The 115,343-nt window shown below is 62.0% G+C and carries 93 protein-coding genes, 1 tRNA gene and 1 pseudogene (2 of these 95 running past the window's edge); 49 read left to right on the top strand and 46 right to left on the bottom strand.

Annotated features, from left to right (window positions below; all coding sequences use genetic code 11):
- Window positions 1-1,098, top strand: the 3' portion of a protein-coding gene (locus tag BXA07_RS10815; protein WP_076567942.1) for a hypothetical protein. The gene continues 405 nt to the left of window position 1, outside the view; 1,098 of the gene's 1,503 nt are visible here — the last part of the coding sequence; the start codon falls outside the window, past its left edge; it ends in the stop codon at window positions 1,096-1,098.
- Window positions 1,099-1,214: 116 nt separating this feature from the next.
- On the opposite strand, the gene BXA07_RS10810 is transcribed toward BXA07_RS10815, so the two are convergent.
- The gene (locus BXA07_RS10810; protein WP_076567941.1) at window positions 1,215-1,661 is read right to left on the bottom strand and encodes a hypothetical protein; all 447 of its coding nucleotides are present in this window, start codon (window positions 1,659-1,661) and stop codon (window positions 1,215-1,217) included.
- 279 nt (window positions 1,662-1,940) lie between these two features.
- Here BXA07_RS10810 and BXA07_RS10805 point away from each other — a divergent pair, with 279 nt between their 5' ends.
- Window positions 1,941-3,011, top strand: coding sequence for a M29 family metallopeptidase (locus BXA07_RS10805; RefSeq protein ID WP_076567940.1), 1,071 nt, complete (start codon window positions 1,941-1,943; stop codon window positions 3,009-3,011).
- Here the strand turns inward: BXA07_RS10805 and BXA07_RS10800 are convergent.
- On the bottom strand, window positions 3,004-3,963 hold the full coding sequence (locus BXA07_RS10800) for a LysR family transcriptional regulator (protein ID WP_244556243.1): 960 nt from the start codon (window positions 3,961-3,963) through the stop codon (window positions 3,004-3,006). The genes BXA07_RS10805 and BXA07_RS10800 overlap by 8 nt on opposite strands.
- Window positions 3,964-4,073: 110 nt before the next feature.
- Between BXA07_RS10800 and BXA07_RS10795 the strand changes: the two genes are divergently transcribed.
- The 13 genes from BXA07_RS10795 to BXA07_RS10735 all read left to right on the top strand — a co-directional run bounded on the left by BXA07_RS10795 (window position 4,074) and on the right by BXA07_RS10735 (window position 21,499).
- The gene (locus BXA07_RS10795; protein WP_076567938.1) at window positions 4,074-4,913 is read left to right on the top strand and encodes a phytanoyl-CoA dioxygenase family protein; all 840 of its coding nucleotides are present in this window, start codon (window positions 4,074-4,076) and stop codon (window positions 4,911-4,913) included.
- A complete protein-coding gene (locus BXA07_RS10790; RefSeq protein ID WP_076567937.1) occupies window positions 4,913-5,731 on the top strand; it encodes a sugar phosphate isomerase/epimerase family protein in 819 nt (272 codons plus the stop codon). The genes BXA07_RS10795 and BXA07_RS10790 overlap by 1 nt, the downstream gene beginning before the upstream one ends.
- 80 nt (window positions 5,732-5,811) lie before the next feature.
- Window positions 5,812-6,273: a MarR family winged helix-turn-helix transcriptional regulator gene (locus BXA07_RS10785; RefSeq protein ID WP_076567936.1), complete on the top strand. Its 462-nt coding sequence runs from the start codon at window positions 5,812-5,814 to the stop codon at window positions 6,271-6,273.
- Window positions 6,274-6,438: 165 nt separating this feature from the next.
- Window positions 6,439-8,814, top strand: a complete 2,376-nt coding sequence (locus BXA07_RS10780) for a M1 family metallopeptidase (protein WP_076567935.1) — start codon at window positions 6,439-6,441, stop codon at window positions 8,812-8,814.
- On the top strand, window positions 8,811-9,299 hold the full coding sequence (locus BXA07_RS10775; RefSeq protein WP_083708160.1) for a DUF6702 family protein: 489 nt from the start codon (window positions 8,811-8,813) through the stop codon (window positions 9,297-9,299). The genes BXA07_RS10780 and BXA07_RS10775 overlap by 4 nt, the downstream gene beginning before the upstream one ends.
- 21 nt (window positions 9,300-9,320) lie before the next feature.
- On the top strand, window positions 9,321-11,354 hold the full coding sequence (locus BXA07_RS10770; protein ID WP_076567934.1) for a TonB-dependent receptor: 2,034 nt from the start codon (window positions 9,321-9,323) through the stop codon (window positions 11,352-11,354).
- Window positions 11,355-11,457: 103 nt separating this feature from the next.
- Window positions 11,458-12,192, top strand: coding sequence for a 2OG-Fe dioxygenase family protein (locus BXA07_RS10765; protein WP_076567933.1), 735 nt, complete (start codon window positions 11,458-11,460; stop codon window positions 12,190-12,192).
- A 142-nt stretch (window positions 12,193-12,334) separates the two neighbouring features.
- Window positions 12,335-13,696, top strand: coding sequence for a hybrid sensor histidine kinase/response regulator (locus tag BXA07_RS10760; RefSeq protein ID WP_076567932.1), 1,362 nt, complete (start codon window positions 12,335-12,337; stop codon window positions 13,694-13,696).
- A gap of 262 nt (window positions 13,697-13,958) precedes the next feature.
- The gene (locus BXA07_RS10755; protein ID WP_076567931.1) at window positions 13,959-14,687 is read left to right on the top strand and encodes a CerR family C-terminal domain-containing protein; all 729 of its coding nucleotides are present in this window, start codon (window positions 13,959-13,961) and stop codon (window positions 14,685-14,687) included.
- Complete coding sequence (locus BXA07_RS10750) at window positions 14,684-16,099, top strand: efflux transporter outer membrane subunit (RefSeq protein ID WP_244556242.1); 1,416 nt, start codon at window positions 14,684-14,686, stop codon at window positions 16,097-16,099. The genes BXA07_RS10755 and BXA07_RS10750 overlap by 4 nt, the downstream gene beginning before the upstream one ends.
- A gap of 13 nt (window positions 16,100-16,112) precedes the next feature.
- Window positions 16,113-17,282 carry an efflux RND transporter periplasmic adaptor subunit gene (locus BXA07_RS10745; RefSeq protein WP_076567930.1) on the top strand — a complete coding sequence of 390 codons (1,170 nt, stop codon included), beginning with the start codon at window positions 16,113-16,115 and terminating at the stop codon, window positions 17,280-17,282.
- A 9-nt stretch (window positions 17,283-17,291) separates the two neighbouring features.
- Window positions 17,292-20,408 carry an efflux RND transporter permease subunit gene (locus tag BXA07_RS10740; RefSeq protein ID WP_076567929.1) on the top strand — a complete coding sequence of 1,039 codons (3,117 nt, stop codon included), beginning with the start codon at window positions 17,292-17,294 and terminating at the stop codon, window positions 20,406-20,408.
- Between the two features lie 131 nt (window positions 20,409-20,539).
- On the top strand, window positions 20,540-21,499 hold the full coding sequence (locus tag BXA07_RS10735; RefSeq protein ID WP_076567928.1) for a hypothetical protein: 960 nt from the start codon (window positions 20,540-20,542) through the stop codon (window positions 21,497-21,499).
- An 18-nt stretch (window positions 21,500-21,517) separates the two neighbouring features.
- Here BXA07_RS10735 and BXA07_RS10730 read toward each other — a convergent pair whose 3' ends face one another.
- The 6 genes from BXA07_RS10730 to BXA07_RS10705 all read right to left on the bottom strand — a co-directional run bounded on the left by BXA07_RS10730 (window position 21,518) and on the right by BXA07_RS10705 (window position 29,815).
- Window positions 21,518-22,258: a hypothetical protein gene (locus BXA07_RS10730; RefSeq protein ID WP_076567927.1), complete on the bottom strand. Its 741-nt coding sequence runs from the start codon at window positions 22,256-22,258 to the stop codon at window positions 21,518-21,520.
- 108 nt (window positions 22,259-22,366) lie between these two features.
- On the bottom strand, window positions 22,367-23,761 hold the full coding sequence (locus BXA07_RS10725; protein ID WP_076567926.1) for an efflux transporter outer membrane subunit: 1,395 nt from the start codon (window positions 23,759-23,761) through the stop codon (window positions 22,367-22,369).
- Entirely contained in the window at window positions 23,758-24,942 is a 1,185-nt protein-coding gene (locus BXA07_RS10720; protein WP_076567925.1) for an HlyD family secretion protein, read from the bottom strand. Before BXA07_RS10720 ends, BXA07_RS10725 begins: the two co-directional genes overlap by 4 nt.
- The gene (locus BXA07_RS10715) at window positions 24,929-26,623 is read right to left on the bottom strand and encodes an MFS transporter (RefSeq protein WP_076567924.1); all 1,695 of its coding nucleotides are present in this window, start codon (window positions 26,621-26,623) and stop codon (window positions 24,929-24,931) included. The genes BXA07_RS10720 and BXA07_RS10715 overlap by 14 nt, the downstream gene beginning before the upstream one ends.
- Window positions 26,624-26,809: 186 nt before the next feature.
- Window positions 26,810-29,221, bottom strand: coding sequence for a catalase (locus tag BXA07_RS10710; protein ID WP_076567923.1), 2,412 nt, complete (start codon window positions 29,219-29,221; stop codon window positions 26,810-26,812).
- A 240-nt stretch (window positions 29,222-29,461) separates the two neighbouring features.
- Window positions 29,462-29,815: an ElaB/YgaM/YqjD family protein gene (locus tag BXA07_RS10705; protein WP_076567922.1), complete on the bottom strand. Its 354-nt coding sequence runs from the start codon at window positions 29,813-29,815 to the stop codon at window positions 29,462-29,464.
- A gap of 447 nt (window positions 29,816-30,262) precedes the next feature.
- Between BXA07_RS10705 and BXA07_RS10700 the strand changes: the two genes are divergently transcribed.
- Window positions 30,263-31,663, top strand: coding sequence for an aminotransferase-like domain-containing protein (locus tag BXA07_RS10700; RefSeq protein ID WP_076567921.1), 1,401 nt, complete (start codon window positions 30,263-30,265; stop codon window positions 31,661-31,663).
- 100 nt (window positions 31,664-31,763) lie between these two features.
- Here the strand turns inward: BXA07_RS10700 and BXA07_RS10695 are convergent.
- The 3 genes from BXA07_RS10695 to pepN form a co-directional block, all read right to left on the bottom strand.
- Window positions 31,764-31,839: transfer RNA gene (locus BXA07_RS10695), tRNA-Thr, on the bottom strand.
- Window positions 31,840-31,954: 115 nt separating this feature from the next.
- Window positions 31,955-32,956 (bottom strand): class 1 fructose-bisphosphatase, encoded by a 1,002-nt coding sequence (locus BXA07_RS10690; protein WP_076567920.1) that lies wholly within the window; start codon window positions 32,954-32,956, stop codon window positions 31,955-31,957.
- Window positions 32,957-32,990: 34 nt separating this feature from the next.
- Window positions 32,991-35,645 (bottom strand): aminopeptidase N, encoded by a 2,655-nt coding sequence (gene pepN, locus BXA07_RS10685; RefSeq protein WP_076567919.1) that lies wholly within the window; start codon window positions 35,643-35,645, stop codon window positions 32,991-32,993.
- A gap of 198 nt (window positions 35,646-35,843) precedes the next feature.
- On the opposite strand from pepN, the gene BXA07_RS10680 reads away from it, so the two are divergent.
- Window positions 35,844-36,473 (top strand): DUF4136 domain-containing protein, encoded by a 630-nt coding sequence (locus BXA07_RS10680; RefSeq protein WP_076567918.1) that lies wholly within the window; start codon window positions 35,844-35,846, stop codon window positions 36,471-36,473.
- Window positions 36,474-36,644: 171 nt separating this feature from the next.
- On the opposite strand, the gene BXA07_RS10675 is transcribed toward BXA07_RS10680, so the two are convergent.
- From BXA07_RS10675 to BXA07_RS10660, 4 genes are all read right to left on the bottom strand, one after another.
- On the bottom strand, window positions 36,645-37,574 hold the full coding sequence (locus tag BXA07_RS10675; protein WP_244556249.1) for a quinone oxidoreductase family protein: 930 nt from the start codon (window positions 37,572-37,574) through the stop codon (window positions 36,645-36,647).
- Window positions 37,575-37,667: 93 nt separating this feature from the next.
- Window positions 37,668-38,057, bottom strand: coding sequence for a methylglyoxal synthase (locus BXA07_RS10670; RefSeq protein ID WP_034786684.1), 390 nt, complete (start codon window positions 38,055-38,057; stop codon window positions 37,668-37,670).
- A 29-nt stretch (window positions 38,058-38,086) separates the two neighbouring features.
- A complete protein-coding gene (locus tag BXA07_RS10665; RefSeq protein WP_076567916.1) occupies window positions 38,087-39,007 on the bottom strand; it encodes a DMT family transporter in 921 nt (306 codons plus the stop codon).
- 186 nt (window positions 39,008-39,193) lie between these two features.
- A complete protein-coding gene (locus BXA07_RS10660; RefSeq protein ID WP_244556241.1) occupies window positions 39,194-41,677 on the bottom strand; it encodes an alkaline phosphatase D family protein in 2,484 nt (827 codons plus the stop codon).
- Window positions 41,678-41,820: 143 nt separating this feature from the next.
- On the opposite strand from BXA07_RS10660, the gene BXA07_RS10655 reads away from it, so the two are divergent.
- The 11 genes from BXA07_RS10655 to BXA07_RS10605 all read left to right on the top strand — a co-directional run bounded on the left by BXA07_RS10655 (window position 41,821) and on the right by BXA07_RS10605 (window position 51,404).
- Entirely contained in the window at window positions 41,821-42,546 is a 726-nt protein-coding gene (locus BXA07_RS10655; RefSeq protein WP_076567914.1) for a YebC/PmpR family DNA-binding transcriptional regulator, read from the top strand.
- Between the two features lie 164 nt (window positions 42,547-42,710).
- On the top strand, window positions 42,711-43,979 hold the full coding sequence (gene purD / locus BXA07_RS10650; RefSeq protein ID WP_076567913.1) for a phosphoribosylamine--glycine ligase: 1,269 nt from the start codon (window positions 42,711-42,713) through the stop codon (window positions 43,977-43,979).
- A 125-nt stretch (window positions 43,980-44,104) separates the two neighbouring features.
- On the top strand, window positions 44,105-44,896 hold the full coding sequence (locus BXA07_RS10645; RefSeq protein ID WP_076567912.1) for a hypothetical protein: 792 nt from the start codon (window positions 44,105-44,107) through the stop codon (window positions 44,894-44,896).
- A gap of 104 nt (window positions 44,897-45,000) precedes the next feature.
- Window positions 45,001-45,915, top strand: coding sequence for an oxygen-dependent coproporphyrinogen oxidase (hemF, locus tag BXA07_RS10640; RefSeq protein ID WP_076567911.1), 915 nt, complete (start codon window positions 45,001-45,003; stop codon window positions 45,913-45,915).
- Window positions 45,912-46,607 (top strand): nicotinate (nicotinamide) nucleotide adenylyltransferase, encoded by a 696-nt coding sequence (gene nadD / locus BXA07_RS10635; protein WP_076567910.1) that lies wholly within the window; start codon window positions 45,912-45,914, stop codon window positions 46,605-46,607. Before hemF ends, nadD begins: the two co-directional genes overlap by 4 nt.
- On the top strand, window positions 46,608-47,297 hold the full coding sequence (rsfS, locus tag BXA07_RS10630; protein ID WP_076567909.1) for a ribosome silencing factor: 690 nt from the start codon (window positions 46,608-46,610) through the stop codon (window positions 47,295-47,297).
- 6 nt (window positions 47,298-47,303) lie between these two features.
- A complete protein-coding gene (rlmH, locus tag BXA07_RS10625; RefSeq protein ID WP_034747108.1) occupies window positions 47,304-47,774 on the top strand; it encodes a 23S rRNA (pseudouridine(1915)-N(3))-methyltransferase RlmH in 471 nt (156 codons plus the stop codon).
- Window positions 47,775-47,782: 8 nt separating this feature from the next.
- A complete protein-coding gene (locus tag BXA07_RS10620) occupies window positions 47,783-48,403 on the top strand; it encodes a Maf family protein (protein WP_076567908.1) in 621 nt (206 codons plus the stop codon).
- Between the two features lie 43 nt (window positions 48,404-48,446).
- Window positions 48,447-49,910 carry a ribonuclease G gene (gene rng, locus BXA07_RS10615; RefSeq protein WP_076567907.1) on the top strand — a complete coding sequence of 488 codons (1,464 nt, stop codon included), beginning with the start codon at window positions 48,447-48,449 and terminating at the stop codon, window positions 49,908-49,910.
- 2 nt (window positions 49,911-49,912) lie between these two features.
- The gene (locus tag BXA07_RS10610; protein WP_076567906.1) at window positions 49,913-50,701 is read left to right on the top strand and encodes an AraC family transcriptional regulator; all 789 of its coding nucleotides are present in this window, start codon (window positions 49,913-49,915) and stop codon (window positions 50,699-50,701) included.
- 79 nt (window positions 50,702-50,780) lie between these two features.
- Window positions 50,781-51,404 (top strand): LysE family translocator, encoded by a 624-nt coding sequence (locus tag BXA07_RS10605; protein ID WP_076567905.1) that lies wholly within the window; start codon window positions 50,781-50,783, stop codon window positions 51,402-51,404.
- Here the strand turns inward: BXA07_RS10605 and BXA07_RS10600 are convergent.
- From BXA07_RS10600 to BXA07_RS10590, 3 genes are all read right to left on the bottom strand, one after another.
- A complete protein-coding gene (locus BXA07_RS10600) occupies window positions 51,380-51,919 on the bottom strand; it encodes a hypothetical protein (RefSeq protein ID WP_244556240.1) in 540 nt (179 codons plus the stop codon). The two genes, BXA07_RS10605 and BXA07_RS10600, sit on opposite strands and share 25 nt — an antisense overlap.
- An 84-nt stretch (window positions 51,920-52,003) precedes the next feature.
- Complete coding sequence (locus tag BXA07_RS10595; protein WP_076567903.1) at window positions 52,004-52,474, bottom strand: hypothetical protein; 471 nt, start codon at window positions 52,472-52,474, stop codon at window positions 52,004-52,006.
- A 111-nt stretch (window positions 52,475-52,585) separates the two neighbouring features.
- Window positions 52,586-53,617: a LacI family DNA-binding transcriptional regulator gene (locus BXA07_RS10590; protein ID WP_076567902.1), complete on the bottom strand. Its 1,032-nt coding sequence runs from the start codon at window positions 53,615-53,617 to the stop codon at window positions 52,586-52,588.
- A gap of 208 nt (window positions 53,618-53,825) precedes the next feature.
- On the opposite strand from BXA07_RS10590, the pseudogene BXA07_RS10585 reads away from it, so the two are divergent.
- The 4 genes and pseudogenes from BXA07_RS10585 to BXA07_RS10570 all read left to right on the top strand — a co-directional run.
- A pseudogene (locus BXA07_RS10585) lies at window positions 53,826-55,064 on the top strand (malic enzyme-like NAD(P)-binding protein); the annotation flags it as partial.
- 254 nt (window positions 55,065-55,318) lie between these two features.
- The gene (locus tag BXA07_RS10580) at window positions 55,319-56,530 is read left to right on the top strand and encodes an O-antigen ligase family protein (protein WP_076567900.1); all 1,212 of its coding nucleotides are present in this window, start codon (window positions 55,319-55,321) and stop codon (window positions 56,528-56,530) included.
- A 51-nt stretch (window positions 56,531-56,581) separates the two neighbouring features.
- On the top strand, window positions 56,582-58,315 hold the full coding sequence (gene msbA, locus BXA07_RS10575; protein ID WP_076567899.1) for a lipid A export permease/ATP-binding protein MsbA: 1,734 nt from the start codon (window positions 56,582-56,584) through the stop codon (window positions 58,313-58,315).
- A gap of 35 nt (window positions 58,316-58,350) precedes the next feature.
- Complete coding sequence (locus BXA07_RS10570) at window positions 58,351-59,451, top strand: glycosyltransferase family 9 protein (protein WP_076567898.1); 1,101 nt, start codon at window positions 58,351-58,353, stop codon at window positions 59,449-59,451.
- A 15-nt stretch (window positions 59,452-59,466) separates the two neighbouring features.
- Here the strand turns inward: BXA07_RS10570 and BXA07_RS10565 are convergent, their stop codons facing one another.
- The 4 genes from BXA07_RS10565 to BXA07_RS10550 all read right to left on the bottom strand — a co-directional run bounded on the left by BXA07_RS10565 (window position 59,467) and on the right by BXA07_RS10550 (window position 63,847).
- The gene (locus BXA07_RS10565; protein WP_076567897.1) at window positions 59,467-60,078 is read right to left on the bottom strand and encodes a response regulator transcription factor; all 612 of its coding nucleotides are present in this window, start codon (window positions 60,076-60,078) and stop codon (window positions 59,467-59,469) included.
- Window positions 60,065-61,660, bottom strand: a complete 1,596-nt coding sequence (locus BXA07_RS10560) for an ATP-binding protein (protein WP_076567896.1) — start codon at window positions 61,658-61,660, stop codon at window positions 60,065-60,067. Before BXA07_RS10560 ends, BXA07_RS10565 begins: the two co-directional genes overlap by 14 nt.
- A gap of 112 nt (window positions 61,661-61,772) precedes the next feature.
- Entirely contained in the window at window positions 61,773-63,164 is a 1,392-nt protein-coding gene (locus BXA07_RS10555; RefSeq protein ID WP_083708158.1) for a sensor histidine kinase, read from the bottom strand.
- Complete coding sequence (locus BXA07_RS10550) at window positions 63,161-63,847, bottom strand: response regulator (protein ID WP_076567894.1); 687 nt, start codon at window positions 63,845-63,847, stop codon at window positions 63,161-63,163. The genes BXA07_RS10555 and BXA07_RS10550 overlap by 4 nt, the downstream gene beginning before the upstream one ends.
- Window positions 63,848-64,004: 157 nt before the next feature.
- Between BXA07_RS10550 and BXA07_RS10545 the strand changes: the two genes are divergently transcribed.
- The 4 genes from BXA07_RS10545 to BXA07_RS10530 all read left to right on the top strand — a co-directional run bounded on the left by BXA07_RS10545 (window position 64,005) and on the right by BXA07_RS10530 (window position 66,930).
- Window positions 64,005-64,826, top strand: a complete 822-nt coding sequence (locus BXA07_RS10545) for a MipA/OmpV family protein (RefSeq protein ID WP_083708157.1) — start codon at window positions 64,005-64,007, stop codon at window positions 64,824-64,826.
- A gap of 103 nt (window positions 64,827-64,929) precedes the next feature.
- On the top strand, window positions 64,930-65,475 hold the full coding sequence (locus BXA07_RS10540; protein ID WP_076567892.1) for a universal stress protein: 546 nt from the start codon (window positions 64,930-64,932) through the stop codon (window positions 65,473-65,475).
- 31 nt (window positions 65,476-65,506) lie between these two features.
- Complete coding sequence (locus tag BXA07_RS10535; RefSeq protein WP_076567891.1) at window positions 65,507-66,520, top strand: VirK/YbjX family protein; 1,014 nt, start codon at window positions 65,507-65,509, stop codon at window positions 66,518-66,520.
- A gap of 179 nt (window positions 66,521-66,699) precedes the next feature.
- The gene (locus BXA07_RS10530) at window positions 66,700-66,930 is read left to right on the top strand and encodes a DUF6139 family protein (RefSeq protein WP_076567890.1); all 231 of its coding nucleotides are present in this window, start codon (window positions 66,700-66,702) and stop codon (window positions 66,928-66,930) included.
- A gap of 67 nt (window positions 66,931-66,997) precedes the next feature.
- Here the strand turns inward: BXA07_RS10530 and dnaE are convergent, their stop codons facing one another.
- The gene (gene dnaE, locus BXA07_RS10525; RefSeq protein WP_139335525.1) at window positions 66,998-70,534 is read right to left on the bottom strand and encodes a DNA polymerase III subunit alpha; all 3,537 of its coding nucleotides are present in this window, start codon (window positions 70,532-70,534) and stop codon (window positions 66,998-67,000) included.
- 137 nt (window positions 70,535-70,671) lie between these two features.
- Between dnaE and BXA07_RS10520 the strand changes: the two genes are divergently transcribed.
- From BXA07_RS10520 to BXA07_RS10510, 3 genes are all read left to right on the top strand, one after another.
- The gene (locus tag BXA07_RS10520) at window positions 70,672-71,562 is read left to right on the top strand and encodes a sulfurtransferase (RefSeq protein ID WP_076567888.1); all 891 of its coding nucleotides are present in this window, start codon (window positions 70,672-70,674) and stop codon (window positions 71,560-71,562) included.
- 369 nt (window positions 71,563-71,931) lie between these two features.
- Window positions 71,932-72,915 (top strand): glycosyltransferase family 2 protein, encoded by a 984-nt coding sequence (locus BXA07_RS10515; RefSeq protein ID WP_076567887.1) that lies wholly within the window; start codon window positions 71,932-71,934, stop codon window positions 72,913-72,915.
- Window positions 72,845-73,279 (top strand): GtrA family protein, encoded by a 435-nt coding sequence (locus BXA07_RS10510; protein ID WP_083708156.1) that lies wholly within the window; start codon window positions 72,845-72,847, stop codon window positions 73,277-73,279. Before BXA07_RS10515 ends, BXA07_RS10510 begins: the two co-directional genes overlap by 71 nt.
- 75 nt (window positions 73,280-73,354) lie before the next feature.
- On the opposite strand, the gene BXA07_RS10505 is transcribed toward BXA07_RS10510, so the two are convergent.
- The 13 genes from BXA07_RS10505 to BXA07_RS10445 all read right to left on the bottom strand — a co-directional run bounded on the left by BXA07_RS10505 (window position 73,355) and on the right by BXA07_RS10445 (window position 89,393).
- Window positions 73,355-75,265: a DUF2142 domain-containing protein gene (locus BXA07_RS10505; protein ID WP_083708155.1), complete on the bottom strand. Its 1,911-nt coding sequence runs from the start codon at window positions 75,263-75,265 to the stop codon at window positions 73,355-73,357.
- 80 nt (window positions 75,266-75,345) lie between these two features.
- Window positions 75,346-75,624 carry a hypothetical protein gene (locus tag BXA07_RS10500; RefSeq protein WP_139335524.1) on the bottom strand — a complete coding sequence of 93 codons (279 nt, stop codon included), beginning with the start codon at window positions 75,622-75,624 and terminating at the stop codon, window positions 75,346-75,348.
- A 41-nt stretch (window positions 75,625-75,665) separates the two neighbouring features.
- Window positions 75,666-76,967, bottom strand: a complete 1,302-nt coding sequence (locus BXA07_RS10495) for a glycosyltransferase family 4 protein (protein ID WP_083708154.1) — start codon at window positions 76,965-76,967, stop codon at window positions 75,666-75,668.
- Window positions 76,964-80,047 (bottom strand): glycosyltransferase, encoded by a 3,084-nt coding sequence (locus BXA07_RS10490; RefSeq protein WP_083708153.1) that lies wholly within the window; start codon window positions 80,045-80,047, stop codon window positions 76,964-76,966. The genes BXA07_RS10495 and BXA07_RS10490 overlap by 4 nt, the downstream gene beginning before the upstream one ends.
- Window positions 80,037-81,383 carry an ABC transporter ATP-binding protein gene (locus BXA07_RS10485; RefSeq protein WP_076568002.1) on the bottom strand — a complete coding sequence of 449 codons (1,347 nt, stop codon included), beginning with the start codon at window positions 81,381-81,383 and terminating at the stop codon, window positions 80,037-80,039. The genes BXA07_RS10490 and BXA07_RS10485 overlap by 11 nt, the downstream gene beginning before the upstream one ends.
- 49 nt (window positions 81,384-81,432) lie before the next feature.
- Window positions 81,433-82,254, bottom strand: coding sequence for an ABC transporter permease (locus BXA07_RS10480; RefSeq protein WP_076567882.1), 822 nt, complete (start codon window positions 82,252-82,254; stop codon window positions 81,433-81,435).
- Window positions 82,254-82,805, bottom strand: a complete 552-nt coding sequence (rfbC, locus tag BXA07_RS10475; RefSeq protein WP_212592286.1) for a dTDP-4-dehydrorhamnose 3,5-epimerase — start codon at window positions 82,803-82,805, stop codon at window positions 82,254-82,256. The genes BXA07_RS10480 and rfbC overlap by 1 nt, the downstream gene beginning before the upstream one ends.
- Window positions 82,799-83,695: a glucose-1-phosphate thymidylyltransferase RfbA gene (gene rfbA, locus BXA07_RS10470; protein ID WP_076567880.1), complete on the bottom strand. Its 897-nt coding sequence runs from the start codon at window positions 83,693-83,695 to the stop codon at window positions 82,799-82,801. Before rfbA ends, rfbC begins: the two co-directional genes overlap by 7 nt.
- Window positions 83,692-84,588, bottom strand: coding sequence for a dTDP-4-dehydrorhamnose reductase (gene rfbD / locus BXA07_RS10465; RefSeq protein ID WP_076567879.1), 897 nt, complete (start codon window positions 84,586-84,588; stop codon window positions 83,692-83,694). The genes rfbA and rfbD overlap by 4 nt, the downstream gene beginning before the upstream one ends.
- A complete protein-coding gene (gene rfbB, locus BXA07_RS10460; protein WP_076567878.1) occupies window positions 84,585-85,640 on the bottom strand; it encodes a dTDP-glucose 4,6-dehydratase in 1,056 nt (351 codons plus the stop codon). The genes rfbD and rfbB overlap by 4 nt, the downstream gene beginning before the upstream one ends.
- Before the next feature lie 206 nt (window positions 85,641-85,846).
- A complete protein-coding gene (locus BXA07_RS10455; RefSeq protein ID WP_076567877.1) occupies window positions 85,847-86,632 on the bottom strand; it encodes a glycosyltransferase family protein in 786 nt (261 codons plus the stop codon).
- Between the two features lie 93 nt (window positions 86,633-86,725).
- Window positions 86,726-87,640 (bottom strand): glycosyltransferase family 2 protein, encoded by a 915-nt coding sequence (locus BXA07_RS10450; protein ID WP_083708152.1) that lies wholly within the window; start codon window positions 87,638-87,640, stop codon window positions 86,726-86,728.
- A gap of 208 nt (window positions 87,641-87,848) precedes the next feature.
- The gene (locus BXA07_RS10445) at window positions 87,849-89,393 is read right to left on the bottom strand and encodes a DEAD/DEAH box helicase (protein WP_076567876.1); all 1,545 of its coding nucleotides are present in this window, start codon (window positions 89,391-89,393) and stop codon (window positions 87,849-87,851) included.
- A 321-nt stretch (window positions 89,394-89,714) separates the two neighbouring features.
- On the opposite strand from BXA07_RS10445, the gene BXA07_RS10440 reads away from it, so the two are divergent.
- Window positions 89,715-89,975, top strand: a complete 261-nt coding sequence (locus BXA07_RS10440) for an oxidoreductase-like domain-containing protein (protein WP_244556238.1) — start codon at window positions 89,715-89,717, stop codon at window positions 89,973-89,975.
- Here the strand turns inward: BXA07_RS10440 and BXA07_RS10435 are convergent.
- Window positions 89,972-91,663, bottom strand: a complete 1,692-nt coding sequence (locus tag BXA07_RS10435; protein WP_076567875.1) for a methyl-accepting chemotaxis protein — start codon at window positions 91,661-91,663, stop codon at window positions 89,972-89,974. The genes BXA07_RS10440 and BXA07_RS10435 overlap by 4 nt on opposite strands.
- 549 nt (window positions 91,664-92,212) lie before the next feature.
- Here BXA07_RS10435 and BXA07_RS10430 point away from each other — a divergent pair.
- Window positions 92,213-92,941 (top strand): Crp/Fnr family transcriptional regulator, encoded by a 729-nt coding sequence (locus tag BXA07_RS10430; RefSeq protein ID WP_076567999.1) that lies wholly within the window; start codon window positions 92,213-92,215, stop codon window positions 92,939-92,941.
- A gap of 67 nt (window positions 92,942-93,008) precedes the next feature.
- Window positions 93,009-93,614: a glutathione S-transferase gene (locus BXA07_RS10425; RefSeq protein WP_076567874.1), complete on the top strand. Its 606-nt coding sequence runs from the start codon at window positions 93,009-93,011 to the stop codon at window positions 93,612-93,614.
- A gap of 9 nt (window positions 93,615-93,623) precedes the next feature.
- On the opposite strand, the gene BXA07_RS10420 is transcribed toward BXA07_RS10425, so the two are convergent.
- Window positions 93,624-94,031 carry a GFA family protein gene (locus tag BXA07_RS10420; protein ID WP_076567873.1) on the bottom strand — a complete coding sequence of 136 codons (408 nt, stop codon included), beginning with the start codon at window positions 94,029-94,031 and terminating at the stop codon, window positions 93,624-93,626.
- Between the two features lie 122 nt (window positions 94,032-94,153).
- Between BXA07_RS10420 and BXA07_RS10415 the strand changes: the two genes are divergently transcribed.
- The 3 genes from BXA07_RS10415 (at window position 94,154) to BXA07_RS10405 (ending at window position 95,528) form a co-directional block, all read left to right on the top strand.
- Window positions 94,154-94,645 carry a DUF4265 domain-containing protein gene (locus tag BXA07_RS10415; RefSeq protein ID WP_076567872.1) on the top strand — a complete coding sequence of 164 codons (492 nt, stop codon included), beginning with the start codon at window positions 94,154-94,156 and terminating at the stop codon, window positions 94,643-94,645.
- Window positions 94,646-94,770: 125 nt separating this feature from the next.
- Complete coding sequence (locus tag BXA07_RS10410; protein WP_076567871.1) at window positions 94,771-95,139, top strand: BPSL0067 family protein; 369 nt, start codon at window positions 94,771-94,773, stop codon at window positions 95,137-95,139.
- The gene (locus BXA07_RS10405; protein WP_139335523.1) at window positions 95,136-95,528 is read left to right on the top strand and encodes an STY0301 family protein; all 393 of its coding nucleotides are present in this window, start codon (window positions 95,136-95,138) and stop codon (window positions 95,526-95,528) included. Before BXA07_RS10410 ends, BXA07_RS10405 begins: the two co-directional genes overlap by 4 nt.
- A gap of 55 nt (window positions 95,529-95,583) precedes the next feature.
- Here the strand turns inward: BXA07_RS10405 and BXA07_RS10400 are convergent, their stop codons facing one another.
- A complete protein-coding gene (locus tag BXA07_RS10400) occupies window positions 95,584-96,111 on the bottom strand; it encodes a DUF2947 family protein (protein ID WP_076567869.1) in 528 nt (175 codons plus the stop codon).
- The gene (locus BXA07_RS10395) at window positions 96,099-96,824 is read right to left on the bottom strand and encodes a pyridoxine 5'-phosphate synthase (RefSeq protein WP_076567868.1); all 726 of its coding nucleotides are present in this window, start codon (window positions 96,822-96,824) and stop codon (window positions 96,099-96,101) included. Before BXA07_RS10395 ends, BXA07_RS10400 begins: the two co-directional genes overlap by 13 nt.
- Before the next feature lie 125 nt (window positions 96,825-96,949).
- Between BXA07_RS10395 and BXA07_RS10390 the strand changes: the two genes are divergently transcribed.
- A complete protein-coding gene (locus tag BXA07_RS10390) occupies window positions 96,950-97,663 on the top strand; it encodes a YjjG family noncanonical pyrimidine nucleotidase (RefSeq protein WP_076567867.1) in 714 nt (237 codons plus the stop codon).
- A 109-nt stretch (window positions 97,664-97,772) separates the two neighbouring features.
- Here the strand turns inward: BXA07_RS10390 and BXA07_RS10385 are convergent, their stop codons facing one another.
- Complete coding sequence (locus tag BXA07_RS10385; protein WP_076567866.1) at window positions 97,773-98,108, bottom strand: FKBP-type peptidyl-prolyl cis-trans isomerase; 336 nt, start codon at window positions 98,106-98,108, stop codon at window positions 97,773-97,775.
- Window positions 98,109-98,917: 809 nt separating this feature from the next.
- On the opposite strand from BXA07_RS10385, the gene BXA07_RS10380 reads away from it, so the two are divergent.
- From BXA07_RS10380 to BXA07_RS10370, 3 genes are read left to right on the top strand one after another with little or no spacing between them, the layout of a single operon-like run.
- Window positions 98,918-101,914 (top strand): ATP-binding protein, encoded by a 2,997-nt coding sequence (locus BXA07_RS10380; RefSeq protein ID WP_076567865.1) that lies wholly within the window; start codon window positions 98,918-98,920, stop codon window positions 101,912-101,914.
- Window positions 101,915-101,941: 27 nt separating this feature from the next.
- A complete protein-coding gene (locus tag BXA07_RS10375; RefSeq protein WP_076567864.1) occupies window positions 101,942-102,601 on the top strand; it encodes a hypothetical protein in 660 nt (219 codons plus the stop codon).
- Window positions 102,602-102,614: 13 nt separating this feature from the next.
- Window positions 102,615-103,538 (top strand): Lcl C-terminal domain-containing protein, encoded by a 924-nt coding sequence (locus BXA07_RS10370; RefSeq protein WP_076567863.1) that lies wholly within the window; start codon window positions 102,615-102,617, stop codon window positions 103,536-103,538.
- Here BXA07_RS10370 and BXA07_RS10365 read toward each other — a convergent pair.
- The 5 genes in view from BXA07_RS10365 to BXA07_RS10345 are tightly spaced (at most 5 nt apart) and all read right to left on the bottom strand, a layout consistent with a single transcriptional unit that may run on beyond the window.
- On the bottom strand, window positions 103,535-107,305 hold the full coding sequence (locus BXA07_RS10365) for a DUF2357 domain-containing protein (RefSeq protein WP_076567862.1): 3,771 nt from the start codon (window positions 107,303-107,305) through the stop codon (window positions 103,535-103,537). The two genes, BXA07_RS10370 and BXA07_RS10365, sit on opposite strands and share 4 nt — an antisense overlap.
- Window positions 107,302-109,701, bottom strand: coding sequence for a chromosome partitioning protein ParA (locus BXA07_RS30790; protein ID WP_170909640.1), 2,400 nt, complete (start codon window positions 109,699-109,701; stop codon window positions 107,302-107,304). The genes BXA07_RS10365 and BXA07_RS30790 overlap by 4 nt, the downstream gene beginning before the upstream one ends.
- 5 nt (window positions 109,702-109,706) lie before the next feature.
- Window positions 109,707-111,812 carry a hypothetical protein gene (locus tag BXA07_RS10355; protein ID WP_076567860.1) on the bottom strand — a complete coding sequence of 702 codons (2,106 nt, stop codon included), beginning with the start codon at window positions 111,810-111,812 and terminating at the stop codon, window positions 109,707-109,709.
- Window positions 111,809-115,087 (bottom strand): DEAD/DEAH box helicase, encoded by a 3,279-nt coding sequence (locus BXA07_RS10350; RefSeq protein ID WP_076567859.1) that lies wholly within the window; start codon window positions 115,085-115,087, stop codon window positions 111,809-111,811. Before BXA07_RS10350 ends, BXA07_RS10355 begins: the two co-directional genes overlap by 4 nt.
- On the bottom strand, window positions 115,084-115,343 hold the end of the coding sequence (locus BXA07_RS10345) for a lipopolysaccharide kinase InaA family protein (RefSeq protein WP_076567858.1). Its footprint extends 1,174 nt past the window's final position; 260 of the gene's 1,434 nt are visible here — the last part of the coding sequence; its start codon lies off the right edge, out of view; it ends in the stop codon at window positions 115,084-115,086. Before BXA07_RS10345 ends, BXA07_RS10350 begins: the two co-directional genes overlap by 4 nt.

The raw sequence follows: 115,343 nt of genomic DNA, 5'->3' as shown, positions 1-115,343 counted from the left end.
GTCGAGGAAGGCACGCTGGAACTGTCCAAGCCGCAGGGCCACCTGCCGGGCAAGCGCTGGGGCAGCACGGGCGGCGACAATAAAGACTGCCGCTGCCCGCCCGGCTTCGGACCCATCGTGCCGACCGGCATGACGCTCGTCTGGACGCCGAATCCCGCCTACGCGGGCACACATGGAGATTTACCGTTTTCCGATCCGTGGTGGAAAATCCTCGCCATCATCATCGCCATCATCGCCGCACTGGTGGCCATCATTGCCGCCGCGCTCGGTTCCGGCAAAGCCAGCTTCAGCGTGGGCGGCACCTTCGATGAAACGGAACCCGACGTGCATTGCTGTTCGCTCGAAGGGGCCGGCTCGGGACAGCCCGCATTCACGGTGGCCGGCGTGGCTTCGGCTATCGCCTCGGGCGCCATCGCCGTCGCCTGCTCCGATATCGCGGACCCGTTCTGGCGTGGTCAGGAAGCAACTCCACCGGCCGCCGGCGAGCTGACCCTGGCCGAAAAAGTGGTGGCAAAGTGGGTCTTGCCCGAAGCGCCGAACGCGGGCCTGCCCTACACGGCCGACATCAGCTGGGAGTATCAACGTTTCACCACGGGCGCCAGCTACCAGCATGCGGTGACCGAAACGCAAGTCAACATCCATGTGGCAGGGCCCGTGGAAACGGATACCCCCGCCGTCGTGCAAGCCTACGAACCGTTGTGGCTGCGCGCCAGCTTCAAGCGCGACAATGGCAGTGTCTTCCGCGGCACGGAGCTGTATGCCTTCGTGCTGTTCCAGGCGCCGCAGGGCCTGTATTTCGTGGAATCGCTGACGGACGACGGCCTCGGTTTCGATCCCGGCGCCAACGACGGCGTGTACGCAGGCAGCCTGGACTTGAAGCGGGCTTACCGCACCCTGCTGCAATACGACCAAACGGTCTTCGGCACCTGGAGAGTCTTCGTCTTTGCCCAGGACGTCAACCTGACCAAGCCCGGCACGCCGCCGGAAATCGCCGCCCAGCACATCGGCGGCATGTTCGTCGCCAGCGCCATCGAAATCACTTTTGACGACACCCTGCCCTGCCCGCTCAAGGCGCAGGCGAATATCATCGTGGTGTGAGGGGGAAAATCGAAAGCGGCCGGGAAAAACGCGCAGGGCCAAGCGCCGCCTCGAAGACAGTACGTCAGTGCGGCGAGAGGCAGGCAACAAGGCCTTGGGCGTTTTATCAGCCGCTCTTAGACTTTGACGGCGTCAACTTTCGCAATCACGGTGCGCGGGATGATATCCGTAACCGGACAAGTATCCATCGCATCCGAATACGCGAGCCAGCGCTGCAGGCTTTCCATGCGGCGGATGGTGATGCCCTTGCCGTTGATGTAGCCGATCTGCTCGAAATAGGCGGGGTTGGTGGTCAGCTTCGACACGGTGGGCGCATTGTCGACCAGGCGGTCATAGGCCTTGCGCGCCTTGTGCTCCCATTTGGCCAGCACGGGGTCGTCAAAGCGGTTGCTTTCAAAATACACGGTGATGGTGCGGTCGTGATTGGCGAAGCCGACGATGGCCGCCCCCTTGCGTATGGTCAACAGGACATCTTCCTTGACGCCCGTGACAGGAACGAACACGGCAGCACGGCCATCCGTATCGGGCCGCTCCATGGGAATATCTTGTCCGATTATGCTCATCGCATCACACTCTTAGTCATCGCCTGCTGGCCTGTTGTATTTATATCCATCACTGAAAGCGCGCCGCCATGCGCATGCCTGCCTTTGCCGCCGTGCCGGCCTGCTTCCAGTCGGGCTGCCATTCCATTTATTAAATAATACATTGCCATAAAGCACTACACAAGATAATCAGGGACCCGGCAAGCCACGTCCTCCGCCGGATGGGGAATGGCGGGGGGCGCGGCAATCGCCTTATAATGCCCCGCTTACCTACTCCATCCGCATGACGACCTCGCCACCATGACGCTACCCGAAAATGACACCAGCCGGCTCGATGCCATCAGCGCCGCCGCCACCGAAGTGGCGGCCCAGAACGTGGCCGACCTGCTGGCCATGGCCATTTGCCACCGGCCCGACGAACCGGCGCTGGTCGTCTGCGACAAACGCAGCTGGCTCAACGTGGTGCTGACGGAAGCGTATCGCCAGGCCTTGCCGGACGCGGCCTTCATCGACTTCGACGACGTCACGCCGGACGCCGTGCTGGCCGCGTTTGCCGACCTGCCGGCAGGCAGCCTCGTCGTGCTGATCCAGTCGACCAGCTTCCGCCTGGAAGCATTCCGCATCCGCATCGAGCTGTTCAAGCGGGGCCTGAAGGTCATCGAGCACGTGCATCTGTCGCGCATGCCCGGCGTGCAGGGGCTGCATTACATTGCCTCGCTGGCCTACGACCCCGATTATTACCGGGGTGTCGGCCATGCACTCAAGGCACGCATCGACCGCGCCCGCCACGGCATGGTCGACAGCGGCGGCGAGCAGCTGGTCTTCGCCTCGCCGTTCGAGGGCGCCAAGCTCAATATCGGCGACTACCGCGGCATGAACAATATCGGCGGCCAGTTCCCGCTGGGCGAAGTGTTTACGGAAGCGCAGGACCTGGAAGCGGTCAACGGGCGCGTGCGCATCTTCGTCTTTGGCGACACGCACTTCATGGTCAACCGCCCCGATACGCCGATCACGCTGATCATCGAAAAAGGCCGCGTGACGGGCACGGAGCACGCCACGCCGGAATTTCTGGCCATGCTCGAGATCATCCGCGCGCACGAAGGCGAAGTGTGGGTGCGCGAGCTGGGCTTCGGCATGAACCGCGCCTTTTCACGCGAACAGCTGGTCAACGACATCGGCACCTATGAACGCATGTGCGGTATCCACCTGTCGCTGGGCGCCAAGCATGGCGTGTACACAAAACCGCAGTTCAAGCGCAAGGATGCGCGCTACCACGTCGACATCTTTGCCGTCACCGAAGCCGTTTATCTAGACGACGAGCGCGTGTACGCCGATGGCGCGTGGACGGTGGAACCGGTCGCCTTCAGCTAAAAAAACCTGCCGCAGCCAGCTCGCGGTCCCATGGCGGCACGGGCTGGTATTCGGCCACCAGGAAATCGATCAGCGCGCGCACCTTCGGCGACATTTGCCGGCTGGCCGGATACAGGGCGCTCAGGTGATTCAGGGGCAGGTCCCAGCCGGACAGCACGGGCAGCAGGCTGCCGTCGAGCAGGTTGCGCCAGGCGAGGAAGGTGGTGCTGTAGACGATGCCCAGTCCCCGCTGCGCCGCCTGCTGCAGCACCAGGCCATTATTGGCCGTAAACCCCGCCTGCACGCGCACGCTCACCTCTTCCAGCCTGTCGCCCTCCCCGCGCCGGAAATGCCAGTTCGTGCCATCGGTCAGGTGGCTGAAATGCAGGCATTGATGCTGCAACAAGTCCTGCGGCGACTGCGGCACGCCCCATTGCGCCAGGTAGGCGGGACTGGCGCACAGCACGGCGCGGCACGGCGCCAGCGGGCGCATGGCCAGCGCGCTGCTGTCCGGAATGCCGCCTACGCGGATGGTCAAATCAAAACCGTGGCGTATCGGGTCGAGCAGCGCATCGTCGACAAACAGTTCGGCACGCACCTGCGGGTGCAGCAGGCTGAAACGGGCGACGGCATCGGCCAGCCACACGCTGCCGAAACTCGATGGCGCCTGGACGCGCAGCGGCCCGGCCAGCTCCGCCCCCGCTCCCGCCTGCGCCACGTGCGCCACCATGCGCGCCGCTTCCTGCGCCTGGCTGACGGTGGCCATGCATGGCGCCAGGTAGGCGCGGCCCGCATCCGTCAGGCTCACTTCCCGCGTGGAGCGGTGCAGCAGGCGCGCGTTGAGGCGTTCTTCCAGCTGCATGATGGTCTTGCTGACCATGGCGCGCGTCAGGCCCAGGCGCTGCCCGGCCGCCGTGAAGCTGCGCAGGCGCGCCACCTCGACAAAGATTTCCATCGCTTTTAGTTGATCCATATCAAAGATTGTCTGTGTTTTGGCGACAATCTGTCAACCAGAGGGCGATTGTTTGCCACCTTCGTCCATCCTACAATGGCGCTTTCCACTGACCTTCCGGAGCCGCCGCCATGCTGACAACTGAACAACAAGAACAATACCAACGCGACGGCTATATCATCCTGCCCGGTTTCAAGGGCGCCGACGAAATCGCCGCCCTGCGCGCGCGCGCCGAGCAGATTGTCAACGAATTCGATCCCAGCGTCAGCCAGTCGATCTTCACCACGCGCGACCAGGCGAAGAACACCAACGATTACTTCCTCGCCTCCGACAACACCATCCGCTGCTTTTTCGAGGAAGAGGCCTTCGGCCCGGACGGCCAGTTAAAACAGGCGAAATCGCTGTCGATCAACAAGATCGGCCATGCCATGCATGACCTGGACCCCGTCTTCCGCAGCTTTTCGGCCGATCCGAAACTGGCCGACGTGGCGCGCGACCTGGGCCTGGCGGATGCGCAGGTCTGGCAATCGATGTACATATTTAAACAGCCCGGCATCGGCGGCGAAGTGCGCTGGCACCAGGACGCCACGTATTTCGAGACCACGCCCATCAGCGTGACCACGTTCTGGTTCGCGCTGGAAGATGCGACCCTGGACAACGGCTGCCTGTGGGCCGAACCGGGCGGCCACCGCGGCCCCCTGCGCGAACGCTTCATCCGCAACGGCGACCAGGTCAGAGTGGAAAAGCTCGACGCCATGCCCTGGCCCGACGACAGCACGGCCGTGCCGCTCGAAGTCAAGGCCGGCGCCCTCGTCTGCTTCCACGGCTTGCTGCCCCACTACAGCGCGCCGAACCGCTCGCCCGTCTCGCGCCACGCCTACACCTTGCATGCCACGGACGGACAGACCGCCTACGCGGCCCACAACTGGATACAGCGCGACGCTGCCTTCCCCGTGCGGGGCTTCGTCTGATGCGCATCCAGGTTTTCGCCGCCCACTGGGGCAATAACGACCTGGCGCCCGACGTTTTCATCGACAGGGTACTGGCGGCCGGCTTCGACGGCATCGAGATGTCGCTGCCGCTGGACGCGGCCCTGCGCGAGGAATGGACGGGGCGCATCGCCGATGCGGGCCTGGAGCTGATCGCCGCGCAGTGGGAAACCGTCTTCCATAGCGATTTCGCGCTGCACCGCGCCGCCCTGGCGGAACTGCTGGACAACGCCTGCCTGGCCCGTCCCGTCCTGGTCAACACCCACACGGGCAAGGATTACTACAGCCAGGCGCAAAATGCGGAACTGATCGACCTGGCCGCCGCCATCTCGGACAAGCACGGCGTGCCCATCGTGCACGAACTCCACCGCAGCCGCTTTTCCGGCCATCCGATGCTGCTGCTGCCCTACCTGGCGCAGTATCCTGACTTGCCATTGACAGCCGACCTGTCGCACTGGTGCTGCGCCTGCGAATCGCTGCTGGAAGACCAGCCGCAGACCCTGGCGCAGGTGCTGCCGCTGGTGCGCCACGTGCATGCGCGCGTGGGCCATGCGCAGGGGCCGCAAGTGGCCGACTTCCGCGCACCGGAAGCAAAGGCAGCGCTGGACGCCCACCTGGCGTGGTGGGACGCCATCGTCGCCCTGCGCCGCGCGGCCGGCGCCGAACGCATGACGTTCACGCCGGAATTCGGCCCCGCGCCGTACACGCAAACGCTGCCATACACGCAGCAGCCCGTGAGCGACGCGTGGGAGCAGAACGTCGCCATGCTCGCCCTGCTGCGCGCACGGTACGCAGGGTAAGGCGCCCGCGTCCCGGCGCCGGATCGCCAGGTCCGGCGCCGCGCATTGCAATTAGGTAGTGCGCTATATATACTGTGCCCATGGATACCACCACTCCCCCCAACCCCTTGCACCAGGTGCCGCGCCTGGACAGCCAGCTGTGCTTTGCGCTGTACTCGACCTCGCTCGCCATGAACAAGCTGTACCGCAAGCTGCTGCGCAAGCTCGGTCTCACCTATTCGCAATACCTGGTGATGATGGTGCTGTGGGAACGCGACGGCCTGACGGTGTCGGAAGTGGGCGAGCGCCTGTTCCTCGATTCGGCCACGCTGACGCCCTTGCTCAAGCGCATGGAGCAATCGGGCCTGCTGACGCGCACGCGCGCCGCCAGCGACGAGCGCCAGGTCATCATTTCCCTTACCGAACAGGGCGACCAGCTGCGCCATGCAGCGGCCCTGCTGCCCGAAGCCATCCTGACGGCCAGCCACTGCAGCGTGGAACAAGTTGTGGACATGAAACAACAATTGAACCAGTTACGCGACAGCCTGATGAAAAGTGAGTAAAAACGCCGCTTTTCCGATCAAAATAAGGCAAAACATCTTCCTGACAGCGCCAGGAAAAAGCCGAAGCAAAATCTACCTTTCTTTATTACAAATCGATACAAGGATGGCCCCACCCTGCGTATAGAATAGTTGCCACTATTTCCTTACAACAACATCAGGGTGAATATGCGCATACCTTTCGGCTCCGTAGCCTCGTTGGCTCTCTGCTTTACCGTGTCGGCCTTCGCTGCCGAACCATTCGACGACAAGTTCCGCCAGCTCGAAGAGGTGCTGCCCACCCCGAATACCTACCGCACCGCGTCCGGCGCCCCTGGCCATGCCTATTGGCAGCAGCGCGCCGACTACACGATACGCGCCACCTTGGACGAAGCCAGGCGCGAAATCGCCGGCAGCGGCACCATCACCTACCATAACCAGTCGCCCGACACGCTCGGCTACCTGTGGGTGCAGCTGGACCAGAATATCTACAAGCCCGATTCCGATGCGCGCCGCATGACCACGGCGCCGTCGCGCCAGGCATGGGCCAAGACGGCGGGCGAAGACACCATGAAATTCGAAGGCTTGCGCGGCATGCTGGCGCGCGGCGACTTCCAGGGCGGCTTCAATATCCGCGCCTTGAAGGGCGCTGACGGCCAGCCTTTGAAGTATGTAGTGAACCGCACCATGATGCGCATCGACCTGCCGCAACCCCTGAAGCCGGGACAGGATTTCGTCTTCCAGATCGACTGGGATTACCGCATCAACGAACAGAAGGTGCTGGGCGGACGCGCCGGCTATGAAGTCTTCGATGACAAGAACGCCCTGTTCGAAGTGGCGCAGTGGTTCCCCCGCATGGCGGCCTACTACGACGCGGCCGGCTGGCAGCACAAGCAATTCCTGGGCTCCGGCGAATTCACGCTGGAATTTGGCGACTACGACGTGCAGCTGACGGTTCCTGCCGACCATATCGTCGCCGCCACGGGCGAACTGCAAAATCCGCAGGACGTGCTGTCCGCCGCGCAGCGCGAACGCCTGGACAAGGCCCGCCGCAGCGACAAGCCCGTCGTCATCGTCACGCAGAAGGAAGCCGAAGCGGCCGAAAAATCCGTCAGCCGCGCGCAAAAGACATGGCACTTCAAGGCGGCCAACGTGCGCGACTTCGCCTGGGCGTCGAGCCGCAAGTTCATCTGGGATGCGCAGGGCTACAAGAAGGGCGGCAGCGACGTGATGGCCATGTCCTACTATCCGAAAGAGGGCAATCCGCTGTGGGAAAAATACAGCACGCAGGCCATCGTGCACACGATAGAACAGTACAACAAGTACAGCATCGACTACCCGTACCCGACGGCCATCTCCGTCAACGGTCCCGTGGGCGGCATGGAGTATCCGATGATCTCGTTTAACGGCCCCCGTCCCGTGAAGGACAAGAAAACGGGCCAACTGACCTACTCCAAGCGTACCAAGTACGGCCTGATCGGCGTCATCATCCACGAAGTGGGCCACAACTACTACCCGATGATCATCAACTCGGACGAGCGCCAGTGGACGTGGATGGACGAAGGCCTCAACACCTTCGTGCAATACCTGGCGCAGCAGGCGTGGGAAGAAAACTACCCGGCCTCGCGCGGCGAGCCGCGCGAAATCGTCGACTACATGCGTAGCCGCGACCAGGTGCCCATCATGACCAATTCCGAGTCTTTGCTGCAATTTGGCAACAACGCCTACGCCAAGCCGGCGGCGGGCCTGAACATCCTGCGCGAGACCATCCTCGGGCGCGAGCTGTTCGACTACGCGTTCAAGGAATATGCGCAGCGCTGGAAATTCAAGCGCCCCACACCCGCCGACTTCTTCCGCACCATGGAAGACGCCTCCGGTACGGACCTGGACTGGTTCTGGCGCGGCTGGTTTTATACGACCGACCCGGTCGACATCAGCATCGACGGCATCAGCGAATACGGCGTGAGCTCGAAAGATCCGGCAACGGAAAAGGCCTGGAAAAAGGCGCAGAAGGACGCCCAGCCGGAGTCCGTCACAAACCGCGCCAACAAGGGCATGCCGCGCCGTGTCGATGCGCACCCTGAGCTCAAGGATTTCTATAACCAGCACGACGATTTCACGGTGACGAACAAGGACCGCAACGCCTACGCCGAAGCGCTGGCCACGCTGGAACCGTGGGAAAAGGACTTGCTGAAACAGGGCAAGCACCTGTACCTGGTCGACCTGTCGAACCTGGGCGGCATGGTCATGCCCCTGATCCTCGAGATCGAGCTAAAAAGCGGCAAGAAGTACGTCGAGCGCGTGCCGGCCGAAGTATGGCGCTATTCACCGAAGAAAATCACCAAGGTCGTCATCACGGACGAGCCGATGGTGGGCCTGGTGCAGGACCCGTACTGGGAAACGGCCGACATCGACACGAGCAACAATAGCTGGCCGAGAAAAATCACGCCATCGCGCCTGGAACTGTTCAAGAGCGAAAAATCGCCCAGGGATAACCTGATGCGCGATTTTCATACGCCGTTGAAAGGCAAGAACGGCGGCTCCGACAAGGGCGACGACGCGTGAAGCGCTGGCGCCTTCTCGCGGCGAGCCTGCTGGCCTGCGCCAGCATGGCGGCCGGCGCCCATAACTTCCACATGGGTATCGCCGACGTCAGCTATAACGGGGCCAGCGGCAGCACGGAAGTGGTGCACACCTATACGGGCCACGACGTCGAGGCGCTGCTGACGAATCTGTACCAGCGCCAGTTCGACCTGGGCCAGGAAGACAGCGAAGCGGCGCTGCGCCGCTATGTCGAAAAACAGTTTTACCTCGTGGGGCCGGACGGCAAGCGATTGCGCCTGAACTGGGTCGGCATGAAGGTCAACGCCGACAACGTGGTGATCTTCCAGGAGATCGAACGCACGCGCCTGGCCCCCGCCACGCGCATCCACAACGGGCTGCTGATCGACTTCCTGCCCAGCCAGCGCAATACCCTCAACGTGCAGGACAGCGGCAGCATCCAGACGCTGATCTTCGACCGCCAGAACACGGAACTGCCGATCCGCTAAGCCCGGGCACACCTATCCCCCATGACGCCACGTTATCTTCCCCTCTTCCTCGCCGCCCTGTTTTCCCCCGCCGCCCACGCCGACGACATCTTTCAGCGCGTGCTGGTCGACGGTTCTCGCCTGAACCAGCTGGGCGTGGCCGATTCGGCCAACGCGGGCAGCGTCACGCAACAGCAGCTCGACGCGCGCACCAGCTACCGGCCCGGCGAACTGCTCGAAGCCGTGCCGGGGTTGATCGCCAGCCAGCATAGCGGCGAGGGCAAGGCCAACCAGTTCTACCTGCGCGGCTTCAACCTCGATCATGGCACCGACTTGCGCACCACGGTCGACGAGATGCCCGTCAACCAGCGCAGCCATGGCCACGGGCAGGGCTGGACGGACCTGAACTTTTTGATCCCCGAACTGGCCATGCGCCTCGATTACAAAAAGGGGCCGTACTCGGCGGCGCAAGGCGATTTTTCCTCGGCGGGCGCGGCGTCCGTCGTCTACGCGAACCGCCTGACGCAGGGCATCGCCAGCGTGGGCATCGGGCAAAACGGCTTTCGCCGCGCCCTGCTGGCCGACTCGCTCGATGCGGGCGACGGCAGCCTGCTGTACGCGCTCGAAGCGCAGCATAACGATGGCCCGTTCACGCAGCCGGACCGCTACCGCAAGCTCAATGGCGTGCTGCGCTACAGCGAAGGCTATGCCAACAATGGCTTCAACGTCACGGCCATGGCGTACGACGCCAGCTGGAACGCCACCGACCAGATTCCGCTGCGCGCCGTGCACGATGGTGCGCTGGGCCGCTTCGACGCCATCGATGCCAGCGACGGCGGCAAGGCGCAGCGCTACAGCCTGTCGGGCGCCTGGCGCCAGACGACGGACGACGTGTCGTCCAAGGTCAGCGCGTACGTGATCGCCAACCGCCTGGCCCTGTTCTCGAATTTTACGTATGCGATGGATGACCCGGTCAACGGCGACCAGTTCGCCCAGCCCGACAGGCGCGTGACGGCCGGCCTCGATGCCAGCCACACCTGGCACCGCCACACGGACAGGGGCAGCAGCGATACCACCATCGGCGTGCAGCTACAGAACGACAATATCCACAATGGCCTGTACGACACGCGCCGGCGCCAGATCCTGTCGACCACGCGGCAAGACCATATCGTCGAAACGAGCATCGGCGTGTATGGCGAAAACAGCACGCGCTGGTCGCGCATGCTGCGCACCGTGGCTGGCCTGCGCGCAGACGCCTACCGCTTCGACGTGCGCAGCGACCGCGCCGCCAATGCGGGCACGGCCAGCGACCATTTGTTCAGCCCCAGCCTGAGCGTGATCGCGGGGCCGTGGCGCGAGACGGAAGCATATTTCAACATTGGCAATGGTTTTCATAGCAACGATGCACGCGGCACGACGATCACGGTCGACCCGAAGACGGGCGAGGCGGCCGACAAGGTCACGCCACTGGTGCGCTCGCGCGGCCTGGAACTGGGCTTGCGCAGCGCCGCCATCGCCAGCCTGCAAACGTCCCTGTCGCTGTACCGCCTGGACTTCGATTCCGAGCTGCTGTTCGTCGGCGACGCCGGCGCCACCGAGGCGGGCCGCCCCAGCCGTCGCTACGGCATCGAGTTTTCCAGCTACTACAAGGCGGCGAGCTGGCTGTCGCTGGACCTGGACCTGGCGTATGCCCGCGCGCGCTCGCGCGGCAGCGATCCGGCGGGTGACTTCATCCCCGGCGCCATCGAAGGCGTCGCCCAGCTGGCCATGACGGTGACGCCGCAGGGGCCATGGTCCGGGTCTTTGCGCCTGCGCTACTTCGGCCCGCGTCCCCTGATCGAGGACAACAGCGTGCGCTCTGCCGCCAGCGTGGGCTTGAACGGGCGTATCGCCTACCAGATCGACAAGACCTGGCGCATGGAAGTGGAAGGCTACAACCTGGCCAACCGGCGCGACTCGGCCATCGATTACTACTATGCCTCGCGCCTGCCAGGCGAAGCGCAGCCTGTCGACGATATCCACTTCCATCCGGTGGAATCGCGCTCGCTGCGCCTGACCCTGGTAAAGAATTTTTAACTTAACAAGAATAATTCTTATCGTACTGCACAGGAAACGCCGCGAAGTCGTAGAATGCCAGGCTGGATAAACTGATACAGGCCGTGTTCCGGCCGGCACCGCCATGAGCACTTCCGCACCGATCTTTACCGACCCGTCCTACCTCAAGGACGCCTTGCGCGACGACGGCTATGCCGTCTTGCGCCCGCAGGACGTGGCCGCGCTGGCCGGCTGCCCGCTGGCCGCGCTGCGCGCGCTGGAACCAAGCTGGAATGCGCTTGCGCTGGACAATTACCTGAAGGATGGCGGCCGCTATCGCCGCCGGCGCCACTCGTGCTTCGTGCAGGATGGCGAGCGCCTGACGCAGACGGCACACCGTCCGCACTGGCAGCCAGTCGAATACAACGCCCTGCACGGCGGCATGCACCGCCTGTTCGAACCGGTCGAACCGGCTATCGTCGCGCAAGCGGCCTGGCAGCAGCTGATTCGCGCGCTGGGCGACGCCTGTTCGCAGGTCAAGGGACGCCAGCCGTGGTTCATCGAGGCGCACCAGTTCCGCATCGACACCACTGACGGCATCGGCCGCCCCACGCCGGAAGGCGCGCACCGCGACGGCGTCGATTTCGTCGCCGTGCTGCTGATCGGACGCGAACAGGTCAAGGGCGGCGAGACGCGCATCTTCGAAGCGGACGGTCCCAACGGCAAGCGCTTTACCCTGACCGAGCCATGGTCGCTGCTGCTGCTCGACGACGCCGCCGTGATCCACGAATCGACGCCGATCCAGCCCACCGGCGAACACGGCCACCGCGACACGCTGGTGCTGACCTATCGCGCCGGCCAGTTCCAGGGTGAAAACTGACAGGCGGCCACAGCATTCCCTGTGGGCAAAATAGTTACTTGGAAGTTACTTTTACAGACCTAAATCCGATATAGTCATACGATGTCGATATTGCGCGCTCACCGCGCCCAGCATCACCACACTGAAATCCTAGGAGAGGTCTGTGGACTCCAACAACCAAATCAAGCATGACGAAATCGAGATCCTGATCGTCGAGGACAGCCCGACCCAGGCGGAGCGCTTGCGCCGCCTGATCCAGTCCCTGCACTATAACGCGCGCGTGGCGACGAATGGCCAGCTGGCCCTGGCCGCCATCCGCGAGCGCAAGCCGCACCTGGTGCTGTCCGATATCGTCATGCCTGAAATGAATGGCTACGACCTGTGCCGCGCCATCAAGTCCGATCCGACCCTGCGCGACATTCCCGTCATCCTCGTCACCTCGCTCAACGACCCGAAGGACATCATCCGCGGCATCGAATGCGGCGCCGACAATTTCATCCGCAAGCCTTACGCAGAAGACTACCTGCTCAACCGCATCAGCCACATGCTGATGAACCAGAAGCTGCGCAAGAACCAGAACGTGGAAATCGGCATCGCCCTGTACCTGGGCGACCAGAAGCACTTCATCAATGCGGAACGCCAGCAAATCCTCGATTTGCTGATCTCCACCTATGAACAGGCGGTGCAGGTCAACGGCGAACTGCAGGCACGCGAACGCCAGGTGATCGAGCTGAACATGCGCCTGGCGCACCATGCGGCCGAACTGGAAACCATCAACCGCGAAATCGCCCTGAAAAACCTGGAACTGGCAGAAGCGAGCCGCATGAAGTCGGCCTTCATCGCCAACATGTCGCATGAATTGCGCACGCCGCTCAACGCCATCATCGGGTTCACGGGCGCGCTGCTGATGAAACTGCCAGGCCCCCTGACGCCCGACCAGGACAAGCAACTCAATACCATCCGCGCCAGCGCGCGCCATCTGCTCTCGCTGATCAACGATATCCTCGACGTGGCCAAGATCGAGGCGGGCAAGCTGACCTTGTCCATCGAACCCGTGCACTGCCAGGAACTGATGGCCGAGGTGGCCGATACCCTGCGCCCGCTGGCCCAGCAAAAAGGCCTGGCACTGGAAATGGAACTGGGCACGGAGAACCAGTCGCCCACGATCATCGACACGGACCGCCGCGCGCTGACGCAAATCCTCATCAACCTGCTCAACAACGCCATCAAGTTCACGGAACAGGGCACGGTGCGCATCAGCCTGGCCCAGCGCGAGGAAGACGGCGTGCTCGTGACAGAGATGAGCATCGCCGACAGCGGCGCCGGCATCAAGGAAGAGGACCAGGCCAAGCTGTTCCAGGCCTTCTCGCAACTTGACTCCACCTCCACGCGCCACGTGGAAGGCGCGGGACTGGGCCTGTACCTGTGCCAGAACCTGGCCAACGCCATCGGCGGCGCCCTGTTCTTCAACAGCGACTACGGTTCCGGCAGCACGTTTACGTTGGCGCTGCGCAGCAAGGCCTGAACTTCTGTGCACCGCAGCATGGAATGCTGACTTTTTGCCATCCACAAGAGACCGATACAGTAGTTCTACGGTATTGCACTGCAACATTTTCAGCGCTATAGTAGAACTGTCTCCTCCAATTCGTTCTCCGAACATTGGATTCCGCCCGCGCCAGTTCGCGGGCTTTTTTTTGCCTGCGTTTTACATTATCTTCATCATTCCTTAACTAAATCAAGCGATTTAGTTATATCAATCGTTTGAGATATGTGATTCAATCTGCGGCATGATTGAAAAACACATTTCCCAAACGCCAAGCGCCGACGACGGGCGCAAGCCCCGTTCCGATGGCGAGCAGTCGCGCGAGCGGCTGCTGCACAGCGCCATCCGCCTGTTTGCCGAGCAGGGCTACGCCAAGACCTCCACGCGCGAACTGGCGCAGGCGGCCGGCACCAACGCCGCCGCCATCCGCTACTATTTTGGCGACAAGGCGGGCTTGTACCGCGCCGCCTTCGCCCAGCAATCGACGAACCCGCAAGACAATATCGCCCTGTACGAGCAACCGCATTTCACCTTGCGCCAAAGCCTGGAGGGCTTTTATGCGCAATTGCTCGCCCCCATGCAGCAGGGCGAGATCGCGCGCGACTGCATGCGCCTGTGGTGCCGCGAAATGCTCGAACCGACGGGACTGTGGGCGCGCGAGATCGACCAGAACATCCGCCCCGAGCACGAAGCGCTCACGCGCGTGCTGGCGCGCCACTTGGGCGCGCCCGACAACAGCGACGACATGCACCGGCTGGCGTTTTCCATCGCCTCGCTGGCCCTGCAGCACATGGTGGGCGCCGACGTGCTGCAAACGCTGCGCCCGCAGCTGCTGGACACGCCATACGCCCTCGACACCTGGCTCGCACGCATGACCGACTACGCGCTGGCCATGGCCGACGTGGAGCGTCGGCGCCTCGCCAAAACCCCCTCCACCGTGACCGTTCAACGACAAGCACAAGGATCAGCATGACGACTATTCGATGCACCGTTCATGGCGCCCTGGCCGCCAGCATCGCGCTGGCACTGGGCGGCTGCGCCCTGCAGGGGCCACCCACTACCGTGGCCGCCAGCGCACCCGCGCAGTGGCAGGCGCCGCTGCCGCACAACGGCAAGCTGGCCGACCTGGCCAGCTGGTGGCAGGGCCAGGGCGACAGCCTGCTGGTGGAACTGATCACCGATGCGCAACAGGCCAGCCCCACCATCGCCGCCGCCGGCACGCGCATCGTGCAGGCGCGCGCGGACAGCATCGCCAGCGGCGCCGCGCTGGCGCCCAAGCTCGACGCGACGGGCAGCGTGGTGCGCACCAGCCAGCAATCGGCACAGCCCGGCGGCACCACCTCGCAGGCGGCCTTGCAGGCGTCGTGGGAAATCGACGTGTTTGGAGCCAACCGGGCCACGCGCGATGCGGCGCAGGAGCGCTACGACAGCGCCCGCGCACTCTGGCACGAAGCCCGCGTCTCGGTGGCCGCCGAAGTGGCAAACCAGTATTACGCCTTGCGCACCTGCCGGCAGTTGCAGGCCGTGGCCGAACAGGATGCCGTCTCGCGCCGCGACTCGGCACGCCTGACGGCATTGAGCGCCGGTGCCGGCTTCCAGCCGCCCGCCAACGCCGCGCTGGCCCGCGCCAGCGCGGCAGAAGGCGCCAGCCGCGCCATCGAACAGCGCGCTGCCTGCGACGTGAATGTCAAGGCGCTGGTGGCCCTGTCGGCCGTGCCGGAAGACGCCCTGCGCCACAAGCTCGACGCCAATCCCGCCGTCCTGCCATCGCCTGTAGCCATTGCGGAGCTGCCGGCGCAAACCCTCGCCCAGCGTCCCGACATCTACAGCGCCGAACGCGAAGTGGCGGCCGCCAGCTTCGAAGTGCGCGGCGCGCAGGCGCAGCGCTATCCCCGCCTGAGCCTGGCCGGCTCCATCGGCAAGGGCAATATCCGCGCCGGCGGTACCAGCATCACGGCCAGCACCTGGAGCATCGGCCCGCTGGCCGTCAGCCTGCCCATCTTCGACGGCGGCACCCGCCGCGCCCAGGTCGATGCGGCCACGGCGCGCTACGACGAAGCCGTGGTGAAATACCGCGCCGGCGTGCGCCAGGCCGTGCGCGAAGTGGAAGAGGCGCTGGTCAACCTGGCCAGCACGGACGCGCGCAGCGAGCATGCCAAAACCGCGCTGGAAGGCTACCGCGTGTCGTTTGTCGCCACCGAAGACCGCTACAAGAACGGCCTGGCCAGCCTGATCGAACTGGAAGACGCGCGCCGCACGCGCCTGGCCGCCGAAAACACGGTGGTCAACCTTGAGCGCGAACGCAGCGCCGCCTGGGTGGCGCTGTACCGCGCCGCCGGCGGCGGCTGGAACGGCAGCAGCGCCATCGCCAACAATGCACCTTGACGGATACGACAACATGAAAAAAATGACCTTGAAACCGATGGCGCTCGCACTGGCCTCCCTTTGCATGGTGCTGGGCGCCGGCGTGGCCCTGTATCCATCGGCCTCCACGGCGGCCGACGAGGCGAAGGACAAGAAGGCGGCGCAAAAACCCGCGCTGACCGTCACCACGGCCAAGCCGCAAACGGCCAGCCTGCCCATCAAGCTGAGCGCCAACGGCAACGTGGCCGCCTGGCAGGAAGCCGTCATCGGCAGCGAATCGAACGGCTTGCGCCTCACCGACGTGCGCGTGAATGTCGGCGACGTCGTGCGCGCCGGCCAGGTGCTGGCCGTGTTCTCGAACGACACGGTCAATGCCGACGTGGCCCAGGCCAGGGCCGCCGTGCTGGAAGCGGAAGCGAATGCGGCCGAGGCGGCAGCCAACGCCCAGCGTGCCCGCTCGCTGCAAAGCACGGGCGCCATCAGCGCGCAGCAGATCAGCCAGTACCTGACGGCGGAACAGACTGCCAATGCGCGCATTGCATCGGCCAAGGCGCAACTGGCGTCGCAGCAGCTGCGCCTGAAATACACGCAGGTGGTGGCGCCCGACAGCGGCATCATCTCTGCGCGCTCGGCCACCGTGGGCTCGGTGGTGGGCGCCGGCACGGAATTGTTCCGCATGATCCGCCAGGGCCGCCTCGAATGGCGCGCCGAAGTGACGGCCACCGAACTGCTGAACCTGAAGCCGGGCACCCTGGCGCAGGTGAAGGCGGCCAATGGCAGCGTGTTGACGGGCAAGGTGCGCATGATCGCCCCCACGGTCGACCCGCAGACGCGCTCCGCCCTCGTGTACGTGGACCTGCCGGCCAGCACGGGCAACAATGCGCCGTTCAAGGCCGGCATGTACGCCAGCGGCGAATTTGAACTGGGCACCTCGGGCGCGCTGACGGTGCCGCAGCAGGCAATTGCCGTGCGCGACGGCTTCAGCTATGTCTTCCGCCTCAATCCCGACCAGCGGGTCAGCCAGATCAAGGTGCAGGCCGGACGGCGCCTGACGGACCGCATCGAGATCGTCAAGGGCATCACGGCCGACACGACGATTGTCGTCAGCGGCGCGGGCTTTCTCAATGACGGCGACCTGGTACGCAATGTACAAAACCCGGTGGCATCCCCGGTGGCAGCCAAGCCGGCCGCAGCGAAAAAGTAAGGAGAGGCCATGAATTTTTCCTCCCTCTCGATCAAGAACCCGATCCCGGCCATCATGCTGTTCGCGCTCTTGACCCTGGCCGGCCTGCTGGCCTACAAGGCCAATCCGGTGCAGGATTTTCCCGACATCGAACTGCCCATCGTCACCGTCAGCGCGGTGCTGCCCGGTGCAGCGCCGGCCCAGCTGGAAACGGAAGTGGCGCGCAAGATCGAAGACTCCGTCGCCACCCTGCAAGGCGTGAAAAACATCTACACCAAGGTGCTCGATGGCGTCGTCACGGTGACCGTCGAATTCATCCTGGAAAAGCAGATCGCCGAAGCCGTCAACGACGTGCGCGACGCCGTCGCAAGGGTCAAGGCGGACATGCCGGCCGAACTGCGCGACCCCACCGTCACCAAGGCGTCCACGGCTGGGCGCGTGGTGCTGACCTTTATCGCCACGGCGAAACCCGGTGTCGATAATCCGCTCGACGCGCCCGACCTGTCCTGGTACGTCGACAATACGGTGGCCAAGCGCCTCTTGACCGTGCCCGGCGTGGGCGCCGTCACCCGCGTGGGCGGCGTCTACCGCGAAATCCAGGTGGAACTCGACGAGGCGCGCATGGCGGCGCTGAAGGTGTCGGCACTCGACGTGTCGCGCCAGCTGCGCCTGGTGCAGCGCGAAGCGCCGGGCGGCCGGGGCGACGTCAGTGGCGCCGAACAGTCGGTGCGCACCATCGCCACGGTCAAGACGGCCGATGAACTGGCGAAAATCGACATTCCCCTGCCGGACGGACGCCACGTGCGCCTGGAGCAGGTCGCCACCGTGCGCGACACCATCGCCGAACCGCGCGCGCTGGCCGAGCAGGACGGCAAGACCGTGGTCGCCTTCGAGGTGTTCCGCACCAAGGGCGCCAGCGAGGTGGCCGTCGCCAAGGGCGCGCGCGCCGCCATCGCCGACCTGCAGAAGGAAAACCCCAGCGTGGTGCTGCAGCAGTCGATCGACAATGCCTTCCCCGTCGAGGAAAACTTCGAAGGCTCCATGGAGCTGCTGTACGAGGGCGCTCTGCTGGCCGTGCTGGTGGTGTGGTGGTTCCTGCGCGACTGGCGCGCCACCCTGGTGGCAGCGGCCGCCCTGCCCCTGTCCGTGATGCCGGCTTTCCTCGGCATCTACTGGTTCGGCTACACGCTCAACACCGTCACCCTGCTGTCGCTGGCCCTGGTCGTCGGCGTGCTGGTCGACGACGCCATCGTGGAAATCGAAAACATCGAGCGCCATCTGCGCATGGGCAAGTCGCCCATGGAAGCGGCCATGGAAGCGGCCGATGAAATCGGCATGGCGGTGATCGCCACCACCTTCGCGCTGGTGGCCGTGTTCCTGCCGACGGCCTTCATGAGCGGCATTCCCGGCCTGTTCTTCAAGCAGTTCGGCTGGACGGCCGTGCTGGCCGTGCTGGCCTCGCTGGTGGTGGCGCGACTGCTCACGCCGATGATGGCAGCGTACATCCTGAAGCCGCTGCCGCACAAGGAAGAGCAGGACAGCTGGCTGATGGCGCGCTACCTGCGCGTGATGCGCTGGTGCCTGAAGCACCGCGGCGTCACGGCCATCGCCGCAGGCCTGTTCTTTGTCGGTTCCATCCTGCTCGTGCCGCTGCTGCCGACCGGTTTCGTGCCGGCCGCCGACCGCGCACAGACGCAGATCAATCTGGAACTGCCGCCCGGCTCCACCCTGGCAGAAACGCAGGCCGTGGCAGCCATGGCGCGCGATGCTGCCATGCGCACGCCGGGTATCCAGGGCGTCTTCAGTTCGATCGGCGGGGGCTCCAGCGGCGACGCCTTCGCCCCAGGCGCGGCGGCCGAGGCGCGCCGCGCCGTGCTGACCCTGACCACCGTGCACCGCACGGAGCGCAAGGAATCGATGGCGGACCTGGAAACGCAGCTGCGCCACAAGCTCGATGCGATCCCGGGTGCCCGCTTCACGGTGGGACCACCCGACACGGGCGTCAAGATGCAACTGGTGCTGCGCTCGGAAGACCCGGTGGCTTTGACGACGGCGGCGCAAAAGGTCGAGCGTGAACTGCGCGGCCTGAAAGGCATCGGCAACGTCAATTCCAGCGCCTCGCTGGTACGTCCGGAAATCATCGTGCGCCCCGATTTCGCCAAGGCGGCGGACCTGGGCGTGACGGCGGCAGCCATCGGCGAGACCGTGCGCGTGGCCACGGCCGGCGACTACGACACGGACCTGACGAAAATGAACCTGCCCGAACGGCAGGTGCCGATCCGCGTCAAGCTGCCCGACAGCGTGCGCGCCGACCTGGCCGCCATCGAGCGCCTGACCGTGCCCGGCAAGAATGGCTCCGTGCGCCTGGCGAACGTGGCCACGGTGACGATGGAAAGCGGCCCGGCACAGATCGACCGGTTGAACCGCAGCCGCAACGTCACCCTCGACGTGGAACTCGGTTCGCGCACGCTCGGCGAACTGAATGAAGAAGCGCGCGCGCTGCCGTCGATGAAGAATTTGCCGCCGTCCGTGAAGATCGCCGAACTGGGCGACGCGCAGGAGATGGCCTCGCTGTTCGCCAGCTTCGGCCTGGCCATGCTGATCGGCGTGCTGTGCATCTACTGCGTGCTGGTGCTGCTGTTCAAGGACTTCATGCAGCCGGTGACTATCCTGGCGGCGCTGCCGCTGTCGATCGGCGGCGCCTTCGTGGCGCTCCTGATCACGGGCAGCGCGCTGTCGATGCCGTCGATGATCGGCCTGATCATGCTGATGGGGATCGTCACGAAGAACTCCATCCTGCTGGTCGACTATGCGATCCTGGCGCGCCAGGCGGGCATGAACCGCTTCGACGCGCTGGTCGACGCCTGCCACAAGCGCAGCCGGCCCATCCTGATGACGACGATTGCCATGGGCGCCGGCATGATGCCGCTGGCGCTGGGCTGGGGCGCCGACCCCAGCTTCCGTTCGCCGATGGCCATCACCGTCATCGGCGGCCTGATCACCTCGACCTTATTGAGCCTGCTGGTGGTGCCGGCCGTGTTCACTTATATCGACGACCTGGAGCACCTGCTCAAGCGCGGCATGGCGAAACTGCGCCGCCAGAAGGCGCCCGCGCGGCGCGATGACAGGGTGGCGCTGGAAAAATAAGCGCCAAGGCTGATTGCAAAAACGCCCCCTGCGGGCAAGGAAGCGAGGGACCAGCCGCCAGGCCGCGCTCCCCCGCTTTCATCTATCTGGCATACTGCGCCCATTCTCCATGAACGCAATCTGCCCTGCCTATGAATTACCCCACTCCGCTGGCCCTGCTGTTGATCTGCTCCCTGCTGGGCGCCTGCTCGGAAAAAAACGCGCCCGCCAAGGCACAGGAAGCCGCCGACGCGCCTGCAGCAGCCGTCGAACCGGCGCCGGCCGACATGGCACCGCCGCCATCCGCCACAGCCCCCAAGACCGACGAAATGAACACGCCGCAGGCGCGCGAACGCGAAGCAGGCATGATGCGCGCCGTCTTCGGCAAGGCCTACCGCAGCGACAGCGACGATGCGCTGGCCGACCTGTCCGATCCGGACAACCACGTCGACAAGCTCAGTTATGTCGTCAGCGCCGTCAGCCACAAGCTGCTGCCCGATGGCAGCGCCATCCTGGTGGCGAATGCGGAAACGGCCAACACGGAAGGCACGGCCGAATCGGCGCATGCCTCGCCGGGGCTGCTGAATGTCTTTTTCCTGGCACCCAAGGGCACGCCGAAAGACGGCCAGTGGCAAGTCGTGAAACGCCTGGAAAACATCGCCACACTCGGCTCATCAGGGCAGCTCGGCGAAGTGCACTGGGTCATGCTGGGCGCGAACAAGCCGGGACTGGCGATCCGCCATGGCTATACGGGCCAGGGCTACACCATCACCCAGCTGGCCCTGTTTGAAATCGGCGATGGCAAGGTGACCGCGATCGATGGCGGCATCGACCTGTATTCGGACAATTCGGGCGCCTGCGGGCCTGAAACGGAAGAGTGCTGGATGGTCAAGGGAAACTGGCGCTTCGCGCCAGCGCGCAATGGCGGCGCCTACGATGACTTGCTGATCGACTTCAAGGGCGCGTCGGAAAAGATCAAGCCAGGCGTCACGGTCAAGCCGGACGAAGACCCGCCGCGCATCGCCACGCCCCTGAACGGCCACGCGCGCTATGGCTTCGATGGCAAGGGATATAAACTGCTTGAAGGGAAGAATCCAGTGCCTGGCGTGTAGGCCGGCACCGGCAAGCCATCAACGGCGCGCCGCCTCCAGGCGCGCCAGCAGCGGCGCATACATGGCCCGCGTATGGCTGCTCCAGCGGGCCATGGCGCTGTCGATATCGAGCAGCAGGCGTTCCGACAGCACCTTGTCGCCTTGCTGCAGCGCCCAGATCGCGCACTCGGCGCGGCACTCGAAGCTGTTGTAGCGCGTCAGCGCATCGTCGAATTCCGCTTTCGCTTCTTGCTGTCGCCCGCTCTGCGCCAGCGCGCGCGCCGTCAGCAGGGACACCATCTCGGGACGAAAATGGATATCCATGCGGCGGATGAATTCCAGGTGCGTCAGCGCTTCGGCGCCGCGCGCACATTCCAGATAGGCACGCGCCGCGCCCAGGCGAATTTCCAGGTCCGATGAAAACGCGCCCCGCAGGCAGGCTTCGTACGTCGCTGCCGCTTCCTGCGCATCGCCCGCCTCCAGCTGCGCGCTGGCCAGGCGCATCTGGTTTTGCGCCGTCGGCGTGTACTCGAAGGCGGCCTTCGCCTCGCGCAATTCGCGGTTCGGATCGAGCACCTGCACGGCCACCGAAGCGACCTTGCGCGCGCCTTGCGGCAAGCGCGAATTGGGCAGGTAGATGGCGAAGAAATACACGACGCTGCCCAGCAGCGGGAACATGAATAAAATGAGCAGCCAGTACAGTTGCTGCCCGTTGCGCACCACGTGGATCGCAAAAAATACCGCGATCAGGATGTGAATGCCTATGCCAAAAATCGTCATGCCGCGACCTCGTCCGTTCGTGAAGGGAGCAGCTGGCACCATGCCGCCGCTTTCCCCTGCGAGATATTACACCGGCCGAGGCGAACCTCCACGCCGCGCATGTACGGGCTACTGGCCCCTGGCCGACCAGCCGCCGCCCATGGCGCGGTACAAGTCGACCGCGGCCACGAGGATGCGCGTCTTCAACTGCAGCAGTCCCACGTCGGCGCTGTACAGGGTGCGCTGGGCGTCGAGTTCCTCCAGGTACGAGGCGTAGCCATTGCGGTAGCGGTTGTGCGCGATGCGCAGGGTGTCCGCCGCCGCCGCGCGGCGCGCGTCGTTTTCCACGGCCTGCTGCTGCAGGCGGTAAAGGGCGCCCAGGCTGTTTTCCGTTTCGGCGAAGGCGTTGCGCACCACGTTTTCATACGCATACACGAGCTGGTCGCGCTGCGCGCCGGCCGCATCCGTCTGCGCCTGCACGCGGCCGCCGTCGAACAGGGGGCCGGCCGCCAGCGCCGTCAGGCGCCACAGCGCGGTCGGCGCATGCAGGAAATCGGTGAGCGTCGTGGCCTGCCCGCCGCCGACGGCCGTCAGCTTGAACGAGGGCAGCAGCTGGTCGCGCGTGGCGGCCAGGCTGGCGTTGGCGGCCGCCAGGTTATGCTCCGCGCGCGCGATATCGGGCCGCCGGCGCAGCAGTTCGGACGGCAAACCGGCCGGCACCCCAGGCGCCGCCAGCTCGGCCAGCGGCAAGCCGCGCGCGACGGGGCCGGGATTGCCGCCAACGAGCACGGCCAGCGCATTTTCCTGTTCGAAGATCTGCCGCTGCAGCTGCGGCACCTGCTCGGCAGCAGCATGGTATTCCGATTGCGCCTGCAGCCATTCCAGGCGCGAGCTGTAGCCCACCTCGAACTGCTTGCGCGCCAGCTCGCGCGACTGTTCGCGCAGCTGCAGGGTCGACTGGATCAGCTCCAGTTGGGCATCAAGGCCGCGCAGGTTCAGGTAACTGGTCGCCACGCTGGCGGCGATCGACAGGGCCGCCGCGTCAAGGCTGGCCTGCTCGGCGCGGTAGCTCTCGCCGGCTGCATCGCTCAGACTGGCCAGCCGGCCCCACACGTCGATTTCATAGCTGGCCTGCAGTTCCGCCTGGAAGACATTCGTCACATATGGTTGGCCGCTGGACGCCAGGGTGCGCGTGCGCGTGGGCGAACCGTCGAAGGCCAGATTGGGCGCGCGGTTCGCGTCGGCCTGCGCCAGGCGCGCGCGGTATTCCTGCACCCGGGCGCGCGCCACGCGCAAGTCGCCATTGCGCGCCAGCGCCTCACCCACCAGGTCGCTCAAGACCGGGTCGCCGAAGGCTTGCCACCACAGCTGCTCGACCTGGGCACCCGTCGCCGCGGGTGCGCCGATGGCTTGCGCGCGCCAGGCGGACGGCAGCTGCAGTGCCGATGCAGGCTGCGGCGGCGCGTTGGCGGCGCAGCCTGCCAGCGCCAGCGTGGCGGCCATCAGCAGGTGACGGCGCTTCATGGCTTGACCTTCTTCGGCGCAGGCGGGGGCGCGGGATTGTCCGCCGAGTCGTTCAGCACGGCCGACGTGTCCACGCTGACCACCACCGACATGCCGGGCACAAGGCGGCGCGCATTCGCCTGGCCCGGATCGATGCGGATGCGCACGGGAATGCGCTGGGCAATTTTGAGGTAGTTACCCGTCGCATTATCGGCCGGCAGAACGGAAAACTCGGAGCCCGTGGCCGGCGAGATGCGCTCCACCTGGCCCGTCAGCACGGCGCCGTCGAGCGCGTCGACATGGAAAGTGGCGCTTTGCCCTTCCTGCACGCCGTTCATCTGCGTTTCCTTGAAATTGGCGATCACCCACATCTGACGCGGCACCAGCGCCATCAACTGCGCGCCCGAGTTCACATACGCGCCCTGGCGCACTGCCACCTGGCCCAGCTGGCCGTCGGAGGGTGCCACGATGCGCGTGTTATCGAGGTCGATCTTCGCCGCCTTGACGGCCGCCTGCGCGTTCGCCACGGCCGCTTCCAAAGCCTGCTTGTTGACCACCACGGAATGCACGCTCTGCTGGGCGATGTCGAGATTGGCGCGGGCCTGCGCCAGCGCGGCCGCCATCTGCGCCTGCGTGGCGCGCGACTGGTCGTGTTCGCGCTGCGACAGCGAGCCGTCGGCCACCAGCTGCTCCACCCGGCTCAAGTCCGCGCTGGCCTTGCGCGCCTGCGCTTCCGCATTGGCCAGCGCTGCCTCGCTGACGGAGATGCCGGCCTGCGCGCTGGCCTTCTGCTGCGCCCAGTTCGACAGCGCCGCCTGCTGCGCGGCCAGCTGCGCCTGCGCCTGCTCGTAGCGCTGCTGGTAGATGCGGTCGTCGATGCGCACCAGCAGCTGGCCTTCCTTCACATCCATGAAGTCCTGCACCGTCACTTCCACCACATAGCCCGACAGCTGCGTGCCGATGATGGTCACCTGCCCGCGTACGGTGGCGTTTTCCGTCGTCACGATGGGACTGGTGAACGGCGGCAAACGCCACGCATACAGCACGATCAGCACGCCCACCAGGGCCACGGCCGCAAAGGCCAGCGCGGACAGCCACTGGTGGCGCCGGTCCGGCTGCGCCGCGGATGAAGTGGCGGGCGCTGGCGCCGATGCGACTGGAGGCGTTGCAGCTGCTGGCGGTGGATTCTTATTTTCTGTCATTGCTCGGTTCCGAATTGGTAATGGGGACGATGGCCATGGCCGTCTGCGCATCGCGCACGGGGCCGACCAGGCGCCGGGCGCCCGTGGTAATGCGGGTCCAGGACTGGCTGACCAGCATCCACAGCAAGGTGGTGATGGCGACGCCGGCAATCATCAAAAAGACATCGTTATAGGCCAGCACATTGGCTTCGCGCGTGGCGACGGCACCCAGGCGTGCCACGCCCTGGGCGCTGCGCAGGGCCGGGTCCATCAGCACCCCGCCATAGCTTGCGGCACCGGACTGCACGCGCGCGGCCACCTGCGGGTCGAGCATCGTCAGGTGCTCGACCAGGTGGCTGGAGTGGTACTTTTCGCGCGCCGTCTGGATGGTGCCGACGATGGCCGACCCGAGCAAGCCGCCCAGGTTCTGCGTCATGGTAAACATCACGGAAAAACTCACCAGGTTGCGCGGTTCGGCGATCACGGCGCCCATGCCGGACACCATCGTGGGCCCCAGAAAATACGTGCCGCCGAAGGCCAGCAGGAACTGGCTCAGGTACATGTTGACGGGGCGCGTCTGGCTGGTGGCGTGCGCGTCGATCAGGGCACCGGCAGCGATCAGCAGCAGCGCGAACATCAGCGAGCGGTGGATCGTGGCCGGATTGATTGTCAGCGCGCTGACCACCAGGCCCGCGACGCTGCCCAGCAGCACGACGACGAACAGGTTCTGCATCTGGTCCGTGTTCAGGCCCAGCGCCTGCAGAAATCCCACGGCGCCCGTCGATTCGGATAGCACGATGCGAAACAGCAGCACGGATAAAAACAGCTTGGCGATCTTGCCCGTGGTGAGCCAGCGCGTGTTGAGCAAGGGCCGCGCGCGGTTATGCTCGATGGCCAGCGAGGCGGCGATGAGCACGATGGAAGCCGCCAGGCACACGCCCACCCACTCCGATTCCATCCACCATGCCGTGCGCCCCTGCGCCAGCACGGCGCACAGCATGGCCATGCCGGGCGCGAACAAAATAAAGGTGAGGAAATCGAGCGGCTCGAAGGTTTGCATGCGGTCGCCGGGCGGCAATTTGAGCGCCAGCACGCAGCCCAGCGCCAGCAGGGCAAGTCCCAGTTCGAACAGGTACAAGCCGTGCCATTCGCCGATCTGCAGCAGCTCGGACGTGAAGATGCGCGCCAGGGGCAGCGCCAACTGGGCAAAGCCCAACCCCAGCACCACGCCTTTCAGGCGGTGCCGCGCGGGAAACGCCTGCAAGGTGTAGTACAGCCCCAGCACGCCCAGCGCGCCGCCCACCATGCCGTGCGCGGCCCGCACGGCGATCGCCGACGGCAAGGTGTTCGCATACAGGTGGGCAAAGGTTACGAGCGCATACAGCACGAGGAAAAATTCGGTAAACAGGCGCAGGCCGAACTGCTGGCGGAACTTCACCAGCAGCAAATTCATGGACACGATGGTCATCACGTAGGCGGCCGGCAGCCACTGCATCTGATACGCATAGGCGCCCAGCGAGCCTTGCAGGTTCAGCAGGTTGGCCGTCACCAGGCCGTTACCGAGCCCCCCCGTCAGTGCGACGATGAGGCCGACGATGAAATACGCGACACGCTTGGGCGTCGAGTGTTCGGGCGTCGATGGCGACCCGGGCAGGTTCGGGCGTTCGCCCGGCCCCCAGGTGCGTGGTGTGTACTTGTCCATGCGGTAATCACGATCCGGTTTGCTGAAGCCGCTCTTTGCTCCTGCCTTGCTATCAAGCAAACAGTTGCAAATGAACAGTTCTAGTCAGCAGCATATCACCGCAGGACGTTTTCATTGTTTACATAGTTGTACACCGTTACGTTAGCGGGGCAAGCCGGTCCTGCCCCGCTAACGCTCGAACGTGCATCACACGCGCGGCGGGTCCGTCTCGCGCGCGAACGAGCGGTGGGCGGCCAGCAGCTTCTTGAAGGCCACCACGGCTTTCACGACATCGGCGGACGGCGCCACGATGACGGCGGGATCGGGTTTGCCGTCGGGAAGGGTCGTCGGCACGCCAGCCTTGTCCAGCAAGCCCTTGCCGGCGCCGATGGCCAGTATCGGCTTGCAGTGGCGATATTGCAGGCGCAGGAAGTCGAGCGCGTTGGCGTCGCTGTCGAGTTGCTGCACGGCGCCCTGGCCGTCAGGCACCACGACGGCGTCGAACAGCACGGAAGGTCCCGTTTCGAGCGAGATTTCCACGGCCAGCGGTGCGCCGCCGCTCGTGTCGACCTTCCCCAGGTGGCTGCCCACCAGGCGCGGCACGGCGCCGTCGGCCAGCAAGGATGCATAGATGTTGCGCACCTGCGCGCCATCGCTGCCCGGCCCGACGAGGATGGCCACGCGCAGGGTATGGATGCCCGTCTTGCCAGTGCGGAAAAAGAGCGACAGCGCCGGCGACGGCGGATACGTGGGGATCGGCAGCATCGACACGGGCGGCATGACGGGCGGCAGGGCCAGGCCCAGCGCGTCGGCCAGGCGCTGGGCCAGCGTTTCATCGACATTGCGCAGCATGGCGACGATGCGCTTGCGGATAGCCACCGTCTGCACCTTGCTCAGTTCAAAGCGGAACGCGTGCACGATATGGTCTTGCTCGACGGCCGTCTGGCTGATCCAGAACAGCCGCGCCTGGCCAAAGTGCTCGGCGAATTTCTCGGGCTTGCCGCGCACCTTGTCGCCTTCGGCGGGCGCGGGAAAACTGTTGAAACCCTTCGCGCCTGCCTGGAACGGACAGCCACCGGCCAGCGAATTGGGCTCATACGCTACCCGGCCCCGGTTGATGGCCTGACGGTGGATGCCATCGCGCTGGTTGTTATGCAGCGGTGCCAGCGGCGAATTGATGGGGATTTCATGGAAATTGGCGCCGCCCAGGCGCGTGATCTGCGTGTCCACGTAGGAGTGAATGCGCCCCTGCAGCAGCGGATCGTTGGAGAAATCGATGCCGGGCACGATGTGCGCCGTGCAAAAGGCCACCTGCTCCGTCTCGGCAAAAAAGTTATCGGGGTTGCGGTTCAAGACCATTTTCCCGACGGGGATCAGCGGCACCAGTTCTTCAGGAATCAGCTTGGTGGGGTCGAGCACGTCGAAGGGGAATGCTTCGGCCTGCGCTTCCGTGAAGACCTGGAAGGCCAGTTCGTATTCCGGATACTCGCCGCACTCGATGGCTTCCCACAGGTCGCGCCGGTGAAAGTCGGAATCGGCGCCGCTGATCTTGACGGCTTCATCCCAGACGAGCGAATGCGTGCCGGCCATGGGCGACCAGTGGAATTTGCAGAACACGGACTGGCCCTTGGCATTGACGAGGCGGAAGGTGTGCACGCCGAAGCCCTGCATCATGCGAAAGCTGCGCGGGATGGCGCGGTCGGACATGACCCACATCAGCATGTGCGTGATTTCCGGCGACAGCGAGGCGAAGTCCCAGAACGTGTCGTGCGCGCTGGCCGCCTGCGGGATGCCGTTATTGGGTTCGGGCTTGACGGAGTGGATCAGGTCGGGGAACTTCATCGCATCCTGGATGAAAAAGACGGGAATATTATTGCCGACCAGGTCCCAGTTGCCCTCGTCCGTATAGAATTTCACGGCGAAGCCGCGCACGTCGCGCGCCGTGTCGGTCGAGCCGCGCTCGCCGGCCACGGTGGAAAAGCGCACGAAGACGGGCGTGCGCTTGCCCGCCTTGGCGAACGGCGCGGCGCGCGTCAGCTTGCTTTGCTCCTTGTAGCATTCGAAATAGCCGTGGGCGGCCGACCCGCGCGCATGCACGACGCGCTCGGGGATGCGCTCATGGTCGAAATGCGTGAGCTTTTCACGCAGGATGAAATCTTCCATCAGCGTGGGGCCGCGCAAGCCCGCCTTCAGCGAGTTCTGGTTGTCGCCCACGGGCACGCCCTGGTTGGTCGTCAGCACGCAGCCGCTGTCGTCTGCGCGGGCGCCGTCAAGCGAGGCGTTGCGCGCATTCTCGCCCAGGGCCGGCTGGCCGTCGCCCACCTTTGGCGACGGCGTCGTTTCGCCCGTGGTGCTGGCTGTGGCCAGCGCTTCGCCCGACGCCACGTGCACGCCTTCGGCCGGCGTGCGTGCCGCCTCGCCATACTGGCTGGCGACATGCGGATTGTCTGGCATGGCGGCCGACAGCGCCTGGCCGGCGGCCGCTTTCTTCAGCAGCGCCTGCGCCGCGGCATGGTTGCTGCCCAGGCTATGCGGCGGATCGCTCTCGGATGGGCCGGACATGCTGCTCAATACGGAACCCGCACCGTCCGTGGACGGCGTTTTCTTGTTGGTAGCCATTACGTCTCCTGTGAGTAGTCTGCCCCGGGAAGTAACGCTACACCTCCCTCATTCAGCGCACGAACAGGGCAATCAAAATAATGATGGGAATAGGTACACCGATCAACCACAACAAAATGGAGCGCATCTTCACTCTCCTTTACTGCCTGCTACTACCTTGTGCGCGTGCGCACTGTTTCCTCCGCCATGACGGCGAAGGGAACAGCGCCCACAACAAATACCTTGCCTGACTGCGTAAGATTATTTACGCGAACCGAGCAGTTTCGACAGGCCATAACCGGCCGCTGCAGCAATCAGCAGGGACACCGCCGGGCGCTCGCGTACATAGTCACGTCCCGTTTCGCCAGCACGCTGGCAAGCGGCACCCAATTGTTTGCCGCGCGCCATCAGGCGCTCAGATGCTTTCGACATGCTGTCGCTGACCTTCTCGATGCGTTCGCCCACCTGGTCCACGCCCTCATGGGCACGCGTGGCAACCTTGTCGACCAAGGGCTGGGCCTGGTCTGCCACCTTGTCGATGGTGCGGTGCAAGTCCTGGCGGGTATCCTGGGTGTTGCCGTTCAAATCGGAGCTGGCTTTTTCAATCGCGTTCATGATGGTTTCCTTCAAAGGTAAATAAATCAACCATGCTCGATGCCGTGACCGAATCATGATTCTCCTCGCTTCCGGGAAAAAGGAAGCGGCTAAACGCTGCCGGGCTGAGCCATATCAAACTCTGGATCAGCAGCAAGCTGTTAGCACTACCTTAACCGCGCCCGCCGTGCGCCACCGTGCGCTGCCACACCTTGAAGCACAGACTTAAATTTCAATGGGAAATAACAGCTGGCACCGGCGTGGCCGGGCGAGCGGGGATAGCGGAGCTATCGCAAGGTCGCTGCGGCACAGAATACGCCTGACAACAGACAGGCATCGTGGCGCTGACACCGATGCGTTATGCAGCGTCCTGACCTCGGGATCAAGCCTGTTTCGCACATAAATGTATGGCTTTTTAGCGGGATTTTTCCCATAATAACGAGAAGCAATATCCATACATAAAGCAAAATGACGAAATCAAAATCCATACAAGAGGAAGGCCAGGCCAGCGCGTGGGTCACGCCGTTCGTGCAGCACGGCGGCCCGCGCTACCTGCAGATCGCCGACATGCTCGAGCGCGCGCTATCAGAAGGCAGGCTGCGTCCCGGTGACCGCCTGCTGCCGCAGCGCCGCCTGGCCGAGCTGCTCAGGGTCGACCTGACGACGGTGACCCGCGCGTATGACGAAGCCAAGCGCCGCAACCTGCTGGAGGGACAGGGCGCGCGCGGCACCTACGTGGCCGCGCCGAAGGTGGAATTGACGCAATTGCTGGACCTGAGCATGAACATCCCGCCGCCCCCCGTAGGCGTCGATTTCAATGACCTGCTGAAACAGGGCGTGGCGCAGGTGCTGATGCGCACGGACAGCGACTTGTTGATGAGCTATCACCTGGGCGGTGGTGGCACGGCCGACCGCGCGGCGGGCGCCGTCTGGCTGGCACCCATGTTTGGCGATGTCGATGCGCAGCACGTGGTGGCCTGCCCTGGCGCACAGGCGGCGCTGGCGGCGCTGATATTGACCTTGAGCCGGCCCGGCGACACCATCTTGACGGAGGAGGCCGTGTATCCGGGCTTGCGCTCGGCAGCGGGGCAGCTGAACCGCAAGCTCATCGTCGTGGAAACGGATGCGGACGGCATGCTGCCCGAAGCGCTGGAAAAAGCCTGGCGCAAGCACCATGCACGCCTGATCTACCTGAATCCGACCCTGCAAAACCCCACGGCGCACACCATGCCGGCCGCGCGGCGCCTGGCCATCACGGACGCGGCCCAGCGCTGCGGCATGCATATCATCGAGGACGATCCCTACTGGCTGCTGGCCAGCGACGCGCCGCCGCCGCTGGCCCATTACGCGCCGGGTCACGTGTCCTACATCGCCACCCTGTCGAAATGCCTGGCACCTGGATTGCGCATGGCCTATGCGCTGGTGCCCGACGTACAACGGCGCGAACGCTTCCTGCAGGCCCTGCGTTCCTTCAGCCTGATGGCCACGCCCCTGACGACGGCGCTGGCGACGCAATGGATACACGACGGCTCGGCGCACGAGCTGCTGGCCGGCGTGCGCAGCGAGGCAGGCGCACGCCAGGACGTCATCCGCACCATCCTCACCGGCACGAGCCACCCACGCAGCGACGGCATCCACGTATGGTTCTCGCTGCCCAGCTACTGGACTTCGCGCGAACTGGCCACCACGGCGCGCGCCCAGGGCGTGGCCGTGACGGCCTCCGACGCCTTCTACGACAACCGCCCGCCGAACGCCATCCGCATCTCGCTGGGCAGCATCCGCGACCGCGCGCGCCTGGCGAACGCATTAAAAAAATTATCACTGCTGCTGGCGCACAAGCCGGCCGTCAACCGGGAATTTGTCATTTAGGCGGATGTGCCACTCGCCAGCACCGACTGGCGGGTGAAAATGCTGCAGACGAAAAAAAACCCACCGTTTGAGCGGTGGGTTTTTTTCTACAACGAATACTTGGTGCCGTTGGCCGGAATCGAACTGGCGACCTTCACATTACGAATGTGCTGCTCTACCAACTGAGCTACAACGGCGAAGACCCACATTCTACAAACAATGCACAAAATTTGCTAGTGTCAACGCGAACTTTTTTCATTTTTTTTAGCGGCCCGGCTGCAGGCCGCTGAAAATCGTGGAAAAGTGCGAGGTTTACTCCGCGTGGTAAGCCGTCACGCGGGCCACTTCATCCTTCGAGCCGAGGAAGACGGGCACGCGCTGGTGCAGCTTGTGCGGGGCGATGTCCATGATGCGCTGCTGGCCGTCGGTGGCGGCACCACCGGCTTGCTCGACGATGAAGGCCATCGGGTTCGCTTCGTACATCAGGCGCAGCTTGCCCGGCATCGAGGTGTCGCGCAGGTCGGCCGGGTACATGAAGATGCCGCCGCGGTTCAGGATGCGGTGCACGTCGGCCACCATCGAGGCGATCCAGCGCATGTTGAAATTGGTGCCGCGCGGGCCCGTGTCGCCGGCCAGCAGTTCGTCGACATAGCGCTTCACGGGCGGATGCCAGTGGCGGGCGTTCGACATGTTGATGGCAAATTCCTTGGTCGTCGGCGGAATCTGCATATTGCTTTGCGTAAGGACCCACGAACCCATCTCGCGGTCCAGGGTGAAGCAGTTCACGCCATTGCCGAAGGTCAGCACCAGCATGGTTTGCGGGCCGTACACGGCGTAGCCGGCCGCCACTTGCTTGCAGCCCGCCTGCATGAAGTCCTGCTCCGTCGGCTGGCCCATGCCCTCCGGCGCCTTCAGCACCGAGAAGATGGTGCCGATGGAGACGTTGACGTCGATGTTCGACGAGCCGTCCAACGGGTCGAACAGCAGCATGTATTCGCCCTTCGGATAGCGGTTCGGGATCGGATGGATCGATTCCATCTCTTCCGACGCCATGGCCGCCAGGTGGCCGCCCCATTCGTTCGCTTCCAGCAAAATCTCGTTGGAGATGATGTCGAGTTTTTTCTGTACTTCACCCTGCACGTTTTCCGTGTCGGCCGTGCCCAGCACTTCACCGAGGGCGCCCTTGCCGACGGCGTGGCTGATGGTTTTACAAGCGCGCGCGACGACTTCGATCAGCAGGCGCAGTTCGGCCGGAATGCTGTTGTTCGAGCGCTGCTCTTCAACCAGGTATTGCGTAAGACTGATGCGTTTCATGAATTCCCTTTTGTTTTGGTGATTATTTGCTGTTCTAGTTTGCTAAAGCCTTGCTGACCACTTCCATCACGTCGTTCGACAAACTGGCCTGGCCGGCGACTTTTTCCAGCGCATCGCGCATGTGGCTCTGCAGCGCGGGCACGTAACGGCGCCAGCGGTCCATGGAGCGCGCCAGGCGGGCCGCCACTTGCGGGTTCAGGGCGTCGAGCGCAATCACCTGCTCGGCCCAGAAGGCGTAGCCACTGCCGTCTTGCGCATGGAATTGCGATGGATTGCCGTTGGTGAAATTGAAGATCAGGCTGCGCGCGCGGTTCGGGTTTTTCAAGGTGAAGGCCGGATGCGTCATCAGCTGGCGCACGGCTTGCACGTCGGTCGTTGGCGCGGCCGCCTGCATGGCGAACCATTTGTCGACCACCAGCGCTTCGTGCTCGAAGTCGCCATAAAAACTGGCCAACGCCGCCTGCGCATGTTCCGCGGAACCGGAATGGATCAAGGCGCCCAGCGCGGCGGCACGGTCCGTCATGTTGCCGGCATTGTCGAACTGCTGCTGCGCCAGCGCCAGTTCCTGCGCGCCCGGGGCGATCAGCAGGTAGGACAGGGCCAGGTTTTTCAAGGCTCGCTTGCCGGCCGACAGGGCGTCGGGGCTGTACTCGCCCGGCGTCTGGTTGGCATGGTATTGCGCAAGCAATTCAGGCTTCAGGGCTGCAGCGATGGTTGCGCGCATGAACTGGCGCGCCGCATGGATCGCCTGCGGGTCGACCTGCGCCATGCGCTCGGCGATGATGGTTTCCGACGGCAGGATCAGGGCCAGCTCGCGGAAGGCAGGATCGAGCGTGTCGTCGGCCAGCAGGGCGCGCTGCGCTGCGATGAAGGTGTCGTCCAGCGCCAGGGTCTCGCCGGCGGCCACCGCACCCGTAAGTTTCAGCAGGCGCTCCATGGCCAGGCGCTGGCCCGCTTCCCATCGGTTCACGGGATCGCTGTCGTGACGGAACAGGTGCAGCAGCTGCTCATCGGTGTAATCGTATTCCAGCACCACGGGCGCGGAAAAGTCGCGCAGCAGCGATGGCACGGGTTCTTCCGTCACGTTCGTGAAGCGGAAAGTCTGCGACGCCTGCGTCAATTCCAGCACGACGCTGGTGGCGCCGTTCGACGCCACGCCATCGACGTGCAACGGCAGGTCGCTGCCGCCGGCAGCCAGCAAGCCGACGGTGACGGGAATATGGAAAGGCAGTTTTTTCGGCTGGCCCGGCGTGGCGGGGCAGCTTTGCGCCAGGGTCAGCTCGAACGTCCGGCTAGCGGCGTCGTAGCACGTGGAAGCGGTGATGACGGGCGTGCCGGCCTGGCTGTACCAGCGTTCGAACTGGCTGAAGTCGCGGCCATTCGCGTCCGCCATGGCGGCGCGGAAGTCGTCGCACTGCACGGCCTGGCCATCGTGGCGTTCGAAATACAGGTCCATGCCCTTGCGGAAACCGTCGCGGCCCACGAGGGTCTGGTACATGCGCACCACTTCGGCGCCCTTCTCGTAGATGGTGACCGTATAAAAGTTATTGATCTCGACGAAAGAGTCGGGACGCACGGGATGGGCCATCGGGCCCGCGTCCTCGGGGAACTGCGCCTGGCGCAGGGTACGCACCTGGTCGATGCGCGTGACGGCGCGGCCCGTGTCCGTGCCGATCATGTCGGCCGAGAATTCCTGGTCGCGGAATACCGTCAAGCCTTCCTTCAGCGACAGCTGGAACCAGTCGCGGCACGTCACGCGGTTGCCCGTCCAGTTATGGAAGTATTCGTGGCCCACCACCGCTTCGATGCCCGCGTAATCGACGTCGGTCGCCACGCGCGGATTGGCCAGCACGTACTTGGTGTTGAAGATATTTAAACCCTTGTTTTCCATGGCGCCCATGTTGAAGTCGCCCACGGCGACGATCATGAAGCGATCCAGGTCCAGCTCCAGGCCGAAGCGCTCCTCGTCCCAGCGGATCGAGTTTTTCAGCGACTGCATGGCGTAATCGGTCTTATCGAGGTTGCCCTCTTCCACCCACACCTGCAGCAGCACTTCGCGGCCCGACTTCAAGGTATAGCGCTCTTCCTGGCACACCAGGCGCGCGGCGACCAGCGCGAACAGGTAGGACGGCTTCTTGAACGGGTCTTCCCACTTGGCGTAATGACGGCCATCACCGAGGTCGCCCTCTTCGATCAGGTTGCCATTCGATAGCAGCACCGGATAGCGTTCCTTGTCGGCGCGCAGCATGACCGTGTACTTGGCCATCACGTCGGGACGGTCCGGGAAGAAGGTGATGCGGCGGAAGCCTTCCGCTTCGCACTGCGTGAAGAAATTATGGTTCGACACGTACAGGCCGGACAGCGAGGTATTGTCCTGCGGCGCCAGCACGGTCTCGATATCGAGCAGCACCTCGTCCGGCGCCTTGGGGATGGTCAGCATGCCTGCCGTCAGCTTGTATTGCGACGGTTTCAGCTGCTTGCCATTCAGGCGCACCATCACCAGTTCGATGTGTTCGCCGTGCAATTCGATGCTGCGGCTGGTACTGGCCGGGTTGTGGCGCATGCGGATCCGGCTCGCCACCACTGTGCGGGCGGGATCAAGATCGAAACCAAGTTCGACGCTGTCGACCAGGAAGCTGGGCGGCGTGTAATCTTTGCGGTAAATCGTCTGAGGGCTGTCTGTGCGCATAGGGATTTGGGTGGGAGCGGAGGCAAAAGCCTATTTTACCAACACCAGCCCCCGATAGTCGCGATTCAGCTCAGGAATGTTGGATTCCCTTACACGCCGACATACCAGGTAACATTCTGTAATAATGAATAGAAACAAATAGAACTATTCTTATAATACTAAGCGATGAATTGCGTCTACTAATCAGGAGGTCATGCAATGAAACGATATCTCACCATCATGATGGCCGCATTGACCGTGTTGCTGACCGGATGCGCCACCACCATACGCAGCGATGTGACCGTCTTCCATGAGTGGCCTGCGCAATTGCAGGACAAATCGTATGCGTTTGAAACGCCAGATCCCGAAAATGACACGCTGGAATACCGCAGCTACCAGAACCTGGTGCGCGCGGAACTGGCCAAGCACGGCTTCGGCGAAGCTTCCGGCCCCGCGGCAGCCAATTTGCGCGTGGCGATGAATTTTTCCACCGTCGACTATCCTGAGCGCGTGCTGCAAGCCACCGATCCATTCTGGTATGGTCCTGGCTACTGGCCTGGCCGCTACGGCTATCGCTACGGCGCATGGCCAGGCTATGGCCGTTTCGGCTACAACCCCTACTGGTATGGCCCGATGGATGTCGAGGAAAGCGTGCGCCACAAATACGAACGCGAATTGCGCGTCACGATCAATGACCGCAGCGGCAAGAAACTCTACGACGTGACCGTGCAATCGACCAGCAACAAGCGCGCCACGTCGCAAGTGATGCCGGCCATGGTAGCGAGCGCCTTTGCCGACTTCCCCGGCCAGAGCGGCGTGCCCCGGAAAGTCGAAGTCAAAATAGAATAATGACGTCGCAATACAAAAAACCCGGCTTGTGCAGCGATGCGCAAGCCGGGTTTTTTCATATTTAAGAATAATACGCCTCGGCGGCAAAGGTGAGCGCACCGATCAGGGCCACGGCCAACAACAGCACGATCAGCAGGCGGCCGAATTTCGGCGCGCCGTCATGTGGGCCGCTCATGGCACGATGATGGTCGAACCGGTCGTCTTGCGCCCTTCCAGGTCGGTGTGCGCCTGGGCGATATTGGCCAGGCTGTAGCGCTGGTTGATCTCGATCTGCACTTCGCCGCTGCTGACGACGCCGAACAGCGAAGTGGCCATCTCTTCCAGGTTGGCGCGGTTCGAGGCATAGCTGAACAGGGCCGGGCGCGTGATGAAGAGCGAGCCGCGCGAGGCCAGTTCGCTCAGCGTAAAGGCAGGCACGGGACCGGAGGCGTTGCCGAAGCTGACCATCATGCCCAGCGGCGCGAGGCAGTCGAGCGAGCCCGTAAAGGTATCCTTGCCGATGGAATCGTAGACCACGGAGACGCCCTTGCCGCCCGTGATCTCGCGCACGCGCTCGACGAAGTTTTCCGTGTTGTAGTTGATGACGTGGGCCGCGCCATGCGCCTTGGCCAGCGCCGCCTTTGCATCGGAACCGGCCGTGCCGATCAGGTTCACGCCCAGCACCTTGGCCCACTGACAGGCGATCAAACCCACGCCGCCCGCGGCCGCGTGGAACAGGATGGTATCGCCCGCCTTCAGCGCCACCGTGCGGTGGAACAGGTATTGCACCGTCAAGCCTTGCAGCATCATGGCGGCCGCCGTATCGAAACCGATGCGCTCGGGCAGCACCAGCAGCAGGGCTGCCGGCAGGTTGCGCTGCTGCGCATACGCGCCATTGATGCGCGCCGCATACGCCACCCGGTCGCCGACCTTCACTTCCGTGACGCCCTCGCCCACCGCCTCGACGATGCCCGCGCCTTCTACGCCGAGGCCATTGGGCAGCGGCTGCGGATACAAGCCCGTGCGGAAATACACGTCGATGAAATTGAGGCCGATGGCCTCGTGTTTCACGCGCGCCTCGCCGGGACCGGGCGGCGGCAGTTCCACGTCCACGTATTCCATCACTTCCGGGCCGCCCACGCGCTGTACGCGGATGGCTTTGGTGGTAATCGTTGCGCTCACAATATGCTCCTTGAAGAAGAATCGGGAAAAACGTCAGGCGGCCGCGCTGGCCCGCGCCTGCAGCTGCGACAGCACCAGGTGCGCCGACGACAGATTCGTCGCACACGCCACGTTATGCACGTCGCAGGCGCGCACCAGGGCGTTGATGTCCGGCTCGTGCGGCTGCGGCGTCATCGGGTCGCGCAGGAAGATCACGCAATCGATCAAGCCTTCCACCAGCAGCGAGCCGATCTGCAAGTCACCGCCGAACGGGCCCGAATGCTTGCGCTCGACCGCCAGGCCCAGCTCGTTGATCAGGCGGCCGCCCGTGGTGCCCGTGGCCGACAGTTCGCAGCCCTTGAGGAAATCCAGGTATTCGCCCGCCAGGGTAATCATGTCATCTTTTTTCTTGTCGTGGGCAATCAGGGCGATGCGTGTTTTCATGGTGGGGACCATTTCAGTGAGTGGAGGAATTATTTCTTTTTCGACAGCAAGTAAATACCGGCCAATACCAGGCTGGTGCCAGCCAGTTGCCAGTTGGTGATCGGTTCATCAAGGATCAAGGCGCCCAGGAACAAGGTCGACACGGGACCGATCATGCCCGCCTGTGAAGCGACGGGCGCGCCGATGCGCTCGACGGCGATCATCGTCATGAAGACGGGCATCACCGTGCAAAAAATGCCATTGAGCAAAGACAAGCCATACACGGGCATGGGCTGTATCAGCAATTCGACGGGACGCAAAATGAAAAATTGCAAGATGCAGGCAAAGCTGGCCACGCACATCGCGTAGCTGACCAGGCGCATCGAGCCGATGCGTTTCACCAATTCGCCCGAACCCAGCAGATACACGGCATACGAGCAGGCCGAGCCCAGTACAAGGGTCGCCCCCAGCGCCACATTGCTGGCGCCGCCCTGCAAGTCGTGCACGAACACCAGCACGATGCCGCAATACGAGGTCAGCAAGGCCAGCCACTGCAACCGGCTGATGGTCTGCTTGAAGTATACGGTGGTAATCAGGAGCACGAAAGTCGGCGTAAGGAACAGAATCAGCCGTTCCAGCCCCACGGAAATGTATTGCAGGCCCAGGAAATCCAGATAGCTGGACAGGTAATAGCCGACCAGGCCCAGCCCGACCAGCCGCCAGCGGTCGCTGGTCGACAGCGGCGGCTCCGTGCGCATCTTCCACCAGGCGATGACGGCGAACACGGGCAGCGAAAAGATCATCCTGAAAGCGATCAGGGTGACGGCATCGATCTGGTAGCGGTACAGCAGCTTGGCGACGATGGCCTTGGTGGAAAACAACACGGCTCCGCCCACGGCGATGGCCAGGCCACCGAGGTAGACGGGACGGGGGATAGATGGAGGGGTTGCTTGCGGGGAACTGGAGCTCATGCCCAGATTGTAATGGCAAAAGCCAAAGGCGGCGTAGGTCGGGCGTAGGTCGGGCGTAGGTCGGGCGTAGGTCGGGTTAGCCCAAAGGGCGTAACCCGACACCACCGCAACGTAACCCGCCCCCCATCCCCGCCAACCATGTTGTCGGATTACGCGCGGCATCGCCGCGCTAATCCGACCTACCCTTTACGCCACCACCACCGCCGCTGCGCCCGCCGTCACCGTAGCCGTCGTCACCCGCGCAATCACGTTCGCTGGCGCCGCCGTGCCGATCAGTTTATTCACCTGCTTGAACTGCGCCACCAACTTGCCTGGCGTCAAGGTCACCACCGTGTAGCCCTGCGCGTCCGTGTTCAAATGCTTGATCCACGGATTGTTGCCCAGGCCGGACAATTGCTGCGCCAGGCCCAGCAGGGTCGTATTGAAGTCAGTGCTCGCTTTCAATCCAGCCTGCACGGCAGCGACCGTCGCATCCAGCTGGGCTTCCGGCACGCCCTTGGCGGCCAGGGCGCCGCGCAACTGCACGCGCAGCTGCTCCAGCAGGCTGTCGACGGTGGGTGCGGTCTTGCCCATGGTGTAGTCAAGCAGGTTGACGTCGAGGTTGACCGTGCCCAGGCCCGTGACGGGAATGGCCAGCGGATAGCTGACGAGGGTGCCGATGTCGCCCATGGCGCCGGCGGCCGACTTCAGGTAGCTGAAGAAGGAATCCGAACTGACGCCGGCCGACACCAGGTCCACCATGACGGGCGTGCCGCCGCCGGCCGCGTCGAAATCGTCGCTGACCGTGCCGGCAAAGAACGAGTGGATATCGCCCGTGATGGCCACCACATTGCCGATGGCATTGCTTTTCAGGTGCGCCATCAGGTTCTTGCGCTCGCTGTTGTAGCCGTCCCACTGGTCGCAATTGAGCAGGAAGCGCGTGAAGAACGGCGCCAGCGCCGCCTGCTGGCCGGAGGCGGCGACAAAGCTCGAGGCGGCGCCCTTGGCCTGCACGTCGGGCTTGATCCAGCCAAAGGCGATCACCTGCGCGGCGGCCGCCGGCGTGGCGCTGTTGTAGGCAGCCACCGTGATGCCGGCCTGGGCCGCGCTCAAACCGGCGCCCACGGCAGCGGCGCCCTGCGCGCTGGCGTTGGCGGGCGCGCCGGCAATCGCCATGGCCGCCGCCTGCGCCACGGACTGCGATGCGCCAGCCGTCGAGGCGGCCACGATGGCGCATGCCAGCGGCACGCTGCCGCCCACCAGCGGCAAGGTGCTGGCGATGGCCTTGCCCACGTTGGCCATGGCGCTCAGGGCCAGCAACGTGGCGATCGCATCCGTGCCATTCAGGCCCATGCGCAGCAGGGACACTTCATTGCCCCACAGCTTCCACGTCGAGGTGGCCGCCTTCATCTTGCCCTTCCACCAGTCGCGCTGTGTGCTGCCCAGCATGCCGACGGCAGCCAGCGGGTCGGTGCCGGCTTTTGTGGCGGCCGCCATTTTCTGGCCTTCCACGCTGTCGAACAGCGCTTGCGGCACCAGGTAGCGGCTGCCGATGCTGCCCAGCGGCTTGCCCGTGGCAGGATTGATGGTCGATTCGGCAATCGCATGGTCGGCGCGGTACAGGCGCTCGTCCGTCATCACCAGCTGCATCAGTTTGCCGAACTGGAAATCGCGGTAGATCTGGATGTTCTGGAACGTTGTCGCGCCGGCATCAAACGTGACGTCGGCCGGCATGTATTCGAACCACGCCTGGTTGGCGCTGCGGCGGCGGGCCGGCTGGTGCAAGTCGCTGCCATCAGGCGCCACGATGCCTTCGTAGGTGGAGGCGTCCTGCCAGGCGTCGTCCGTGAATTCGTGGTCATCCCAGATGGCGATGAAGGCAAAGCGCTCGTGCACGGCCTGCAGGCGCGTATCGGTGCGGTATTTCTTGTACAGGTAGCGGTAATCGGCCACGGTGGTGGCGTATTTCGCGCCGGAGGTGCCGCTCTTGAACGTGCCATCGGGCAGCTTCAGCTGGTCGTGGCGGCTCTCCACGGCGCCGCTCTGGAAGGCTTCGCCCACCGTTTCATAGATGTAATCGCCCAGGTGGACGATGAAATCGAGCGATTCATTGGCGGCGATGTGCGACAGCGCGCCCCAGTGGTTGATGCTCCAGTCCTGGCACGTCAGGTAGGCGAACTGCAGCTGCGACACGTCGCTGGTCGCGGCGGGCGCCGTCTTGAAGCGGCCCACGTTGGAGCGCACGTCGCCGGCGATGAACTGGTAAAAATACACCTGGCCCGGCTGCAGGCCCGTCACCTTGTGGCGCAGGGTGTTGTCGAAATCGGCTTTCAGCGGCAGCTTGGCATCGACGATGGGCGTGCCGGCCAGGGCCGTGTTGCCGCCCAGAGCGGCCGTATTGTCGGCCGAACTGACGATCAGGCGCACGGCAACGTCCGACTTGCCGGCCACGGCAGGCGCAACGGCGTCGAAACTGGCGGGCACGACGCGCGTCCACAGCATGGCGCTGTCGGCGCGCGGATCTCCCGAAGCCACGCTTTGCGGAAATTTCCAGTCGCTGCCCGAGGCCAGCGGCACACCAGGATCGCTGTAATCGGTGCTGCCGCAGGCGGCGAGGCCGACAGTGGCCACGGAGACGGTAATAAAACCGCCCAATTTCAGAAATTGCCGCCTGTCCATTTGACTTGCCATGATGTCGCGCCCTCGATATGGTGAAAGCGCGTCACTTTAGCAACAGATTGTGTCATCCTGATGACGGGGCCATGCCGCTTGGCAGGGGGCCGATATGCTAAAATGTCGGCCACAATTGAACACCCGTCTAAGGAAGATTCGACATGGCAGGACATAGCAAATGGGCCAATATCAAGCATAAAAAGGCTGCCACCGATGCCAAGCGCGGCAAAATCTGGACGCGCCTGATCAAGGAAATCACGGTCGCGGCCCGCATGGGCGGCGCCGATATCGCGGCCAATCCGCGCCTGCGCCTGGCCGTCGACAAGGCGGCTGACGCCAATATGCCGAAAGACAACGTCCAGCGCGCGATCAACCGCGGCAGCGGCGGCGTCGATGGCGCCAACTACGAAGAAGTGCGCTACGAAGGCTACGGCGTGGGCGGCGCGGCCGTCATCGTCGAATGCATGACCGACAACCGCGTGCGCACGGTGGCCGAAGTACGCAACGCCTTCAACAAGAATGGCGGCAACATGGGCAACGAAGGTTCGGTGGCCTTCATGTTCCAGCACTGCGGCCAGCTGCTGTTCGCGCCGGGCACCGACGAAGACAAGCTGATGGAAGCGGCCCTGGAAGCGGGCGCCGAAGACGTCATCGCCGACGAGGAAGGCGGCTTCGAAGTGCTGACCCCCGTGCACGATTTCGCTACCGTCAAGGAAGCGCTGGAAGCGGCCGGCTTCAAGGCCGAAGTTGCCGAAGTCATCATGAAACCGGCAACGGAAACCGTGTACTCGGGCGACGACGCCATCAAGATGCAAAAGCTGATCGATGCGCTGGAATTGCTGGACGATGTCCAGGAAGTATTCACCAACGCCCTCATCGAAAACTAGGCACGGGGTAAAAAAGTCCATGGCGGCGTTGCATGGCCTCGCCGTACTAGCCGTACTGTCTTCGGCCATGCGCCTTGCCCTGAACATTTTTACCGCGTGCTAGGCAATATGTTAAACAAGGGCGGCAGCGCCGCCCCGCAACCCTCACTGAACGAACGGTCCCTATGAAAATTCTGGTAGTCGGCTCTGGCGGCCGCGAACACGCCCTGGCCTGGAAACTGGCCCAGTCCGAACGCATACAGATGGTGTATGTCGCGCCGGGCAACGGCGGCACCGCGCGCGATGCGCGCCTGGTCAATCTCGACATCAGCGACCCGCAATTGCTGGCCGACTTCGTTCAGCAGGAGCACATCGGCCTGACCGTCGTCGGCCCGGAAGTGCCGCTGGCAGCCGGTATCGTCAACCTGTTCCGCTCGCGCGGCCTGAAAATCTTCGGCCCGACGAAAGAAGCGGCGCAGCTGGAATCGTCGAAGGACTTCGCCAAGGCCTTCATGCAGCGCCACGGCATCCCGACGGCTGCCTACCAGACGTTTTCCGACGTCGCTCCCGCGCATGCCTACGTCGACGCCATGGGCGCGCCTATCGTCATCAAGGCCGACGGCCTGGCCGCCGGCAAGGGCGTCGTCGTTGCCATGACCCTGGAAGAAGCGCACCAGGCGGTCAACATGATGCTGTCCGATAACCAGTTCGGCGACGCCGGCGCGCGCATCGTCATCGAGGAATTCCTCGCCGGCGAAGAAGCGAGCTTCATCGTCATGTGCGACGGCAAGAACATCCTGCCGCTGGCCACCAGCCAGGATCACAAGCGCCTGAAGGACCACGACCAGGGCCCGAACACGGGCGGCATGGGCGCGTATTCGCCGGCACCCATCGTCACGCCGGCCATGCATGCGCGCGTCATGCGCGAAATCATTGTGCCGACCATCCAAGGCATGGCCAAGGACGGCATCACGTTCACGGGCTTCCTGTACGCCGGCCTGATGATCGACGACAAGGGCACGCCGAAGACGCTGGAATTCAACTGCCGCATGGGCGACCCGGAAACGCAGCCCATCATGGCGCGCCTCAAAACCGACCTGGTCACCGTCATGGAGCACGCCGTCAACGGCACGCTCGACGCAGTGGAACTGGAATGGGACCGCCGCACGGCCGTTGGCGTCGTCATGGCCGCCGCCGGCTATCCGGACGATCCCGTCAAGGGCACGCTGATCGGCGACATCCCGGCCGAAACGCCGGACTCCGTCACCTTCCATGCGGGCACCCGCGTCGAGGGAGAGCGCCTGGTCACCAATGGCGGGCGCGTATTGTGCGTGGTGGGCCTGGGCGACAGCATCAAGATGGCGCAGAAGCAGGCATATGAAACCGTGGAAAAAATCCATTTCGACGGCGCGCAATACCGCCGCGACATCGGCTGGCGCGGCCTGAAACACTAAGCACGCCAGTTGCGGCAAGCGGCGGGGCCGGCGCGGAATGCATCCGCCCCGGCCCCGTTTGCATGGGCGCGCCAAAAAACCGGGCTTTGCGCTAAGATTTTGCCTTCTTGACAAAGTTACAGCCCATGACCCGTCACTCCCATCCCGCCCTCGCCCAGGTACGCCAACTCGGCCTGATCTCGGAAAATGAACTCGACGACGCCATCGCCGAACTGGAGATTCTCGCCCTGGACGAGGAAGACGACGTCGACATGCCACGGCTGGCCGCCGATGCGACAGCCGCCGATGCGCTGGCATGGCTGCTGCACACCGACCTGCTGCCGCAGGACGACTTCCTGCGGCGCGTGCAGGATCTGCCGCGCCGGCATGGCAGCCCGGCCTTGTTCGAACGCCAGCAACTGGCCGCCGACGCGCTCAAGCTGGTCAATCGCCGGGCCATCGACACCCTGTACGACGAAGATCTGATCAGCCCGTGGCAACGCGACACCGCCTACGCCAGCTTGCCCGTGGACCGCCTGCTCGCCTCGCCTATTGCCGCCCTGCGCGAGATGCTGCGGCAGGGCACCTTGACGGCGCAGCAATTCGAGCTGCTGCGCACGCGCCAGCATGGCTCGGAACTGGGTCGCATCATCGTCGATGGCACCGCGCGCCAGATCCGCCGGGATCGCCCCGCCTGTGCGCGCCCGGGCACGTGGGTGATGGCAGCGTTGCTGGTGCTGGTACTGGCCTTTGCCGGCCGCGCCTTCATCTCCAGGCAGGCGCCCTCTTCCACCGCCGCCGTCACCGGGCAGGGCGTCGAGCGGCCTGACTTGCAGCGGCGCGCCGCGCAGGCAGTGGAGAATGCGCGCGTGCCCGGCGCCGGGGCGGACCTGTCCATCACGGTGGTGCAGGACGGCGCCACGCCAGCGGCGCGCTGAATCGCTACAACAAACGCACGGCGCAAGCGCCGCCCTATCACAAAAACGCGTAACAGGGTACAATCCGTCCTTACTTTTTTATTTCGGCCTCGTCGGCCCACGCGATGTCGTCAACTCCCTCTCCTTCGGCCGTCAAGGCCTACTTACTCGATTTACAAAGCCGTATCGTGCAGGCGCTCGAAGCGCAGGACGGCAAGCCCTTCCTGACAGATGCCTGGCAGCGCCCCGAGGGCGGCGGCGGCATTTCGCGGCTGATCGAGGAAGGCAATGTCTTCGAACGGGGCGGCGTGAATTTTTCGCACGTCACCGGCGCCGCACTGCCGCCATCGGCCGCGGCCGCGCGCCCTGAACTCGGTGGCAAGGCGTGGGAAGCGATGGGCGTGTCGCTGGTGCTCCATCCGCGCAATCCCTATGCGCCCACGGTGCACATGAATGTGCGTTTTTTCAGCACCGTGAATGCCGATGGCGAACCCGTATGGTGGTTCGGCGGCGGCATGGACCTGACGCCATATTATGGCGATGCGGGCGATGTGAAGCACTTCCACCAGGTGTGCCATGATGCGCTGGCGCCGTTTGGCGACGAATTGCATCCGAAGTTCAAGCAGTGGTGCGACGATTATTTCTACCTGAAGCACCGGCGCGAAGCGCGCGGCGCGGGCGGGATCTTCTTCGATGACTTCAACGCCCTGGGCTTTGACGACAGTTTCTCGATGATGCGCAGCGCCGGCGACGCCTTCGTCAAAGCCTATGTGCCGATCCTGGCGCGCCGCAAGGACACGCCCTACGGCGAGCGCGAACGCGATTTCCAGTGCTACCGGCGCGGACGCTATGTCGAGTTCAACCTGGTGTTCGACCGAGGTACCCTGTTCGGCCTGCAGTCGGGCGGACGCACCGAGGCGATCCTGATGTCGATGCCGCCCGTGGTCAAGTGGCGCTACGACTGGCACCCGGAAGCGGGCAGTCCCGAAGCGGCGTTGTATACTGACTTCCTCGTGCATCGCGACTGGCTGCAGGCGTGACGGAAGTTGGCACGGCGGGTAGTACTGTGAACAGTACGGCGTGCGTGACGCTATTGGGCGGCAGCTACGATCCGGTGCATATGGGCCATGTCGCGCTGGGCACGCATTTTTCCAGCCTGCTGCACGCCGATGAACTGCGCGTGATCCCGGCCGGCGCCCCCTGGCAAAAGGGTAAACTGGGGGCCAGCGGCGCGCAGCGCGCCGAGATGGCCAGCCTGGCCTTCACCGGCTTGCCCCTGCCTGTGGTGATCGACCGCCAGGAAATCGAACGCAGCGAACATGGCCTGGCCAGCTACACCATCGATACCTTGCGCCAGGTTCGCGCCGAGCTGGGGCAGCGCGCTTCCATCGTTTTCCTGATGGGCGCCGACCAGCTGCAGCGACTCGCGACATGGCGCGAATGGCAGCAATTATTTGAATACGCGCATATCTGCGTCGCGGCCCGCCCCGGCTTCGCGCTGAATGACACAGCAGTACCGCAAGTGGTCGCCGACGAGTTTTCGCGCCGCCTGGGGTCTCTGGAAAGCATCCGCAACACGCCGCACGGTCTGACTTATCTGGCACAGGACTTCGCGGTGGATATCTCCGCCACCGAAATACGTGCGGCATTACAACGGGGGAATCGGGCAAACCCGCTTGTTTCCCCGCTAGTGCTAGACTATATTGAACAACATAATTTATACAAAAGCTAAATGGACATCAAAAAACTGCAAACCCTCGTCGTTGACGCCCTGGAAGACGTCAAAGGCCAAGACATCGCCGTCTTCGAAACGAGCCACCTGACCAGCCTGTTCGACCGCATTGCGATCGTCTCCGGCACCTCGAACCGTCAAACCAAGGCGCTGGCCGCCTCGGTGCGCGACAAGGTCAAGGACGCCGGCGGCCAGATCATCGGCATGGAAGGCGAGGACACCGGTGAATGGGTGCTGGTCGATCTGGGCGACATGATCGTGCACATCATGCAAGCGCCTATCCGCGCCTACTACCGCCTGGAAGAAATCTGGGGCGACACCCCCGTCAAGCTGGGCGCCGCCAAGCGCGCGCCGAAAAAAGCGGCCGGCGACGAGCCGAAAAAGGTCAGCGGCCATCTGGCGGCAAGCAAGGCCAATGTGGAAGCTTCGCCCGTGATCGAAAAGAAAGCGCCTGCGAAGAAAGCCACGGCTGCCACCGCCGCCAAGAAAGCCCCGGCGAAAAAAGCCGCCGCTTCCAAAGCCGTCGGCAAGACCGTGAAAGTCGCGCCTACCAAGACCGAAGCGGCTGCCGTGAAAGCGCTGAAAGCGCTGCCGGAGAAAAAAGTACGCGCCCCACGCGCGGCCAAGCCGGCAGCCGATGCTGCACCGGCAAAAACCGTGATCAAGCGTATCAAAAAAGTCGAAGCGTAAGCCTCGATGCAGCTCATCATCGCTGCGGTCGGCCATAAAATGCCGGCCTGGATAGAGACGGGCTTCGCGGAATACGCGAAGCGCATGCCGCCGGAATTGCGCATCGTGCTGAAGGAAATCAAGCCGGTGGAGCGTTCCGGCAGCAAGACCGCCGCCACGGCGATGGCGCTTGAACGCGAGCGCATCGAAGCCGTCCTGCCCAAGGGCGTGCGCATCATCGCCCTCGACGAACGCGGCAAGGACCTGACCAGCGTCGGCCTGTCGCAGCAATTGATGGCGTGGCAGCAGGATGGCCGCGACACGGCTTTCCTGATCGGCGGCGCCGATGGCCTCGATCCGCAACTCAAGGCGCGTGCAGAAGGCATGCTGCGCATTTCCAGCATGACCCTGCCGCACGGCGTGGTGCGCGTGATCCTCGCCGAGCAGCTCTATCGTGCCTGGTCGATCACGCAAAACCACCCCTATCACCGCGTCTGAACTTCCCCATGAAAACGGCCGATCACAAGATCTACCTCGCTTCCAAAAGCCCGCGCCGGCGCGAACTGCTGCGCCAGATCGGCATCGATTTCGAATTGCTGCTGCTGCGCAGCGACGGCCCGCGCGGTGCCGACGTCACAGAGGAAGTCCTCCCCGGCGAATCGGCGCTCGACTATGTTGCCCGCGTATCGAATGAAAAAGCCGCCTTTGCCTGGGACCTCGTGCGCCGTCGCCACCTGACCCCGCGCCCCGTGCTGGCGGCCGATACCACCGTCACCATCGACGGCATCATCCTCGGCAAGCCGGCGGACCGGGAGGAAGCCGTGGCCATGCTGCAGCAACTGTCGGGCCGCACGCACGAAGTACTCACCTCGATCGCCGTACACTACAAGGATTTCGCCGAGCAACGCACGCAGGTGTCGCAAGTGCGCTTCGGCGCACTCTCGCCCGCCTCGATCGCCGCGTATTGCGCCACGCCGGAACCGTACGACAAGGCCGGCGGCTACGGCATCCAGGGCAGCGCCGCCCTATTCGTCGAGCACATCGAAGGCAGCCATTCCGGCATCATGGGCCTGCCCCTGTACGAAACCGCACAGTTGCTAAGACTGGCAGGTTTGCCCTTGCCCTGAACACGGGTATGATGTCATTCGTTGCCTCCACTCCCGCGCCTACATGAACGAAGACATCCTGATCAATATTACGCCGCAAGAAACGCGCGTCGCCCTCATCCTGCAGGGCGCCGTGCAGGAATTGCACATCGAGCGCACGCTCACGCGCGGCCTGGCCGGCAATGTGTATTCCGGCAAGGTGGTGCGGGTATTGCCGGGCATGCAGTCGGCTTTCATCGACATCGGCCTGGAACGCGCCGCCTTCCTGCACGTGGCCGACATCTGGGAAGCGCGCGGCCACGACGGACAGAACGCCACGCCGGCACCGATAGAAAAAATCCTGTTCGACGGCCAGGTGCTGACGGTGCAGGTGATCAAGGACCCCATCGGCACCAAGGGCGCGCGCCTGTCGACGCAGATCTCCATCGCCGGGCGCATGCTCGTGTACTTGCCACAAGATAAACACATTGGCATCTCGCAGAAAATCGAGAAGGAAGCGGAGCGCGAGCAGTTGCGCGTGCGCCTGCAAAGCCTGCTACCCGCCGACGAAAAGGGCGGCTACATCGTGCGCACCATGGCCGAAGACGCGTCCGACGCCGACCTGAAGGCGGACGTCGACTACCTGCGCAAGACCTGGAGCACCATCACGCACGGCGCGCGCACGCGCCCAGCCACCAGCCTGCTGCACCAGGACTTGAACCTGGCGCAGCGCGTGCTGCGCGACTTCGTCGGCGATGAAACGGCCACCATCCAGGTCGACTCGCGGGAAAACTACGTGAAATTGCGCGAATTCGCGGAAATCTACACGCCCAGCGAACTGACGCGCTTGCAGCATTACACGGGCGAGCGCCCCCTGTTCGACCTGTACGGCGTGGAAGAAGAGATTTTGCGCGCGCTGGGCCGCCGCGTGGATTTGAAGTCCGGCGGCTACCTGATCGTCGACCAGACGGAAGCGATGACCACCATCGACGTCAACACAGGCGGTTTTGTGGGCGGGCGCAATTTTGCCGACACGATTTTCAAGACCAACCTGGAAGCGGCGCACGCCATCGCGCGCCAGCTGCGCCTGCGCAACCTGGGCGGCATCATCATCCTCGACTTTATCGACATGGACAATGCCGAACACCGCAACGCCGTGCTGGCCGAGCTGAAGCGCACGCTGTCGCGCGACCGCACCAAGGTTTCGGTGAGCAATTTCTCGCCGCTGGGCCTGGTGGAAATGACGCGCAAGCGCACACGCGAGTCGCTGGCCCACATCCTGTGCGAACCGTGCCCCGCCTGCGCCGGCAAGGGACAAGTGAAGACCTCGCGCACGATCTGCTATGAAATCCTGCGCGAACTGCTGCGCGAAGCGAAGCAGTTCAACCCGCGCGAATTCCGCATCCTCGCCTCGCAGGAAGTCGTGGATTTATTTTTAGAGGAAGAATCGCAGCACCTGGCCATGCTCGGTGATTTCATCGGCAAGAAAATTTCGCTACAGGTGGAAAATGCCTACCACCAGGAGCAGTACGACGTGATTTTGATGTAGTCATGCCGGGCACCAGCGCCTTCTGGCGCGACCCGGCTCTGCCCCACGTGGAGAGCCGGCGCGCCTGCCACAGCCGGGCCTGCTACAAGCCCCACAGCCATCCCACGTTTTCCATCGGTGCCGTCGACGAAGGCGGCAGCATCTTTACGGGCAGCAAAGAGGGCAAGGTGGCTCTTGGCAATGGCAGCCTGGTGCTGGTGCCGGCCGGCTGCGTGCACGCCTGCAATCCACTGCCTGACGCCGCCTGGAGCTACCAGATGCTGCATCTCGATGCGCAATGGCTGCAAGCCCACGCGCCGGCGCTCGATGGCGACACGGCGACGGTATTGCATTGCCCGCTGCTGTACGCGCAGTTTTGCGCCATGCATGCGCTGCTGTCTTCAACGGCGGGCGCAGGTGAAAAAAATGCGGCGCTGCTGGCGTTCCTGGGCGCCTGCGCCAGTGCCCGTGCAGACCTGCTGCCCTCGGAACGCAAGCCGGTGCCGCGGCAGCTGGCGCCCGTGCTCGCAACGCTGCAGGCCCAGCCCTCGGCCAGCCTGCGGCAACTGGCGGAAGCGGCAGGCCTGAGTCCTTATCAATTGATCCGCGCCTTTCGCGCCGCCACGGGCATGACGCCGCATGCCTACCAGCTGAACGCGCACGTCAACCGCGCGCGCAGCCGCTTGCAGGCAGGGACGGCGTTGGCGCAACTGGCGCATGAGCTGGGCTTTGCGGACCAGAGCCATCTGCAGCGCGTCTTCAAGGCGCATGCGGGCATCACGCCGGGGCGCTATCGCGGCCAGGGCGGCTAGAGCGCCTGCAATTTTCTTCAATACGGGCTGCCGCCAGCCCCTGCATACTCGCGCATCGCCATTGCCCGAGCCGAACCCCATGCAGGATTTCCTCTTCATCGCCGCCGCCCACTTTCTGTCCCTGCTGTCGCCCGGTCCCGATTTTTTCCTGATCGCGCGCACCTCGCTGGCCCACGGCTGGCGCGGCGCCGCCGGCACGTGCGTGGGCATTACCGTGGCCAATGCGGTGTTTATCGTGGCGGCGTTTGGCGGACTATCGGTACTGCGGGCGGGCAGTACGGCATTCATGGTGGTGCGGCTGGCGGGATGCGCCTATCTGCTGTACCTGGGCTGGCTGTTCCTGCGCCATGCGGGCAAGAGCAGCCTGGATGCAAAGCCTGCCACCGGCAAGGCGCGCTGGCGCGGCGGTATCGTGATGGGGTTTGTCTCCGCCATCCTGAATCCGAAGAATGCGCTGTTCTACGTCAGCCTCGCCACCGTGCTGGCCGCCAGGCAGACGAGTCCCGCTGCAATGGCGGCGTATGGCGCGTGGATGGTCTTTGCCGTGCTGGCGTGGGATATGGCGGTGGCGCTGGCCATCGGCAGCACCGCCCTGCGCCAGCGCTTTGCGCGCGCGCTGCCGTCGCTGGAACGGCTGTCGGGCGTGATGCTGATCGTGCTGGCGGTGGCGCTGCTGGTTCAGGCGGGCAGCGGGTCCAGGTAAAACACGGCATACACTTTCAACGGCGACGTCTCTGTCGCTTTTTCCGAGCGCACGACGGAGCAGTCGTCGGCGGCCAGGCTGCGCCAGTTCTGGATGCCGGCCTTGGCGAACATCGCGTGCGCCGGGGCGTTGGCGGCCAGGTCCAGCACCAGGCAGGCGTTACGCGGCCCGGCGCCGTAGTTGACGGCGCGGATTTCAATGCCGAAGGTCGTCATCCACGGTTCCCACAGGCCTTTTTCCTTGCCAGCGGCCATGCGTTCGAGCATCTCGCCAAACGTCAGGCCCTTCTTGACGGTGCTGCGCAGGGCGGCCAGCGACGGCGCCAGGCGCGGATCGGGCTGTTTGTTACCGGCGCGAATCTCCGCGATCGCCTTCAATTCCTTGATGATGGCCGCATCGCGCTCCGTGTAATCGCGCATGCGCGCATAAAACTCGGCGTCCAGGAAGGGATTGACGGTCAGCTTGGCGACGCCCTCTTCGCGGCGTTTGGGGGATGGCGTATTGGTTTTGGTCATGGCGATAGAGGGCAAGAGAAACGATGAGGGGCGCCAGTTTAACACCTTGCGACAGCGCCGGCATGCCTTGCCGGCGCTTTCCTGCTATGTCGGGCGGGAACGCGATGGCGCAAGGGCCGCGGCGCGCGCGCCGGGTGGCATGAAAGCACGCCGCGGCCCGAAGAGGAAAACGGCGCCCGCATACAGTCCCGCCAGGGGGAAACGCACTTCCTTGAGCAATTGATGAAAAATGGCGATCGACTGCGCGCGGGTGACGGGAATTTGGGCGCGCCACTGACATAGCACGTCATGCACGAGGCTGGCATGATAGGTCGCGGGCAAGCCCAGGTGCTGCGCACCATCGGGCGTGCCCACGTAAAACAGGCCGAACACGCTGATGCAGGGCGAACAGCCATCCCAGGCGTAACCGGCGCGGATACGGATGGCCGATTCGCGTATCGTCACCCACTCGTTTTCAAACTCTACGCCTTCGAGCAAGGCGGAACAATAGCCATAGTCGCTGCCCAGCGCATAGCGCCAGGCATTGCCGGGCTTGCCGAAGTGCTTCGGCATCATTGGCCCCGCCGAGGTGAGCGCCGCTGCTGTCGCTTGCTTGTCATCTGCATGGCTTTGTCTTGATCATTATCAATATCAAGATTTAAACATACTCAAGCAAAAGAAGCGCAATCAGCGCGAAGCGCGCGGTGGCGCCGTCGATTCGCGCACCACCAGTTCCGGCTTCAGGCGCACGTCCAGCACGGCGGCATCCGGCGTGTCGATGGTTTGCAGGATCAGGCGGGCCGCTTCCGTGCCGATGCCGTGATGGCGGATGCGGATGGTGCTCAACGGCGGACGGATCATGTCCATGTAGGGCATGTCGTTGTGGCCCACCACGGAAATATCCTCGGGACAGCTCAAGCCCAGCTCGCGGATGGCGTCATAGCAGCCGATGGCCACCAGGTCGCTGCCGGCCACCACGGCCGTCGTCTGCGGCGACTGGCGCAGCAGTTCCAGCAGGGCCGCCTTGCCGCACTCGCGCGAATAGCCGCTGCTTTCAAAGACGAACGCTTGCGACGGATCGAGTTCGCTGGCCTGGATGGCGGCCAGGAAGCCGAGACGGCGCACGTGGCCCGTGGACAGGTTTTCCGGGCCCGCGATATGGGCGATATGGCGGTGGCCCAGCGCCAGCAGGTGCTCGACGGCCAGGCGCATGCCGACCACGTCGTCGCTGACGACGCAGGAAGCGACGCCCGTCTCGTCGCTGCGGTTGACGGTCACCACCGGCACGTTCTGGTCGATGCACATCTTGATGACGGGATCGTCGCGGCGCGCCGTGGCCAGGATCAGGCCATCGACCTGCTGCCCCAGCAGGCGGTTGATGACGAACAACTGCTCTTCTTCGTCGGCGCCCACGTTGGCGACGATGGCCAGGTAGCCATGCTTGCGCAAGCCTTCCTCGATGCCCAGCAGGATCGGAGGAAACACGGCGTTGGTAATGTCGGGCAGGACCACGCCGATGATGCGCGACTTGCGCGTGACGAGGGTCGAGGCGGCCCGATTCGGCCGGTAGCCCAGCCGGCCCGCCTCGGCCAGCACGCGCGCCGCCACTTCTGCGCTGACCATTTGCCGCGTTGCCGGATTCATCACGCGCGAGACGGTGGAAAAATGCACGCCGCTGGCCCGCGCTACATCGCTTAAGGTGGGGTTCTTGTTTGTCATGGGCTTCCCGGATCGCAATACAGCAATTTTATCGTAAAAAATCGCCATTCCGTCAAAAACCGAGCAAACGCTTGCATTGAAATAAAGCCATTGCCCAAAGCGGTTTTGATCGACTTCCCATCAAACGAGCCTTGACAGCGTGCAAACGCTTGCATAACATGGCTCAGACTTACCACTCGGGCCATGCATGCCCTCCCCAAGAATTCCTATGTCTACTTCCCACAGCAAGCACGCCGAACAGAACGGCGAAACCTTCAACCTGAAAGAAGCCGCCCTCGCCTATCACGCACAACCCCGCGCAGGCAAGATTTCCGTCACACCAACAAAACCGCTGGGCGATGCCCGCGCCCTGACCCTGGCGTATTCGCCGGGCGTGGCCTTCGCCTGCGAAGCCATCGTGGAAGATCCGCGTACGGCCGGCACCTACACCTCGCGCAGCAACCTGGTGGCCGTGATCACCAATGGCACGGCCGTGCTGGGCCTGGGCGATATCGGCCCGCTGGCCAGCAAGCCCGTGATGGAAGGCAAGGCTTGCCTGTTCAAGCAGTTTGCCGACGTCGATGTGTTCGACATCGAACTGGCCGAGAACGATCCCGACCTGTTCATCGACACCGTGGTCCGCATGGAGCCGACCTTCGGCGGCATCAACCTGGAAGACATCAAGGCGCCCGACTGCTTCTATATCGAACAACAATTGCGCAAGCGCATGAACATTCCCGTCTTCCATGACGACCAGCACGGCACGGCCATCATCGTCGCGGCCGGCATCCTGAACGGCCTGGAACTGGTCGGCAAGGACATCGGCAACGTCAAGGTAGCCGTTTCGGGCGCCGGCGCGGCCTCGATCGCCTGCCTGGACCTGCTGGTCTCGCTGGGCCTGAACAAGTCGCTGCTGAAAGTGTGCGACAGCCAGGGCGTGATCTACCCGGGCCGCGATGCCAACATGGAAGAGAACAAGGCGCGCTACGCGAATGACACGAGCGACCGCGACCTCGCCGACGCCATGGTCGGCGCCGACATCTTCATCGGCGTGTCGAAAGGCGGTGTAGTGAGCGCGCAAATGGTCGAATCCATGGCCGCCAAGCCCTTGATCTTCGCTCTGGCCAATCCGCACCCGGAAATCGCCCCGGAGAAGGTGCATGCCGTGCGCGACGACGCCATCGTGGCCACGGGACGTTCGGACTACCCGAACCAGATCAACAACGTGCTGTGCTTCCCGTACATCTTCCGCGGCGCACTCGACGTGGGCGCCACCACCATCAACGAAGAAATGAAGCTGGCCTGCGTGCGCGCCATCGCCGCATTGGCAAAAGAACCGCTGCCAGGCCACGAAACGAGCGCGCTGACGCCGCTGCAACTGATTCCGTCGCCATTCGACGAGCGTCTGCGCAGCTGGGTCGCGCCTGCCGTGTCGCAAGCGGCGATTGCCACCGGCGTGGCCACGCGCGTGCCAGCGACAGCCTGAGCCGCATGACCAAGGCAGTCACACCTTAACAAAATTACAGCAAGTTACCATTGCTTACAAAAAAACCATGGCTGAAAACCATGGTTTTTTCGTTTCTGCCCCTGAATACGATCAAATCGTTAGCAATAAGCAAATGCCAGGCGGGTATTTTTGCATGAACCTTCGATTACAATGACGCCTACTTTATGTTGCTACAGTTGCCATAATGGCGACAACGTGCGTTACCAAGGATATTCATGCTCGGTCTGACTTCTGTTTGTGTTTTTCTTTTTTCGGCATTGGCGCTGGCTGTCACCAGCGGATATTCCCTTGGCGCGCTGGTTCTCCTGCTGGCCAGCACATATTTGCTGTGGAAACGCCCCCGTCTGAACCTGCAACGCCGGGACTATCTGTTGCTGGGCACCTTGTTACTGTATTTCTGTGTCTTCACGGCCAACATGCTGTACCACGCGGATCCCGCCCGCGAACTTGATATGCCATTGCGGACACTGCTGGCGATGCCTGTGCTGCTGCTGCTGATTGCCTACCCACCGCGACCGGCGGCCTGGTGGAGCGGCCTCGCCATCGGTGCCATCAGCGGTGCGGCTCTGGCCTTGTGGCAGCTTCTCGCACTCGATATGGATCGCCCGCAAGCAGCAACGAGCAATGCTATCCACTATGGCAATGTCAGCATGTTGTTTGGCATGCTAGCCCTATGCGGCCTAGGCTGGGCGCGCGAGCAAAAGCACCGCCTCGCATGGAGCTTGCTGCTGCTGGCCGGCGGCCTGACAGGCATTCTCGGTTCCATCATCAGCGGCAGCCGCGGCGGTTGGCTGGCGCTTGCCGTCTGCGGCTGCCTTTTTGCCTACTATTATTCGAAGGGACGCGGCGTACGCTATCTGCTTGCTCTGCTCGCTGCACTCCTGGCGGTGTTCGTGCTCGCCTATACGCTTCCCAACTCCGGCGTCCCCCAACGCGTAGCGGTGGCTGTCACAGACATCAAACAGTATCAGAGCAACGACAATGTGACCACCTCCATTGGCCAGCGCATAGAAATGTGGCGTACCGCATGGTCCCTATCGAGTCGGCATATCTGGCTAGGCTTGGGGCGCAGCGGCTATATGGCTGCGAAGCAACAACTGGCGGAAGAAGGCAAGATGGATAAGATGATCAAGGACCATACCAATGCCCACAACGACTACCTCGATGCCCTGGTCAAGCGCGGCATCACCGGCGTAATGGCCTTGCTCGCCCTCTTCCTCGTTCCGCTGACCCTGTTCGCCCGCAGCGTGCGCCATAGTGCCGCCCCAGCGCAGCCATACGCGCTGGCGGGCGTAATACTGTGCACCTGCTACATGATTTTTGGCCTGACAACGAGCTCGCTCACCCTAAATATCGGCATCATCATGCTGGCCTTCCCGATGGTGATACTGTGGGCCATGCTGCGCCATCAAGAGCGCACTTCCTGAGTTCTTTTTCCGCCTAGCCGTTTTTGCTGTCTCCTGCAAGGAATCGTACCGATGCTCACGCCCGACCTGAAGCGCCTCACCGCGCTGCACGCGCCGTATAAAAAACACCTGGCCCTGGCCCTGCTGGCAATGGTCGTCACGGCGGCAACGGAACCATTGTTGCCGTATGCGCTCAAATTATTGCTCGACAATGGATTCGGCGGCAAAGTCAATTTTTCCTTCTGGCTCGTACCGCTGATCGTCATCGGTATCTTTGCCATGCGCGGCGCATCGACGTTTGCCAGCAGCTACCTGATGAGCTATGTCTCGACACGCATCCTCAACGAATTACGGCGCCGCATGTTTGCCAGCATGCTGAGCCTGCCCATCGACTTTTACAACACGCATACGGTCGGCAAAGTCATCAACTCGATCATGTTCGAGGTGCAACAGATCATCGAGATGGTGACCAAGGTGTTTACCTCCATCGTGCGCTCCTCGCTGACCGTGCTGGGCCTGCTGGCCTGGCTGCTGTACCTGAACTGGGCACTGACTCTGGTAACCCTGGTGCTGCTGCCAGTGCTGACCATCGTCGTGCGCACCACGGGCAAGCGCCTGAAAAAGCTCAACCGCGACTCACTGGCCGTCAATGCCGAGCTGACCCAGGTCATCGAGGAAACCACGCGCGCCCAGCAAGTGATCAAGATTTTCGGCGGCCAGGACTACGAAAAATCGCGCTTCGAGGAGCGCGCCGAACAATTGCGCCGCTACAGCATGCGCATGACCACCACCTTTTCCGCCACCGTACCCATTACCCAGGTGATCACGGCCGCCGCCGTGGCCCTGGTCATCGTGATGGCACTGTTCCAGTCGGAGCAGGGGCAGATCACCGTCGGCGGCTTTGTTTCCTTCATCACGGCCATGCTGATGCTGCTGACACCGTTGAAACAGCTGGCCGAAGTCAACGGCCCCCTGCAGCGCGGCATGGCCGCCGCCGAGGAAGTCTTCCTGCTGATCGACAAGACGCCGGAACGCACGGGCGGCAAGCCGCTCGCTGGCCGCTGCAGTGGCCGCATCGAGTTCAAGGATGTGAGCTTTGCCTATCCAGGCCATCAGGAACCGGCCTTGCAACACATCAACCTGAGTATTGCACCGGGACAGACGGTGGCCTTTGTCGGCATGTCCGGCGGCGGCAAGTCCACCCTGGTCAGCCTGCTGCCAGGCTTTTACTCGGTCACCGGCGGACAGATTCTGCTCGATGGAGAAAATATCGATGATATTGCCCTGACCAGCCTGCGCAGCCAGATCGCCATGGTCAGCCAGCAGGTTGTGCTGTTCGACGATACCCTGGCCGCCAATATCGCGTATGGCGACGCGGCGCCGGACCGGCAGCGCATCGAAGCGGCAGCGGCCGCCGCCTTCCTGTCCGACGTGATCGATGGCTTGCCCGACGGACTGGAAACGCGCCTCGGCGACAACGGCTCGCGCCTGTCCGGCGGCCAGCGCCAGCGCGTGGCCATCGCCCGCGCCATTTACAAGGATGCCCCCATCCTGATCCTTGATGAAGCCACCTCGGCACTGGATACGGAGGCGGAACGGGCCGTACAGGCGGCGCTGGAGCACCTGATGCAAGGCAGAACGACATTAGTTATTGCTCATAGACTATCAACAATTGAACGTGCGGACCGTATCGTGGTATTGTCACATGGGAAAATAATGGAAACCGGCAGTCACCAGCAATTATTGGATGCCAATGGCGCGTATGCCAATCTGCATCGCCTGCAATTTTCCCAACAAGTGGTTTGATACCATCGAATGAATACCTGAAATCGTACTGATACATGACGCCTTTGATTCCCGCCGAACTTCTACAAAAGTCGGACAAAATTCTTTTCATCGCCCACCTGGCGCTGGGAGACTTCACCTACCTGCAAAACGGCTTCCGCGCCTTTGCCGCGGCCTACCCCCATATTCAGATCCACCTGTGGGTCGACGAAGTCCGGCGCACGTCCGACGCCAGACAGTGGGAGGGCTTGCGTACTTATTCACTGTACGATTGGGTCGAGCAATCGGGCCTGTTCGCCAAGATCTACCGCAAGACCTACAGTCCGGCGCTGTACGAAGAGTCACTGCACGAAGCCCAGGCGGAGCATTATCCCGTCGTCGTCTCGCTGGCCCACGTGCGGCCGCAGCAGTATGCGGACCTCGCCCGCAACATCAGCCCGAACGGACTGGTGATCGGCACGCGCAAGCCATTCAGCCCGCTTCGCCCCTGGCATTATCTCGCCTACCGCAAGATCGACGCCGTGCTGGCGTCATATGCCGGGCAGGACGCAGGCGAGCACCATATCAGCAGCGTGTATGCGGACTGGTTCCATCAATTGACGGGACTCGATATCCCCGTGGCCGATCGCTATCCCTTCGTCCACATTCCAGAGCACGCCTTGCAGCAGGCGCAGGAACAGTTGGCTACATGGGGCTTTGCGCCGCGCCAGGGGCCGCTCGTACTGCTGAATCCGTTCGCCAAATCGCATAAACGCGGTTGGCCGCTGGAGCGCATTACAGAACTGGTCGCGCGCATGCAAAAAATGCCGAAATGGCAGCACGCGTGCTTCCTGATCAATGCCATGCCGCAGGAACTGGCCAAGGTAAACGCCGTCGTGCAAGCGCATGGCTTGCCGCGCACGCAAGCCTTCAGCGCCGTCGACAACTTTTTCCAGCTGCCGGCCATGCTGGCACAATGCGACCTGATTATTTCGGTGGAAACGTCGATCATGCACCTGGCGAACGCCGTGCATGTGCCCGTAGTGGCGCTGATGCGCAAGAAAAACCCGGAATGGGCGCCCTTCGACAGCGCCAACAGCACCGTGATCACGGTGGCGCGGCGCAGCGACTGGGTCAAAGCCATCTCGGTCGATCAGGTATTGCAGACGATCGCGTAGACAGCTCTTGCGCGGCTAGCCGGCGCCGAGCATGCTGAGACGCACCAGGTCAGCCACATTATCAACACCCAACTTGTCCATCAACCTGGCCTTGTGCACTTCCACGGTACGCACGGAAATACCGAGCGCCGGGGCAATGTCACGGTTATGCTGCCCCGTCACCACCAATTGCATCACTTCCCGCTCACGCGGCGTCAGGGCGAGCAGCAAGGCCTGCCCCTCGGCCTGACGCAACAATTGGCCGCGCGCATGCGCCTCACGCGAAAATGCTTCCTCGATGGCGGCCAGCAGCTTGTCGTGGTCGAACGGCTTTTCCAGGAAATCGCTGGCCTGCGCCTTGAACGCCTGGCGCGCCAGAGCCACGTCGCCATGTCCCGTGATGATAATAATAGGCAACATGCAACCGAGTTCCAGCAGACGGCGCTGCAGGCTCAGGCCATCCATGCCCGACATGCGGATATCGATCAGCAGGCAGCCGGCCCACTCACGCCGCCAGCTGTGCAGAAAATCCTCGCCGCAGGAAAACAGGGCAGTTCGGTAGCCGCGCACTCCCAGCAGCAAACCCAGCGCATCGCGCACGGCGGGATCGTCATCCACGATAAACACCGTCAAGTTACTTGTCACCATACTCTCCTGTAGCCGCCGCACTGACGCGCGCCAGGGGCAAGACAAAACGAAAAATACCATGCTTGCCCACTTCAGCCCATAGCTGGCCACCATGCGCTTCGACAATAGCACGGCTAAGCACCAGGCCCAGTCCCAGGCCGCTGGCCTTGGTCGACACAAAGGGTTCGAACAGGCGCGCCGCCAGGCTATTGGAAATGCCCGGCCCGCTATCTTCCACGGACAACCGCAACCGCCCGCCCTCAAGCCGCTCGGCTGACACCGTGATGCGGCGCTGCCCGCGCGGCTGGCCCAGCACAGCCTCCTGCGCATTGGCCAGCAGGTTACGCAGCACCAGTTCGATCTGCAGGCGGTCGGCATTCACGGCCAGCGGCGAGGGCGGCGCCAGCACCAGTTCGATGCCATGCTCATGGAACAACGGCGCAAACTGGCGCGCCATGCCATCGACCAAGGCGCTCGCCTCCACCGCTTCGAGCTGCATCGCGCCCGTACGGAAAAAATCACGCAGGCGGCGCACCACTTCAGCGGCCCGTCCCGATTCGACGATCATATGGCCGACTGCGCTTTGCAGCAAGGCGCCGCTCTCGCCCCGTTCCAGCAGGTATTCGCACGCCTTGCCATACGTCGACAAGGCCGTCAGCGGCTGATTCAGCTCATGCGCCAGGGCGGCCGCCATCTCGCCGGCGGCCGCGAGGCGCATCGTGTGCTTGAGTTCGTCGGCCACCTGGCGTATTTCGTCGACGACAATGCCGATAAAAAAACCCACCAGCGCCAGCACCGCATCGAGCATCTGTAATTCATAGAACTGGATATCGACCGCATGCGACCATTTCACGAGGGTGATGATGCAAAGTTGCAACACGAACACGGCCAGTACGGCGCCATACAAACCCTGGCGCGACGCGGCCCAGATCACGGGGAGAAACAGGAAATAGAAATGCTTGTATTCAGAACGTACGATGGAGCCAAAGACGCTCCACAGCACGAAGCTGGCCAGAGCCAGATAGGCCAGGGTTTCCCAGTGCCAAACAGCTGTACGCAGGCGTTCGCGCCCCCGCTCACTGAACAGCACCCAGATCAGCGGCATCGAGACGACCATGCCTACCGTGTCGCCGATGCCGAAACGCCATACTGCCGTCACCCACTCGCCGGCGGGGATACGCCCGGTCAGCGACAGCAGCGAGATATAGCCAAAGGCGTTGAACATGGTGCCGAACAGGACGATGGCGACCCAGGTGACCAGGCGGCGCCGGCTATCGAAGATATCGCTGCTGCTAAAACTGCGGCGCAGGGCCGTGCCGATACCACCATAGCCGAGTACCAGCCACGCCGAGCACAGCAAGGTCAACGGCAAGCCGGCGGGCATGCCGCGCACCAGCACCTCGCCTGCCAGCAAGGCAATAAACCACGGCAGCGCCGCCTTGCGGCCATGGATCAGCCAGAAAACCAGGCCCAAGGCAGGGTCGGGATTCCATGGCGTGATGTTCAATCCATACATCGGATCGATATAAGTGGCCCAGTCAAACAGCAGATACAGGCCGATGAAGGCGGGATACTGCAGGTAGGGGGAATGGATACGGTGCATAACGGTGTTTTCTGGCTGTCCCGCATTATGCATCGCCGTCGTGCGTCACGCCATGCTATCTTGCGTTATATGCACACATGATAATATTCACACAACATCCATGCACAATACCTCAAGCATCGGGGCCCAGCGGCAGCCTCACCTCCACCAGCAAGCCCAGGCCACCGTTGCCGCGATGCAACTGGATCGTCCCGCCATGCTGGCGTATCACCGAAGCAACGATGGACAGGCCCAGGCCGCTGCCAGGCTGCGCCTGCTGGGGCGCACGGAAGAAGCGGTCGAACACGCGTTCATACAGGGCCGGGGCGATGCCCGGTCCCTGGTCGGCTACATGCAGTACCGCATGGCCCCGCTCCGCATGCAGCGATACCGTCACGCTGCTGCCACGCGGGCTGTACTTGATGGCGTTTTCCACCAGGTTGTCGATCAGTGAGACCAGGCTTTCACGCTGGCCTGGCACGCGCAGCGACACGCTGGACTGCAACTCCAGCTCGATGCCGCCCGCTTGCGCCAGACCGGACAGGGCCGCCAGGCGATCTTGCAACAAGGTATCGAGCGCCTGCAGCCGGAGTTGCTCACCCGCCTCCGCCTGCACCTCGCTGCGCGTCAGCTGCAGCAACTGGCCCACCAAACGCGCGGCCCGGTTACCGCTGTTCAGGATGCCGTCCAACAACTCCTGCTGGCGTGGATCATGCGTCTGGCCCTGCAAGGCCTCGACGTTGACGCGCATGGCCGCCAGCGGAGTACGCAGCTCATGCGTGGCGTCCGCGATGAAGCTGCGCTCGCGCGCGGCGCTCGTGTCGACACGTTGCAGCAGCGCATTGATGTTGTCGACCAGCGCCGCCAATTCGCCGTGCGGCGGCTTGAACGTCAGCGGACGCAAGTCCTGCGGCCCACGCGCCGCCACCTCCTGCGCCACCTTGCGCCACGGGCGCATGGCCAGGCGGATCGACAGCCAGGCCGGCAACAGCAGGAAAGGCAAACTGATTAGTAACGGCAGCAGGTAGTAACCACGTGAATTGATGGTGACGAAGAATTGCCAGGCACCGCCCGCCTCCAGTACGGTCACGCGCGTGGCGCCCTCGGCCAGGCTGCGGCTGCGCCAGGCCTGCCCTTTGACATACACCACTTCCATCTGCTCGGGGCCGGCGCTGCGGATGCCACTGGGCGCATCGGGCGACTTGTAGACCAGCTTGCCGTCACGCCAGACCAGGATGCGCGGCGCCAGTTCCGGCACCTGCCCCGTTTCAAACTCCTCGCGCAAGGCTACATCTATTGCGCGCAGGCTTTGCTGCTGACGCTGCGGCTGGTCGGCCAGGTTGTCGGCCACACTGATGATGGCGCGCAGCACGCCGCGGCTCACATTGCTCGCTTCGCCCGTGCCCTCGATCAGCACATAGGCGACAGCCAGGCTCCACAGCACGGTCAGCATCAGCATTTGCGCCATCATCAGGCGGCGTACCAGCGTGGGGCGCCACAATATCTGCCAGAAACGTCCCATCATGCGCCGGTACCGGGCTGAGCGGAGGTTTCACCGTGCTGGTCGATGACATAGCCGACGCCGCGCACAGTACGGATATAGCCTTCGCCTATCTTGCGGCGCAGGTTACCCATATGCACATCGAGAGTATTGCTGGCATTGGCCAGCCCGCCCGGCAGGATATGTTCTTCCAGCACGCGGCGCGTGATGACGCGGTTGGCGCGCATCAGCAAGGTTTTCAGCAAGGCATATTCACTGGCCGTCAGTTCCACCGGGCGCCCGTGTACGCTGACCCGGCGCGTGGGTACTTGCAGCAGCAAGCCGCGCAGCTCGATGGTGTCGCCGTCGAAACCGTAGCTGCGGCGCGCCAGCGCACGCACGCGCGAGAGCAGCTCGGCCAGCACGAATGGTTTCACCAGATAATCATCGGCGCCGGCGTCCAGGCCACGCAAGCGCTGTTCCAGGGTATCGCGGGCGCTGAGGATCAGCACAGGCAGGCGGGCTGCCCGCAATCTGGCCAGCAGGTCGAGGCCATCGCCGTCGGGCAGGCCCAAGTCCAGCAGGACCAGCTCACAACTGTCATGTTCCAGGCTGCGCGCCGCATCCTCCAGGCTGCGTACCCACACCACTTGCATGCCCTGGTCGCGCAACGCGATACGCACGCCATTGCCCAGGTCCATATCGTCTTCAATCAGCAGTATCTTCATGATGAGTATTAAACCACCGCAAGCTGAAGAATGGGTAAAGAAGCGCTCTTCATGCAATCTTAATAAAAGGCTCATTTTTCCTTCATGACACAGGCCGATACTGGCCACAGTCAATCGAGCCACTCCGGCCTCGGTTCTCCACCTGACGGAAAACTCCATGCACGCACCTACTACCCTGTTGACCTCGCTGGCACTGGCCTGCGGCCTGACCTTGAACCCGTTGGCCGCAGCTGCAGCCGAGCCTGTCTCAGAAAATGTCTTCACCATCGGCGGCGGCGTTGCCGCCGTGTCCAGCTATTCCGGCTCCGACAAGCTGTCCGCCTCGCCGCTGATCATTCTCGACTACGCCATGGCCAATGGCCTGTTCATCAGCACCTCGCGCGGCATCGGCTACGGCGGCCAGGCCGGCCCCTTCAGCTACAGCGCGGCGCTGGGCTACCGGGGCAACCGCGAGGACCACAAGCGCAAGGGCGTCAATGGCTGGGGCGGTAGCGATTTCCTGAAGGGCATGGGCGAAGTCAAGGGCAACGCCAGCGCCCTGCTCAATGCCGCCTACTCTCCCATGCCAGGCCTGTCGCTGAGCGTCGCGAGCGACATTCCCCTGTCAAATCGCGAAAATGGCGCAAACATGCATTTCGGCGCCAGCGGCCAGGTCTACGGAAGGGCCGACGCCAAGGGCGTGCAGCAGGACAGCGTGACCATCAGTGGCCAGCTGGGCTGGGGCGAGCGCAAATACGTGCAGACCATGTATGGCGTGACGGCGGCTCAGGCGGCGAAGACCTCATTCAAGCAATACACGCCCAAGGGCGGCTTCTATGAGGCGCAGGCCACCGTCAACTGGGAACACCGCATCGACGCCCGCTGGGGCGTCAATACCTTGATCGGTGTCGAGCACCGGATGGGCGACGCGGCCAAGAGCCCCATCGTGCAGCGCAAGACATCGCCCATCGGTGCCGTGTATGTCACCTACCGCTATTAAAACAGGGGAGGCATAAGGGGAACCCGTACGCTGTTTCGCCAATTTACAGGGCATGAGGGCATGGATAACATGACACGGTTTTCCTTCCACTGCCGCCCTGTCCATGCCTGCATCGCGCCTTGCCCCGCAACGTACCCACGCCCCCGACAGCGCCGCGGACACTTGCGGCCAGCCGGGCCAGGCGACGCTGCAGCTGCTCCTGCCCGTCAAGCGTACCAGCGACATCATCTATGGTGCGCGCTACGCCCGGCGAATGCAGGAATGGGGCATCAAGGTCCGCGTCAGCCTGTTGCACGTGACGCCGGCGCCATCCCGCCAGACGGAGGGCGTACCGCAACAGAGCGCCGGTGACGGGGTAGGCAGCATGCTCGATGCAGCCACACAACAGATGATGCACGAGGCGGGCCTTTACCTGAGCCGTTCGCGTATCGATTTCAGCACCCACATTTTCGCCGGCGAGTTGCTGTTCACGATACTCGATACGGCCGAACTGCTGGGATGCCATGAAGTGATCCTGCCAGCGCACAGGCACAGCACCTGGCCACGCCATTTTTCGGGTGGACTGGCGGGAAAACTGGCGCGTGGCAGCCGCGGCACCACCATCCTGCTGGCAAACCACGAGGGCGTCAGCAGCCCGGTACCCGTCTGAACCGAAACGATTCAGACGTTCTTCCTTTATCATGGACATGCGCACGATGATGCCAACTATTACCTTGTCTGACGGCTTGATGGCGATGCCGAACGGCATACGCCGCTGGCGTGAACTGCTTAAACTGCATCTGCGCGCCGGCGTGCAGCAGCGCCAAACCCGCCGCTGGCTACAACTGCTGAACTCGCATCCGGTTTTTCATGAGCTGGTACAAGCCTATCCGCACATGATCCATAAGGTTTACCGCCCTTACCTGAGCCTTACGCTGAACTGCCGCCAGCGCGTGGAGTTGCTGGCCGAACACTACCACTTCATCTTGCAGCAGGGCTGGGGCAAGCTGATGATTCAGGCGGCCCGGGGTCCTGTTCGCCTCGGCACGGTACACGGCAAATCGGGCGCTCCCTACCACCTGCAACTGTGTTCGCTGCATCCCATGGATCGCGAAGGCGAAATGGTGCTGCAACTGATGGACGACAACGACGTGCTCTATTCGATCGCCTTCTCCTTCTTCGGCAGCCAGCTGCATGCCACCCTGGGCGTGAGCGTCGGCTGTGTGCAAGGCCCGAAGGGGCAGGAAAGCGTGCACCGCGTGCGCGAGGCTACACGCGACCTGCATGGCATGCGCCCCAAGACCCTGATGGTGCGCCTGGTGCGACAGCTGGGACACGAACATGGCTGCCGTAAAATGATTCTTGTAGGCAACATCAATCGTGCCGTGCACCATTCCGCCAAGAAAGGACGTTTGTTCGCCGATTACAATGCGCTATGGCAGGAACTGACGGCGCAAGTACGACAGGACGGTGATTTTGAATTGCCATGCGAAAACCTGCCTGCGCCGGCGCTGGAAGAAATTCCTTCAAAAAAACGCTCGGAGGCGCGCAAGCGCCACGAGTTGACACTGGCGATGATCGCCAGCCTGCGCAGCGGCCTCGACTCCCATCGCTGCGCGGTCGGGTTTGCCACAGCCGGCGCTGCGGCAGCGGCCGCCGATACACGCCAATTTGCCGATCTCGACGACGACGATTACACCTCCGCCATCGCCTGATACGGGCTGGCCAGTGCACGACGCCCCGCCCCCGCGTCCCAAGCTGCCGCCATTGCCGTCCCCCCTTCTCCCCTGTAGCACAGTTGCACAATCCGTCTGGAGCATAATCCTGTTACGCTAGCACTATCGGCGGGCACCTCGGGTGCGCCGGTTCCCCCAACGCTTACCAGGAGGCATTCATGCGCGTAGACATCTACCGCCGGGCCGAGCACGACGGCATTTTTTCCTATCTCGCCGTGCCGGAAGGAAAACTCATTCCGGAAGAAGTGACCAATACCGACTGGCAACTCGAAGTGCGCGCCAGCGAAGTGGCCGACGATGCCCAGATCTTGCCCGACTACCATATCGACCACCCGCACCAGCAGATCGCCGCCAAGGGCTATGCGATCACGGGCCTGAAAGACATGTAAACGAAAAAAAAGCCAAACCCGAATGTCTGCGGTTTGGCTTTTGTTTTTCAGGCTGAGCGCTTGCCGGTCAGTATTCGACCGCCACCTCTTGCGCGCCCAGTACCTGCTCGAGCGCCGTCTGCAGCTCATCGGACGGCGCCACACGCCACGCGTCACCGAATTGCAGCACGCAACTGACGCCTTGCGGGCTGACCTTGGCGGCGATCGGCAATCCGTCCTCAGCCCGGTGCGGCATGATCACGTCGCTGATGCGCTTCATGTCCAGCGTCGTGGGCAGAGTCAGGCCCAGTTGCCGGCCGTATTGCACGCGCGCGGCGATGATGTCGAAGGCGCTCTCGGCAGTGATGCGCAAGCCACCCGAGAAACGGTCTTCCGACACCTTGCCCACGACGGCGAGGAATTCATCTTCCTTGAAGATTTTCCGGTTGGAATCGAACAATTCGCCGTACACCGTCACCTCGACGGTACCGCTCTTGTCGTCGAGGGTGACGATGAGGATCTTGCCGCGCTGCGTCATCTGCGTTCGCAAGCCCGTGATGACGCCCGCCATCATGCGCGGTTCGCGCGACGGCGACAGCTCCGACAGTTTCGTGCGCGCAAAACGGCGCGCCTCGGGCGCATACGAATCGAACAAATGGCCGGACAAATAGAAGCCCAGCGCGATCTTTTCTTCCGTCAGGCGCTGTTTATCCGTCCACACGGGCACTTTCACGTACTCGGGCGGCGCCACCATGTCGCTGTCGTCGCCGCCAAACAGGCTCACCTGATTCGCCGCCTTGGCCGCCTGGTCGGCGCACTCCATGGCAAAGGCCACGGAGGCGAGCAGGATGGCGCGGTCGACCTTCAGGCAGTCGAAGGCGCCGCTGCGGATCAGCGATTCGATGGTGCGGCGGTTGATTTGCTTTTTATCAACACGCTTGCAGAAATCGAACAGGCTCGTGAACGGGCCGCCCGCCTCGCGCGCCGCGATGATGGCTTCGATGGCGTTCTGGCCGGACCCCTTCACGGCACCGAGGCCGTAGCGGATCTGCGTGACCTTCTTGCCGCTGACGGATGGCGCCTCGCCGCTCGGCGTAAAGCGGTAATCGGATTCGTTGATATCCGGCGGCAACAAGGTCAACTTACAGATTTCCAGCGAGTCTTCCACCAGGATCTTGATCTTGTCCGTGTCGTCCATGGCCAGCGACAAGTTGGCGGCCATGAAGGCGGCCGTGTGGTGCGCTTTCAGATACGCCGTGTGGTACGACAGCAGGGCGTAAGCGGCGGCGTGCGATTTGTTGAAACCGTAGCCGGCGAACTTTTCCATCAAGTCGAAGATCTCGTCGGCCTTTTCCGCCGTCAAGCCATCTTTCGCCGCACCGGCGCGGAATATCTCGCGGTGCTCGGCCATCTCTTCGGCTTTCTTTTTACCCATCGCGCGGCGCAGCATGTCGGCGCCGCCCAGCGAGTAGCCGCCGACGATCTGCGCCATCTGCATCACCTGCTCCTGGTACACCATGATGCCGTAGGTTTCGGACAGAATCGATTCCGTGCGCGGATCGGGATAATCGAAACGTTCGCCGTGCTTGCGTTTGCAGAAATCGGGAATCAGGTCCATCGGGCCCGGACGGTACAGCGCCACGAGCGCGATAATGTCTTCGAAGCGGTCTGGACGCGCGTCTTTCAGCATGCCCTGCATGCCACGCGACTCCAGCTGGAACACGGCCACGGTCTTGGCCTTGGTCAGCAGGTCATACGACGGCTTGTCGTTCAGCGGCAACGTTGCCAAATCGAAATTAGCTTGCGCGGGATCGAGCTGCTTGATATAGCGCACGGCGCGGTCGAGAATCGTCAGCGTGGTCAAGCCCAAAAAGTCGAACTTCACGAGGCCGACGGCTTCCACGTCGTCCTTGTCATACTGCGACACGACGCCCGAGTCGCCGCCCTGCGTGTACAGCGGGCAGAAATCCGTCAGCTTGCCCGGGGCGATCAGCACGCCCCCCGCGTGCATGCCGATATTGCGCGTGATGCCTTCGACTTGCTGCGCCAGGTCCAGCAGCTGCTTGACCTCTTCCTCGTTTTCAAGGCGCTCCTTGAGCAGCGGCTCTTCCTCGATGGCGTCGGCGATCGACACAGGTTTGCCGGGCTTGAACGGAATCAGCTTCGAGATGCCATCGCAGAAGTTGTAGCCGAAGTCCATCACGCGGCCCACGTCGCGGATCGCGCCCTTGGCCGCCATGGTACCGAAGGTGGCGATCTGCGAGACCGCCTCCTTGCCATACAAATCCTTGACGTGCTGAATGACGCGGTCGCGCCCTTCCTGGCAAAAGTCAATATCGAAGTCGGGCATCGAGACGCGTTCGGGATTCAGGAAGCGCTCGAACAGCAGGTTGTATTGCAATGGATCGAGGTCGGTAATGAGCAGCGAATACGCCACCAGCGAACCGGCGCCCGAACCGCGGCCCGGACCGACGGGCACGCCGTTTTCCTTGGCCCACTGGATAAACTCGGCCACGATGAGGAAGTAGCCGGGGAATTTCATGTTACAGATCGTGTCCGTCTCGAATTTCAAGCGCGATTCATAGCGCGGACGCTCCTTTTCGCGGCGTTCGGGATCGGGATACAGCTGCAATAGCCGTTTTTCCAAGCCCGCCTGCGATTCGGCGACGAGGAACTGGTCGATTGTCATGCCGGGCGGCGTGGGGAAATTCGGCAGTTGCGGCTTGCCCAGGGTCAAGGTCAGGTTGCAGCGCTTGGCGATTTCCACGGAATTGGCCAGCGCGGCCGGCAAGTCGGCGAACAGTTCCTGCATATCCGCCTGCGACAGGAAGCGCTGGCTGTCATTGAAGCGCTTCACGCGCTTGGCGTTGGCCAGCATCTCGCCTTCGGCGATACAGGTACGGGCTTCATGGGCAATAAATTCCTCTGGGGAAATAAATTGCACGGGATGCGTCGCCACCACGGGCAAGCCCAGCTTGGCCGCCAGCGCCACCGCGTGGCGCACCTGCGCCTCCTGGTTGGCCTGGCCGCCGCGCTGGATTTCGATATAGAAATGGCCAGGGAAAATCTCGGCCCAGCGCTGCGCATTGCGCTCGGCCAGGGCCAGGTTGCCATTCTCGATGGCAATGCCGACATCGCCGAAGTGCGCGCCGGACAGCGCGATCAAGCCATTGGCCGCGCTTTCGCCCGGGTACAGGTCATAGGTATTCGTCGCCAGCGCCTGCAGCCACTCGATGCGCAGTTCGGCGCGGCCCTTGTACTGGTTGGTCAGCCAGGCCGTCGACAGCAGTTCGCACAGCTGCAGATAGCCCATGCGGTTCTTCGCCAGCAGCAGCAGGCGCGACGGTTTTTCGCGGTTGTCGTCATTCGTGATCCACACGTCGACGCCGACGATGGGCTTGATGCCCTTGCCGCGCGCTTCCTTGTAGAACTTGACCATGCCAAACAGGTTCGACAAATCGGTGACGGCCAGCGCCACCTGCTTGTCCTTGGCCGCCGCCTTGACCACGTCATCGATGCGCACCAGGCCGTCGACGATCGAATACTCCGAGTGCACGCGCAAGTGGACAAATGCGGGCCCTTGCGGGGCTTGCGGTGAACCTGCCGGAGCGCCGGCCTCTTGCATTACCATTTCCATCCTGTGTACCGTTTCGTGCAAAATTCAATGGGGTCTATTCTACCGCGTCGCGCGTGTGTACCGGGTATCCTGGCCGGCCTGTCGGGCTTATAATATCGGCTGTTCAGTCTAAGCCGATCGCCATCATGCAAGCCTTCACCCCAGCAACACCCGCCATTTCCGCCGCCGTCAGTCCGCCGGCCGCCACGTTTGTCAATATCGCCGCGTATAAATTCATCACGCTGGCCGATACGGAAGCCATGCGTCCCTTGTACCAGGAGCAATGCCTGGCGCTGGGTCTGAAGGGCACCATCCTGCTGACGCCGGAAGGCATCAACATGTTCCTCTCGGGCACGCGCGAGCATATCGACAACTTCCTCGCCTGGGTGCGCAGCGACGCCCGCCTGGCGGACCTGGAATGGAAGGAAAGCTTGTCGAATGAGCAATCGCACAAGCGCATGCTGGTCAAGCTGAAAAAAGAAATCATCACCATGCGTATGCCGCTGATCAAGCCGGAGCTGGGCCGCGCCCCGTCCGTCGACGCACACACGCTCAAGCGCTGGCTCGATGCCGGCGTTGACGATGCAGGCAAACCCGTGGTCATGATGGAAACGCGCAACGCGTTTGAAGTGGACGTGGGGACGTTCAACAACACACTCGATTACCGTATCGACAAGTTTACGGAATTCCCGGCCGTGGCTGCCGCCCACAAGGATGAACTGGAAGGCAAGACCGTGGTCACCTTCTGCACGGGCGGCATCCGCTGCGAAAAGGCCGCCATCCACATGAAGGAAATCGGCTACGACAGCGTGTACCAGCTCGACGGCGGTATCCTCAAGTATTTCGAAGAAGTGGGCGGCGAGCACTACACGGGCGACTGCTTCGTCTTCGACTACCGCACGGCCTTGAACCCGAAGCTGGAACCGACGGAAACCGTACAGTGCTTCGTCTGCCGCGCCGTCGTCACGCCGCGCCAGCAGCTGGCGCCCGAGTATGTGTATGAGGTGTCTTGCCCGCATTGCTACAATAAAAAATAGTCATGCGACAGTGTATGGGGCCTGACAATATTGCAGGATAAAAGCAGTACCGCGTGGTTTCATGTAAATACAATTGATCCATTCGCTGCCTTTACCCACGCCGTGCCCCCTACCTGACGCTATAATCGATGCCGGTCAAAGCAGCATGATTGCACACACCAAGCGAAATGTGTGCCTGGAATGCCCGGGCACGTTGATTCTTGGCCTCTAGCTTCAGCAAGGGCACCTTCATAATTGCAGGCCCGGGGGCATGAGTGAATCTTTTCCCTGTCATTCAACTGCTGCGTATATTGGACGCGGCAATCGGTTCGAAAATGCCAGCAGCGGCGACTTTTCATCAACGAGACATTGCATCACTACCGATTACCTATGACTTTAAATCACACCATTGCCGTAGTCATTCCAAGCTATCGCGTTACGCGCCATATTCTTGACGTCATCGCAGGCATCGGCCCGGAAGTGAGCCGGATCTATGTCGTGGATGACAAATGTCCGGATGGCTCCGGAACGCTGGTAAAGCAGAAATGCTCGGATGATCGTGTGCGGGTTATTGAACATAGCGAGAATCAAGGTGTCGGCGGCGCGGTCATGAGCGGCTACCAGGCGGCGATTGCCGAGGGCATTGATGTGATTGTCAAGGTCGATGGCGACGGTCAAATGGATCCGACATTGATAACTGACTTTGTTGCTCCCATTCTCAGCGGTGAAGCAGATTACACAAAAGGCAACCGCTTTTTCGACCTGGAGAAAATCAGGTCCATGCCGCCGATGCGTTTGTTCGGCAATGCCGTGCTGTCGCTGATGACCAAGCTGTCCTCTGGCTACTGGGACCTCTTCGACCCCACCAATGGTTTCACTGCAATTCATGCAGATGCAGCCCGCCACCTGCCCTTCAAAAAAATCAGCCGCCGATATTTTTTTGAAACCGATATGTTATTCAGGTTAAATACCATTAACGCCAAGGTGGTCGACATTCCAATGGATGCCAGTTATGGCGATGAAGTCAGCAATCTGAAGATTTCCAAGATCATTACCGAGTTCTTGCTCAAGCACGGACGCAACTTCTTCAAGCGGATTTTTTATAATTACTATCTGCGCAATATGTCGCTCGCCTCGCTTGAATTGCCAATCGGCCTGCTGATGCTGGTGGGTGGCGCCGTGTACGGTGGCTGGCACTGGTTCCTCTCCATGCAGGCCGGCGTCGAGACGCCAGCGGGTACAGTCATGCTCGCTGCCCTGCCGGTCTTGATGGGCATGCAATTGATCCTGTCCTTTGTCGCTTATGATATTGCCTCAGTGCCACGCCGGGCCATTCACAAAAAGAAAGTCAAGATTGCCAAAATTAATACATAAACTATGGCAACCGCAGATTGTCATTTATCTGCTTGGCGGCGTTCTAAGCGCGGTAGTCGACATCGGAATAATGCAGTTACTGATACTGGGGGGAGCGCATCCAGTCATCGCAACCACCTGCGGTTTCGCTCTGGGTTTGCTGGTGAATTACGCGTTCCACTTCAAGGTCACGTTCAAGAACCCGAAAAAAAATGGTTCTTTCATCCGCTATTTATGCGTCGTCTTGATGAACTATCTGTTGACGATCGGCCTGGTACAACTGGCACTGATCGCCGGCATCAATCCCTTGTACGGCAAGATCATTTCGCTACCGCTTGTGGCCGCAAATGGCTACATTTTGGGACGCATCTGGATTTTCAAGTAGGAACGCGCGCTGACTGATCTCGCATCGCGGCATAGGATCAGTCAGACAACGTTAGCTCATGAATGGCCTGGCACCTTAAAAGCGCGCACAGCCCGGCGTATATCGTTTTGTTCCGTTTGCAAACTCATACACGATGCACGTAGTCACACGACCATCGGCATGGTGCGCCTCCCATGTGCTCACGCCGGCACCGCCAGTAGATACGATGCGGGCAAGATGGTACGGCAACGGATCCAATGTGAAAAAGTGGTACTTGTTATCCTGAAGCACATCAAGCTGGAAAGGTACCGTCAACACTCTGCCATCCAGCGCCGTCAAGACGAGACCGGCGCTGCCGGGATTGTCCCTAGCGTAGGTCCCAAACATGATGCCGATGCGCTTTAACGATTGCGGAATGCTTTTTTGCTTTTCGTCAAATTGAATTGTAATCGCCTGATCAGCGCTCAAGGCAGGACTCGGATGAATAGGCAACGATAGCAATTCAGTCTCCTGGATGCCCATGTAATAACGACTGATGAGGCTACGCGCCGTTTCCGACATCGAATAAAGTCCGACAACAAAAACCAGCAGCAACGCCAATTTACGCTGCCACCCCTCATTTAATGCCGCCTCACCCGAAATGGCATACGCTAGCATGGCGACCGGCACCCAAAAATACCTTCCCTGCACGCCATTGATAATGGATGCAGGGTGTGGAGTCCAGCTCACCAGCAAAGCAAAAAAGATCAGCAGAACGGATAAGCCCGCGCAAATGGCCAGGGCCATCCTGGGGCGCATGCTTAGCCGTAGTGTTTTGACGGAAATCGACAGCACCGCTATCAGGCCAAACATCCAGGTCAGAAAAACATACACGCCTGTTCGAAATGGCGTATCGAGCCAGCCAAGAATGCCCAGGAAGGACTCGCGATAGAAACGCTGCAAGTCCGACGATGAGAGCGTGGCAACCAATACTTCAAAATAACTCCATGGATGCTTGACGTAATACGCAACGATGCTGCCAGTCGAGGCGCCCAGGTTCGCGCGGTGATCGACTGTGGTCTTCATCGCCAGAATGATCCAGCCAAAAATAAACACCGTGGTCAGCGCAAAAATCAGCCATCTCCGTTTATGCGTCACATAGCGGCAACTAAGTAGCAGCAGCAGTAGCATCGGCAGCAAATGGACACGGCAACTGATCAAGATGGCAATGCACAATGCAAAGACATAAAAAATCCAAGCCGCCGCTTTTTCCCGGTCCACCGACAAGCGCAAAAAGGCCGAAATACAAAATATCGCTAGCGCATTCGAGAATGCGTCGAGTGTCGCCGATGAAAATTGAAACAGGCTCATAGGCAAAACAAGCATTGCAAGCAGCAATGGGTTCGTTGGAAACAAACGCAATGCCAGTACCAGGACGCCCGCCACAGCAAACAAGACAAAAAGCCGCGCCAGACGGTACGAGGCATCCACGCTCATGCCAGTTCGTTCGCCGATAGCCAGGCCGAGCGCCTGCGGCAGATATACTAAGGGGAAATAGACAGCCGACCCGGGGGCAGGTGTGTATTCCTTCTGACCGTTCCATTGGATATCCAGCGCAGCATCCGATTTCTCAATGGATAAACGCCGGTCGCGTGCGGAAGGCAAGTTCGCATAAACGCCGATATATGCGCCCAAGCCACCGTCGATGTAACCACCGGACTGCTGTCCTTCGGGTGCATCAAGCAGGATTGTTCCATGAGATAAGAAGTAAGCACGTTTGACATGCTCAAACTCATCCGGGGACTGGAACGGAGGAATCAGGGCAGACATGAAGGTGCCTGCCACCAAAAAAAGTAGCACAATCCACATGGCCGGCACAGCCAACAAGCCGCTACCACCGCCTGTGCGCCTCGCATTGATTTCATTGCGGTTGTCGGACAAAACGTCTCCTGCGATCAAATTATTAGAGTAGTACAAACACGGCTGCCATTGCGCAGTTTGCAAGGGACATGCGGATTTGGCGCCCATTGACTCGTCCTGCCAGGCGAAATCCGTGCTTCGCGGGACAGGAAAGGGGGATACCGGCAGTGTGCTCACCGGCCCGACGGCTATTCCATCGGAAGCGGATTTTCGCCCAGGGCATTAAATTCAGCCGCACTGATTTCCAGCACCATATCCGGCGTATAGCCATTTTTATGCAGCCAGGCGGTGTTGCTGATCCAGCGCCGCTGGCCATCCTGCACCAGGAACCAGCCATCCTTTTTGCCACCGTTACTTGGTGGCTGGCGCACTATTTTTCCTTCATAAATGACCGGTGGCATGATCGCACGCGCTGGGGGAACTTCGCTGGCGTCCCCGCAACCTCCCAGCGCCAGAAGCAGCGACATACCGTAGACAATAGCTATTGCCGGATATGATGGCCGCATGGTCAGGCAGGCTTTGCCGCAGAAAACTTCAGGCCGAATGGCGTTCTGTCCAGAAACGACGCAGGCGGATTCAGCATGAAATCTGCCACTGCGCCCAGACTGACGTCCCATCCCGACAAGGTATTCTGAATGTGGTGGGCGGCATTCCGCCGCACGGCGGCCGTCTCCTCGTAATGATCGAGGGCATAGGCCAACGTAGCGGCGATGTTCGAGGCCGTTGGGGGTGCCAGGAAACAGTTTTCTCCATCCTTCAGCAGCCAGGTATTGGCCGCATTGTAGTTGGTCACGACGGTGGAACCACAAGCCATCAGCTCGAACGGTAAATAGGATGGATGTTTCGTCATCATCATGACAAAGCCGACATGGCAGCTGCGGTACAGATCACCTGTTGCCGCATACGGCAACATGCCCACACTGGTCACCATGCCACCCAGGCCATATTGCTCGGGATTCCAGCCTGTTCCGGCGCAAATGATTTCCACGCGATCCCCCTGCTCCTGCTTCAGGCGTGTCAATGCAGCCGCAGCCAATTCAAAGCCGTTACGCGGCGTGCCCGGACGGGCATAATAGAACAACCGTTTTGGCGCCGCCGGGCGCTCTTCCTTTGGCGGATAAAAAACCGTCTGATCGATACTTGGCTGCAGTATGACAGCGCAGCCGCCATAATCGCGCTCGTATATTTCCTTGAGCGTTTGCGTATTGCAGATGCCATAGAAGCCGAAATGATAGGTCAACTCGGTCTGGGCATAGGTACTTCCGGCTGGATAGAACGCCGGCTCGAAATCCTGGATCATATAGAATTTATAACCGGTGTTTTGCACACCCAGCAAGACATACGCGGTCGTCCACAGCGTCGCGACCGAGTAGTCGGAAGCGGGGATCTCGTTGATCGCCTTGGCGGAATTGAGTACGATCAACTCAGCCTGCTCCAGTGTGGGGAAAGCACTGACCACTTTCGCCTTCATTTCGCTTTGGCTGGCATCGCCGCAAATCAAGAAACGCTGTTTCATGCCCTGCAGGCGCTGCAGGCTTTCCGCCAGGCGCAAAATCGTCATGACGCCACCATAAAACGGGCTGTCGAACTGCGGCAAATACCAGTTGCACACACGGTCCTGTATTTTGGCCGCGATACGCTCAGGATGTTGCTGTGGTGTGCGCAAATGCTCTGGCGCGCAGTCGATGATGCGCGCCAATTGCAGCGCGTCGCGCGTATAGCCTGACCAGGTCGAGTCATTCAGGATGACTTCCGTGCCAAGCACACGTTTGGCAACTTTTCGTACTACGGATTTAATTACTTTTTTCATGAATGCAACCTGAGCGGACTGACTTGATCAAAAGCGGGATTGAAATACGGATCGGAATGATAAAGCTTGCCATCATTCGGCCATTGTGATTCCGGCGACTGGCTGAAAAACACTTTCGCGAAAGGATTGACCAGGCCGCGCTGGCCCGTCAGCGTCAGCGCCATGCAAAATTGCTCAAAGCCGCTGCCGCTCAACGCGACGTCGACAAGGCTGTCGAGCGCCATATGCATGGCACCGGACTTCATCGCCATCGCGTAAGGCGATGCGGCGCGGCTATTCCGATACCAGAGCGGACCGCCAAACCAGCCAAACGAATACAAGGGGCTGCCATGAAACATTGGCGCTGAACGATGGTCGTCGCTAACGACGCGCCCGGCTTCGTAAACAGTATTGTCTGGATTCAAGGCGATCGCGCTGGTCCACGCGATTTCATCATGCTCTTCCACCCATGCGGTCAGCTCGGTGAACATGGTGGCGGAATAATCGCTGGCACGGCCATCGAGCAAGACGATCACCTGCTCGGGGGGCACTTCCTTGAGGACGTTCAGGGCCTGGCGCCAGTCGGGCGCATCCACGGCACTGAACATAAATCGCGCATTCCAACCCTGGCAAGCCTTGAGTACTTGCTGAAGATTTGCACTACGGCACACGACATGAATATTGCGCACCTGAGCTAGGTGATTGCAGCGCAACACGTTCAGGGCCGTCAATAATTGCTCCGGCGTGCCACTTTGATAAATTACCACGTCGTTCGTGATGGTCTTGTTCGGCCAGTGGATATGGAACAGCCCGTCGCGTGTCGGCATGGCAGTCGCTGGCAAACCCTTGCGCCGGAAGTAATTTTGCTGCACGCGCAACTGCCCCATGGCCGCATAGGGTTTCGCGGCGAGACCTGTGGCCGTCGATGTCGGCAAAATACGCCAGTGGTACAAAATAGACGGTATCCGAGCGACATGTTTGGCCTTCTCTATGACACGGAAGAAGATATCCCAATCCTGTGCACCATCCGTTTCTTTGTGCCAACCACCAATGTCACGGATCAAGTGCGTCCGCATGACATTCAGATGCGTTAGGTAGTTTACCGAATGCATCATCTCGGGACTCCACTCCGGCTTGAACAGGGCATTCATGCGCACGTACCCATCGGCTGTCATCGAATCCTTGTCCGAATAGATGAAGTCTGTCTCAGGCGCTGTCTGCAACAGCTTTGCCACTTCATAAAACGCCCATGGCGTCAGCGTATCGTCATGGTCGAGCAATGCGACATATTCCCCGGTCGCCAGTTCCAGCGCCGCATTCGAATTGCCGGATATACCGGCATTCTCCGGCAAGTAGGCGACTTTGAAACGGAGATCGTCAGCAGTCACTTCCTGCAACCAGCGCCAACCGTCGAGATCAGGGGAGTCCGCCCACACGATACAGGCTTCCCAGTTCGCATACGTCTGCTCACGCAGGCAGCCCAGCGTCTCGGACAGGACGTCACGCGGCACCTTATAAATGGGAATGACGACACTGATGAGAGGACGATAGCCAAACGCAGCCGATTCCAGCGCCTGCGCCTGCAAGGCAACCTGGTCTGGTTCGTGCTCGGCGATCCACGCTTCCAGTTGCGGATGATCCGTTCTTGCACGTGGCAAGTTGCTGTCTTCCGCGCGGGCGCCATGTGCACTGTGCTGGTACTGCGCCTTCTTGCTGGAAAACATGGAGCGCAGGCGCAAGCCGGCGACCCGCGTCGCTTCCCCGGGCCCGGCCACCGCAACCTTGGTGGCAAAGCGGACACCGAAGGTCACCATTTTTCCACGGCGGCTTTGTATCGGTGCCAGTTTGCCACGCAGGCCAGTAATCCGGCGGCCCAGCTTTGCGCCAAAGCTCGACGCTTCCTGCGTCAGACGAAACACTTCCGCATTCAAGAAATTGCGTTGATATTCCAAATTACCAACATGCGTCTGCACATCCGCCAATTGCGCCTCCGCTTTGGCGAAGGCTTGCTTGAGTTCCTGAGCTGCCGCCATATCGGCACGCAATTCATTTAGATGGGCATCGCGTGCGGCAAGCTCCGAGCGCAACCGCGACATTTCAAGTGTGTCATCGGCAATTTTCTGCTCCAAGGCATGCTGTGCCTGAACGGCCTCATCCATACGCTCTTTCGCCTGCCGAGCGGAAACATGCAGCACAAGCATTTGCTGCTGGTAACCGACCGCATCCAGATGGGCCGAGCGCTGTAATTCGCTACGCTCTTGCAGTGCGGGGCGTATGCTGCCCGCCGTCGTAACCGGCTCAGGCAGGTAAGACCAGACGTTATGCGTCTGCTTCAGCGCCGTACCGTAACTCCGGTGGTAAGTCTTGACATTCGAGGCAACCAGCTCATCTTCGCCAATGATAACGCGCTCACCCAGCACATTGGCTTGCGCCGGCGCCTTATGGATAACACAGATAGAATTAATGAATTCGACCGAATGGATCTGACCCAGCATGACTTCGTCAAAATGCACCTGATACTGCTGAGCAAACATTGCCAGCAGGTCAGCACGCGAATTTGCGATGCCCCAATGCTCATAGTTAACGATGTCTGCCAGCAACTTAAAGAAGTTGATGGAAGACGTCGGATCCACCAGGCCGCCTTCAAATTCGCTCCAGTAACTGCAATGCAAATCTTCCGCGACGAACACTCCCCCCTGCTTCAAATATGGGAAGTAACGGACAAACGACTTAACGATATCAGATGAAAGGTGCGAGCCATCATCAATAATAATGTCAAATGCGCTAGCATGCGAAATAATTGTCTGTTCTGTCTCGTCCTGGTTGGCATCCGCCGTAACAACTACGATCCGCGGATCGTCATAACGCAAGCGTGCACATTCCGGGTCGATATCACAGCCAATAAATTTTTCCGCATGCGGGAAAAACTTGGACCATATTTCCAATGAGCCACCATTTTGGATGCCGATCTCCAGCATCGCAATTTTACTGCTGCGGTATGGTCCGAATATGCGGTCATATTCACGCAAATACAAAGACCATTTATCCGACACTTTGCCGTGATGCTCAAAATACATCTGCTGTAAGGATTTATTGTTCATTTGCAACTTTTAAGACGACGTGTTCAAAAGGTAGGCCAACCAGTCCCCAGCGTATCTTGCTGGAACTAACCGTCAGCACAAGGATATCGTGCAAAAAGTGATGCTGGATATTGTCATACAAAGTCCCGGTGGCAGCCGAGGCCATCACGGCATATTCGCCGTTTGGCAGCATAGGCAGAACGAATGTGAATTCAGCAGAAAACTCCTGGCCCGCTGCCACGGGACTTACCTGCAAGTCAGTAAAGGGCAAGGTGTTTTCGCCAAATAACTCCTGTCCCAGGCGGTCCCGCACGGTAAAACCGAGGATGGGTTGCGGCAAGTCCTGATGTGCCTTGGCACGCACCGTGAGGCAGACTCTTTCGCCGCCAAGGAATGCGCCTTCATTGGCGCTGTCCAGACGATCAAGCGTAACGCTCAGCAATTCCATCACGCCCGTCTGCCAGCCTTTCGCATGCTCCAGGTTATCCCGCACGACCACCTGCGCCGCATAGTCGAGAGCAGGCTTGGTCTGTCCCACTACCGGCGCAGCTTTCTTGCGCTCCACCACGCTGAGCTTGGCATCCTTGCCATAGGTCTCCTGCAAGGTGTGCTGCAAATAGGCTTCCGATACTTCCTGGGAACTACCGATCATCCTTGCTTCGCCATGGGCCAACCAGATGCCGTTCTGACACAGGTTTTGCACCGATCCCATATCATGGCTGACGAACAGCAAGGTGCCCCGTTTCTGGAAGTCCCGGATATAGCGCATGCATTTCTGGGTGAAAACGGCATCACCGACTGCCAACGCTTCGTCGATAATCAAAATATCCGCGTCGACGTGCGCGATGACGGCAAATGCCAGGCGCACAAACATGCCGCTGGAATAGACTTTGACCGGCTGTTCAATGAAATCGCCAATTTCCGCAAAGGCGGCAATCGCATCAAACCGCTGATCGATTTCCTCCTTGCGCAAGCCAAGGATGGTGCCGCTCATGTAGACGTTTTCGCGTCCCGTAAATTCAGGGTTGAAACCGGCACCAAGCTCCAGCAGCGCGGCGACGCGGCCCTTGGTGGTAACCGTGCCGCCTGTGCTATCGAGCGTGCCGCAAATCAGCTGCAGCAAAGTGGACTTGCCTGAACCATTGCGGCCGATAATGGCCACGGTTTCCCCCCGGCGCACCTCGAATGACACATTTTTCAGTGCCCAGAATTCGCGGAAATATTGTCTTGCGGGCTTACCCAGCAAGCGCTGCAGACGCGGATAGATCGATTCTTTCAGGCGATCATGTGGCTGGCTATATATTTGATAACATTTGGAGAGATTCTTAACGCTGATGACGACATCCTCGTTCGCCATTCCGGCAATCGATGGCGCTGTCGCTTCGCTGTTGTTCGTCAAAGGGGTATCAAAGGACATCAGCGAACCCTTTCCGTGTTTTCTGGAACCAGGCAAAACCGGCGAACGCGATGACGAGTCCGGCCGACAGCATCAGTGCCCAATGGAAAAAATCAGGAACCTTGCCGAAAATCAAGGTATTCCGCCCTTCTTCGATGGTAAATGCCAGGGGATTAAATTGCATCCAGCCTTGATATTTTTCCGGCAAACTCGATACGGGATAGACAATCGGCGAGAGGAAAAACAAGACGGAGGTAAACATGCCCATCATCTGCCCGATATCGCGCACATACACGCCCAGCGAAGCCAGGAACCAGCTGAAACCCATCGTGATGAACACCAGGGGCAAGAGTACGAAAGGAAAGAGCAGTGCGGTCCACACCAACTGGTGCGCCAATACCAACTGTACCAATAACAATACGCCCAGACTGATCAGGCTATGGAAGACGGCCGAGCCAAAGGCAACCCATGGCAGCACCTCCAGCGGAAAGATGACTTTTTTAACGTAGTTGACGTTGGACAAAATCAAACCTGGTGCACGGTTAACGCACTCGGCAAACAGGCCGTGAGCAATCATGCCGACGAATAAAATGACAGCAAAGTCGGACTTGCTGTCCGTTCCGCTACTTCCCCAGCGTGACTTGAATACGACGGAAAAAACGAACGTGTAGATGACAAGCATCAACAGTGGGTTAAAAAACGACCACAAAATGCCCATTACCGATCCACGATACCGGCCGACAACTTCGCGCTGAATCAAGGCCTTGATGAGGCCCCGATGACGCCATAAGCTGCCGGCCATTTCACGGGGAGAAATGGAAAAATGCTGCATCAGGCAAAGACCTCGGCAGCCTTCAGCGTCGCGCCATTCGTGTCCTTGCCTGACAACAGAGGTGGCGTCGTGATAGGCCAGCTGATATTCAAGTCCGTATCGTTCCACAACACGCTACGTTCGAACTCGGGTGCCCAATAATCAGTTGTCTTGTACAGGAATTCCGCGCTTTCACTAAGTACGACGAATCCATGTGCGAAACCTTCAGGTATCCACAGCTGTTTTTTATTGTCAGCGCTAAGAACTTCCCCTACCCATTTGCCAAAGGTAGGCGAACTACGGCGTAAATCCACTGCCACATCAAAAACGGAACCCGCCACGACGCGAACCAGTTTGCCTTGCGGCTGCTGAATCTGGTAGTGCAAACCACGCAATACGCCCTGCATCGAACGGGAATGGTTATCCTGCACAAAATTGACCCGGCGGCCAACGGCGGCTTCAAATTTTGCGTGGTTAAAACTTTCAAAGAAAAAACCACGATCATCGCCAAATACTTTAGGTTCAATGACGATCACATCGGGAATCGCAAGCGGAATCGTATTCATTAAAATATCTTCTCTTTAATAATGCGCAACAAATATTGCCCATAGCCATTTTTCAACATCGGTTGTGCAAGCCGTTCAAGTTGCTCAACGCTAATCCAATTTTGCCTATATGCAATTTCCTCAGGGCAAGCCACTTTCAAGCCCTGGCGACGTTCCAGAGTAGAAATGAACTGCCCCGCATCCAGCAACGACTCGTGCGTGCCGGTATCGAGCCAGGCATAACCACGGCCCATGATCTCGACATCGAGCTGCCCTTTTTCCAGATACAGGCGATTCAAGTCGGTAACCTCCAGTTCGCCGCGCGCTGACGGCTTGAGACTCTTGGCCAGCTTCACGACCTGATTATCATAGAAGTACAAGCCGGTGACGGCATAATTGGAACGGGGGACTGGCGGTTTTTCTTCCAACGACAACACTTTACCCGCCGCATCAAATTCAGCGACACCATAACGCTCAGGATCTTCCACATGGTAGGCAAATACGCTGGCACCTTGCGTACGCGCCATGGCACTGGACAGCAAATTATGGAAGTCATGTCCATAAAAAATATTGTCGCCAAGTACCAAGGCGCAAGGGGAATCCCCCAGGAATTCCTCGCCGATGATAAATGCTTGCGCGAGGCCATCCGGCGACGCTTGCACTGCATACTCAAGGTTCAAGCCCCATTGCTCACCATTCCCCAGCAATTGCTGAAAACGCGGCGTATCTTGCGGCGTGGAAATAATTAAGATATCGCGAATACCCGCCAACATTAATGTGCTGAGTGGGTAATAAATCATGGGCTTGTCAAAGACCGGTAACAACTGCTTGCTGATGGCCAGAGTAGCCGGATGCAAACGCGTGCCTGAACCTCCCGCCAACACTATGCCCTTGCGCTGCGTACTATTCTCTTTCATGCATGTTCCTTCTCGCTAAGCTGATCAACAATCCGGTTTACGTGTACTGTCCAATCTGGAAACTGCAGACCTAATGCCTGCTGCAATTTGCGGTTGTCCATACGTGAATTTGCAGGACGCTTGGCCGGCAATGGATAGGCAGAACTTGGTATGGCGGAAATTGCGGAAGCAACAACTCTCAATGCGATGCCATTCGATGCTGCACGCGCAATCACGTGGCTGGCCAGACCATGCCACGTCGTACTCCCCGATGCCGTCAAATGATAGATGCCGCTCGCCAGTTTGCCATCACGGTGACCAAGAATGGCAAAGCTGGTGACATCTGCAATCAACTCGGCAGACGTCGGCGCGCCATATTGATCGGCAACCACATTCAATGCGTCACGCTCTTTAGCCAAACGCAACATTGTCTTAATGAAGTTGCTACCGTACGAAGAAACGACCCAGCTGGTACGCAAGATCAAGGCCTTGCAAGCACTATCGAGTATCGCCATCTCGCCCGCGCGCTTGGAACGGCCGTACACGCTCTGTGGCGCTGTAGCATCATTTTCAACGTAGCTCCCCTCTGCGCGGGTGCCGTCAAATACATAATCGGTGGAGTAATGGACGAGCAATGCGTCATGTTGAGCAGCATACGCCGCCAGGACCGCAAGCGCCTCAGCGTTGACGGCAAAAGCCGCAGCCTCGTCCGACTCGGCCTTATCCACGGCTGTATACGCGGCCGCATTCACGATCACGTCAGGACGATACTCGCCCAAGACGGTGGTCAGTGTCGAAGGTTGGCTGAGGTCAGCCACGCCACGTCCGAGCGCAAGCACTTCCCCCAACGGCAACAAGGTGCGCTGCAGTTCATGCCCAACCTGGCCGTCTTTTCCCAATAACAAAATTTTCATGTGTACTGTTTCTCAATCCACTTACGATAAGTGCCGCTGGTCACATTATCGACCCAAGCGTTATTTTCCAAATACCATTGCACTGTCTTGCGAATGCCCGTCTCAAACGTTTCAGCCGGCTTCCATCCCAGCTCACGCTGCAGTTTGCTGGCGTCGATGGCGTAGCGGCGATCATGTCCCGGACGGTCGGTCACGTAGGTTATTTGCGTGCTGTAGCTAGCGCCGTCGGTGCGCGGACGCAATTCGTCCAGCAAAGCGCAGATGGCATGCACGATTTCGATATTCGGCTTTTCGTTCCAGCCGCCCACGTTGTACACATCGCCCAGCGTGCCCGCTTCCAGGACGCGACGGATGGCACTGCAATGATCCTTCACATACAGCCAGTCGCGGATTTGCTGGCCATCGCCATACACGGGCAACGGTTTGCCGGCCAGAGCATTGACGATCATCAACGGAATCAGTTTTTCTGGGAAATGATAGGGACCGTAATTGTTGGAACAGTTGGTGGTCAGGACAGGCAAACCATACGTGTGGTGATAGGCGCGCACCAGATGGTCACTGGCAGCCTTGCTGGCAGAGTAAGGGCTGTTCGGCTCGTAACGGTGCGTTTCCGTAAAAGCAGGGTCGTCCTTGCCCAGCGAACCATATACCTCGTCCGTCGAAACATGCAGCATGCGGAAATTCTGGCGCGCTTCGCCCTCCAGGCCGGCCCAATACGCACGCACGGCTTCCAGCAAATGAAACGTGCCGACAATGTTTGTTTGAATAAAATCTTCCGGACCATGAATCGAACGATCCACGTGGCTTTCCGCCGCGAAATTCACCACCGCGCGCGGTTTGTGCTCTGCCAGCAGCTTCGCCACGAGCGCGGCGTCGCCAATATCCCCCTGCACGAAGAGGTGGCGCGGATCGGAGTCCAGCGAGCGCAAGGTATCGATGTTACCTGCGTAGGTCAGCTTATCCAGATTAAGCAAAGCTTCGTCCGTCTGCCCAAGCCAGTCCAAAACAAAATTTGCGCCAATGAATCCTGCGCCGCCCGTAACTAGTATCATCAAAAACTCCCTAAATATTTCTTTTAATCACACCCAATTGAAGATGTCACGAATATTCCACCGAGGAAATAAGTTAAGCACAAGTCAACCAAAGAATTGTACTCCATCAGGGATTTCCCGAACCATTTCGACGCAGGTGGACAATCTACATTGTGCGCTTTCAGCAACGTGAAAAATATGCCTTTCAGCAACAAAATTAGAAAATCTCACCGACCAGAAAAAATACGCCCAAACTGGATTTTCAAATATGCTGCGGAGATAAAAAACTTGCAGGCACTATGCAAATGCCACAGTAAAAATTTCAATTTCCGGTGACTATCTCGTTGCGCCTCATGCACCACTCGGATATTCTTGTTCACGAGAATATTAAAGCCTGCAAGATGCGCTCGCGCGCAAAAATCGACATCCTCGAAATACAGAAAATAGCGCTCGCTAAATCCGTGCAGCAGCGTATAAATATGCCGCGGCACCACCAGAAACATGCCAGCGGCCCAGTCTGGCATCAGTATCATGCCGTTTTCCGGAACGATTTCACGCGGCAGGCGCAAATTGAATATCCGTCCGATCAACTTGCGGATCAATAAATATGGGGACGGGAAATTGCGCGCACTCTCCTCCACTTCGCCCGTTCCGCCCACAATCAGCGGAGCGCAAATACTTCCTGCCGAGCGTTCGACCATCTCCAGCAAGGCAGGGAACGGATCGTCCAGCAAACGTATGTCAGGATTAAGTACGACAAAATTGTCGCCATTAGACAACATGAAAGCGGCATTATGGTTGACCGCAAAACCCTTAGGTGACGGATTTACAATCAGATACATCTTGAATGGCAGCACGTCTGCATCTAGTTCTGGAGGCAACACCTCAGGGACATTCAATGTCAGAATGACCTCAAAATCATGCTGCTCCAGCAACACCAGTTGCTTCAGCAAGGGTACGATATACAGTAGGTGTCCATGACTGACAATAGACAACGAAAATTTCTTACCCATGTAGGAAAATCCAAAGATGAAATGCCTCGAAAGGCAGCATTAGCACAAACGCGTGTCCCCACCAAGGACGCATGCACTGGACACGGAGGATGCTCAGACGCGATCAATAGGACCGAAACCATCGCGCACGCCTCGTAAAAAATATTTCAGCTGCAATGCCTTATTTCGCTGCGTCAAGAGGAGGATTACCTGATGCACAACATTGATCAGCACTTCGCGCAGCGCCAGAATCTTCGGCACATGTGTCAGGCGCAACATGAAGAAGCCATTGCGGATACGGTAATAGCGCCGCCACTCCGAGTGAATCACCAGGCGCCACTTCAGGAAGGGTATCGAGCGGTCGCCAATGGAGTGCAGCATGCAAACACCGGGAATGGCAAACAGAGAATAACCTGTGCGACCGGCACGCAAACACCACTCGATATCCACGTAGTCGATAAAAAAATCGCTGCGCATGCCGCCTACGGCATCCATCACGGCAACACTGGTGAAGGTACCAGAGGAGATGGCTATCGAGATGGGAATGGGCTGGACTTCATTCCCGGTTGGAACCACTTTTCGACGCAGGCCATATTTATTCAAAAAAATCAAAGGATAAAAGAAACCATGTTTTTCATCCTTGAATATGGGGGCAACCAACGCTACCTTATGCAACTTCGACAGCGAAAGAAAAGCATTTTTTAACGGCTGGACAAACTGCTTTGAAACCACACTGTCCTGGTCAAAATAAATAAGAAATTGTGCCCCGAATTTTTTTGCGGCATCGCATCCGATATTCTGCGCCTGCGCAATACCCATGTTTTTCGGCAACTCAATCAATTGAGTATATGCTTGCGCCCCGCACAATATCGATACATCAGCAACATTACCACTGCCATTGTCCACCACAATAATTCGTTCAACCTGCGCAGCCAATTCAGTAACGAGTCGGCGCAAATATTCGATCTTGGGATTATAAGTAACAATAATGGCAAATACACCAGATAAATCAAAGGAAATATTATTCACTTAACAACCCAAAATACGACTGATGCGAACTAGTGCCAACCATTGCAAACAATGACACAACCCGACAACGATGAATATGGCCGGCGTGACTGAGGCGGCAAGCGCACCCGCAGCAGGAAGAAAAGCGTCAAGAATCCCGACGCCTCCCATTAAATTTACAATACTGGTAGCGCACGAATGCTGAAAAAGCAATCATGCAGCGAGCCAGTTACTTGCCCCCCCCTCCCAGCAAGGCAGCCAGTTTCTGCTTGGGCTTGCTCACAGGGGGATTTACTACCGCCACTGGAGCAGCCTTGGCCGGCTCATACGGTTTCAGGAACCATGGGTCGGCTTTTTCACGACGGGCGCCGGGGCCGAAGGCGGGACGGGCGCCGCGCTCGGGGGAGCGGCTGTCACGACTGTCGCCCGCATGACGGCTCTCGGGCGCGCGCGGGGGACGGCTGTCGCCGCCTTCGCTGCGGCGCGGTGGCCGGCGCTCGCTGTCGCTGCTGCGCGCAGGCGCGGGATTGAAGCCCGTCAATTCGCCGCGCTTGATGCTTTGCTTGATGAGTTTCTCGATATCGGCCAGCAAGCGCTCGTCCTTGTCCGAATAAATCGAAATGGCGTCGCCCGAAGCGCCGGCGCGGCCCGTGCGGCCGATGCGGTGCACATAGTCTTCCGCGTTGTACGGCAGGTCGAAGTTGATGACGCAAGGCAGGTCGGAAATATCGAGGCCGCGCGCGGCCACGTCGGTGGCGACCAGCACGTCGATTTCGCCCTTCTTGAACGCTTCCAGCGCCGCCATGCGTTCCTGCTGGCTCTTGTCGCCGTGAATCGCCGTGGCGCTCATGCCTTCCTGCTCCAGCACGCGGGCCAGGCGGGAGGCGCCGATCTTGGTATTCGAGAATACGATGACCTGCTTCAGGTCGCGCTGGCGCAGAAGATGGGCGACCAGGGCATGCTTCTGGTCTTCCGTCACCTTGTAGACCACTTGCGTGACCTTGTCGGCCGTCTGGTTGCTGCGCGCCACTTCGATCGTCAGCGGATCGTTGAGGAAAGTGCCGGCCAGCTTCTTGATTTCTGGCGAGAACGTGGCCGAGAACATCAGGTTCTGGCGTTGTTTCGGCAGCAAGTTGATGATGCGTTGCAAGTCAGGCAAGAAACCCATGTCCAGCATGCGGTCCGCCTCGTCCATGACCAGCATCTGTACCTGGCCCAGGCTGATGTTCTTTTGCTCGATATGGTCGAGCAGACGGCCCGGCGTGGCGATGACGATTTCCACGCCGCCGCGCAGGATGACGGTTTGCGGCTTCATGTCCATGCCGCCGAAGACGACGGTCGAGCGCAGCGGCGTATGCTTGGCGTAGGCCTTGACGTTTTCCGCCACCTGCACCGCCAGTTCGCGCGTCGGCGTGAGGATCAGCGCGCGCACCGGATGGCGCGCGGGCGACATGCTGCTGCTGGCGTGGGCCAGCAGCAACTGGATGATCGGCAGCGAGAAGCCGGCCGTCTTGCCGGTGCCCGTCTGCGCGGCACCCATCACGTCGCGTCCCTGCAACACCACGGGAATGGCTTGCTCCTGGATCGGCGTCGGATGGGTATAGCCCTGCTCGGTCAAGGCGCGCAGGATTTCCGGGGCCAGACCAAAATCGGCAAAACTTACGGTGGGGGCGGCAATGGGGGCGGGAGGTGCAACAGGGGCCGCTGCGGCGGCAGGCGCCGCGTCAGTGGCGATCGCCGGGCTGGGCGTAGGAGTCGATTCAGTTTCAGACATAAATTTTCTGGTGTGCCTCCGCACTGCGGAAGCCATGCTTTCTCAATAAACAACATTTCGGGGCGCAGACAGCTTCGTTTTGCAAGCCATAAAGCATCGTTCTTGCGGCACCTCAGTGCTCCGGGACATGCTGTACGGCGAGTGCGGGAGCGTTAGGGAGGCGTGCTGCGATGGCGGCGGAGATCGCGCCGGCGGAACATCGCGCGCAGAAGATACAATATCAGTGCTGTAAACGATACCCTAATTCACCGCAACTGTACACGGAAACCGTGATTTTTGAGCAAAAAGCGTTCCAGCGACAGCCCGCCCGAATGCCGTATCATGCCTGCTCTGACGCCCTTGACGCCTCCTCCCGCCACCATGTCCACTGCTACCCGTCCGCACGATCCCCAGCCGCAGCCGCCCGTCAAGCCAGGCAATGACGAATGCTGCCACAGCGGCTGCACATTCTGCGTGCTGGAAATGTACCTGGAAGACCTGGCCGCCTACGAAGACGCGCTGCGCGCATGGCAACAGCGCCAGCAGGCTGCCGCCACCCCGCCGGCCCGGAAGCGCGTCAGAACAGCGCGCAAGGCCCCTTAAAAGCTTTCCCACTCATCGGCGGGCGCCGTCGGACGCACGGTACGCACGGCGCCGGCCAGTTGGCGGGGCGCCGACACCGGCGCCGGCGCCGCCACGGCGGTTTGCACGACCGGGCGCGGCGGGCGCACGGCGGCGCTGGCCGCATCGAGCTTGAAGATGCTGACCACCTCGCTCAGGTTGGCAGCCTGCTCCTGCATCGATTCGGCCGCCGCGGCCGCCTCTTCCACCAAAGCCGCATTTTGCTGCGTTACCTGATCCATCTGGGCAATTGCCTGGTTAACTTGCTCGATGCCGGCGCTCTGCTCGTTGCTGGCGGCCGTGATTTCGCTCATGATGTCCGTCACGCGCGTGATGCTGGCAACGATCTCGTCCATCGTGCGGCCGGCCTGGTCGACCAGTTTTGAGCCCGCCTCGACTTTCTCGACCGAGTCGCCGATCAGTACCTTGATATCCTTGGCCGCCGCGGCCGAGCGCTGCGCCAGGTTGCGCACTTCGGTTGCCACCACGGCAAAGCCGCGGCCCTGCTCGCCCGCACGCGCCGCCTCGACGGCCGCATTCAGGGCCAGGATATTGGTCTGGAAAGCGATGCCGTCGATGACGGCGATGATGTCGACGATCTTGCGCGACGATGCATTGATCGACGCCATCGTGCCCACCACTTCGCTGACGACCTTGCCGCCCTCGACGGCGATACTCGACGAAGTCAGCGCCATGGTATTGGCCTGGCGCGCATTGTCCGCATTCTGTTTCACGGTCGATGTCAGCTCTTCCATCGACGACGCTGTTTCTTCCAGCGAACTGGCCTGCTCCTCCGTACGCGACGACAAGTCCTGGTTGCCGGCGGCGATCTGGCTCGACGCCGTGGCGATGGTATCGGTGCCGCTGCGCACCTGGCCCACCAGACTCTGCAGGCTGGCATTCATGTCCTTGAGAGCTTGCATCAACTGGCCCGTTTCATCTTGCGATTTCACAACAACCTGCGCCGTCAAGTCGCCTGCGGCCACCTGGCGCGCCACGCCGACAGCCTCGATCAGCGGGCGCGACACGCTGCGCGCCACCCACAGCGCCAGCAGCATGCCGACCGCCACGATCCCCACCAGCAGGCCGATCAGGCTGGCGCGCGATCCCGCATAGGTGGCGTCGGCGCTGGCGCTCGAGCGTACGCCGCCGTCCGTATTGATGGCCACCAGCTTGTCGAGCGCCACCATCATGTCGGCCATGACCTTGGCGGAAGGCCCCACGGCCAGCGCGCGCGCCTCTTCCTTCTTCATCTCGCGCGACAGGCTCAGCATGGTCGCGTGCAGGCGCATGAATTCATCGTTAAGCACCAGGAAACGCTCGAAGAGTTCCTTCTCGCCCGGTTCGGAAATCAGGGTGCGGTATTTGTCGCCGTCCGTCTTCAGCTTGGCCTGGGTTTCCGTCATGCGCGTTTCGTTGAGCGCCATGTCGGAATCCGCGGCCGCCAGCATGTGCGCCAGTTCCCAGCGGCGTAAATCGCTGACATCGCTGCGCATGGACATGGCCGCCAGCACGCTGGGCATCCAGTTGGCGGACAGGTCGGTCGACGCCTCGTTGATGCGTGCCATGGAAAAGATTGCCGACACGCCCAATGCCGCCGTCAACACCAGCACGGCGCCAAACGACAAGATCAGCTTGGTGGCTATTCTCAGATCAAAAAACCATTTCATGCATTGCTTCCTTCGGTAATCAAACGGGCGACAAACAGGAGATAAAACAGACGATACGCAGGCGACAGGCAGCCGATCTGCGGGCCAGGCCGGAACATCAGGGCAAGATAGGCGAGCCTGATGCGGACAAGAACAATTTCTGCACTGCAACATTTTATCATTGTGCCTGCCAGGCGCAGCCTCGTTTGATTGCCACGCGCGGCTAAAGTTCGCGTTATACCGGCTTGCTGTCGCATTTTTACCAAATTGCTGTCATTTCCATACGAGAAATGAAAAAACTGGCGTAGGAGTCGGATGACACGAGGCAATGTTCCTAGCCTACATAAGCACGTCGGCTCATCCGATGCCCGCCAGCCCACCCTCGTCTTATAGTGGATACAACATTCAGTACAACGCTAGCAAGCCGGAAACGCAGCGCCATCCAACAAAATCAGAAGACGAGGCCATATCATGTACAAAGCTTATAGCAACCTGACCCCAGCAACGAACAGCCACGCCGTAGCCACGCATGGCTGGGAAGCACCCCTGACAAAAGCCCCGGCCGCGCCCATGATCAGCATCACGGGCGCCCAGCAAAATGAATTGCTGCGCGCCTTGTCGCGCGCCGACCTGGAACGCCTGTTTTGCCAACTGGAACTGGTCGCTTTGCCTGCCGGCAAGCACCTGTTCGATTGCGGCGGCAAGATTGAATACACCTACTTCCCCACCAACGCCATCGTTTCCCTGCTGTATGTCATGGAAGACGGCGCCACCACCGAGATCGCCGTGATCGGCCGCGAAGGCGTGGCCGGCGTGGTGCTGTACGAAGCCGAGCGCGCCACCTGCACCGCCATCGTGCAGACGGCCGGCTATGGCTACCGCCTGAAAACGGCCTTCCTGCGCGAAGTGTTCAATGAAGGCGGCGCCCTGGCGCAATTGCTGATGCGCTACACCAGCGCCATGTTTGCGCAAATGGCGCAAAATGTGGTGGGCGGCCGTCATTGCAGCATCGAACAAAAACTGTGCCGCTGGCTGCTGGACCGCCTCGACCGCTCCCTGTCGAACGAACTGAAGGTCACGCAGGACACCATGGCCAACATGCTGGGCGTGCGTCGCGAAAGCGTTACCGTCACGGCCCGCAAGCTGCAGGACGAAGGCTTGATCCAGTATCGCCGCGGCACCGTCGAAGTGCTCGACCGCGAAGGCCTGGAAGCGGCCGCCGGCAATTGCTACAAAGCAGCCCGTGCCGGCTTCGAACAGTTCCGCAGCGGCATCAACGGCATCAGCGCGCACAATTAAACGGCGCTGGCAAACGGCCAGGCAAGCGGGTATCGTAGACATTCCCCGACTACCCCGGAGACTGGCCATGAAACTGATCGGCATGCTCGACTCGCCCTATGTGCGCAGGGTCGCCATCTGTTTGCAACTGCAGGGAATTGCTTACGAGCATTTGCCGCTGTCCGTGTTCCGCAACATGGATGCCGTGCGCGAGATCAACCCCGTCATCAAGGTGCCTACCCTGGTCCTGGACGACGGGCAAGTGCTGATGGATTCCACCTTGATCCTGCAATACCTATCGCTGCTGCGTCCGGACGCGTCCGTCCCCGCCCTCGCCGTCATCGTGCGTGCGTTGCGCCTGACGGGCCTGGCGCTGGCCGCCTGTGAAAAAGCCGTGCAGATCGTCTACGAGCGCAAGCTGCGTCCGCTCGACAAGCAACACGCGCCGTGGCTGGAACGGGTCAGCATGCAACTGCATGCCGCCTGGCGCGTGCTGGAACAGGAATGCGCGCAGCTGCCCCTGCCTGGCGAGACAGGCAATATCGACCAGGCGGGCGTGACCATCGCCGTCGGCTGGAGCTTCGCCCAGCTGGAAACGCCCGATATCGTCAAGCCGGCCGACTACCCCGCCGTGCACGCCTACACGCGCTCGGCGGAAACCCTGCCCGCCTTCCTGGCCACGCCGACAAGCTGACGCGCCCGGCTAACTGCCTGCGACAGGCACCATGGCGGCCGGATCGAAGTGCCACCAGCCCGGCCTGACATCGTCAAACGCGTGATATTCGGGCGCAAAGGCCGCCTGGGCAGGGTCGTCAAAACTGCCCACCAGCAAGGCCACCGTGGGCGCATCGTCGATGGCGCCGATGGAACTGCCGCAAACGGCACAAAACGCCCGGCTGGAGTAATCGGAAGAACGGTAGGTGGCCGGCGCGCCGGCCGTGCCCGTCCAGCGCACTTGATCGCGCGCAAACTCCACCCACGCCACCGTCGGCGCGCCCGTGTGCTGCTGGCAATTGCGGCAGGAACAGCCATGCGGATTGCTGCCCTCGCCCCGCACTTCGAAGCGCACCGCGCCACATAAGCAGCCGCCTGCCTGCACCGCATTCTCCATCGTATCTCCCCGTTTGCACCGTTGCGTACCTGGCCAGCCGGCACGTACCCGGTACAATATTGCCATAAACCCCCAACCCAGGACAGCCCGCAACGCATCGCGCCGGCACTATGAAAGAATGAATGGAAGACATCAATTGCGAAGGCTTGCCGCACATCCGCGTACTGGCAGGCGAAAACACCAGCGGCCCCGTGTATGAAACCCTGCCGGCGCGCCAGATCGACGAACACGTCTATGAACTGCTGGCCTCGCCCGGCCTGACCCTGAACCTGGCGCGCGGCGACATCGTCAGCATTGCCGACCCGCTGGCCCCCGCCGAAGTTTTAAAGCGCGGCGGCAACTTCTGCATCCAGATCTATGCCGACGACGTGCCGCAAGCAGCAGTGGACCAGCTCGAACGCGACGTACAAAACCAGCTGGGCGGCACCATGGACGGCCAGTACAAGGGCAATCTCACCTTCAGCGTGCCCGGGCACCACGGCATCTACAGCGTCAACGGCCCCTTCGACGCCTTCCGCGAGGCGACGGGCGTGGAATGGTATTTCGCCAACATCTACGTCAACCTCGATGACGACGATGATGAAACCTTGCTTAACTGGTGGGTGGATATGTAAGGTTGTCCGTGCACCAGGCGGGGCCATGACACATGTCAATGTTCTGTATTGCTCTGGCACACATCAAGCTGCTTGCCCGCGCCTTGCGTACGCTCTCTCTATCGTCAGCCACAGAGAGAAACGCTATGCCCTACATTGCGCGTGCCGATTATGCGAAGCAAAAAGAGTTCGTGGGAAATGGCGAGTGCGTTACCCTGGTCAGGCACCTCACCGGCGCCCGTGCCTCTTCGCTTTGGCGCGAAGGAGACAAGGTTCCGGATCTGCTGGAACAAGGCGGTATCGCGAAAGGCACAGTAATTGCCACCTTCGTCAACGGCCGCTATCAGAATCTGCGGCAGGGCAATCATGCGGCGCTGTTCATCCGCCAGGTGCCTGGCGGCATAGAAATTTTCGACCAGTGGCGTCACCACAAGCCCAGCGCCCGCGTGATCTACTTCGGCCGTTCGGCGGCCGGGGCATCGAATCGTCCCGAACGCTATTCGGTAGTGGAATGAAGCCGCTCGCACTGTTGGCATTGGCCATCGCTGCCGCGGCGATGCGGCCAGCCGCTGCAGCCCCCGTTTCTTGCCCGCAAGCGCCTCCCTCAAGCTGGAACCTGCCGGCCAGCAAACTCGATGGCGTACGCGTGCTGTCCTATCCGTCGCATCAGCCGCCAGCAGCTGGCGAAGCGTTGCCTATCCTGGCCCCGGACAAGGAATGGACACGCAACGGCACCTTGCATCAACGCTGGGACATCAATTTTGATGCGCCCGAGTATCTGTTTCAGGTGGACTGCCTGTATGCGGGTACCGAACGCTACCTGCGCATGGCTTTGCCAGGCGTCAAACAGTGCGTCGCAACCATTGCACAGCGAACAAAAATGGTCAGGTTTCAGTGCAAATAGGTAATACGGCTGGCATGCAGCGGAGCGGCTATCGCCACCGGATGGACGCATCCCGTTAAACGGACTGCAGTCCGTCCTCACCTCCCGCCAGCGCCCCCTGTGGCGAGAAATAAACGAACTTGCCCGTGGCAGGCTGGTACAGCAAAGGCCCCTCGTCAGAAATGGCCAGCAAGCAAGACCAGCATGCTGCAAGCGCGGCCGGCTTCAGCGCATAGGCAAGTGTCCGGCTGGCCATGAAAAAGACGGGTGCCGCGTCGGCAAGTTGAAAGTGGGAAGAGAGAAACCTTGTCACGCGGCCACCCTGCGCCGGGTGTGCGCTGGAAACGGCATCGAACTCGGCCAGCCAGTCCGGCCCCGACACTGTCGGCTGCAGGCGGTGCCCGTCGTGCAGTTGCATAGGGTGTATTTCATCGGGATGGGCCGACACATGGCGCATCCATAGTTGCGCCGCCGCATCGGGCGACGGCACCCGCACCTGCGCCAGCGTCTCTGCCGATATGAAAAAATCGGCATCGAAGAAAGGCCAGTCCCGCTCAGGCTGCAGCGGCCGGCCAGCGTCGCCCAGGTTCCCTACGATTGACATATCTCAAGGTAGCGGCCCAGCACCGTGTCCATGCCCAGTTCCAGGCACTCGACCACCAGCGCGTGGCCGATCGACACTTCCAGGATGCCGGGAATGTCCAGGAAGCGCGCCAGGTTGTGCAAATCGAGGTCGTGCCCGGCATTCACGCCCAGCCCCAGCGCCTGTGCCCGCCGCGCCGCCTGCAGATACGAGTCAAACACGGCCTCGGCCTGCGCGCCGCCATAACTCTCGGCAAACCGTTCCGTGTACAGCTCGACCCGCGCCGCGCCCACCTCGCGCGCCCATTCCAGCGCCGGGTAGTCGGCATCGACGAACAGGCTGACGCGGATGCCCAGGTCCTTCAATTGTGCAATGGCGGGGCGCAACAGCGCCGCATGCCGTTCGATGTCCCAGCCGTGATCGGACGTCAGCTGGCCCGGCATGTCGGGCACCAGCGTGCATTGCGCCGGGCGCGCACTTTTCACCACCTCCAGAAAATCTGCCGCCGGATAGCCTTCCACATTCAGCTCGCGCCCCCGCTCCGCGCACAGGCGCTGCAACGGGGCAACATCGTCGTAGCGCGCATGGCGCTGGTCCGGGCGCGGATGCACGGTAATGCCGGCGGCGCCCAGATCGAGAAAGCGCGCGGAAAACGCGAGCAGGTCCGGAAAATTGCGGCCGCGCGAATTGCGCAGCAGGGCGATTTTATTGACGTTGACGGAGAGCTGGGTCATGAAAGGCAATGAAGTGAAAGTAAGGGGTCGGGCAGCGATTGTAGCGGATCCCCCGCACAAGGCACGGTCAACCAAACTCGGCAGTACGTGCTACGATGCAAGACAAGTTCCTTTCAACACATACCATGAGCTACCAGCTATTCCTGTTTGACCTCGACGATACCCTGCTCGACTTCCGGGCATCCGAAAAACGCTCGTTCCTGCACACCATGCACGAACTGGGCTTGCGCGACGGCATCGACGGGCTGTTTACCCAGTACCAGGCGATCAACGTCGACCTGTGGAAACGTTTCGAAATGGGTGAGGTGAGCAAGGATTTCCTGAAGGTGGAGCGCTTCCGCAAGACCTTTACGCTGAGCGACATCGCCATCGACCCGGAACTGGCCAGCCGTCTGTATCTGGAATCGCTGCCGGACACGGTCGTGCTCATCGACGGCGCAAAACAGGTGTGCGAAACGCTGTCGCGCATCGGCGAAGTGGGCATCATCACCAACGGCGTCGAGTCCATCCAGAACCGCCGCATCGCCGCCTCCGGCCTGAGCGACTACATTTCCTTCGTCGCCACCTCGGAAGCGTGCGGCCACGCCAAGCCGGACGTGCGCTTCTTCGAATACGCGGCCAACATGGCGCGCGCATTCAGCAAAGATACGACCATCATCATCGGCGACCGCCTGGATGCCGACATCTTGGGCGCGAACCGCTACGGCATCGCCAGCTGCTGGTTCAACCCGGACGGCATGGCCAACACCTCGGCCGCCATCCCCACCTATGAAGTGGCCAGCCTGCACGACATCGTGCCAGCGCTGGACATGATGCAGGTCAACTTGAAACAGGCTTGACCTTCCACAAGCGCACCACCTGAAATACGCTGGCAGCGGCACGAAAACACGCCGCTACTCGCGTAGAGTGAAGGCAAGCGCCCTGCCCGCCTGATTGCGCGTCAAGCGATCAATCGCGCGTCAGCACTTCCAGCAACTCAATCTCGAAGATCAAATTGGAATGCGGCGGTATCAAGCCCACCTGCCGCTCGCCATACGCCAGCGCCGCCGGCACCCACAGCTTGCGCTTGCCGCCCACCTGCATGCCCTGCAAACCCAGAATCCAACCATGAATGACCTTGTTATTGCTCAACACACAGCGAAACGGCTCGCCCCGCTTGTGCGACGAGTCAAATTCCGTGCCATCTTCCAGCCAGCCCCGGTAATGCGCCGTGACCAGCGCGCCACGCGCCGCCGCCTTGCCGTCGCCGACGACAATATCGTCCATCTTCACTTCAGCCGTCATCTCGTTTCATCCTTCATCAAATCGCCAAGCCGCGATTGTACGACAGCACGAAAAAAGCCCCGGCAGTCACCTGTCGGGGCTTGTTCTATTACTGCAAATTCTGGTGGGCCTCCCGTGAGTCGAACACGGCACCAACGGATTATGAGTTTGCCAGCAAAACCAGTTCCGTAGGTAAATCGAGGTCAGGTAAGCGTAGGTTGGTGAAGGCCATAGTATACAACGAATCAATGAGTTAGAGAAATTTACGTTACGTTAGAAAAAGGGACGAGTGTACCGCTGTTGTACCGCAGCGCCCCCCTCTCCGAGCCGATCGATCCCTGCATACGAAGTCCGATACCAGGTGAATAACGTAAGCGAACCTTCAACCTGGCGATGCCCGGGCGTTACTTTATGCAGGATTAGTCGACGCTTGGAACGTCCCAGGGTCCCGAGACTTACCTCGTTGAGTTCGAAAAGGGTGACGTTGCCAGATCTTGCCGGCAGCGGCTACCTGAATAACAGCTTCGACGAGGGCCAGGTCGGTTTATTCATCGAGCGTAAACGCGCTGTTGAAGAGAAAATGGACCGATGCACTCAGGGTGGTTTTGACAAGTGCATTTAACGCGTGCCGACTGGAAGGAATTCCTGCACCAGCCCGTGACCAAGTCCGCTCTGGACGATCCTTACCCAACCCGCTTCGAAATCGGCGATGTCCCACGGCGGAGTTATCCGGGCCCTTTGTGAGGGGCGCATGTCGAGGTCGGCATGCTGGTCAAGCAAGAGAGACAGTAATTTGTTGCGTTAAGGAATCAGGTAAAGGACAATATGCCATGCGCACCATCAGCAACCTTTCCTTTGCTCTGCAGTCCCCCGCCCCGACGATCGACTGGGCAGCACCCGACTTCTCTCCGGCCGTATCGGTTGCCGGACCAACCCATCGCTACCGCCTTTGGCATGTCCGGGAAATCGGCGCCCTGGGCGCGATCGCCAACCGCCTGGCCATGTCCAACGTGGTCTGCAGCCTAAGCGCTGCACATTGCGCCAGTATCTACCTTCTGGCGGGCCGGCCCGAAGGCGTCTCACTCTACCTCGGGATCGGGTCCGACGACGAACGTGCGGACCTGCCCGAGGCCGCCAAGGCGTTCCGTGCGGCCTTCGAGGGGAACTTTCTGGGCGCCCGTCTGCAGGCGGTCAACGAAGACGACGGTGCGATCGGCGACCTGCTAAAAGGGAGCCGTCATCTTGGGATGATGACGGGGGTGCCAACCTTCGACGACCACGAAGCACGCCAGGACGGCGACGACTTCCAAGGTGTTGAGCGCGTCGTCAACGTCATGGCCGGCGAAACCTGGCAGCTCGCGATCACCGCTCAGCCGGGCAGCGAGGCTGAGCTCGATGAGATCATCCAGTCCCTGTTCGACCTGTCCGCCGGACTTTCGACCCGCGCCAGGGAAACGTGGCAGGAAACCGAGCAAACCGTCGAGGATGCCGGCTCAGCCGAGCGCCAGAGCCGGAATGAAGCGCGCACCGAGCGCAAAAACAAATCCGGCGAAAGCTCCTACCGCGCCGAGCGTACCGAAACCAAGGGCGACAATACGAAGTCCGAGGCCAAGTCCGACGCGAGCCACAAAACCGACGCCGACAGCATCACCAACGAGGAGTCGATCAACAAGGCGAAAGACGATACGAGCAGCGAAGGCAAGAACTTCCGCCTGCAGATCTCGAAATCGCGCGAGCTGCGGGACCGCCGCAACGAACTGCTGCAGGAGCATGTGCACGACACCCTACTCGACCGCTTCCTGCAGGGACGCGCCAAGGGCATGTTCAGGACCACCATGTTCATCGCCACCCAGACCCACGCCAGCTACGAGCGGCTCGCGCGGACAGTGCTGGCGGTATTCCAGGACAGTCGGCCGAACCTCACGCCACTACGAATGCATAAAATGATCGAGCCGGCTCGGACCGTGCTCGAATTACTCGCACCGCGCTTCCTGGCTGCGGACGGCATCCGGCGCCACGACGCACTGGTGCAAAGCATCCCGTGCGACGAACGGCAGGGCCTGGCGCAGGCGGGAAGCTGGCTGACCGCGCGCGAGCTCGCGGGGGTCGCGGGGGTGCCGAACATCGAACTACCCGGCCTGAAGCTGCGTGCCAGCGTCGACTTCGGACTGAATGCGGTGCCGGCCCCGCACGGCGAATGCGAACTGGTGCTCGGTCATATCGTCCAGAACGGACGCCTGCTGGTGCACCGCCCGCTCTTCCTGGCGGTTCGGGATCTGAACAAGCACGTCTTCATCACTGGCGTCACCGGCGCCGGCAAGACCACGACCTGCATGAAGCTGCTGCTCGAATCGGGACTGCCCTTCCTCGTGATCGAACCCGCCAAGACCGAATACCGCGCCTTGCATGCGCTCGCGCCCGAGACCGAGTACTACATCCTCGGGCGCGAAGATCTGACGCCGTTCCGTCTGAACCCGTTCGAGATGGTTGAAGCCGAGCACATCAACCTAGCCGGCCATGTGTCGCAGCTAACCGCCACGCTAGCGGCCGTGTTCCCGATGGAAGCAGCGATGCCCTTCTTGGTGGAAGAAGCCATCATCAATGCCTACAAGACGCGCGGTTGGGATGTCCATGCGGGCAAGAATTTCCTGCATCTTCAGCCTTGGGCCGAGGGTAGCACCGCCTGGCCCACCTTCAGCGACATGCTGCGCGAACTGGACGGCGTGATCGTCTCAAAACGGATGGGCGAGGACTTCACGGCCAAATACCGCGGCTCGCTGGTTGCTCAGTTGAGCAACCTGACGCTTGGCGTGAAAGGCCGTATGCTGAACACGCCGCGCTCGATGAACTTCGATCTGCTGCTGAACGGGCGCGTCGTGATTGAGCTCGAAGAGATCAAGAACGATCTCGACAAAGCCCTGTTCATGGGCTTGATCATCAGCCGTATCGCCGACTGCATGAAGCAACGCCACCGCAAGAACAAACACTTCCGCCACCTGACCCTGGTGGAAGAAGCGCACCGCCTGCTGTCGCGCCTCGAGCCTGGAGAGGGCGGCGCCAGAAAGGTCGGCGTCGAGATGTTCGCCAACCTGCTGGCGGAAGTACGCAAATATGGGGAAGGGCTGATCATCGCCGACCAGATTCCCAACAAGCTGATCCCGGACGTCATCAAGAACACCAACATCAAGATCGTCCACCGGCTGTTCGCCGCGGATGACCGCCATGCGATCGGCGACACCATGGGCCTGACCGACCGCCAGAAGAATTTCCTGCCGCTGCTGCAGCAAGGCCAGGCGGTGGTGTACTGCGGCGGCTGGCATGCGCCGATTCTGACCCAGGTCATCCAGGGCGCCGACACCAGCGAGGCCGAAATTCCCGAGGCCACCTTTAGAAAGCGCGGCCGGCTCCAACTGGACCGCCACAAACGGCTGTTATGGCCGCATCTCGCCGGCTGTGCCGAACTCGCCGATCCGGACCACTTCGGCACCTTCTTGCACGACGGCGGCTCGCTACTGAACGTGCTGCTGCGCCTGAACAATGATACCAGCGAAGGGCGGACTTTCGACCGCCTGCGCGGCGTTTTCCTCGATCGCTACGCAAGGTGCGGCGAGCAGCATGGCGCCGCACTGGACAGGCTGCTGTGCTGCCTGCTCATGGACACGGCGCAGATCGACCTTGCAGCATTTCCGCCGGAGCTTTGCGTCTCCATCATTGCGGAGGGCATCGCCGCCCTGCACGCGTCACCTGTGGACTTCTGCCAGCTGGTCGAACACAAATCCCCGGCGAAACATTTGTTTCACAGGCTGCGCGACTTCGATTCCCTTTAAGACTCCCTCTCAATATCAAGGACAACCATGATTCTTTCCATCCTCGCCGCCGTCACTACGGTCGTTTCGGCCGTCTCCACCATCGGCCCGATGGTGGCCACCCTGTGCACCACGGTGGTACCGCGCATCCTGCCGATTCTGCGCACCGGGGTCGAAATCTGCAAAATCGTCGCCACGGTGGCGGAAGCGCTCGGCGTGGTCTACAAGGTCCTGCGCCCGGGCGAATCGGTGAGCGACATCGGTGACCGCGCGCTCCAGGCCGGCAAGGGCCCGGAAGCCTTCGAGAACTTCGACGCCTACATGCAGTCGCTGCGCGAGTTGAAGCTCGACCCGTCGAAATCCCAGGAGTACAATGCCGAATCCAAGCTCGTCGCCGGTCTCGGCGTGGTCGCCGGCGGCCTCGATGAGCGTTTCCGCGTCCGCAGTGGGACCATGGCGAACCTGTGGTCGCTGATCGCGGTTCCCGAGTACTTTACACAACAGCGGCTGGAAGCCATCATTGCCCGCACGCGCGAGATCGCGAACGTGGTCAAGTACTTCGACGGCACCCTGATGCCGGCCGACGCGATGCGCATGGAAAGCCTGCTGGTGCAGGTGGAAAAGGACGTCGATCCGCACAAGTCCGACGACGCCTGCCACGCTACCCTGAACGACGTGGCCGCCCGTATGCGCGCCTCAAGCCACTGACCTCGTGCCGCCCATGCCGAAGTATGTCTACAGCTGCCTGATCGCAGACAATATGGTGACGGTCGTGTGTCTGCGGCAGGGCCGCTGGCAACCGGAAGCGATCGCCGGCGAAATCACCACGTTAATCGAGGGCGTCCACACAGTCACCTCCGTGCTGGACGCCGTAAACGACCGGATCAACCTCCACAACAGGCTCGCCGACGTGCAGTTCTACCTAGTGTATGCGAGCGCAGCGGCCGCCCTGCTGCCAGATGCGATCAGGCGCCTCGCGGCCCTCGGCTGCACGCCTTCGGAGATACTGCGGCTCGAGCGCGTCGGCGCGCCGGACCTGAACTACTCTGCGAGCGACATCATGGAGAAACTGGTACCGGGCGCGGCGCCGCTGTCGGCCTCACGCCCTGCCGCTGCGGTGTCGACGGCCGCACCGGCGCCAGCACGGGCGGCGGCAGCGCCTTTACCTTCACCTTCACCCTCGCCGCTGCGAAAGTCGTCCGGGAAGGCGGGCGCGGCTCGCTTTTTCACGGTCGATCCCGGCGGCACCCATGCGGCGCTGATTTATGACGGCAATTCCGGGCTGCTGTGGTCGAGCAAGTCGGCCACGCCGGAGCCGATGCCGGTCTCGCAGGCCGCGGCCGTGGCCAGTCGCCTGCAGTTGGCCGGATTGACGCACTGGCGCGTCCCGGAGCGCCACGAGCTGACCGCCTTCACGGCGGCGCCGCAACCGCTGCTCAGCAAGAACGGCAAGAACCTGCTAGAGCGCTGGAACTGGCTGTGCGTCGAAGGTCGCCTCGACGTCGTCAAACAGCGGCTGGCGCCGGAGTCCGACGCAAACGGCTACCTGTTGCCGGTGATTGACATGGTCCGCGGCAAATCGGTCCAGGAGTTCACCGAAATGGCCCGCGCCCGCGGTTGGCAACTGGCTCCCTGGTCCGCCTAGTCCTCGTCGACCACGCCGGTGATGCGGATCTGGCCGATGCCGGATTCGCCGAGCAGATACAGGTTGGCGAGGTACAGGAGGTCGGGAGTCGCATCCAGCATCGCCGGCTTATGCGATTCGAATGCTATGCGTGGACGCAGCCGGGTGTCCGGCTGGCAGACATACGGCTCCATTCGCTCCAGCACGCCCGCCAATTCCGACACCGCTGGCGCCCCGACCGCCAGCATCCTGGCGATCGCTGTCTGCGCCGAAGCGCGGGTGCGCAACAGCGCCAGCAGCACTTCCAGGCAGTCGCGCAGCTCGTTGCCCAAGTCGACCGATACGCCACCTCTGGCGCCGATCTTGTGACCTACCATGTGCAGGCGCCTGCCGAGGGCAGCTATCGTCAGTCGTAACTGGTCGGCATCGAAAACCTCCAGCAATTCCGGATTGCGCCACAGTGCGACGCCGAGCATGTCGACGACGACCGCCTGCGTTGCCGACTCACCCACTTCGAGCACCGTCATGATCTGGCCCAGCAATTCCGGTTGCTTGTCGGGGTGTCCCAGCAGGCAGGCAAGCGACAGGCGAGTACGCCCCAGCATCTGCTTGTCCTGCAGGCTGCGCTCCACCTGCTTGCGCACGGTCGCCTCGGCCTCGGGTGGCATGTCGGCACGCAGGCTGCACATCAGGAACATGAATTCCGCGGCAAGCTCGCGCAACTCCTCCCGGGCCACGCATTCGAGCCAGATCTCGTCGTTGAGCGGTGCCAGCACTGGAATGCAGCTGCGCATCGCGTGGGAGAACGCGGCCGGACAGTCCGGATCGTCGATTGAGCGGCGGTCGGACCAGATGTCGAGCATTAGCCCGCGCAAGTCGCGGCGCATCCGGGTCACCAGCCTCTTCACCTCGTCCTTCTGGTATCCCTGCGCGCGTACCCTGACGAAAGCGTGGTAGACGGCCGAGAGGCGCTGGTCCAGCACCGCGAGGCCGAGGCTCTTCCATTGCTGCTGCAGCTCGGCCCAGGTGCGCACCGGCGGCGGCGCAGGCACGTGCGCGGCGAGCTCGTGCGCGTCCGCCGCAACCCAGGAAGCGCGCACCGACGCGAACCCGGCCTTGCCCGAGTCGCACGGAATAAAGCTCAATACATACGGGTCGTTGCTGCCGTAACTGAAGCTCAGGTGTAGCCTCGCCGGCACGTCGTGCTCCAGCGGGAAGACTGGCGACGTGATCCGCAGCCGGTAGCTGAGTACCTTGCCAGACTCGCTGAGAGAGCCCTGGCGCAGCGGTAGCTGCAGGACATTATGCCCGGCCGGCAAGGTGAACACCTCGTCTACCGGGATCACCTGCGCAATGCCGCGCCGCGGTTCGATCCTACTATCGCGGACCAAGTCGAAGCGCCGGTAGCGGCCATCCTCCGGGATCCGGATTGACAGGTCCGGCAAACGCTCGTACCACAGCGCCTCGGCGCCGGCGCGCTCCTGCCAGTCGAGCAGCTGGGCGGCGCCGCCGACCAAGCTGCGGGTCGGCCATGTCGGCCATTCCGCTTTTGCTAGCGCTTCGGCCACCGGGCGCATCAGGCTCTCGTCACCGCAGGCCAGCAGCACCGCGACGCAGCGGTTGCCGCGCTTGAAAGGGTCCTTCGCGCGTTTAAGCACATCTAGAAGCGCCTGCTGGACGCCGGCGGGCAGCGCCGGAGCAATGTGGTGGGCGTTGAACCAGCCCTTCGGTTCGACTTCCCAGGCTAGACCAAGGCTGCCGTCGGACTCCCGCCCCCCCATCCAAGCGCCCAGTTCGTCCGCCGCGGGACAACGCTGGCGCCGCAGCATCGCGACGGCCAGCGCTTCCAGTGACGCCTCGGCGCCGGCTTCGGTCACGGGCCGCTTTTCCCAGGCCATTCCCTGCGCTTCCGGCACGCTGGCCTCCAGCGCGGGCGCCGCATGCGCCTGCAACGGAGTGACCGTGACCGCATCGCCGACATTGTCCAGCACCAGCACGTAGTCGCCGGGATTTACGCTGGATCCTTCGCTGCCGCTGCTCAGCCAGTCGAACAGCGCCGCGACGCTGCGCGGCAGCGGCTCGGCCCGCGTAAAGCTGTTGTTCAGGCCGCGGCGCGCAGCGCCGAGTGCGAAATCGTCGATCGAGTCCGGCGTCAGGTAGGTCAACGGGACATCGCCAAAGAACTCCGCCAGGCGACTCGCGAATGCCAGCGCGGCCTCGTCCCTGCGTCCAACATCGGCGGTATCCCGACCCTGGATGACGTCCGTCATGCTCAACAAGGGCGTGCGCGCCCGGACGGTGACCGCGCTGGCCTCGCCCAAGTCGAGCGCCACCTCCCCCTGCGCGGTGTCCCAGTATTGCCGCAGCAGGCGGAATGGCAGTTCACCCGCGCGGGCCCCGGTCGCGTACGCGGGCCGCAGTCCGGTCAGGTCGACCACGGCCGGGATGTTAGGCGCCGGCCTGGACACGGTGCATGGCGCCGACGCGGGCGCGGGCAGTTGCAGGCGGACGCACAAGCGCTCCGCGATCCGGTCCGCTTCCTCCAAGGTAAAGCCGCTGATCCCGACCGTTTCGGCCCCCACCAAAACACCGGGCTTGCCCGACTGCGGGGCCGCCAGGCGTACCGCAATTGCCTGCTCGCCGAGCACTAGTTCGAAACCCACCGGCTCCAAGGGGCGCAGGACTAGCAGGCAGGGGCCCTCGTGGCGCTCGTCGAGGATCTCGATGGCGCGGGCCTTGCCGTCGGGACGCAGGATAAACTGCACCCGGGTCCCGCGACGCAGCTTCTGAAAATCGCCCGTATCACGCATTGCGCGATGATGGAAATACAGCCGAGCGGCACCGCTGCGGATGAAGCCGTAGCCGCCCTTCTCACCTTCTCCGAGGTGATCAACCAGTCCGGATTCGCGTGCGTCGAACGGCAGGCCGACAAGCACCGGGCCTCGTTCGACATCGATCGAAAAGGCCTCGCTGCCCAGGTAACATGGCTGTTCCGGAAAACTCACCTGCCCCGACAGGTGCAGGCGTCCCACCAGCTTCCATCGCAGTACGGTCAGCCAGTTAGCGTCCAGCTGGTCACCGTCGCGGAGCACCTGGGCGTCGAGGTGCTGCAGGCGCATCCAGCCATCCCAAACCTTGCGGTAGTGCCGGTCCTGCAACAGCACGTTATTCGGCGGTACATGGCTCCAGTCGCCGATGGCTTCGGCGACGTCGCGCAGCCAGTGGCGCAGGTCGGCCAGGAGTTCCTCTTCGGCGGCATTGCCAGGAAACGCGGCGCAGCGGGCCGATAGCAGGTGTTCGAGGCGCAGGCAGAAGGCGCGCAGCAGGCGGTTTTCTAGGGTATCCGGGGAACTCAGGCGTTGCACCGCCAGCATGCCGGCCTTACCCGCCAGCTTTTCGCGCACCGTGCGCCCGCTCTGGCGTCCTAGCCACGCGATGCTCCTGCTGTCGAGCTCGCGCGCCGCGTGGAGCGGCAGCATGGCATGACTACGCACGATGCGCTGGCGCGGCTGCGCCATCAGGTGCCGCAGTGCGCCCTCAACGTGGGTAAGGATGGCGCCCGGCTGGTCGGGCGGCGCGGCTTGCTGATCGGGGATATCCGCAGTGCGCCGGCACAGCGCCGACCAAGACTGCGGCAAGGGCAGGCCGGTGCGCGCATCAACCTCGGCCAGCCGGCCGAGCCAGGAGCGCAGCGCCACTTGGGCGCGCGCACGGCAGCCGGGCGCCCCTCCGGCGCCGATGCTGCGGTACAGCGCCTCGGCACCGGCAATGGGCAGGGCCGCGATCACTTCGGTTCGCCCGCGTTCAGGTAATCGGCGCTGCTCCACATGAACTGGCCATAGCCGATCCGGGTCGCACGGTCGAAGTCGTCCAGAATGCCGTAGCCGCCTTGGATGATTTCGATTCGGATCCGTTCCAGGCATTTGCTGCCACGCGTCTCGATGCCGCGCAGCTTCGGCATGACCTTGAGCACTAGCTGGTCTTCGAACGCCAGATGCATCTCGCGCTTCAGGGCGTGCTCGTCGTTAGTTTGCTGGGCCACTAACACGGCTGGATGATTGGCCATATAGTATTCGATCGACTGCCAGACCCTGTGGCCGAGGGCCCGTCCGACTTCGCCCAGTGCGTCGTTGATGCGTTGGGCCGTTTCCTTGAACGGTTGCACTTGGCCGTCGTCGAAACTGCTCTTGAGCTTGACCCACTTCTGCCAAGTGGCGGTACGCAGCAGCGGTGCCCCCTGCTTCGCAAGCGCCTTGAGTTCGGCACGCCGGCGAAACTCCGCCGGGCGCGGGAAATGCAGGATGAAGCCGCGGTCGATCACCTTGTCCGACAGCGCCTTGGTAGTTTCGTCCTGGTTCATGGTGCCGGTCCACAGCACGTTGCGGCCGAGCTGCAGCTGGTACGGATCGATACCCGCCCCCAGCTTGACTTCAAGCGGCAGGATCCTGTCGCGCTGCATCGAGCGCCGGTTTTCCAGGCGGCTGAGGAATTCGGCAAAGTACATCTCTACGTGGGCCAGGTTCATTTCGTCGAGCAGCACCAGGCTCATCGTATCACTCAGGCCCGGATAGTCATCCGCCGGATTTTCTTGCGCCTGCGCAAGCAAGCGCAGCAACGGCTGGGCATCGAAGCGGTTGTCGATCGAATTGAAGTAGCCCAGCAGCGACTCCTGGCTATCCCAGTTCGGCTGTACCGGAACGTTCAGGAAGTTGATACCACCAAAGTGCGCATACAGCCGCGGGAGTTCCGACTTACCGGTGCCGCTCGCGCCCGCCAGTACCGTGAGCGGCGAGAACTCGGCCGTCTTTAGCGATGTATGGAAAGCGTTGAGGATACGGCGGTCGAACACTAGGCCGTGCTCGGCGCACCGGCGCGAGATGTCTTCCAGCCAGCTCTGCTCATCGATCATCTCGTCCTGGCGGCGCGGCAGCACGTCCTTGAACTGCGGCAAAGGGCGGCGGATGTCGGCGATACGGGCTTCGCGCTCTTCAGGTGGCGCGAAGCCGGCACTAGCACGCCGCAGCATCTCGCCGAGCTTGCGGTTTTCGGCCTCCAGCACGTCCATCGTATCGTGTAACTGGCGGTTCTTCAGTTCCATGTTGCCAGCGCGATGGTCCAGCTGCGCCACCTGCAACTGGACCGGCCGCAGCGCGGCATTTTCTTCTTCGAGGCGGGCATTCTGTTCGGCCAGCGCCGCTTCGTGCCTGCGGCTACGTTCGAAGTCTTTCTGCACCTGTTCGCTCGGACGAAGCTGCAACTGATTCACCAGTTCCTCGTTGCGCTGGCGTAGTTCGACCAGCTGCTGCGACAGGATGCCGGGATCCTGGCCGCCGAGCTGGCGCGTCAGCGTGTCGTAGCGGCTGGTCTCCTTGCGGTAGCCGTCGATCAGCGACAGCAAGCGCCGGTTTTCGTCACGCGCGCTCGTGGCCTCGGCCTGCGCGCTGTCGATGCGGTCACGCGCCAGTCGCTCAATTCGGTCGGACAGTTCGGCCTGGCTCGCCGCCAGGCTTTCCAGTTCGGCGTTGAGCGTGATGCGCTCGCGGCGTAGTGTCTGCCGCTGCTGCTCGAGCGCGCTCCGGTCCGCGTCCAAGGCCTCCTGGCGTTGCGCCAGCAAGTCCCGTTCGGCCTGCATGCGCGCGCCCTGTTCGTCGCGCTGCTGCGCCATTTCCTGCTCGATCGCGGCGAAGCGTTCGCTGCGCGCGACCTCCACGTGGCGCTCCACCTCGGCCAGCAATTGTTGATGGCGCAGCGCCAGCGCATCTTGCTGCTGCGCACGCTGGACCGCGTAGCCCTCGTCGCGCTCCGCTTCGGCTCGCTTGACCTGTTCGTCGCGCTCTCCTAGGCCGCGCATGTGGTCGGCGAACTCGTGTTTGTCCTGCTGCAGGTGGGCCTCCGCGCGCTTGACTTCTTCGTCACGAGCGTCGGCGGCACGGATGCGCTCCAACTGCTTCGCAGCATCGGCCTTGATATCGCGCTCCCACTGCTCCAGCTCGCGCTCGCGCTCGGCCAGCTGCGCATCGGCCACGGGACCGATCCCTACATGTGGCGCCGGGATGGGCCGCATGACCGCATTGCCCGCAACCGGCCCGGCGGTGCCTCCACCGGGCGACATGCCATTCTCGTCGCGGATGGTCAGTGCCGCCGGCATGCCGACATTGCCTCGTTGCGGTTTGTGTTTCGCCATGGGGGTCAAATCTCCGTCAGGTAAGGAATGCTTTGGTAGACTAGTTCGCACAATTGCTCAATCTCGGCCCGCGTCACGGGCCGCGTTAAATAGCCATGGCCGCGCAATGCCGCGATGTCACCGGCCAGGGACAACAGTCGCGGCAGCTTGCGTGCCAGGTCGTTCAGGTAGGCCTCATCGGCCAATATCATCAGCGCCATCGCGCCGCTCTGCAGCGTCGCACCGCCGCCGCGCACGGCCGCCGCCAGGCGCCGCACCGCGACCCGCCGCAGGGTTTGCGGCAAGTCGCCCGAACACAGTTCGAAGCCTGCCGCACGCGCCTTCTCGAGTGCCAGCGCGCCCCAGTTGCCGCCGGACGGCGCCGGCGCCGCGTGCGCGCTCAGGCATTCTTCCAGCGCCAGTTGCAGCATCGCGGCCAGCGTATCGACGATGTTGGTGTAATCTGGCCCATCCAAGGCCTCGGCGGAGGGCAGATCCTGACCGGGTTCGCTTTCGCGCTGCAGTTCGAGATCGAGTTCGAGTTCGAGTTCGATGCAGAGCTTGCGCAAACCGTCCGGCAAATGATCGAGGGATGCCGGAGCAAGAGCAGCACCGGCCGCGATCCGCGCCTGCAGGCGGGCTTGGTGCCGCCATCCGGCGCGGTCGCCATCGGTGCCCGCAGCCGCTGCGGGCACCCCACTCCAACCCGGCAGCAGGCGGCTGAGAACGTCGCAGACCCGCGTATGATGCGCCTCGAGCACGTCCATGTGCATCGCACGCACGCTCTTGCCATGCGCTACCCTGTCGCGGTAACCCTTCAATTGCAGCAGGAATTCCAGCCAGTCCGGATGCGCTTCCGCGACCGCGCGGACCGGGTGACTGCCGTCGCGTTCGGCGCACGCCACACTAAAGGCCAACGCCAGCAACGGAGCCAGTTCCACGCCAGCGTTCCCGCGTTCCTGGAACTTGCCCGGCGCGACCTCCAGCAAGCGCCGTTCGCGCTCCTCGCCGCGCAAGCCAAGCTTCGAGGCATACGACCACAACAGCTCGCCGTTGGCGGCGAACGATTGGCTAGCCAGCAGTGCGCGCAATCCAGCGCTCGGCGGGCGTTCAATCACGACCGCATGCAGCGCCAGCTCGACCGCATCGTAGAGCGCGCGCAGGCACCATGCGGTCGCTCGCTCGGCGCCGGCCGCGCTTTCGCTGTCGAGCACATCTGCACGTGCCTTGCCCAAAGCCTCGTCGGCTTCCCTGATCTTGCCCGCCACAGCCGGATAGCGTCCGGCGGACCGCTTCGAGGCGCCGCCGCGCCGCCGCCCGGCGACGCTGGCGTCGGCCAACAGTGTTTCCGTAGTCCTGCGGATCGACGCGTGGCTGGTCCGGGCCTGATGGAACACTTCGCCAAGGGTTCCGCAGGTCCCGAAGCCGAAAGGATCCATAAGTAGGACGTCGTCATGGTTACCCGCCTGCAGCACAGCGGTGGTGGCGAGATAGACTTTGTCGACGCCATCCATAATCGCAATGACGTTTGCACCCGGTGCGGCTGGCGTGCGTCCCGAGTCCACGGCCGAACGGCGGCTGTCCTGGCGCATGCGTATACGTGCGACCGCATGGACTTCGCGCGGGGTCGGGGCCCGGTTGTGGAATTCGCGGCCATGCTCCAGCCGGGCCGCCCTGAAATTTCTGTCATCGAAACGGAACTTCGCGCCGTCGGAATCCAGGCACTCAGCGTACTCCGGCGTGCCGTACGACATGCACGGCAGCAGGCGCCCGCCGATCAGGTCGACGAACACCCGCACGCTTTCCCAGGATACCTCCGCAGCGCCAGACTGACTGCCGGAATCGCGCACAGGGCGGTGGCTGGCATCGAGCAGGCGCAGGCCGACCAGGCGGCGCAGGATGGCCGTGACCATCTCGGGTTCGAGGCAGGTAAGCTGAGCCAGCTCCGCAGCACCAGTGTAGCCGGCCCCGGCCAGCCGCAAAACCGTCTCTTCAAACACGTTCAGAGTCCGCTGCTGCCGTTTCGGCATAGCCACCGTAAACATGTGGCACGGCCACAGTAGCAACTGGCGCGCGGCTTCGTTGATGCCGCGCAGGTCGGGCGCGCTATACAGGATACGCGGCGCGCTCACAGCCACACTCCTTCCACCGTGCAAAGCCGACGTAGCGCGTGCAGCGCGGGCACCGCCTGTTCGGCCATTTCATGGTCGAGCAGGGCCGCATCGCCCGCCACCACCAGCAACCGCTTCTGGCGGCTCATGCCAACGCATTGCAGCGATTCGGTCTGCAGACGCCCGAACACGCCAGCGGCACTACGCTTTGCAGGCCCCCCGCGCTGCGGCGCCGGGCTGCGTACGATCGAAAGAAACACCACGTCGAACTCCATTCCCTGGAACGCATCGACTGTGCCTACCCGCAGGCGCTCCATATCACCGATCTTTTCCCGGTATGCGGGAGCTATCGCCCATTCGCCCGACGGCGTGCGCACGGCATAGTCCTTGCGCGCCAGGGCCTTGTAGATTTCGTCGACCTGGGCGCGGTAAAAGGTGATGATGCCGAAGCTCAGCTCGCGCCCCTCTTCGCTGCCTATCCAGGCATCCAGCTGTTCGACGATTCTCTGCGCCTCGATCTCGCGGTACCAACTAGACGGCGGCCGTTTGAGTTCCGGTCCCGCGCTCTGCGGCACGTTCAGCCAAGCTAGCGGTCGCCCGTCGGTGCCGTCCAGCTGGTGCCGGTACGGGGCGTCGTCCTCGGGCGAACCGAACCCTTCCTGGTGATCGTGGTAGAACTGGTGGCTGACGAACTCCCCCAGCATTGGATGCATGCGGTATTGACGGTCCAGGGTAACGGTCCGCGCGATGCCGTCGCGCCGTTCCATTTCGATGGCGCGTTCACGCAGGTACTGGAAGGCGCTTTGCTGCAGCACCGCCGTATTGCCTTCGCCGGCTTCCAGCTGGCGGATGATTTCTTCTTCCACGATATGGGGCAGCTGGCGATGGTCGCCCACCAGAATGATGCGCCGCAAGCCTTGCGCCATCGGGATCAGCAGGTCGCGCGGGCTGACCCGGGCCGCCTCGTCGATGATCACCGTGTCGTATTCGAGTGCTGCCTCCGCATTCACCATAGCACTCTTGGCGCGCCGGATCTCGCCGCGTTCGGCGCCCTGGCAGGTCGCCGCGAACACGAAACTGTAGTCGCCGAGCGCATCCGTCACGCCGGCCGGATTGCCTTCCAGTTCATGGACGAAATCCGCCAGGATTGCCGCCACCGGATCGTTGGCGGCCAGTTCATGGCGCTCCACCGCGCGCGACACCGCTGCCAGATGCGACAGCACGTCGTCGCGTGGCTTGTCGAAGCGGAACGGCGGCGGTTTGCAGTAACGCCCTAGCAGGCGCGCCCTCAGGTCCGCAAGCGCTTCCAGGAACGGCGGCGCCTCGGAGCCGGACCACCCCATGGCCTGCTCCAGCAGTGCGCGATCGGCGTCGTTCAGAGCCGCGCTGCAGTGCAGCTCGACGACGCCAGCGCCGAACGGTCCGTCGTCGGCGTACCCCGCCGCTGTGGTACGCAGCGCATACAGCGCGCGCACCACCTGCCCCCCCTGCTGGCCGTCCGCGTTCATCTGCTCCGTGATGTCCTGCAGCAGGTCGCGGTTGCACTCGGCGAGGTCGGCGTCGAGGACCTGGGGCGGCAGCAGCGCGAAATGGCGCAGTAGAGCAGCCCCCTGCGCGAGCGAGGGCGCGGCCATGTAGGCGCTAGCCTGCTGGCTCAGTTGCCGTTGCAGTTCCGACTCTCGGATGGCCGGATGGGCGGCGCGAACACGCGCGGCCAAGTCATCGGACCAGTTGCCCGTGCGCTCCGACGCGCCATCGTCATCGCCGCTCTTGATACCGAACTTGACGGCCGGACGGCCGTCGATCCGCAGCCGGCTGATCACGTTGTCGACCGCGTCGTGTTGGTGCGCGGTCACTAGGACTTCGCCCTTGCCGGTCCTGCGCTTGTCGCGCAATTCGTTTAGGCGCTCGATGATGGCGGTGATGACCGTGGTCTTGCCCGTGCCGGGCGGGCCCTGGATCACCATGATGTCGGGAGTATTCAGGGCCAGCTCGATCGCCAACTGCTGACGCTCGGTAGGCGGCTTGCGAAACACCTTGCGCAGCACGTTCGGGCTAAGCGGCTCGATCCGCGGCGGCCGTTCGGCGCGCGGCAGATCGCCGTCCTTTTCGATGATTAGCCCAAGCAGCGGATTGGCGGAGCGCCCCTCCAGGATGAGCTGGCGCGCGCGCATGCGCCGCGTGATCTGTTGCAGGTCGCCGCGCATCGACAGCACCAGGACGCTATCCTTCAGCGCAGCCTCGAAACGGACATCCAGCGTCAGACTGTGAGCATCGCTGTGCAGCACCTTGGCGGTGGCTACACGCGCATCGCCCTCTCCGCCGCCTTGCGCCACCTCGTCGCAATACGTATCCCAGTCGATGTCCAGGTCGAGCAGATAGGAGGGCGCCACGCGCACGATGTCGACGACGTCGATCGCGTTTGCCACGTTCTCGGGGATCCCTCCTTCGATGAAGAAGCGCGTACCCTGCCTGACTGGTTCCGTGTTCAGCGGCTGCAGGATGCCCACCGTGCGGGAACGCTGCAAGAGCATCGCACCTTCCAGGCTGCCGTACTCGTCCCAGGCGCGGAAATAGCTGCCGACTCCCTGGGTCAGCCGGCTCATGGCCGCCTGCGCCATCGGCCGCAACTGTCCGAGCCTGGTATGGTCGAGAAAGCGTACCTGCCCGCTGGCCAAGCGCAGCCCCTCGCTCTTGGCGACGCGCGCCTGCATCAGGCGCCGTGCCACGAACACCGGCCCGTCCTGATCGTGGCGTACGGCGACCTCGAGCTGGTATCCGTTGCCCAGCATGGTGAAGCCGCGCTCCAGTCCATTTTCGGTCTCACCCTCCCCGTCGGGCGCTGGCTGGACGAAAAAGTAGGAAGTTTCCTCGCGATCCGGCTGGTACACCATCCGCTCTTCGAGATTGCGCAGGATCTCCTCCGAACGCGTGCCGCGCACGCCATACCTAGTGCAGGCGTTGACGTCCTTGTCGTCGAACGCGACTTCGATCGATGCGAACTGTAGCGGGCCACCATGATAGAAGCGAACCGACAGCTGAAGCGACCGGTTCTTCACCATCATGACGCTAGCTAGATGCGCCGCGCCGGCGTACAGGTGCTGCTCCAGGCGGCTGCTCTCGCCCGGCTCTTGGAAGGTAAAGGTGGCGATCTTATCGCCTTGCGACAGCGTGATCATGCCCGCCCGCTTTCCCCTGCGCAGTTCCACCGCGCCCGGCGCGAGCGTGGAGTCATGGGCGCCCAATGCTCCCCAGTATTCGGCGCGGGACGGCGCCGTCAGGTCCTTGAATTTCATGCCGCCTCCATCAGTGCCAGCCGTATCAGCCGCGCCTGCGCGCCCGCAGCGAAAATCGTTACACCCATTGCCAGTTCCGCTGCGCTGAGGTGGAAGTTCTCCAGCCCTTCGAACTGGCCTTCCCGCACCCCAGCCCGGGCGATCTGGAGCGGCGGCCCGGAATCGCGGCCGCGCCGCAGGCGGTAGCCCCCTTCCTCCGCCTGCACCGACAGTACCGGCTCATCGTTTCCGGCTAGGCTGAACGGCATGAATACAC

Source organism: Janthinobacterium sp. TND4EL3 (assembly GCF_900156175.1).
Taxonomy (GTDB): Bacteria; Pseudomonadota; Gammaproteobacteria; order Burkholderiales; family Burkholderiaceae_D; genus Janthinobacterium.
Note: the sequence above shows the minus strand (reverse complement) of the source record. Positions and strands in the feature narration are given on the sequence as shown.

Coding starts and splice junctions, on each gene's coding strand:
- hemF (WP_076567911.1), top strand. CDS start 45,001: ATGTCGTCAACTCCCTCTCCTTCGGCCGTCAAGGCCTACTTACTCGAT.
- BXA07_RS10500 (WP_139335524.1), bottom strand. CDS start 75,624: ATGTCGCTGCTTCTGGCGCTGGGAGGTTGCGGGGACGCCAGCGAAGTT.
- BXA07_RS10530 (WP_076567890.1), top strand. CDS start 66,700: ATGCGCGTAGACATCTACCGCCGGGCCGAGCACGACGGCATTTTTTCC.
- BXA07_RS10755 (WP_076567931.1), top strand. CDS start 13,959: ATGATTGAAAAACACATTTCCCAAACGCCAAGCGCCGACGACGGGCGC.
- BXA07_RS10675 (WP_244556249.1), bottom strand. CDS start 37,574: ATGGAATACGTGGACGTGGAACTGCCGCCGCCCGGTCCCGGCGAGGCG.
- rsfS (WP_076567909.1), top strand. CDS start 46,608: ATGGACATCAAAAAACTGCAAACCCTCGTCGTTGACGCCCTGGAAGAC.
- BXA07_RS10715 (WP_076567924.1), bottom strand. CDS start 26,623: ATGGACAAGTACACACCACGCACCTGGGGGCCGGGCGAACGCCCGAAC.
- rfbB (WP_076567878.1), bottom strand. CDS start 85,640: ATGATACTAGTTACGGGCGGCGCAGGATTCATTGGCGCAAATTTTGTT.
- BXA07_RS10790 (WP_076567937.1), top strand. CDS start 4,913: ATGCGCATCCAGGTTTTCGCCGCCCACTGGGGCAATAACGACCTGGCG.
- BXA07_RS10430 (WP_076567999.1), top strand. CDS start 92,213: ATGATCAGCATCACGGGCGCCCAGCAAAATGAATTGCTGCGCGCCTTG.
- BXA07_RS10410 (WP_076567871.1), top strand. CDS start 94,771: ATGCCCTACATTGCGCGTGCCGATTATGCGAAGCAAAAAGAGTTCGTG.
- BXA07_RS10445 (WP_076567876.1), bottom strand. CDS start 89,393: ATGTCTGAAACTGAATCGACTCCTACGCCCAGCCCGGCGATCGCCACT.
- BXA07_RS10375 (WP_076567864.1), top strand. CDS start 101,942: ATGATTCTTTCCATCCTCGCCGCCGTCACTACGGTCGTTTCGGCCGTC.
- BXA07_RS10380 (WP_076567865.1), top strand. CDS start 98,918: ATGCGCACCATCAGCAACCTTTCCTTTGCTCTGCAGTCCCCCGCCCCG.
- BXA07_RS30790 (WP_170909640.1), bottom strand. CDS start 109,701: ATGGCGAAACACAAACCGCAACGAGGCAATGTCGGCATGCCGGCGGCA.
- BXA07_RS10560 (WP_076567896.1), bottom strand. CDS start 61,660: ATGCACCGTATCCATTCCCCCTACCTGCAGTATCCCGCCTTCATCGGC.
- BXA07_RS10780 (WP_076567935.1), top strand. CDS start 6,439: ATGCGCATACCTTTCGGCTCCGTAGCCTCGTTGGCTCTCTGCTTTACC.
- BXA07_RS10540 (WP_076567892.1), top strand. CDS start 64,930: ATGCCTGCATCGCGCCTTGCCCCGCAACGTACCCACGCCCCCGACAGC.
- BXA07_RS10680 (WP_076567918.1), top strand. CDS start 35,844: ATGAAACGATATCTCACCATCATGATGGCCGCATTGACCGTGTTGCTG.
- BXA07_RS10745 (WP_076567930.1), top strand. CDS start 16,113: ATGAAAAAAATGACCTTGAAACCGATGGCGCTCGCACTGGCCTCCCTT.
- BXA07_RS10765 (WP_076567933.1), top strand. CDS start 11,458: ATGAGCACTTCCGCACCGATCTTTACCGACCCGTCCTACCTCAAGGAC.
- BXA07_RS10390 (WP_076567867.1), top strand. CDS start 96,950: ATGAGCTACCAGCTATTCCTGTTTGACCTCGACGATACCCTGCTCGAC.
- BXA07_RS10510 (WP_083708156.1), top strand. CDS start 72,845: ATGATATTGCCTCAGTGCCACGCCGGGCCATTCACAAAAAGAAAGTCA.
- BXA07_RS10545 (WP_083708157.1), top strand. CDS start 64,005: ATGCACGCACCTACTACCCTGTTGACCTCGCTGGCACTGGCCTGCGGC.
- BXA07_RS10800 (WP_244556243.1), bottom strand. CDS start 3,963: ATGGATCAACTAAAAGCGATGGAAATCTTTGTCGAGGTGGCGCGCCTG.
- BXA07_RS10505 (WP_083708155.1), bottom strand. CDS start 75,265: ATGGGCGCCAAATCCGCATGTCCCTTGCAAACTGCGCAATGGCAGCCG.
- BXA07_RS10420 (WP_076567873.1), bottom strand. CDS start 94,031: ATGGAGAATGCGGTGCAGGCAGGCGGCTGCTTATGTGGCGCGGTGCGC.
- BXA07_RS10620 (WP_076567908.1), top strand. CDS start 47,783: ATGAAAACGGCCGATCACAAGATCTACCTCGCTTCCAAAAGCCCGCGC.
- BXA07_RS10385 (WP_076567866.1), bottom strand. CDS start 98,108: ATGACGGCTGAAGTGAAGATGGACGATATTGTCGTCGGCGACGGCAAG.
- BXA07_RS10785 (WP_076567936.1), top strand. CDS start 5,812: ATGGATACCACCACTCCCCCCAACCCCTTGCACCAGGTGCCGCGCCTG.
- BXA07_RS10550 (WP_076567894.1), bottom strand. CDS start 63,847: ATGAAGATACTGCTGATTGAAGACGATATGGACCTGGGCAATGGCGTG.
- BXA07_RS10705 (WP_076567922.1), bottom strand. CDS start 29,815: ATGAACGCGATTGAAAAAGCCAGCTCCGATTTGAACGGCAACACCCAG.
- BXA07_RS10400 (WP_076567869.1), bottom strand. CDS start 96,111: ATGTCAATCGTAGGGAACCTGGGCGACGCTGGCCGGCCGCTGCAGCCT.
- BXA07_RS10570 (WP_076567898.1), top strand. CDS start 58,351: ATGACGCCTTTGATTCCCGCCGAACTTCTACAAAAGTCGGACAAAATT.
- purD (WP_076567913.1), top strand. CDS start 42,711: ATGAAAATTCTGGTAGTCGGCTCTGGCGGCCGCGAACACGCCCTGGCC.
- BXA07_RS10770 (WP_076567934.1), top strand. CDS start 9,321: ATGACGCCACGTTATCTTCCCCTCTTCCTCGCCGCCCTGTTTTCCCCC.
- BXA07_RS10700 (WP_076567921.1), top strand. CDS start 30,263: ATGACGAAATCAAAATCCATACAAGAGGAAGGCCAGGCCAGCGCGTGG.
- BXA07_RS10555 (WP_083708158.1), bottom strand. CDS start 63,164: ATGATGGGACGTTTCTGGCAGATATTGTGGCGCCCCACGCTGGTACGC.
- BXA07_RS10720 (WP_076567925.1), bottom strand. CDS start 24,942: ATGACAGAAAATAAGAATCCACCGCCAGCAGCTGCAACGCCTCCAGTC.
- pepN (WP_076567919.1), bottom strand. CDS start 35,645: ATGCGCACAGACAGCCCTCAGACGATTTACCGCAAAGATTACACGCCG.
- BXA07_RS10795 (WP_076567938.1), top strand. CDS start 4,074: ATGCTGACAACTGAACAACAAGAACAATACCAACGCGACGGCTATATC.
- BXA07_RS10515 (WP_076567887.1), top strand. CDS start 71,932: ATGACTTTAAATCACACCATTGCCGTAGTCATTCCAAGCTATCGCGTT.
- BXA07_RS10370 (WP_076567863.1), top strand. CDS start 102,615: ATGCCGAAGTATGTCTACAGCTGCCTGATCGCAGACAATATGGTGACG.
- BXA07_RS10435 (WP_076567875.1), bottom strand. CDS start 91,663: ATGAAATGGTTTTTTGATCTGAGAATAGCCACCAAGCTGATCTTGTCG.
- BXA07_RS10595 (WP_076567903.1), bottom strand. CDS start 52,474: ATGATGCCGAAGCACTTCGGCAAGCCCGGCAATGCCTGGCGCTATGCG.
- BXA07_RS10805 (WP_076567940.1), top strand. CDS start 1,941: ATGACGCTACCCGAAAATGACACCAGCCGGCTCGATGCCATCAGCGCC.
- rng (WP_076567907.1), top strand. CDS start 48,447: ATGAACGAAGACATCCTGATCAATATTACGCCGCAAGAAACGCGCGTC.
- BXA07_RS10750 (WP_244556242.1), top strand. CDS start 14,684: ATGACGACTATTCGATGCACCGTTCATGGCGCCCTGGCCGCCAGCATC.
- BXA07_RS10610 (WP_076567906.1), top strand. CDS start 49,913: ATGCCGGGCACCAGCGCCTTCTGGCGCGACCCGGCTCTGCCCCACGTG.
- BXA07_RS10405 (WP_139335523.1), top strand. CDS start 95,136: ATGAAGCCGCTCGCACTGTTGGCATTGGCCATCGCTGCCGCGGCGATG.
- BXA07_RS10735 (WP_076567928.1), top strand. CDS start 20,540: ATGAATTACCCCACTCCGCTGGCCCTGCTGTTGATCTGCTCCCTGCTG.
- BXA07_RS10670 (WP_034786684.1), bottom strand. CDS start 38,057: ATGAAAACACGCATCGCCCTGATTGCCCACGACAAGAAAAAAGATGAC.
- BXA07_RS10660 (WP_244556241.1), bottom strand. CDS start 41,677: ATGGCAAGTCAAATGGACAGGCGGCAATTTCTGAAATTGGGCGGTTTT.
- BXA07_RS10730 (WP_076567927.1), bottom strand. CDS start 22,258: ATGACGATTTTTGGCATAGGCATTCACATCCTGATCGCGGTATTTTTT.
- BXA07_RS10655 (WP_076567914.1), top strand. CDS start 41,821: ATGGCAGGACATAGCAAATGGGCCAATATCAAGCATAAAAAGGCTGCC.
- BXA07_RS10580 (WP_076567900.1), top strand. CDS start 55,319: ATGCTCGGTCTGACTTCTGTTTGTGTTTTTCTTTTTTCGGCATTGGCG.
- BXA07_RS10495 (WP_083708154.1), bottom strand. CDS start 76,967: ATGAAAAAAGTAATTAAATCCGTAGTACGAAAAGTTGCCAAACGTGTG.
- BXA07_RS10810 (WP_076567941.1), bottom strand. CDS start 1,661: ATGAGCATAATCGGACAAGATATTCCCATGGAGCGGCCCGATACGGAT.
- BXA07_RS10600 (WP_244556240.1), bottom strand. CDS start 51,919: ATGACCAAAACCAATACGCCATCCCCCAAACGCCGCGAAGAGGGCGTC.
- msbA (WP_076567899.1), top strand. CDS start 56,582: ATGCTCACGCCCGACCTGAAGCGCCTCACCGCGCTGCACGCGCCGTAT.
- BXA07_RS10485 (WP_076568002.1), bottom strand. CDS start 81,383: ATGGCGAACGAGGATGTCGTCATCAGCGTTAAGAATCTCTCCAAATGT.
- BXA07_RS10710 (WP_076567923.1), bottom strand. CDS start 29,221: ATGGCTACCAACAAGAAAACGCCGTCCACGGACGGTGCGGGTTCCGTA.
- BXA07_RS10590 (WP_076567902.1), bottom strand. CDS start 53,617: ATGACAAACAAGAACCCCACCTTAAGCGATGTAGCGCGGGCCAGCGGC.
- BXA07_RS10440 (WP_244556238.1), top strand. CDS start 89,715: ATGCCTGCTCTGACGCCCTTGACGCCTCCTCCCGCCACCATGTCCACT.
- rfbA (WP_076567880.1), bottom strand. CDS start 83,695: ATGAAAGAGAATAGTACGCAGCGCAAGGGCATAGTGTTGGCGGGAGGT.
- BXA07_RS10395 (WP_076567868.1), bottom strand. CDS start 96,824: ATGACCCAGCTCTCCGTCAACGTCAATAAAATCGCCCTGCTGCGCAAT.
- BXA07_RS10350 (WP_076567859.1), bottom strand. CDS start 115,087: ATGAAATTCAAGGACCTGACGGCGCCGTCCCGCGCCGAATACTGGGGA.
- BXA07_RS10565 (WP_076567897.1), bottom strand. CDS start 60,078: ATGGTGACAAGTAACTTGACGGTGTTTATCGTGGATGACGATCCCGCC.
- rfbD (WP_076567879.1), bottom strand. CDS start 84,588: ATGAAAATTTTGTTATTGGGAAAAGACGGCCAGGTTGGGCATGAACTG.
- BXA07_RS10415 (WP_076567872.1), top strand. CDS start 94,154: ATGGAAGACATCAATTGCGAAGGCTTGCCGCACATCCGCGTACTGGCA.
- rlmH (WP_034747108.1), top strand. CDS start 47,304: ATGCAGCTCATCATCGCTGCGGTCGGCCATAAAATGCCGGCCTGGATA.
- BXA07_RS10455 (WP_076567877.1), bottom strand. CDS start 86,632: ATGGGTAAGAAATTTTCGTTGTCTATTGTCAGTCATGGACACCTACTG.
- BXA07_RS10535 (WP_076567891.1), top strand. CDS start 65,507: ATGGACATGCGCACGATGATGCCAACTATTACCTTGTCTGACGGCTTG.
- BXA07_RS10425 (WP_076567874.1), top strand. CDS start 93,009: ATGAAACTGATCGGCATGCTCGACTCGCCCTATGTGCGCAGGGTCGCC.
- BXA07_RS10520 (WP_076567888.1), top strand. CDS start 70,672: ATGCAAGCCTTCACCCCAGCAACACCCGCCATTTCCGCCGCCGTCAGT.
- BXA07_RS10740 (WP_076567929.1), top strand. CDS start 17,292: ATGAATTTTTCCTCCCTCTCGATCAAGAACCCGATCCCGGCCATCATG.
- BXA07_RS10480 (WP_076567882.1), bottom strand. CDS start 82,254: ATGCAGCATTTTTCCATTTCTCCCCGTGAAATGGCCGGCAGCTTATGG.
- BXA07_RS10725 (WP_076567926.1), bottom strand. CDS start 23,761: ATGAAGCGCCGTCACCTGCTGATGGCCGCCACGCTGGCGCTGGCAGGC.
- BXA07_RS10490 (WP_083708153.1), bottom strand. CDS start 80,047: ATGAACAATAAATCCTTACAGCAGATGTATTTTGAGCATCACGGCAAA.
- BXA07_RS10665 (WP_076567916.1), bottom strand. CDS start 39,007: ATGAGCTCCAGTTCCCCGCAAGCAACCCCTCCATCTATCCCCCGTCCC.
- BXA07_RS10605 (WP_076567905.1), top strand. CDS start 50,781: ATGCAGGATTTCCTCTTCATCGCCGCCGCCCACTTTCTGTCCCTGCTG.
- BXA07_RS10690 (WP_076567920.1), bottom strand. CDS start 32,956: ATGAAACGCATCAGTCTTACGCAATACCTGGTTGAAGAGCAGCGCTCG.
- dnaE (WP_139335525.1), bottom strand. CDS start 70,534: ATGCAAGAGGCCGGCGCTCCGGCAGGTTCACCGCAAGCCCCGCAAGGG.
- BXA07_RS10645 (WP_076567912.1), top strand. CDS start 44,105: ATGACCCGTCACTCCCATCCCGCCCTCGCCCAGGTACGCCAACTCGGC.